Below are 104,874 nucleotides of genomic sequence, written 5' to 3' on the forward strand. Positions count from 1 at the left end.
ACAGAAGTGAGATTATGAACGATTCCTTTTGAATTCGTCAAGCAGTCAGAGAAATTATTTTCATCGTCGACTGCGAGAATCTCGCCGCCAAATAAATATTCAGTCAAACCGCATATTTACTCGACTTCCTCGGCATATCCTCCGAGGCCGCTGTTCAAAACGTTTATCTTGAGCAGCGAAGGAGCGAGATTATGAACGATTTCTTTCGAAGTCGTCAAGCAGTCGGAGAAATTATTTTCATCACTGACTGCGAGAATCTCGCCGCCAAATGAAAACCGGGCAAAGCCCGGTTAATCACCTGACACCCCGGCATATCCTCCGAGGCCGCCGCTCAAAACGTTGTCGTGAGCAGCGAAGACATAGAGTCTAGCACGGCTTTTTCAGCTCGCGCAACTCCTTCGTCATGCACGCGTCATCGTTCGAGTGCGAGCACCGTGCGCGACTCAGTGCAGCCGCGACGGGGTCGCGAACGCCTCGCCCGCCGTGCGGGCCGGATCGTCGCTCTCCAGGATGCGGGGCAGGCCCGCCGCCAGACGCTGCGCGTCGGCGCGCAGGATCCGTTGCTTCACGGACGGGATCTGCGAGGGGTGCATCGAGAAGCAGGTCAGCCCCATGCCCAGCAGCAGATCCGTGAAGGCGGCGTCACCGGCCATCTCTCCGCAGACGCTCACTTCCTTGCCTGCGGCTCGTGCCTGCGCGATCGAGTTCGCCAGCAGCTGCAGCACCGCCGGATGCCAGGGGTCATAGAGATGGGCGACCGCCTCGTCAGCGCGGTCGATGGCCAGCGTGTATTGAATGAGGTCGTTCGTGCCGATCGAGACGAAGTCCACATGCTTGAGCAGCTGCGGGAGCATGATGGCTGCGGCCGGGACCTCGACCATCACGCCCAGATCCACCCGTCCATACATCTGGCCGGCCTCGTCGAGCTGGGTCTTCACCCGCTTGATGGTTTCCTGCACCTGACGGATCTCTCCCAGGTGCGCCACCATGGGGACCAGCAGCTTCACGCGCCCGAAAGCGCTCGCTCTATATATAGCGCGCAGCTGCTGGCGGAACATGCTGGGCTCGGCCAGGCTCCAGCGGATGGCGCGCAGGCCCATGGCGGGGTTGAGCACATGCTCATGGCGGAGCTCATTGACCGACATCCGGTCGAGCGGCTTGTCCGCGCCGATGTCCACGGTGCGGATCGTCACCGGGAGACCGGCCATGGCCTCGACGGCCGCCTTGTAGGCGGCGAACTGCTCGTCCTCGCTCGGCAGGTCGCCGTCACGGTTCATGAACAGGAACTCGCTGCGGAACAGGCCGACGCCCGTGGCGCCCGAGGCCAGCGCGGACACGGTGTCGCCCGGCCCTTCGATGTTGGCGTGCAGTTCGATGCGTTGACCGTCCAGCGTGATGGCGGGCGTGTGCCGCAGCCGGGCCAGGCGCGCGTTCTCGAGTTCCGCCTGCCGCTGCCGGAACCGGTACTCCTCGAGGATGATCGGCGAAGGGTTCACGATCACCGTGCCGGCATCGCCGTCGATGATCACCCAATCGTCCTGGCGGATCAGCCGCGAGGCCTCGCGCGTGCCGACCACGGCCGGGATGGCCATGCTGCGCGCGACGATGGCCGTGTGCGAGGTCTTCCCGCCGATGTCGGTGATGAAGCCCTGGAAGACGCTGCGCTTGAACTGGATCATGTCGGCCGGCGCGATGTCGGCGGCCACCAGCAGCAGGGGGTCCTCTCCCGCGAAGTCCCGCGCCACCACCGAGGCCGGCCCCGCGCCCGCGGAGGCGTCCTGCTCCATCGCCAGCGCGGACAAGACGCGCTCGACCACCTGTTCCAGGTCGGCCTTGCGCTCGCGCAGGTAGTCGTCCTCCATCTCGTCGAACTGGCGGGCCAGCACCTCGAGCTGCGCCGACAGCGCCCACTCGGCGTTGTAGTGCCGGTCCACGATCCAGTCGCGGGCCGCGTCGACCAGCGCCTCGTCGTTCAACAGCAGCAGGTGGACGTCCAGCAGCGCGTCGAGCTCATGCGGCGCGTCCTCGGGGAGGTCGGCCTTCAGGTCCTGGAGCTCCCGCGTCACGGCGTCGCGGCCGCGCACGAGCCGGGCGAACTCCTGCTCGGCATCGGCCGACGCGATGAAGTAATGGGCGACGTCGACGCGGCTGGACGCGACCAGCACCGCACGGCCGATCGCCACGCCACGAGACACAGGAATACCGAAGACCTGGAAGCTCATGCGCCGACTTTAGCAGCGGGTCCCGCCCCCTCGCCGACAGGGAGGACAAGGCGAGGAAAACGCACGTCAACGCCACGTGACGGCGGCGCGACTGTCACGGTTCATTCACCCCGAAGTCACCGACGCGTCACCCCGTCCGCTCAGCATCACGGCCATCACATCCGCGAGGCTAAGCCATGAGGGATCTGCCGCTGCCCACCCTGCCCTTCTCCGATCTGCGCTCCGCCGAAGCGCCTCGGAGGTCGCTTCCAGCAGGCTCGTCCGCCGAGGCTGTCGAGACTGCGCGCACTCGCTTCCATGTGGGTTGGGCGCGCACCGAAGAAGAAGTCCGCCAGGCCCAGCGTCTGAGGTACGAAATCTTCGTCGGCGAGATGGGCGCGCGGCTGAGCCCGCCCGCCAATGCGCCGGCCGGTCATGACGTCGACGTCTTCGACCCCTTCTGCGAGCACCTGCTGGTGCGCAAGCTCGACGCGCTGGGCCAGCCGGCCGAGGTGATCGGCACCTACCGCGTGCTGACCCCGGAGGCGGCGGGCCGCGCCGGCGGCCTGTACAGCGAGACCGAGTTCGATCTGACCCGGCTGCGCTCGCTGCGTCCGCGCATGGTCGAGCTGGGCCGCTCCTGCGTGCACCCGGATCACCGCAGCGGCGGCGCCATCATGGCGCTGTGGGGCGCGTTGACCGAGTTCATGGTCCGCAACGATCTGGAGATCATGATCGGCTGCGCCAGCATCAGCATGCGCGACGGCGGCCACTACGCAGCCAGCCTGTGGAAGCAACTCGAGGCCAGCCACATGGCCGACATCCAGTGGCAGGTGCGCCCGCGTCTGCCGCTGCCGGTCGACGAGCTTCGCCAGGATCTGGTCGTCGAGCCGCCGCCGCTGATCAAGGGCTACCTGCGCGTGGGCGCCCGCATCCTGGGTCGTCCGGCCTGGGATCCGGACTTCAACACCGCCGACCTGCCGATGATGATGCGCATCTCGGACATGCCGGCCCGCTATCGCAAGCACTTCCTGGGCGCGTGAGCGCCCGCCGGGACGCCGCGGCCTCCTCGTGAACCCTGGCGGTCCTTCGCTCTTTGGTTGATTTGGTTTTTTCTTGGTAGACGACAGACTCGGGGCCGCGATGCGGCCCCTTTTTTTCGCCCCTTCGCCACGTGCCGGTTCCGGGCGAATCGATCCCGATCCGCCCACGACGCGATCGCGCTGTAACAGCCTGGTTCCGATCGCCGTAATCCGGTAACCCGCTCGAAACGCCGACGCGCGCCGATCTGTTCAAATCGTGCGCTTCCGGCGCGAGCGGCCTGCCCCAAGGCGGGGCTCCACGCACCGGACCGAACACCTCCGCGGCACGCCGGCCTCCGAAGGGCGCCGGCGGGTCCATGACGTCATCGATTCATTTCACTCGCAGGAGACTTTCCTCATGACCATCAAGATCGGTATCAACGGCTTCGGTCGCATCGGCCGCATGGTGTTCCGCGCCGCCGTGGCGAACTTCAAGGACATCCAGATCGTCGGCATCAACGACCTGCTGGAGCCGGACTACCTGGCCTACATGCTGAAGTACGACAGCGTGCATGGCCGCTTCGACGGCGAGGTCGCGGTCGACGGCAACACCCTGATCGTCAACGGCCAGCGCATCCGCCTGACCCAGGTCAAGGACCCCGCCGAGCTGAAGTGGAACGAGGTCGGCGCCGACATCGTCGTCGAAGCCACCGGTCTGTTCCTGACCAAGGAAACCGGCGAGAAGCATCTGGCCGCGGGCGCCAAGAAGGTCATCATGTCCGCCCCGTCCAAGGACGACACCCCGATGTTCGTCTACGGCGTGAACCACAAGACCTACGCCGGCCAGGCCATCATCTCCAACGCCAGCTGCACGACCAACTGCCTGGCCCCGCTGGCCAAGGTGCTGAACGACAAGTGGGGCATCAAGCGCGGCCTGATGACCACCGTGCACGCCACCACCGCCACGCAGAAGACCGTCGACGGCCCGTCCAACAAGGACTGGCGCGGCGGCCGCGGCATCCTCGAGAACATCATCCCGTCCTCCACCGGCGCCGCCAAGGCCGTGGGCGTGGTGATCCCCGAGCTGAACAAGAAGCTGACCGGCATGTCCTTCCGCGTGCCGACCTCCGACGTCTCGGTCGTCGACCTGACCGTCGAGCTGAACAACGAGGCCTCCTACAAGGAGATCTGCGCGGAGATGAAGGCCCAGAGCGAAGGCGCCCTGAAGGGCGTGCTGGGCTACACCGAGGACAAGGTCGTCGCCACCGACTTCCGCGGCGATCCGCGCACCTCGATCTTCGACGCCGAAGCCGGCATCGCCCTGGACGGCACCTTCGTCAAGCTGGTCTCCTGGTACGACAACGAGTGGGGCTACTCGAACAAGGTGCTGGAGATGGTCAAGGTCGTCGCCCAGTAAGCGGCCCTTCCGCGGCCTCGAAGCCCCGCCTCGGCGGGGCTTTTTCATGTCCGGTCGACAGCCGTCGAGGCGCCGCCGCGCGACGGCGGACGATGCGCGCCGACCCGCCTCGGACATGGTGACCGGCGCCGACGAAAACACCTCGTTTCAAGTCAACGCCAGAGAGCGTGACGAATGCGCCAGAGACCCACTCTTTCTGGTGAGGCCCCCACGCAAATGTGTCAGGGGATTAGCAATCTTTTAGCAGGCTCCCACCTAAACTCGTTGGACGTGTTCCCTCGGAGCTGTTGATGCCTGCTCAATTTCTGTCGCTGCGTCTGCGGCATCTGGCGATTGCCACCGGCCTGGTCGCCGGTGCGGCGACTGCCCTGACCTCTCCCGCGATGGCGGCCGGCCCTTCGGCCACGAGCGCCGTCGCGCAGAGTCCCGATCAGCAATCGAACTTCGCGCGGGTCATCGTGCGCTTCAAGGAGCAGGCGGCCACCGTCAAGGCTCGGCCCCTGGCCGCGCGCGCGACCGCGCTCGAGGCCGCCGACGTCGCGCAGGTGCGCGCCACCACGCTGGGCCTGCGCCACAGCGCCGCGCTGCACGCACGCCGCAGCCTGGACAGCCGCACCCACGTCTTCACCGCCACCGGCATGAGCTCCGCCGAACTGGCCAAGCGCCTGGCCGCCGACAGCGAGGTCGAGACCGTCGAGGTCGACCACTGGTGGCGTCACACCTCGGTGCCCAACGACCCGCTCTACGCGACGGCCGCGGCGGGCGGCGTGACCGCCGGCCAGTGGTACCTGAAGACGCCGGACACGACCGTCGTGTCCGCCATCAACATGCCGGCCGCCTGGGACCTGTCGACCGGCAAGGACTCTTCCGGCAACAGCGTCGTGGTGGCCGTGCTCGACACCGGCGTGCGCCTGGACCATCCGGACCTCGCCGGCCAGTTCAAGCCGGGCTACGACGTGATCGGCTACGGTACCGCGGGCACGAGTTCCGCCGCGGAAGGCATCGCCGCGGCCAATGACGGCGACGGCCCCGACGCGGATCCCAGCGACCCGGGTGACTGGGTCAGCCAGGCCGACGTCGACAGCGGCAAGCTCGGCACCAGCTGCACCAAGGACGACATCGCCAACAGCTCGTGGCACGGCACGCGGGTCTCGGGCCTGATCGCCGCGCTGACCAACAACGGCCTGGGCATGGCCGGAGTCGCCTACAACGCCAAGATCCTGCCGGTGCGGGTGCTGGGCAAGTGCGGTGGCTGGCAGTCCGACATCGACGCCGGCATGCGCTGGGCCGCCGGTCTCTCGGTGCCCGGCCTGCCCGCCAACCCGAACCCCGCCAAGGTGATCAACATGAGCCTGGGCAGCGACGGGGCCTGCTCGATGACCTATCAGAACGCCGTCACCGCCGTGGTCAACGCCGGCGTGACCGTGGTCGCGGCCGCCGGCAACGGCATCGAGAGCACCGACCCGACCAAGGGCGGCGGCATCGCGGTGGGCACGCCGGCCAACTGCACGGGCGTGATCGGCGTGGCGGGTCTGCGTCACGTCGGCTCCAAGGTCGGCTTCTCCAACCTGGGTCCGGAAATCACGATCGCGGCGCCGGGCGGCAACTGCGTCAACACCACGGGCGCCTGCCTGTACCCCATCCTGTCGACCAGCAACTCCGGCACCACCACGCCGGTCGCGGCCGACAACGCCTACAACTACACCGGCGTCGGCACCAGCTTCTCGACCCCGCTGGTCTCCGGCACGGTGGCGCTGATGCTGGCGGTCAACTCGTCGCTGACGCCCGCGGACATCAAGAGCAAGTTGATGTCGTCCGCGCGGACCTTCCCGACGGTGAGCGGCGTGGCGCAATGCGTCGCCGGCAACAGCACGACGCCGCAACTGGAGTGCAACTGCACGACCGCCACCTGCGGGGCCGGCATGCTGGACGCCGCCGCGGCGGTGAGCGCCGCCACGCCGGTGGCACCGGCCCCGACCACGCCGACGACGCCCACGACCCCGACCACCCCCACGACCACCTCAAGCTCGGGCGGCGGCGGTGGCGCGATGAGCGGCCTCTGGCTGGCCGCGCTGGCGCTGGCCGTGATCGCGCTGCGCTGGCCCGCGCGCCGCGCCCGCTGAGCGACCGTCTCGATATCGCCACCGCGCCCTCGACCGAGGGCGCGAGGCGCCAAGCACAAGGCCCCGTCGAACGGGGCCTTGTCGTTTCGGCATCAGGCGCGGGACGAGGATCGGGACCGGCCAGGTCCCTCGGTTCAGCGGCTGGCGGCGGATCCGGTGGGGGCCGGTGCCGGAGGGGTCGCGTCGGCCTCGCAGCTCTTGCGGGCCGAACCCCAGGGCGGCGACGCGATCGCGTCGAGCTTGCCCACCTGCAGGCCGTCCAGACGCGCCAGGCGCAGCGTGGTGCTCGCCTGCGGCGCCTGCAGTCGCAGCACGCGCAGGCCCTTGTAGTTGCGCCGGGTCATCGCGTCGAGCGCGGCCTGCGCGGCGGCCTCGCTGTCGTGCTTGCTCAGCACCAGCGTCGGCTGCTCGTCGGGGAAGCCCTGCAGCGGCTCGAAGGCGATGCGGGCACTGCGGTAGGTGTCTTCCTTGCGCTCGCGGAAGTCCTTGCTGGGCATCTTGATCGTGGCCAGGGCCCACACGCCGGCGCCGTCGGCCGTGTGCATCTGCCAGGCCGAGGACGGGATGCCCGCCGTGGTCAGCGCGGCCGCGGCACGGCGCACCGGTTCCTCGCCGGTCAGCGGACCCAGCTCGACGCAGGACAGCGTCGCCAGCTGCGTCACCGCCTTCTGGTTGAGCAGGGAGAGCCGGTCCGGGTTCAGCTGCTGCTCGAGCCGCGGCGCGGGTTGCGCCGCGCCGGCGATCCAGCCGCGTTGCCAGGCCAGCACCAGCACGTTGGCGACGAACAGCAGGATGACCGCGGCGCGCAGCATCGGTCCCTTACCTGCCGGTCGAGCCGGCCGAAGTGCCCGGCACCGCCAGACGCACGCTGACTTCCCCGCCGCTGACGGTCTGGCGACCCGCGGGGGTGTCGATCTGCAGCTCGCCGCGCTCGTTCACGCCGGCGGCCACGCCTTCCAGCGGACCGGCCGTGACCGGCTGGCCGGCCAGCAGGTCGCGGGCCGAGAAGCGCTCGCGCCAGGCGCCGAAGCCCTCGCGCGGGAAGTCCGCCAGCGCCCGGATCAGCGCCGGCGCCAGACGTGCCAGCGCCTGCGGCGGCGTCACTTCGGGGAGCAGTTCCTGCAGGCAGGCGAAACCGGTGTTCAGCTGCGAGTCCGCGACCTTGGCGCGGTCCGACACGTTCACGCCCACGCCGACCACGGCCATGCGGGAGGCGCCAGCCGGCACGGTCTCGATCAGGATGCCGCCGAGCTTGCGCTCGTCCAGCCACAGGTCGTTGGGCCACTTGAGCTTGAGCCGCTTGCCCTCGGGGTCGAGCGCCTCGGCGATCGCCGCGCCGACGACCAGCGACAGGCCGGACCAGTCGGGGACGTTCATCGGCAGCGACAGCGAGAAGGTCAGCGACGCACCGGCCGTGCTGTGCCAGCTGCGCCCCTGGCGGCCGCGGCCGTGGGTCTGGTGCTCGGCGATGAGCAGGCAGGGATGCAGGTCATGCTGGCGACGGCCGTAAGGGCGCTGGCCGTCACGGGGCTCGCGGCCCGCGGGCGCGCCGCTGGCGCCGGCCGCCGCCGCGCCGTCACGGCGCACGCGCTCGACCAGCGTCGCGTTGGTGGACTCCACGCGCGCCAGCACCTCGATGCTGAGGCCCGGCAGCAGCGGTTCCAGGTCTTGCCACAGGGCTTCGGCGCCCCAGTTCTGATGTTCTTGCATCGCCGCGAAGTTGTGGATCTCGCGATCCGTCCTGATCGTCCCGGGCGGTCGCGCCCGGTGCTGAGAATCCCCGGAGTCTAGAGGGAGATCTCAGCGCTTGGGTGCGAGCATCGTTCCGCGGCAACCCGGATGGCCGCAGCGGCATTCGAAACGCTTCTTCAGCTTGGCCGTGTAGCGCTCGTCGATCACCAAACCATAGTCGTAGAACAGCTCCTCGCCAGGCGAGATGTCCGTCAACGCATGGATGAACACGCGGCCGCCGGTCTCGCGCGCCTCGCAGTTGGGCGCGCACGCGTGGTTGATCCAGCGCGCGTGGTTGCCGCCCACCGCCGCGTCGATCACGCCGTCACCCTCCTCCAGGTGGAAGAAGAAGGTGTGGTCGGGCTGGCTGGGATCGTGGGGGTGCCGCTCGATGGCCTCGTCCCAGGAGATGCGCTCGCCCTTGTACTCGATGATCTTGTCGCCCGCCGGGATGGACGCCACCGCGTAGACACCGCGGCCGTGCACGCCGGAGGCGCGGACCTGGATGCGCGTCGCTTTCCCCTTGGGGGACTTGGGGGCACTCGAAGCAGGGCTGTCTTGCGGCATGGAGCGAGTCCGGTACATTGAATTCATGGGTGCGCGCGCGCGTATACGTGTACGTAGCGTGGGCGCGCGCGAGGCCGCATTGTAGGCAGGCGCCCGGGAGGTTTCGGGTGACTGGACGATGAAGAAAGAAGCAATCGCATGAGCAAGGCATTGGTGATCGCGGAGAAGCCGTCGGTGGCGCAGGACATCGTCAAGGCACTGACTCCGCTGTCAGGCAAGTTCGACAAGCACGACGAGTATTTCGAGAACGACGCCTACGTCGTGAGCTCGGCCGTCGGCCATCTGGTGGAGATCAAGGCGCCGGAGGAATTCGACGTCAAGCGCGGCAAGTGGAGCTTCGCCCACCTGCCGGTGATCCCCCCGCATTTCGATCTCAATCCGATCGACAAGAGCAAGGGCCGGCTGAACGCGCTGGTCAAGCTGATCAAGCGCAAGGACGTCACGTCCCTGATCAACGCCTGCGACGCGGGCCGCGAGGGTGAACTGATCTTCCGCCTGATCGTCCAGTACGCCGCCGGCGCCAAGGCCCCGATCGCCAAGCCGGTAAGCCGGCTGTGGCTGCAGTCGATGACGCCGCAGGCGATCCGCGATGGCTTCGAGGGCCTGCGCACCGACGCCCAGATGCTGCCGCTGGCCGACGCCGCGCGCTGCCGCTCCGAGGCCGACTGGCTGGTGGGCATCAACGGCACGCGGGCGATGACCGCGTTCAACTCGCGCGACGGCGGTTTCTTCCTGACCACCGTGGGCCGGGTGCAGACGCCCACGCTGTCCATCGTCGTGGAGCGCGAGGAGAAGATCCGCAAGCACGTCTACCGCGATTACTGGGAGATCCGCGGCACCTTCGACGCCGAGGCCGGCCAGTACGAGGGCAAGTGGTTCGACCCCGCGTTCAAGAAGAACGCCGAGGACCCCGAGCAGCGCGCCGACCGCGTCTGGTCGCTGGCCGAGGCCGAGGCCGTCGCGGCCGCCGCCAAGGGCCAGCCCGCCACGGTGACCGAGGAGTCCAAGCCCAGCACCACCTCCAGCCCCGGCCTGTACGACCTGACCACGCTGCAGCGCGAGGCCAACTCGCGCTTCGGCTTCTCGGCCAAGACCACGCTGGGCCTGGCGCAGGCGCTGTACGAGAAGCACAAGGTCCTGACCTACCCCCGGACCGACTCGCGCTACCTGCCCGAGGACTACCTCAACGTCGCCAAGGAAACGGCGCGGATGATCGCCAACGAGGACCTGCCCGGTCCCCTGCAGGCGCTGGCCCCGCATGCCCGCACCGCGCTGGACAACGGCTACATCAAGCCGACCAAGAAGGTCTTCGACAACGCCAAGGTGTCGGATCACTTCGCGATCATCCCGACGCTGCAGGCCCCACGCAGCCTGACCGAGGCCGAGGCCAAGCTCTACGACATGGTCGTCAAGCGCTTCCTGGCGGTGTTCTTCCCGCCCGCGGAATTCCAGGTCACGACCCGCATCTCGACCGTCAAGACGGCGGCCAGGTCCTATGCGTTCCAGACCAACGGCAAGGTGCTGGTCAAGCCGGGCTGGCAGGCGGTCTACGGCAAGGAAGCCGCCGACGAGAACACCGAGCCCGGCACCAGCGGCGCGATGCTGGTCCCGGTCAAGGCCGGCGAACTGGTCCGCACCGAGGACACCGAGGTCAAGGCCCTGGTGACCAAGCCGCCCGCGCGCTACACGGAAGCGACGCTGCTGTCGGCGATGGAAGGCGCGGGCAAGCTGGTCGACGACGACGAGCTGCGCGAGGCCATGGGCGAGAAGGGCCTGGGCACCCCGGCCACGCGCGCGGCCATCATCGAAGGCCTGCTGGCCGAGAAGTACATGCTGCGCGAGGGTCGCGAGATGATCCCGACCGCCAAGGCCTTCCAGCTGATGACGCTGCTGCGCGGCCTGGGCGTGGAGGAGCTGACCAAGCCCGAGCTGACCGGCAACTGGGAATTCCAGCTGTCCGAGATGGAGAAGGGGCGCCTGAAGCGCGAGGCCTTCATGGCCGAGATCGCCGCGATGACCGAGAAGGTCGTGCGCAAGGCCAAGGAGTACGACCGCGACACCATCCCCGGCGACTACGCGACGCTCAAGACCCCGTGCCCGAAGTGCGGCGGCGTGGTCAAGGAGAACTACCGCCGCTTCACCTGCACCGGCAAGACCGGCCACGGCGACGAGTGCGGCTTCTCCATCCCCAAGATCCCGGGCGGCCGCAGTTTCGAGCTGCACGAGGTCGAGGCCTTCCTGCGCGACAAGAAGGTCGGCCCGCTGGAGGGCTTCCGCTCCAAGGCCGGCTGGCCCTTCACGGCCGAGCTGGCGCTGGTCTTCGACGCCGAGATCGACAACTGGAAGCTGGAGTTCGACTTCGGCGAGGACGCGAAGAAGGCCGAGGAGAACGGCGAGCCGGTGGACTTCAGCGGCCAGACCTCGCTGGGTCATTGCCCCAAGTGCGGCGGCAAGGTGTACGACTTCGGCAGCAACTACGTGTGCGAGCACGCGGTGGGCGACAAGGTCAGCTGCGACTTCAAGAGCGGCAAGATCATCCTGCAGCAGCCGGTCGAGCCGGAGCAGGTGAGCAAGCTGCTGGAGACCGGCAAGACGGACCTGCTGGAGAACTTCGTCTCCAACAAGACGCGCCGCAAGTTCAAGGCCTTCCTGGCCTACGACAAGAAGGAAGGCAAGGTCGTCTTCGAGTTCGAGCCGCGCGCCGCCAAGCCGGGCGCCAAGCCGCCCGCGAAGGCCGCGGCCAAGGAGGCGCCCGCCAAGGCACCGGCCAAGGCGCCGGCCAAGAAGGTCGCGGCGAAGAAGGCCCCCGCGAAGAAGGCCGCCGCCAAGTCATGACCTGACCCCGGGAGGATCCCGGAACCGCATGGACCGATCCGGACTTCGTGTCCGCCTCCGCGCCCCGCTGCCGATCTCGGCACGGGGCGCGTGTCATTGGGAGACCGGTGGACGCGGCAGCCGCAGCGGCCGCCCGGCGTGACCGGGGCGGGAGGCGCGCGGCGCGTCAGCGCATGAACGCGTCGCCGCCGAGCACCGGCTGCGCGCGCAGGCGCTCGGTCAGGAAGTCCAGCAGCAGCCGCAGCGTCGGCGGCACGCGTCGACCGGCGGCGTGCACGAGGTGCACGGGCGCGGCGGGGATCTCGTCGTCGGCGAGCACGATGCGCAGCTCGCCGCGCTGCAAGGCCTCCACCGCCTGGTAGAGCTGGCAGCGCACCAGCCCCACGCCCGCCACGGCCGCGGCGATCGCGGACGCGTTGTCGTTGACCATCAGCGTCGGTGTCAGCGCCTGGGAACCCTCGCGGAAGCGCCACGGGGTCATGCCTTGCCCGTCGAAGTAGCCCGCCACGATGCGGTGGCCGACCAGGTCGGCCGGCACCTTCGGCTCGCCGGCGCGGGTCAGGTAATCGGGCGAGGCCACGATCACCCGCCGCATCGCGCCCACCGGGATGGCCGTGAGTCCCGAGTCCGGCAGATGGGCGATGCGCACGGCCAGGTCCAGCGCCTCGTCGAGCAGGGGCACGACGCGGTCGACCAGCAGCAGCTTCATGCGAACGCGCGGATGACGCTGCATGAACTCCGACACCGGAGGCGCGACGAACAGCCGTCCGAAGGTCGTCGGCGCGGTCAGCGCCAGCAGGCCGGCGGGCTCGGCCTGGGCGCTGGTGAGCGCCATCTCCGATTCGTCCAGGTCGGCCAGGATGCGCCGGCAGTCGAGCTGGAACCGCTCGCCCTCGGCCGTCATGCGGACCGAGCGGGTGCTGCGCTGGAACAGCTGCACGCCCAGGCGCTGCTCCAGCGTGGCGATGGCGCGGGTCGCGGCCGGCGCCGAGCAGCCGATGCGGCGCGCGGCGGCAGCGAAGCTCTGCGTGTCGGCGACGGCGACGAAGCAGCGCAGACGGTCGAGGTGGTCCATCGTGGGCAAGCCGAAGCGCGGTGGCTCCGGCCCAATTATTTCGACAACTGCAATTCTGAATGATCACTCGAACAGATTCTCATCGGTGGATGCAACAGATACGGTACGGGCTCTGACCACGCCGCCTCCCGCGGCCTCCGCGACACCCCGGGTCCCCCTCGGATCCGGGGCCCCCTCTCCCCGACTTCGGAAGGAAGCCCGCCATGCCCCGTCCCGCCGTCCCGCTCAAGCTGCATCGCCTGGCCCTGTCCGGCCATTGCCATCGCGTCGAGCTGCTGCTCTCCCTGCTCGACCTGCCGCACGAGTTCGTCGACGTCGACCTGCCCGGCGGCGAGCACCGCCAGCCCGCCTTCCTCGCGCTGAACCCGCTCGGCCAGGTGCCCGTGCTGCAGGACGGCGAGCACGTACTGCCCGAGAGCAACGCGATCCTCGTGTACCTCGCCTCGCGCTACGCGCCGTCCTCGGACTGGCTGCCGCGCGATCCGGTCGAGGCCGCCGAGCAGCAGCGCTGGTTCGCGTTGTCCGTCGGGATGCTCGCGCCCGGGCCGGCCTCGGCGCGCTTCCAGGGGATCATGGGCCGACCGGTGCCCCCGGCGATAGTGGAGACCTCGCATCGCCTGTTCGCGCTGATCGAGGCGCACCTGGCCCAGCGCCCCTTCCTCGTGGCCGACCGCCCCACCCTGGCCGACCTCAGCTTCTACGGCTACACCGCGCAGGCGCCGATCGGCGGCGTGTCGCTGGCCGACTACCCGCGCCTGCGCGCCTGGCTGGCGCGCATCGAGGCCCTGCCCGGCTTCGTGCCCCTGCCCGACAAGCTCTGAGGCCCGCCATGGACACGCCCTCCTTCCCCGACCGGATCGACACGCCCGACACGACCTGGCACCCCGGCGAGCAGACCCTGCATCAGCGCCTGGGGTTGCGCGACCGGATGGCGGAGATCGGCGCCCAGGTCGTCCGCGACCACATGCCCGACCAGCATCGCGAGCTCTTCGGCAAGCTGCCGACGATGCTGCTGGGCGCGCTCGACGCCGGCGGCCAGCCCTGGGCCACGATGCTGGCCGGCCGGGCCGGCTTCGTGGACACCCCCGACGCGCGGACGATGACCATCGCCGCCGCCTTCGACGGGCAAGACCCGGCCCTCGCGGCGCTGCGGGCCCGGGGACCGGGCGCGCCGGTCGGCCTGCTCGGACTGGAACCCCACACCCGGCGACGCAACCGCATGAACGGCCGGCTGCTGGCGCTGACGGACGAAGCGCTGGCTGTGGGCGTGGTGCAGAGCTTCGGCAACTGCCCGAAGTACATCCAGGCCCGCGATCCGATGGCCTGGGACGACACGCCGCCCGCCATCGCGCAGCCGCTCGGCGCGGAGCTGGACGCGCGGGCGATCGCGCTGCTGAGCGCCGCGGACACCGTGTTCATCGCGAGCGCCTCGGCGCCGGTGCCGGGGGACGGGCGCTCGGAGGGCGTGGACGTGTCGCATCGCGGCGGCCCCCCAGGCTTCGTGCGGGTCCAGGCCCGGCTCGACGGCGGCATCGAGCTGCGCATCGAGGACTTCCCCGGCAACCGCTTCTTCATGACCTTGGGCAATCTGCTGCGGCATCCCCGCGCCGGCCTGCTGGTGCCTGACTACGCGAGCGGCGAGCTGCTGCACCTGGCCGCCCAGGCCGATGTCCATTGGGCGGGCGACACGCGTGAGCTGCGTCTGCGTGTCACCGCCGCGCTGCGGCGTCCTGGCGCGCTGCCGTGGCGCTGGAGCGAGGCGCGGCTGGCGCCGCAGTTCACGGCGTAGGAGACCGCCGCATCGCCACGGCTCGGAGGCGCCTCGCTCCCCCTCTCCCATCGGAGAGCGTGTGGTGGGCGTGTCCCCGGTTCGCGCCGTCCAGGCCGCACTTGTCTGGCGCGTGCATGGCGCCCTCGCCCGCCGACGGGAGCGGACGGGGAGCGACGGGGGCCCGCCCGCGGCGTGCCGGCTCCGGGAAGTCCCGGGGAAATCCGAGGAACTCCGCACATCGCCGAGGGCGAGAAGCCGCTCCGTTTGCGCGACACTCGACCGCAAACATCAGGAGAGGGCATGCGTTCATGGGCCGTTCGACGCTGAGCATCCAGACGCGGCTGGTGGCCGCGCTGAGTCTCAGCGCGACGCTGCTGGTCGGCCTGATCGGCCTGTACTGGGTCGACCGCCACGAGCACGAACTCAACGAGGCGCTCAACGAGCGCCAGCAGCGCATGGCGCAGCTGGTGGCGCGGGGCTTCGCCGAGCCGGTCTGGAACCTGGACAGCGCCGCCCTGTCGGAACTGCTGGACGCCGTGATGGCGGATCCGGAGGTCCACTCGATCACGCTGGCGGCGCCCGGCCTGGACACGCTGCGCCGCGCGCGCGCCGAGGCCGCCGTCCGGCCGCTGACGCTGGAGTTCGAGCTGAGCCACCGCGCCGGCGCGCAGGGTCCGGCGGGTGCGCTGGGTCGCGCGACGCTGGTCTACACACGGGCCTACATCGACCAGACCCTGGGCGAGACCCGGCGCCTGGTGGCCAGCCTGCTGGCGACGGTGCTGCTGGCCATCGGCCTGACGAGCTACTTCCTGGTGCGCCGCCTGGTGGAGCGTCCCGTGTCGCGCCTGCGCGGCCTGGCGCAGCGCGTGGCGGCCGGCGAGCTCGGCGCCCACATCGAACCCGAGCACGCCGACGAGATCGGCGACCTGACCGACCAGCTCAACGCGATGAGCGCGCGGCTGCGCGACTTCGCCGAGGGCCTGCGCAGCAGCGAGCAGCGCTATCGCAGCCTGTTCGAGAACGCCGCCGAGGGCATCTTCCAGGCCGACGGCCACGGCCGCCTGCTGCGCGTGAACAAGGCGCTGGCGCAGATGCTGGGCCTGGCGCGGCCCGAGGACGCGCAGGGCATCCGCCTGAGCCGCATGGTGCGCGTGGAGCGCGACGAGTACCGCCGCCTGGCCCGCGCGCTCGAGCGCCATCGCCTGCTGCAGCAGGTGCCGCTGCTGGTGACCACGCGCGACGGCCGCGAGCTGTGGGTGGAGCTCAGCCTGCATCTGGTGATGGACGGCGCGCCCCGCATCGAGGGCCTGGTCAGCGACATCACGCTGCGCCGGCTCGCGGAGCAGGAGCTGACCCAGCATCGCGACCACCTCGAGGACCTGGTCACCGAACGCACCGTGGAACTGTCGCAGGCCAAGCAGCGCGCCGAGGCCGCCAACCAGGCCAAGAGCCGTTTCCTGGCGACCATGAGCCACGAGTTCCGCACGCCGCTGAACGCGATCCTGGGCTTCGCGCAGCTGCTGCAGATGGACGCCTCGCTGACCGAGGCGCAGCAGACCCGCATTCGGCTGATGCGCGAGTCGGGCGAGCACCTGCTGGTACTGATCACCGACCTGCTGGACGTCGCCAGCATCGAGGCGGGCAAGCTCACGCTGCAGCTCAGCCCGCTGGACCTGCGCGCGCTGCTGGAGATCTGCAGCGAGTCCATGCGGCCGCGCGCGGCCGAGAAGGGCCTGGGCTTCGAGGTCCGGCTCGATCCGCAGCTGCCGACACGGGTGCGGGCCGACGGCCAGCGCCTGCGCCAGGTCCTGCTGAACCTGCTGTCCAACGCGGTGAAGTTCACCGACCACGGCCGGGTCGGCCTGGTGGTGGACGTGGTCGCGCAGGGGCCCAGCAGCCTGATGCTGCGCTTCACCGTCTCGGACACCGGCATCGGCATGGCGCCCGAGCAGGTCGAGCGACTGTTCCAGCCCTTCGAGCAGGTCGCGGACCTGTCGCGCCGGGTCGGCGGTACCGGCCTGGGGCTGGCGATCAGCCAGCAGCTGGTGCGGCTGATGGGCGGCGAGATCAGCGTCGACACGTCGCCCGAGGCCGGCAGCCGCTTCGCCTTCGCGCTGGAACTGCCGCTCGCCTCCTGAATCCACCACCACGGGCCTGCCTGTCGACGACATCGACCACGCCGGATCGCGACGTGCGCGTCCAGGCGTCGCGCGCGCGCATCGCCGCGGGCCGGGCGACCCGATGCCGTGCGCCCGCCGCGCGGCGCGCGGCGGCGGCGTCCGGGCCCGCGGGCATACTGCCCCGCTTATGACAGCCGTCCTGTTCTACAAGCTGCTGGCGATCTTCATCGCCGCCGCGATGGGCTGGTTCGTCGGGCACATGCGCTGGCTTGGCAAGGCCGGCGGAGAGAACGACCCGGCGCGCGTGCTCTCCAACCTGGCCTTCTATCTCTTCGTCCCGGCGCTGATGTTCCGCACCACGGCGCGGGTGGAGTTCTCCACCCTGCCCTGGCTGACGGTCGCCGCCTTCTTCGTGCCGGTGGTCATGATGCTGGTCGGCGTCTACCTGTGGGAACGCCGCCGCCATCCCGACAACCCCGCCGCGCCCGCGGTGCGCAGCATCACGGCCAGCTTCGGCAACACGCTGCAGGTGGGTGTGCCGCTGGTGGCCGGCGTGTTCGGCGAAAGCGGCCTGGCGGTCCACATCACCGTGCTCAGCCTGCATGCGCTGACGCTGCTCAGCGTGGCCACGGTGCTGGTCGAGATGGACCTGGCGCGCCACACCCACCACGGCGCCAGCCTGGGCCGCACGGTGCTCACCACCATGCGCAACACCATCATCCATCCGGTCGTGCTGCCGGTGCTGTGCGGCTTCGCCTGGCACCTGACCGGCATCGAACTGCCGGCCGTGCTGGACGAGGTGCTGCAGATGCTGGGCAGCGCCGTGGTGCCGCTGTGCCTGGTGCTGATCGGGATGTCGCTGTCCTACTACGGCCTGCCTTCGGGCGCGTGGCGGGCGCTGGCGGGCCTGATCGCGCTCAAGCTGCTGGTGCTGCCGGCGCTGGTGTTGGTGGTGGCCCACTGGGGCTTCGGCCTGTCGGGCATGCCGCTGGCCGTGATCGTGATGATGGCGTCGCTGCCGCCGGGGTCCAACGCGATGATGTTCGCGCAGCGCTATCGCACGCTGGAGTCCGAGGCCTCCGGCGCCATCGTGCTGGCCACGATGCTGTTCGCCTTCACCGCGCCGCTGTGGCTGGCGGTGCCCGCCTGGCTCGCCCCGACGCATTGAGGAGACCCCATGTCCCAGACGCACGCCCCCGCTCCGACTGCCCTGGTCCGCGGCGACGAGGTCGCCCCCGAGACCCTGCACGCGGCCTTCATCCGCGCCTTTTCGGACTACCTGATCGGCCCCTTCCAGGTGCCGATCGCGCAGTGGCCGATCTTCCTCGCGCGCCAGGGCGTGGACCTGCCGCTGTCGCGCGTGGCGCTGGACGCCGCGGGCGCGCCGCTGGCCTTCGCCTTCGTGGCGCCGAGGCCGCTATCGGGGCGCTGGCGCCTCGCGACCATGGGCGCGACGCCCGCCGCGCGGGGCTCCGGCGCGGCGCCGGCGCTGCTCGACGATGTCGTCGCCCGCGCCGCCGCATCGGGACTGCGCGCGGTGGAGCTGGAGGTCTTCGCCCAGAACGACCGCGCCCGCCGGCTCTACGAGGGCCGCGGCTTCACGCGGATCCACGACCTGTTCGGTTATCTCGCCGAGCCGGGTGCGCTGGACCGGGGCGCCGGCACGGACGTGCCGGAGGCGACCGAGGCGCCGACGGCCGTGACACTGTCGCAGGCGCTGGCCTGGCTGGATGCCGTCGAACGCCGCCTCCCCGACCTGCCGCTGCAGGTCACCGCGGCCACGCTGCGGCATGGCCAGGACTACCTCGCGTGGCAACTCGGCCAGGGCGGCCTGAGCGGCCGGGACGGCGAGATCGGTGGAGACGGTGACGGCGAGGCCCGCGCTCAGGTGGTGTTCAGCCTCCCCGACGAGACCGTGCTGGTGCACAGCCTGATCGCGCCGCGCGACGCGGACGCCCGCGCGCTGCTGCGCGCGCTGGCCACGGCGTATCCCGACCGCCGCGTGCGCGTGCCCCAGCTGCAGCGCGAGGACCTGGGCGGCGCCGCGCTGCGGGCGCTGGGTGCCGCGCCGCAGCCGCTGCACCAGCAGCTGATGGTCCGCGCGCTCTGAGATCCTCGGTTTCCCTCTGATCTTCAGCACTTGTGGGGCGCTCGCCGATTGGGTAGCGTGCCCCGCACCAACATTCCAGGGAAGCATCCCACCATGCGATTCACGCCCGCGGCCCCGGCCGCCATCACCCTCGCCGTCCTGACCGCCCTGGGCGGCCTGAGCGCCTCGCCCGCCGCCCTCGCCGCGCCGACCGCGGCCGGCGCCAGCGCGGTGACCGCCTCCGGCGGCACGCTCAGCGTCAAGCTGGAGAAGGTGAAGCTGGCCAACGGCTTCGAGCTGATCCTGGTCGAGGACCATCGCCTGCCGCTGATCGCCTTCAACATGTGGGTGCACGCCGGCCCCCGCAACGAGGCCAAGGGCCAGACCGGCTTCGCCCACCTGTTCGAGCATCTGATGTTCGCCGGCACCCGCCACATCCCGCGCGGCCAGGCCGACAAGATCATCGACGCGGCGGGCGGCACCGACTCCAACGGCTCCACCGACTTCGACCGCACGAACTACTTCTTCACCCTGCCCTCGAATCAGCTCGAGCTGGGCCTGTGGCTGAAGTCGGACATGCTGGGCTACATGATCGACGAGGTCGATTCCGTGTCCCTGGCCAACCAGCAGGACGTGGTGCGCAACGAGCGCCGCCAGTCCGTGGAGAACCGCCCCTACGGTCTGACCGAGGAGGCGATGTTCCAGGCGCTGTACCCGGAGGGCCACCCCTACCGGGCCTCGGTGATCGGCTCGCACGAGGACATCCAGTCCATCAAGCTGGCCGACGTGAAGGCCTTCGCCCGCAGCTACTACCGGCCCAACAACGCGACCCTCGTGCTGGCCGGCGACTTCGATCCCGCGCAGGCCAGGAAGCTGGTCGAGAAGTACTTCGGCGCGCTCAAGGCCGGCGACGCCGTGCCCCCGGTCAACGTCGCGCAGCCCAAGCTCACGGAAGAGAAGCGCGTCGCGGTGACGGACCGCATCGAGCTGCCGCGCCTGGACATCGCCTGGCACACCCCGGCGGTCTTCCAGCCCGGCGACGCGGAGCTGGACATCGCTTCCCACGTGCTGGGCGGCGGCAAGTCCAGCCGCCTCTACAAGACGCTGGTCTACGACAAGCAGCTGGCGCAGTCGGTGCAGGTGCAGCAGTACTCGCTGTCGCTGGGCTCGGTGTTCAGCATCGAGGTCACCGCGCGTCCCGGCAAGTCCATGGAGGAGATCGAGAAGCTGGTCGACGACGCCGTGGCCGAGCTCTCGCAGAATCCGCCCACCCCGGAGGAGCTGGCCCGCGCCCGCGCCTCGATCGAGACCGCCACGCTGTCGCACCTGGAGAAGGTGCAGGGGCTGGCCGACCAGATCAACTACTACAACCAGCAGGCCGGCGATCCCAACTTTATCGGCAAGGACCTGGCCCGCTACCAGGCCGTCACCGCCGCGGGCATCCGCGACGCGGTCGCCGCGCAGCTGAAGAAGAACGCGCGCGTGGTCGTGCTGACCACGCCGGGCGAGAAGGTGCTGGCGCCCGAGGTCGCGACGCCGCCGATCCCCGCCAAGGCCGCGAAGAACGAGCGTGAATCGCTGAACGCCGACGTCGCCTGGCGCAAGACGCAGCCCAAGGCGGGCAAGGCCAAGCCGCTGTCGCTGCCCGACGGCAAGCGCCTGACGCTGGCCAATGGCCTGACGGTGATCCACGTGGCCAACCCGGGCCTGCCGCTCGTCAGCGCCAGCCTGGTGGTGCGCGCCGGCCAGACCGCCAATCCGGCCGACCGCCCGGGCCTGTCCAGCTTCGCCGCCGGCATGCTGCAGCAGGGCACGCAGACGCGCACCGCGCAGCAGATCGCGGACGAGGCCGCCGGCCTGGGCGCGGCCCTGACCAGCGGCGCCGCGCGCGACGAGGCCCGCATCGAGGTCAGCAGCCTGAAGCGCAACTTCGGACAGTCGCTGGCCTTGCTGGCCGACGTGGCCCTGCATCCGGCCTTCTCCGAGGGCGAGATCGCGCGTCAGCAGAACCAGCGCCTGGCGGCGCTGGCGCAGCAGCGCGACCAGGCGCCGGCGGTGGCCTCGGTCGTCGCCAACCGCGTGATCTATGGCGAGGGGCATCCGCTGGCGCAGGCCGGCCTGGGCGACGAGACCTCGATCAAGGCCACCGACGCGGCCGCGCTGCGCCAGTTCTGGTCGACCTACTACCGGCCCGACCAGGCCGCGCTGGTGGTCGCGGGCGACATCTCCGAGGCCGAGGTCAAGGCGCTGGCCGAGCAGCTCTTCGGCGGCTGGCAGCGTCCGGGCACGGCCGCTCCCGCGCTGAACACCGCCGCGCCGTCGCCGGCCGCCGCGCGCGTCGTGCTGGTCGACAAGCCGGGCGCGCCGCAGACCGCGCTGGCGGTGGTCTCCACCGGTCCGAAGTCCGGCACGCCGGACGCCTCCGACCTCAAGGTGCAGAACGCCGCGCTGGGCGGCCTGTTCACGTCGCGCATCAACACGCAGCTGCGCGAGGTCAAGGGCTACACCTACGGCATCTACTCGGTCTACACGATGAACCGCGACAGCGGCATGTTCGGCATCCGCGGCAGCGTGCGCACCGACGTGACCGGCGCGGCGATGGTCGACCTGTTCAAGGAAGTGGACGGCATGCGCGCCAAGCCCATGGGCGCGGCCGAGCTGAACCGCGTGCGCAACGCGCAGCTGCTGGCGCTGCCGGGGCTGTTCGACACCAACCGCGTGGTCGCCTCGACCTACGCCAGCGAGTGGGCGCTGGGCCAGCCGGCCGACAGCATCACCTCGCTGCCGCGCAAGTACGGCGCGGTGACGGCCGCGAGCGCCTACAAGGCCACGCGCACCTACGTCGACCCGGCCGCGCTGATCGTGGTGGCCGTGGGTGACAAGGCCAAGGTGCTGCCGCAGCTCGAGGCCCTGGGCCGCAAGCCGCTGGAGATCCGCGACGCGCAGGGCGCGCCGGTGGGCGCCACCGCGCCGTCGCAGCCGACGACCTCGGGCGCGAAGCCGTAAGCGGCACTCCCCCGGCGGCTCCGCGCGCGGAGCCGCCCATGCAGACGGGCGCCCTGAGGCGCCCGTCGTTCATTCCGGCCTCGGGGGCCGGCGCGTGGGAGTTCGCTCGCGCCGGTAGCGCGAGCGGCGAGGCGCTTACTGGCCTTCGCCGAACTTGTCGTTGACCAGCGCGGTGATCGCGTCGTGGGCGGTCTGCTCGTCCTCGCCGGCGACTTCCAGCTCGACCTCCGAGCCCAGACCCGCGGCCAGCATCATGACGCCCATGATGCTCTTGGCGTTCACGCGGCGGCCGTTGCGGCTCATGAAGACCTCCGACTTGTAGCTCCCCGCCAGTTTGGTCAGCTTGGCCGATGCACGGGCATGCAGGCCCAGCTTGTTGCTGATGGTGAGCGTCGTCTTGATCATGAGGGCGTGGTCAGGGCGTGGGGGGATGGGTCAGGGGTGTCGATGCCGCGGCGGCCGGGGCCACCGCCTTCACCGAGGCGGAACAGGACGCGGGCGGCGGCGCGCAGGCGGGCTGGTCGCAGAGGATGCCCTGGGCGCCGCCTTGCGTGGCGCGCTGGACCAGCGCGTCCAGGCTCTCGCCCGCGTAGCAGAGCGAGCGCCACAGCATGGGCACGTTGACGCCGGTCACCACCCGCACCTGCTCGCCCTGCAGGCGCAGCGCGGCATTGGTCGGGGTGGCGCCGTAGACATCGGTCAGCACCAGGGTCTGCGCATGGGCCGAGGCGTCGATCAGCGCGCGGGCGGCGGACTCGACATCGTCGGCGTTCATGTCCGGCGTCACGTCCAGCACGCTCAGCTGCAGCGAGCAATGCGGGAAGGTGTGCTCGGCCACCTGCTTGAGCGCGGTGGCCAGCGGGGCGTGAGCAATCAACAGCAGGCCGGACATGGGGCGCATTATCGTGCGGCGCAGCAGAGCGGGGGCGGCGCTCGCACAAACCCGTGATCGCGGGGAGGGCAGCGGTCGCGCCCCGGGGGGACCGGCCGCCCCGCGTCGCCGGCGCGCCGGGCACCGGCCGGAGGCCCGAAGGAGGCGACGGCCTCAGGTCGGCGGCAACTGGACCGAGCCGACGAACACGTCCCAGGCCGCGGCATCCGCCCGCTCGCCCTGCAGGAGCAGCTGGTACAGCCGGCCGCCGCGGGAGAACACGGCCTGCCGGACCTGCTGGGCGGGCTGGCCGGGTCGATGCTCGAAGACCTGCTGGAAGGCCTCCGGGTCGCTGTCGATGCCGCGCACGCCCAGCGGCGCCGAGGCCCCCGGCGCCAGCCGGCGCGCCAGGCCCTCGTGCATGCGGCGCATCGCGGTGGAGGTCGCCCCCGTGTCGCCCAAGTCCGTCCAGGTGAGCGAGTACTGGCCTCCCTGCGCCTTGCAGCTCAGCGTGCGCAGCGTCACGGGCTGTCCGGCGGGGCCGGGCTGGGCGCGTTCCTCGCGCTCGGGCTTGCAGGGGAACATGAGTTCCAGCTGCGCGCCCTCGGGCTGCACCTTGCGCCAGTTCAGCGCGGGGCTGCAGGCCGTCAGCGCGATCGTGGCGGCCAGCGCGATCGTCGCGAGCGGGGGGATGACGGGGCGCGGGGTCGGGGCGGGCATCGGGCGATTATGGGCGGCGGCTCGCACAAGCCCGGGGCCATGCCGGAAGGGCTTGGCCCACAATGCCCCGATGAGCGAAGCGAACCCCTCCCGTCCCTCCGCCATGGCCCTGCAGGGCGTGCGCGTTCTGGATCTCTCCCGCGTGCTGGCCGGTCCCTGGTGCACGCAGACGCTGGCCGACCTGGGCGCCGACGTCGTCAAGGTCGAGCGGCCGCCCCAGGGCGGTCACCCCGGCGGGGACGACACCCGCGGCTGGGGCCCGCCCTATCTGAAGGACCGGGACGGCCAGGACACGGCCGAGGCGGCCTACTACCTGGGCGCCAACCGCAACAAGCGCTCCATCGCCATCGACATCGCCAGCCCGCGGGGTCAGGCCTTGATCCGTGAGCTGGCGCTGCGGGCCGACGTGGTGGTCGAGAACTACAAGGTCGGCGACCTGACGCGCTACGGGCTGGACGCGGCCGCGCTGCGGGCGGTGAATCCGCGGCTGATCTTCTGCTCGGTGACCGGCTTCGGGCAGACCGGGCCCTATCGCGACCGCGCGGGCTACGACTACGCGGTCCAGGGCCTGGGCGGCCTGATGAGCGTCACCGGCGAGCGCGACACCCTGCCCGGCGGCGGTCCGCAGAAGGTGGGCGTGGCGGTGGCCGACCTGTTCACCGGCATGTACGCGACGGTCGCGATCCTGGCCGCGCTGCGCCACCGTGACGCGACCGGCGAGGGCCAGGTCGTGGACATGGCGCTGCTGGACACGCAGGTGGCGATGCTGGCCAACCTGGGCGCCAACTACCTGACGACCGGCGTGGCGCCGCGCCGGATGGGCAACGCGCATCAGAACATCGTCCCCTACCAGGTCTTCCAGGCCAGCGACGGCCATCTGATCGTGGCGGTCGGCAACGACGGCCAGTTCATCAAGTTCTGCGAGATCCTCGGCCTGCCCGAGCTGCCGAAGGACCCGCGCTACGCGACCAACGCCCAGCGGGTGCGGCATCGCGAGGCACTGGTCCCGCTGCTGGCCGAGCGCGTCGCCGCGCAGCCGCGCAACCATTGGCTCGAGGCCATGGAGGCGGCCAAGGTGCCGGGCGGCGCCATCAACGATCTGAGCGAGGTGTTCGAGGATCCTCAGGTGCGGCACCGCGGCATGGTGGTCCCCATGGATCACCCGCTCAGCGACGGGCTGCGCGTGGTGGCCAGCCCGATCAAGCTGTCGGGCACGCCGGTGGCCTACCGATTGCCCCCGCCGATGCTGGGACAGCACACCGACGAGGTGCTGGGCGAGCTGGGCCACGGTCCCGACGCGATCGCCGCCTGGCGCAAGGAAGGGGTCATCGCATGAGCACCGATCAGGACGAAGGACGCGCCGGCCCCTCGGCCGGGAATGGCGGCACCGCCATCGTGCTGGTGCACGGCGCCTGGCTGGGCGCCTGGGCGTGGAAGCGCGTGCTGGCGCCGCTGCGGGCGGCGGGACATCGCGTCTTCCCGGTCACGCTGAGCGGCGTCGGGGAGCGCGCGCATCAGCCGCAGGACGGCATCCGGCTGCAGACCCACATCGACGACGTGAAGGCGGTCATCGAATGCGAGGAGCTGACCGAGGTGCTGCTGGTCGGCCACAGCTACAGCGGCATGGTGATCACCGGGGTGGCGGATCAGATGCCGGAACGGATCGCAAGGCTGGTCTATCTGGACGCGGTGGTGCCGGAGCCGGGCGAGTCCTGGTCCAGCCGCCATACCCCGGAGACGCAGGCGCAGCGCCGCGCGCTGATCGCGGAGTTCGGGCACCTGCCGGTCACGGAGCCGCATGGCATGGGACTCAAGCCGGCGGATTTCGACTGGATGATGCGCTGCCAGCGGCCGCAACCGGGCGGGGTGTATGACAGCCCGCTGAGCTTCGACAAGGCCGCATGGCTGGCGCGCCCGAGGACCTTCATCGATTGCAACCGTCCGGCCCTGCTCACCATCGCCGCGGCGCGCGAGCGGGCGCGCGCGCAGCCGGGATGGGAGCTGTTCGAGATCCCGACAGGGCATCAGGTGATGGTCTCGGCGCCGGAGGCGCTCACCGAGCGGCTGCTCATGCTGGCCGACCGGCAGCGCGCGGGCGGCTGAGCCCGAAGACCCTCACCCCAGCCCTCTCCCGCAAGCGGGCGAGGGAGTCGGGAGGCGCGCTGCCTTCCCATGAGCGGGACCGGCTCTCACTCTGCGTCCCCACTTGCGCCGTATCTCCCTCTTGCGCCGCTTCTCCCTCTTGCGCCGCTTCTCCCACTTGCGCCGCATCTCCCTCTTGCGCCGCTTCTCCCTCTTGCGCCGCTTCTCCCTCTTGCGCCGCTTCTCCCTCTTGCGCCGCTTCTCCCACTTGCGCCGCCTCTCCCTCTTGCTCCCTCTCCCGCAGGGCGGGAGAGGGCTGGGGTGAGGGTGGGAGGGTGGAGCCACTCGGTCCCCCACGGCGCCTGACGGCAGGCGGGCGATTTGCCCCGCCCCGGCATGCCCTCGCCACCACCGTCCGGAATTCGCCCCGACCCATCCCCCAACCGTGAGCCATTTCACGGCATTCAGGCAGGTGGGGCCGCGCCCCCGACTCACGGGATGGCCGGGGTTGTTACAGCTTGGAACCATGGCGCTCCCAGGCCCCGGCAATCCGCCGAGGGCCTACAAAAACGACGAGAGAGCATGTCCACCCCGCCTTCCCAGTCGGCCGCCGCCCTGGCCGCCAACGACATGGCGCAGCGCCCCAGCGATTCGCAATGGGGCGACATCGTCCAGCAACTCGGCGCCGAGATCGCCGGGCCGCTGAGCGCTGCGCTGGAGCGGGTGAACCAGCTCATGAGCACCGGCCAGATCGACCGCCAAGGGCTGCGCTCCCTGCGCGACGCCGTCGCCCAGGCCCGCGAGGCCGGCATGGTCAGCCAGCAGCTCTCGCGCCTGGCCTCCGGCCGCCTGCGCCTGTCCCGAGAGCGCGTGCACCTGACGCAGGTGCTGCGCGGCGTCCTGACCCAGCGCAGCCGCGAGACCCAGGCCCGGGGCATCCAGATCCGCCAGCTGCTGCAGCCGATCGAGATCATGACCGACGCCTCGCTGCTGTTCTCGCTGCTGAACGCGGTGATGGACTGGGCACTGGCCAACACGCATTCCTCGCTGGAGATGCGGCTGGACCTGACCCCGTGGCCGGCCAAGGCGCGCCTGATGTGCCGCTTCGCGCATCGCTCGCTGGACCTGGGCACCGCCCCCGCCTCCGCGATCGCCGAGGCGCCCGAGGCGCTGAACTCGCTGACCTGGCGCCTGATCGAGCAGACCGCCCTGACCATGGGCGTGCTGCCACTGCGCGAGGACGAGGCCGGCATCACCATGCTGACCCTGGAGTTCGCCAACACCGTCGGCGACGAACCGGGCCTGCAGGCCGCCCCTCAACCGCAACCGCGCCCGGATCGGCCCGAGCTCGAGGACCCGCAGCCCTCGCACAGCTCCAAGCCACTGGCGGGCTGCCATCTGCTGATCGTGTCCCCGCGCCGCGAGATCCGTCAGGAGATCCAGGGCGCCGTGCGCCACATGGGCCTGATCATCGACGCCGTGGCCTCCATGGACGAAGCCCTGCAGTTCTGCGAGGAGGGCCTGCCGCATGGCATCGCCTTCGAGCAGTCGCTGCGCGACGCCTCGTTCGAGCGCCTGCACGCCGACATCACCGCCGAGGTGCCCAACTTCAGCTTCATCGAGGTCCGCGACGGGGAGCAGCAGACCCAGCTCTCCACCGCCACCCCGGACCGCATGGCGCGCATCTCGCGCCAGAACCTGCCCGACGCCCTGCCCTCGGTGCTGCTGTTCGAGCTGTCCAAGGCGCTCTGAGCGGCCGCCGGCCGGCCCGGGAGTCCCCGGGATCGATCGGGCTGGGCCCTGGGAATCCCGTCGAGCGACGCTCGCCCGACCGGCGCGTCGGCCTTGATCCCGGCCCTGGCGGGGCTTTTGGCCGGGGACTACACTCCGGCGCCATGAAGCTGCCTCGCTGGTCCGGACTCCTCCTGCTGGTCGCCGCCATCGGTGCGGGCGCCGGTCTCGCCTACGAAGGGCTCAAGCCCGAGGCCGCCCCGAGCATCGACTACGTGCTGCTCGACGGCACGCACAAGAGTTCGACCCAGGCCTGGACCGGCAAGGTGATGCTGGTCAACTTCTGGGCGACCTCCTGCACCACCTGCGTCAAGGAGATGCCCAACGTCATCTCCACGTACAACAAGTACAAGGACAAGGGCTTCGACACGCTGGCCATCGCGATGAGCTACGACCCGCCCGCGTACGTCGCCAACTACGCCGAGACCCGCGCCCTCCCCTTCGGTGTCGCCATGGACAGCACCGGCGAGATGGCCAAGCGCTTCGGCAAGGTCCAGCTGACCCCGACGACCTTCCTGATCAACAAGCGCGGCGAGATCGTCAAGCGCTTCGTCGGCGAGCCCGACTTCGCCGCGCTGCACGGCACGATCGAGAAGCTGCTCGCGGAGAGCTGACTTCCGGCACCCAGCCGATTCCACCCCTCGCACGATGCCGCTCACGAGCGGCATTTTTCATGGTCGCCCGTCGCGATTCCGCGGGTTACTCCCCCCGCTTTGCGATTCTTTTCGCCGCCGACACCACCCTGCTGTCGCCGGATACTACGGTGTCGACATGCCCAGCCGACCGCGCGCCCTGACGGTGACGCGGCGAGCCGGTGGCCCGTCTGCCGAGCAGTACCACGCAGTCCTCGATCTCCGCACTCGCGAGCGCATCGCCCGGCCTTCCGGCGGCGACGCCTTCGCGGCGTCCGACCCGGCCCTTCACCGGGGCCTCATCGCCAGTCCGAATGAACACGAACAAGATCCTGCCCCGTCCGCCGGTGTCCGGCGCCGCTGCCGCGTCCAGCATGTCCACCGAAGCGCGCTCGCGCCGACAGGCACGCTCGAATCGACAGCACGGTCGCGCGACGCCCTGGATCCTGGCGATCGTCGTGCTGGCCGCGGCGGCCGGCGGCTGGTGGTGGTTCAAGGGACGCGCCGATGCCGGCGCCGCGGGCGGCCCCGCGCGCGCGGCCAGCGGCGCCGGTGGACAAGCCGGTCCCGGCGGCGCAGGCGGCCGCGGCCCCGGCGGCGGACGCTTCGCGGCCAATCGCGTGCAGCCGGTCTCGGTGCTGCCGGCGCGGCTGCAGGACATCCGCCACACGGCCTCGGCCATCGGCACGATCACCGCCTCCAACACCGCCGTCGTGCGCGCGCAGGTCAGCGGCGTGCTGCAGCAGATCCACTTCACCGAAGGCCAGCAGGTCAAGGCCGGCCAGACGCTGGCCCAGATCGACCCGCGCGCCTTCCTGGCCACGCTGGGGCAGGCCGAGGGCCAGCTCGCCCGCGACAAGGCCACGCTGGACAACGCCCGCATCGACCTGGCCCGCTACAAGGACCTGCTCGCCAAGGACGCGATCGCGCGCCAGCAGGTCGACACGCAGCAGGCCACGGTCCATCAGCTCGAGGGCACGGTCAAGGCCGACCAGGCCACCGTCGACAGCGCCCGTCTGCAGGTGACCTACACCAAGGTGCTGGCGCCCATCAGCGGCCGCGTCGGCCTGAAGCAGGCGGACATCGGCAACGTGGTCCAGACCGGCGACACCAACGGCATCGTCAGCATCACGCAGACCCGCCCGATCGCGCTGACCTTCGCCGTCCCGTCGGCGCTGCTGCCGCAGATCACGGAAGGCCTCAAGGGCTCGACCGCGATGGTCGTCGAGGCCTGGAGCCGCGACGGCAAGACCCGCCTGGCCACCGGCAAGCTGGCCACCGCCGACAACGCCATCGACCTGGCGACCGACACCATCAAGCTCAAGGCGCTGTTCCCCAACCAGGACGACGCGCTCTATCCCAACCAATCGGTCAGCGTGAAGCTGCAGCTCACCACCGAGCAGAACCGCCTGGCCGTGCCGGCCGCGGCGGTGCTGCGCGGCTCGCAGGGCTTCTACGTCTACGTCGTGAATCCGGACAACAGCGTGAACACGCGTGTCGTGCAGACCGGCGCGGTCGATGGCGACTGGATGGCCGTCGACGGCAAGATCGAGCCGGGCGAACGCGTCGTCATCGACGGCGTCGACCGTCTGCGCGAAGGCGCCAAGGTCGAGGTCATCGCCAACGATCCCAAGCAGCGCGCCGGCGCCAACGCGGCGCCGCGTCGCGGTCGCGGCGCGAGCGCGCCCGGCGGCGGCGCCAGCGGTGCCTGGGGCGCGGGCCGCGCCGCCTCGGGCGCTTCGTCCCCGGGCGGCCAGGGCCGCGGCGGGAAGACCGGCGACTCCGGCAATCCGGGCGACGCCGCCGAGCGCGCGCCGACCGCGGCCGCGCGCAACGACGCGCTGCAATCGGGCGGCGAGCGTCCGGCCTGGCTGGACCGTCTGCCGCCGGACGTGCAGGAGAAGGTCATGAAGATGAGCCCGGCCGAGCGCGAGGCCTGGATCGCCGAACGCCGCGCCGAGCGCGCCAAGCGCCAGGCCTCGGGCGGCAACTGATCGTCGAGCGGGTCCACGTCCATGAATCCCTCACGTCCCTTCATCGAGCGGCCGGTCGCGACCTCGCTGCTGATGCTGGCCATCCTGCTGGCCGGCCTGCTCGCTTACCGGCTGCTGCCGCTGTCGGCGCTGCCCGAGGTCGACTACCCGACCATCCAGGTGACCACGCTGTATCCGGGCGCGAGCCCCGATGTCATCTCCACCACCGTCACCGCGCCGCTGGAGCGCCAGTTCGGCCAGATGCCGGGCCTGGGCCAGATGACCTCGTCGAGCTCCGGCGGGGCCTCGGTGATCACGCTGCGCTTCTCGCTGGGCCTGTCGCTGGACGTGGCCGAACAGGAAGTCCAGGCGGCCATCAACGCCGGCAGCAACCTGCTGCCCAGCGACCTGCCCATGCCACCGGTCTACAGCAAGGTCAACCCGGCCGACGCGCCGGTGCTGACCATCGCGGTGACCTCGCCCTCGCTGCCGGTGATCAAGGTCCATGACCTGGTCGAGAACCGCCTCGCGCCCAAGCTGTCGCAGGTGGACGGGGTCGGTCTGGTCAGCATCGCCGGGGGCCGCAGGCCCGCCGTGCGCATCCAGGCGAATCCGCGCGCGCTCGCCGCGCTGGGCCTGTCGCTGGACGACGTGCGCAGCGCCATCGCGGCGGCCAACGTGAATCAGGCCAAGGGCAGCTTCGACGGCTCGCAGCGCGCGTCCACCATCGACGCCAACGACCAGTTGCGCTCCGCCGCCGAGTACCAGAACCTGATCATTGCCTGGAAGAACGGCAACCCGCTGCGGCTGAGCGACGTCGCCGAGATCGTCGACGACGCCGAGAACCTGCGGCTCGCGGCCTGGGCCGACACCACGCCCGGCGTGATCCTGAACGTGCAGCGCCAGCCCGGCGCCAACGTGATCCAGACGGTCGACCGCGTGAAGGCGCTGCTGCCCAAGCTGCAAGGGACGCTGCCGGCCTCGGTCGACGTGCAGGTCCTGGCCGATCGCACCACCACCATCCGCGCCTCGGTCGACGACACCGAGATCGAGCTGCTGCTGGCCATCGTGCTGGTGGTCGCGGTGATCTTCCTGTTCCTGCGCTCGGGCAGCGCCACGCTGATTCCCAGCGTCGCGGTGCCGCTGTCGCTGGTGGGCACCTTCGGCGTGATGTACCTGGCCGGGTTCTCGATCAACAACCTGACGCTGATGGCGCTGACCATCTCGACCGGCTTCGTCGTCGACGACGCGATCGTGATGATCGAGAACATCGCCCGCTACGTCGAGGAAGGCGACTCGCCGATGGAGGCCGCCTTCAAGGGCTCCAAGCAGATCGGCTTCACCATCATCTCGCTGACGGTCTCGCTGATCGCGGTGCTGATCCCGCTGCTGTTCATGGGCGACGTGGTGGGCCGGCTCTTCCATGAATTCGCGATCACGCTGGCGGTGTCCATCCTGATCTCGGCCTTCGTCTCGCTGACGCTGACGCCGATGATGAGCGCCCGCCTGCTCAAGCCCGAGACCGAGCAGAAGCACTCGCGGCTCGGCAGCTGGTTCGGCGACAAGTTCGAGGCCATGATCCAGGCCTACGGCCGCGGCCTCGATTGGGTGCTGGACCGCCCGGTGCTGACGCTGCTGGGCTTCGCCGCGACGCTGGCGCTGACGGCGCTGCTCTACGTGATCGTGCCCAAGGGCTTCTTCCCGGTGCAGGACACGGGCTTGCTGCAGGTCATCACCGAGGCCACGCAGAGCACCTCCTTCGACGCCATGAGCGAGCGCCAGCAGAAGCTGGCCGCGGTCTTCCTCGAAGACCCGGACGTGGACCACATCGCGTCCTTCATCGGCGTGGACGGGGCGAACGCCTCGCTCAACACCGGGCGCATGCAGATCACGCTCAAGCCCTTCGCGCAGCGGCACGCGTCGGCGACCGAGATCATCGCGCGCCTGAACGAGGCCAACCGCAAGGTCGCCGGCATCACCGCCTACATGCAGCCGGTGCAGGACCTGACCATCGAGGACCGCGTCTCCAAGACGCAGTACCAGTTCCTGCTGAGCTCGCCCGATTCCGGCGACCTGCAGAAGGCCAACGACGCGCTGCTGGAGCGGCTCAAGCAGCTGCCGCAGCTGGCCGACGTCGCCAGCGATCTGCAGAACCAGGGCCTGCAGGCCTGGGTGCAGATCGACCGCGAGGCGGCCGGCCGTCTGGGCGTGACCGTCGCGGCCATCGACACCGCGCTGTACAACGCCTTCGGCCAGCGCCTGATCTCGACCATCTACACCCAGTCCAGCCAGTACCGCGTGGTGCTGGAGGCGGCGCCCGAATTCCGCAACGGGCCGCGCGCGCTGGACGGCCTGTACGTGCCCGGCAGCACGGCGACGACCAACGCCGCCGGCAACACGGTGAACACGACGGTGCAGGTGCCGCTGAGCTCGGTCGCGCGCATCGTCGAGCGCCCGACCGCGCTGGCGATCAACCACGTGGCGCAGTTCCCCGCCGCGACCATCTCCTTCAACCTGCCGCCCGGCGTGGCGCTGGGCGACGCGGTCAAGGCGATCAAGACGGAGCAGGCCAATCTCGATCTGCCCATCAGCGTCGAGACCAGCTTCCAGGGCGCGGCGGAGGCCTTCAGCAACTCGCTGTCGAGCACGCTCTTCCTGATCCTGGCGGCGGTGGTCACGATGTACATCGTGCTGGGCGTGCTCTACGAGAGCTACATCCATCCGGTGACCATCCTGTCCACGCTGCCCTCGGCGGGCGTGGGCGCGCTGCTGGCGCTGCTGCTGGGCGGGCTGGACCTGGGGATCATCGCGATCATCGGCATCGTGCTGCTGATCGGCATCGTCAAGAAGAACGCGATCATGATGATCGACTTCGCGCTTGAGGCCGAACGCGAGCAGGGCCTGGAGCCCCGCGCCGCGATCCACCAGGCCTCGCTGCTGCGCTTCCGCCCCATCCTGATGACGACCATGGCCGCGCTGCTGGGCGCCCTGCCGCTGATGCTGGGCACCGGCGTCGGCCATGAGCTGCGCCATCCGCTGGGCGTGACCATGGTCGGCGGCCTGATCGTGAGCCAGCTGCTGACGCTGTTCACCACGCCGGTGATCTACCTGGGCTTCGCGCGCCTGTCGCTGCGCTGGAAGGCGCATCGCGCGCGCAAGCAGACCGAGCGCGACGCGCACGAACACCGCGGCCCCGATGCGCCGCAGGTCGCCGATCCGTCGGGCGCCGCGCCCGGGGAGTCGTCATGAACATTTCGGCGCCGTTCATCGCCAGACCCGTGGCGACGACGCTGATCACGATCGGCGTCGCCCTGGCCGGCTTGCTGGGCTATCACTTCCTGCCGATCGCGCCGCTGCCGCAGGTGGACTTCCCGACCATCTCGGTGTCCGCCTCGCTGCCGGGCGCGAGCCCCGACACCATGGCCGCGACCGTGGCCACGCCGCTGGAGCGCGCGCTGGGCAGCATCGCCGGCGTGACCGAGATCACCTCGCGCTCCTCGCTGGGCTCGAGCAACGTGACGCTGCAGTTCGACCTGAGCCGCGACATCGACGGCGCGGCACGCGACGTGCAGGCGGCGATCAACGCCGCGCGCACGCTGCTGCCCTCCGGCCTGCCCAGCAATCCGACCTACCGCAAGGTCAACCCGTCCGACGCGCCGATCATGATCCTGGCGCTGACCTCGCAGACGCTGACGCGCGGCCAGATGTACGACACCGCGTCGACGGTGCTGGCGCAGCGCCTGGCGCAGGTCAGCGGCGTGGGTCAGGTCAACGTCGGCGGCGGCGCGCTGCCGGCGGTGCGGGTGGAGCTCAATCCGGACAAGCTGGCGGCCAACGGCATCTCGCTGGACCAGGTCCGGCAGGCCATCACCAACACCAATGCGAATCGGCCCAAGGGCTCGGTCGAGGCCTCCGGCCGCTACTGGCAGATCGGCGCCAACGACCAGGCCCGCACCGCGGCCGAGTACGCGCCGGTGGTGCTGTCCTATCGCGACGGCGCGGCGCTGCGGCTGCGCGACGTGGCCGATGTCGTGGACTCGGTGCAGGACGTGCGCAACTACGGCGCGTCCAACGGCCAGCCGGCGATCCTGCTGTTCATCCAGAAGGAGCCCGGCGCCAACATCATCGAGACGGTGGCCCGCGTGCGCGAGCTGCTGCCGCGTCTGCAGGCCTCGATTCCCCCGGCCATCGAGCTCAAGGTCATCAGTGACCGCACGCCCACGATCCGCGCCTCGCTCGACGAGGTGCAGCGCGCGATGGCGATCGCGGTGGGACTGGTGATCCTGGTCGTGCTGCTGTTCCTGCGCAGCTGGCGCGCGACGCTGCTGCCGGCGGTGGCGGTGCCGGTGTCGCTGGCCGGCACCTTCGGCGTGATGTACCTGTGCGGCTACAGCCTGGACAACCTGTCGGCCATGGCGCTGACGGTGGCCACCGGTTTCGTCGTCGACGACGCGATCGTGGTGCTGGAGAACATCACCCGCTACATCGAGCAAGGCCTCAAGCCGGTCGAGGCCGCGCTGCGCGGCGCGCGCGAGATCGGCTTCACGGTGATCTCGATCAGCCTGTCGCTGATCGCCGTCTTTATCCCCATCCTGCTGATGGGCGGCGTCGTGGGCCGCCTGTTCCGCGAGTTCGCGGTCGTGCTGTCCTCCGCCATCCTGGTGTCGATGATCGTGTCGCTGACGACGACGCCGATGATGGCCTCGCGCGTGCTCAAGGCGCGCAAGGAACCGGAGCCCGGCGCGACCCGCCGCAAGGGCTGGTTCGCGCGAGCGGCCGGTCGCTTCAATCGCGGGCTGGCGCGCGGCTATCGGCGCTCGCTGATGTGGACGCTGCGGCATCAGCCGGTGGCGCTGCTGTCGCTGGTGGCGGTGATCGCGCTGAACGTGCATCTGTACGGGATCATTCCCAAGACCTTCTTCCCGCAGCAGGACACCGGCGTGCTGATCGGCGGCGTGCAGGCGGACCAGGGCAGCTCCTTCGAGATGATGCGCAAGCGGGTCGACCGCTTCATGGAGATCATCCTGTCGGATCCGGCGGTGGAGAACGTCAACGGCAACACCGGCGGCGGCCAGCGCAACGGCGCCAACTTCTACATCACGCTCAAGCCGCTGAAGGAGCGCAAGGTCTCGGCGGACCAGGTGGTGGCGCGGCTGCGGGACAAGATGTCGCACGAGCCCGGCGCGAATCTGTTCATGGTGCCGGTGCAGGACATCCGCATCGGCGGGCGGCAGGCCAACGCGCAGTACCAGTACACGCTGCAGGCCGACGACCTCAACGTGCTGCGCGAATGGGAGCCGCGCGTGCGCAACGCCTTCTCCAACCTGAACGAGCTGACCGACGTCAACACGGACCAGCAGGACAAGGGCGTGCAGACCTCGCTGGTGATCGACCGCGAGGCCGCGGCGCGGCTGGGCGTGACGGTGAGCACCATCGACACGACGCTGAACAACGCCTTCGGTCAGCGCCAGGTCGGCGTGATCTACAACCCGCTGAACCAGTACCGCGTGGTGATGGAGCTGGCCTCGCCCTATCTGCAGGGACCGGAGACGCTGCGCAAGCTCTACGTGCTGAGCAGCTCGGGCGCGCAGGTGCCGCTGTCGGCCTTCAGCCGCTTCGAGACGACCAACACGCCGCTGTCGGTCAATCACCAGAGCGGCACGCCGGCCTCGACCATCAGCTTCAACCTGCCCGAGGGCGTGTCGCTGTCGCAGGCCACGGACGCGATCAACAACGCGATGGCGGAGCTGGGCGTGCCGGTGTCGATGCGCGGGACCTTCTCGGGCACGGCCAACGCGTTCCAGGACTCGCTGAAGTCGCAGCCGATGCTGATCCTGGCGGCGATCGTGGCGATCTACCTGGTGCTGGGCATGCTCTACGAGAGCCTGGTCCATCCGGTGACCATCCTGTCCACGCTGCCCTCGGCGGGCGTGGGGGCGCTGCTGGCGCTGATGATGTTCAACACGGAGTTCTCGATCATCGCGTTGATCGGCGTGATCCTGCTGATCGGCATCGTGAAGAAGAACGCGATCATGATGATCGACTTCGCCATCGCCCGACAGCGCACCACGGCGCACCTGACGGCGGGCGCGGCGATCTTCCGCGCGGCCAAGCTGCGACTGCGGCCCATCCTGATGACGACCTTCGCGGCCATCTTCGGCGCGGTGCCGCTGGCCATCGGCAGCGGCGACGGCGCGGAGCTGCGCCAGCCGCTGGGCATCGCCATCGTGGGCGGGCTGATCCTGAGCCAGCTGCTCACGCTGTACACGACGCCGGTGGTCTTCGTGATGATGGAGCGGCTGCGCCAGCGCGTGATGCGCCGCCGCGCGGCCAGGAAGGCCCGCCGGGCCGACCGCGCCGCGACCCCGATGAATCCCGAGCCGCCCGCGGCTCCGACCCTGCAAGGCTGAAACATGCCGACCTCGATGCATTCGATGACCTCGACCCCCTCCCGCCGCTCGTCCCTCGCGGTGCGCGATGACCGCGACGGACGCGACCTGCCCGTGCCGCGCGACGCCGCGCCGCTTAGCCGCCTCGGACCGCGGCCCGGCCCTGTCACCCGCGTCGCCGCCGCGGCGCTGCTGATCGCGCTGATGAGCGGCTGCGCGGTGACGCGCGTCGACCCGCCGGCCCCGGTGGCCGCGCCGGCGCAGTTCAAGGAGGACGGACTCTGGAAGAAGGCGCAGCCCGGCACGGCCGAGGTCGTGCCCGAGCAGTGGTGGACGCTGTTCGACGATCCGGTGCTGAACGATCTCCAGCACAAGCTGGTGATCGGCAACGAGAACCTGAAGGCGGCCGTCGCGCAGGTGGCCGGCGCGCGCGCCGCGCTGGAGGCCAGCCGCTCGGCGCTGTTCCCGACGCTGTCGGCCGGACTCTCCGGCTCGCGCAGTGCGAGCCCGGACGGCAACGTCACCAACGGCGCCATCAATCGCGGACCGACCAACAGCGTGCAGGCCTCGTTGAACGCCAGCTGGGAAGCGGACCTGTGGGGCAAGCTGCGACTGGCCAGCGAGGGCGCGACCAGCACGCTGCAGGCGACCGCCGACGATCTGGCCGCCGCGCGGCTGAGCGCGCAGGCGACGCTGGCGCAGAGCTATTTCTCGCTGCGCACGGCCGAGGCGCAGGAGGCGCTCTACGAGCGCAGCGTGAAGTCCTATGAGCGCTTCCTCGACATGACGCAGGCGCGCTATCAGAGCGGCGTCGCCGCGCGCAGCGACGTGCTGCAGGCGCAGACGCAGCTGCGCACGGCCCAGGCGCAGCTGCTGGAGACGCGCACCACGCGCGGCCAGCTGGAGCACGCAATCGCGGTGCTGCTGGGATTGCCGCCGTCGGCGCTGGAGGTGTCCAGGAGCGCGACGCTGCCCAGGCCGCCGGAGGTGCCGACGCTGCTGCCCTCGCAGTTGCTGGAGCGCCGGCCCGACATCGCGGCCGCGCAGCGCCGCGTGGCGACGGCCTATTCGCAGATCGGCGTGGCGGACGCGGCCTACTTCCCGTCGCTGACGCTGTCGGCGAGCGGCGGCTATCGCAACAGCTCGCTGTCGAATCTGCTCACGGCGCCGAATCTGTTCTGGTCGCTGGGCCCGTCGCTGGCGCAAGCCATCTTCGATGGCGGCCAACGCAAGCTCGCGAGCGCGCAGGCGCGCACCAGCGCGGAGGTCGCGACCTCGACCTATCGCCAGACCGTGCTGACCGCGCTGCAGGAGGTCGAGGACAACCTCATCCTGGCCGACCACCTGCGCGAGGAAGCCAAGCTGCAGCAAGAGGCGGTCGAGTCGGCGCAACGCAACCTCGAGCTGGTCACCGACCAGTACCGCGCGGGCACCGTGTCCTTCCTCGAGGTCACCACCGCGCAGAACAGCGCGTTCACCGCGGAAGCCTCGCTGCTGTCGGTCCGCAACCGCCAACTGGCCGCGATCAACCTGCTGCTGAAGAACATCGCGGGACGGTGGTCGGCGGCTTGAGCCCGCCTTGATCCACTCGTCGGACAGGCGCTCAGGCCGTGGTCGTCCGTCGACGAGCAGCGATCGCGGCGCCTAGGGCCATCAGGGACAGAGCCAGAGTGAACGGCTCGGGGACGGTGAGCGCTTCGTTGTAGCTCAAGTTGTCGATGGCGAAATGGCGCCCCGATCCGTCCGTGTAGCCCGGATGAACGCCGGCATCGGCGATCGACTCGAAACGGATCTTGTCGACGCCGACCCAATCCAACAGGTAGTAATTCGAAGCCGTCGCGGACGGCATCAGTTGGGTCGAGTACAGCACCTGTCCCTGGTACGAACCGATGATCGAGACGACCAGACCGTCCATCCAGGCCGCAGTCATGTAGAAACCGTTCAACGTGAACGCCAACGGTGAGAGGATCTGTGCCGTCGCTCCACTGCGGTTGTAGGCGACCACATGCCCGCTCACCTGCCCGGCCCAATAGCCGGAGGGGATTCCCGTCGCGTTGGCCGCGCCGAAGTTGTTCCAGATCAGCCCCTGATAGTCGTCGGGCAAAGGCTCCCCGAAAATGCCGGGGTTTTGATCGTCGAAAGTGACGACCACCGCGTTCGCATGGCTTGCCGCAATCGCCAACACCAATGCGCCCAAAAAGGCGCAAACCTTCCTACGCATGGTCTTCTCCCTGTGATTACCTTGACAGCGAGCGCCGATGCTAGCGACGCGGTCAAACTCCGCATCTCCCTAGGCTGAAGCGCGCCCCCGCGTCACGATTGCTAGTGACTGCCAGGGAGCGCGATGGGGCGGTCGTTCGAACGCCTGAGCCGGCTCGCACAAATGCAAACGGCCGCGTGAGCGGCCGTTCTCTTCATTGCGCGCAGCGCCTGTCAGGCGGCCGAAGCCTTCTCCGCTTCCGCCTTCTCCAACGCGGCGTGGGCCTGCTGGTCGGCGTGGTAGCTGGAGCGCACCATCGCGCCGACGGCGGCGTGGGTGAAGCCCATCTTGTAGGCCTCTTCCTCAAACATCTTGAAGGTGTCCGGGTGCACGTAGCGGCGCACCGGCAGGTGGTGGCCCGACGGCGCCAGGTACTGGCCGATCGTCAGCATGTCGATGTTGTGCTCGCGCATGTCGCGCATGACCTGGAGGATCTCCTCGTCGGTCTCGCCCAGGCCGACCATGATGCCGCTCTTGGTCGGGACGCCCGGAACCGCTTCCTTGAAGCGCTTGAGCAGGTTCAGGCTGAACTGGTAGTCCGAGCCCGGACGCGCTTCCTTGTACAGGCGCGGCGCGGTCTCGAGGTTGTGGTTCATCACGTCGGGGGGAGCGGCCTTCAGGATGTCCAGCGCGCGGTCCATGCGGCCGCGGAAGTCGGGCACCAGCACCTCGATCTGCGTCAGCGGGCTCAGCTCGCGCACCTTGCGGATGCACTCGGCGAAGTGGCCGGCGCCGCCGTCGCGCAGATCGTCGCGGTCCACGCTGGTGATCACGACGTAGTTCAGCTTCAGCGCCGCGATGGTCTTGGCCAGATTCAGCGGCTCGTCCACGTCCAGCGGATCCGGCCGGCCGTGGCCGACGTCGCAGAACGGGCAGCGGCGGGTGCACTTGTCACCCATGATCATGAAGGTGGCCGTGCCCTTGCCGAAGCACTCGCCGATGTTGGGGCAGGAGGCTTCCTCGCAGACCGTGTGCAGCTTGTGCTCGCGCAGGATCTGCTTGATCTCGTAGAAGCGCGTGCTGGGGGAGCCCGCCTTCACGCGGATCCAGTCGGGCTTCTTCAGCTGCTCGGCGGGCACGATCTTGATCGGGATCCGCGCCGTCTTGGCCTGGGCCTTCTGCTTGGCGGTCGCGTCGTAGTCGGACGCGCTCTTGGCTTCGTGGGTGACGTTTTCGGTTGCCATCAGGCGTTCTCTCGGTTGCCGTGGTCGGGCCTCAGGGTTCCAGCTGCGCGGCGAGCCGTTCAGCGAACCGCTGGGCCACCGTGGCCCAGTCCGTGAAAACCCCGAGTGTACCGAGGTCCACCGTTTGGAGCCCTGCGTAGCCGCACGGATTGATGCCCAGGTAGGGCTTCAGGTCCATCGCGACATTCAGCGCCACGCCGTGGTACGTGCAGTGCCGGCTGATCTTGATCCCGAGCGCCGCGACCTTGCCCAGCCCCCGGAACGGGTCCGCCGGATCGGCCGGCCCGGTCAGGGCGGCATGCGCCCCCGGATCGTCCACCCGCACGTAGATGCCGGGCGCGCCGGCCACCCGGTGACCGGTCACGCCGAAACCCTCCAGCGTCTGGATGACGGCGGTTTCGAGGCGGAAGACGTATTCTTTGACGAAGATGCCGAGGCGTTTGAGGTCGATCAGCGGATAGGCGACCACCTGGCCCGGCCCGTGATAGGTGACCTGGCCGCCGCGGTTGGTCTGGACGACCGGGATGCCCTGGGCATCGAGCACGTGATCGGCCTGCCCCGCCAGCCCCTGCGTGTAGACGGGGTCGAACTCGCAGAGCCAGAGTTCATCGGGGGTGTCGGGGCCGCGGGCGTCGGTGAAGGCGCGCATCGCCTCCAGCGTGGCCGCGTAGTCGACGCGGCCCAGGGTCTTGATCAGCATCCCGGCATGCTAGCCGCGATGGGCCTAGCATCGCCCGCATCCGGACATTCAGGAGTGCGCCATGTCGCGCCGCATCCCCGCCTTCACCCCATCGGTGCTCGCCCTCGGACTTGGCCTCGGACTGGCGCTCGCGGGGCTCGGCTCAGCGTTCGGGGCGACCGCCGTCCATGCGGCGACGGCGACCATGACGGCGACGACAAACGCGACGGCGGTCCCGTCGTCGAAGGCCGCCGCCTCGGCACCCGCCACGGGCCTCACACTGGAACAGGCGCTCGACACCTACGAGCGCGGCGACCTGCTGCGGGCGGAGCGTCAGTTCCGGACGCTCTCCCAGCGCGGCTTGCCACTCGGCGACTACAACCTGGCCATGATGCATCTGCGCGGCGAGGTGTCCCGGCCCGATCTCAAGCTGGCCCGGGAGCTGCTGGTGCGCGCCGCGGGACGCGGCCTGGTGCGCGCGGAGTTGGCGCTGGGCTCGTATCACGAGCAGGGCGAGGACGGAAAGCCCGATCTGGTCCAGGCCCAGTCCTGGTATCTGAAGGCCGCCGAGCACGGCAGCGTCGATGCGCAGGTCGCCGTGGCGACCGCGTTCTATCTGGGTCGAGGGGCGGAAAAGGATCCGACGCAGGCCGCGACCTGGTACCGCGAGGCGGCCAAGGGCGGCGATGTCGGCGCGCAATACCTGATCGCGTCGATGTACGAGACGGGCTTGGGCGTGGACCGGGACCTGCGCCTAGCGCGCTACTGGTACGACATCGCCGCGCGCAACGGGGACGAGGCGGCGCCCTACAAGCTCAAGGCCGTCGACGACGCGATCGCCGCCGCGGCCGGCGCGGTGTGAGCCTCGCTCAGAGGACCACCTTCACCATCGGGTGGGTCGTGAGCGTGCGGTACAGCTCGTCGAGCTGCTCGCGGCTGGTCGCCGTGACCGTGATGGTCACGCCCAGGTAGTTGCCGCCCTTGCTCGGGCGCTGCTCGACGGTCCCGGCATCGAAGGCCGGATCGAACTGTCGCGCGACGCTGACGATGGCCTCGACGAAGCCCTCGACATGCGCCCCCATCACCTTGATGGGGAACTGCGAGGGGTACTCGATGAGCGACTGCTCGGGCGGGATCGGCGCGTTGGTGTAGTGGGTCATGATGGGAAATTCAAATAGGGGCGATCAGCGGCCTTGCAAGAGCTTGGCCCGCTGGTAGGCCTCGTAGAGCTTCGAATAGACGGGCCCGGGCTTGCCGCGCAGCGCGCCATGACCGACGGGCTCGTGGTCCAGCCGCGTCACCGCCGCGATCTCCTTGCTGGCCGAGGTCAGCAGGATCTCGTCGGCCGTGGTCAGCTCGGTCTCGGCGATGGGGCGCAGGTTGCAGGCGATGCCCAGCTCCTCGCAGAACTCGCGCAGCAGGCCCACGCGCACGCCCTCGAGCAGCAGCTCCCCCGGAGGGGGCGTCAGCAGCGCGCCGTCGCGCACCACCCACACATTGCTCGCCGAGCCCTCGGTCAGGAAGCCGTCGCGGATCAGCAGCGTCTCGTCCGCGCCCTGGTCCGCCGACATCTGCCGCGCCAGCACATTGCCCAGCAGCGAGGTGCTCTTGATGTCGCCCCGCTGCCAGCGGAAGTCGCGCGCGGTCACGCAGGCCAGGCCCTGATGTCGCTTCTCCGCGCTGATCGCCACCAGCGGCTGCGTGTAGGCGAGCACCGTGGGCTCGATGTCCCTGGGCATCGCGTGATCGCGGGGGGCGACGCCGCGCGTGACCTGCAGGTAGATGGTCTGGTCCTCGACCTCCGGCAGGTGCGCCACCAGGCTGTGGAACAGGTCCAGCCAGGCCTCGCGCTCGTAGGGGTCCTCGATGCGCAGCGACCTCAGGCTGTGGCTCAGGCGGTCCAGGTGGGCCTCGACGCGGAACAGCCGTCGGCCGTAGACCGGGATGGCCTCGTACACGCCGTCGCCGAAGAGGAAGCCGCGGTCCATCACCGGCACCTTGGCATCGCCGAGGCGGCCGAGGTGGCCGTTCAGGTAGCAGGGCAGATCGGTCCAGGGCATCGTCATCGCGGGCTCCCGTGGCGTCATGGAAAGAATCGTCGCGACCCGGCCATCGACTGTACGCCGCTGGCCCGGCCCGCCAACCCCGGCAAGCGAGGGGCCTTGGCCGGCGCAAAACAAAGCCGGCCCCGAAGGGCCGGCGCGGACATCGAGCGATCGCTCGATCAAGCCGTCAAGCGATCGCTCCTGGAAGCGACCTCATCGCAGGCTCACTTGATCCACAGACGGATCGCGTCCCAGGCGCGGCCGAAGATGCCGGCCAGCGGGACTTCCTGCAGCACCACCAGCGGCACCTCGGCCACGGGCGCGCCCGAGGCCGTGGTCACCTTCAGCGTGCCCACGCGCTGGTTCAGCGCCAGCGGAGCGACCAGCGGATCGGTGCGCTGGATGTCGGTCTTGAGCTTGCCGCCCTCGCCGCGCGGCACGGCCACGAACACGGCGTCGGCCGCGCCCAGCTTGGCCTCGGGGCTCGCGCCCTTCCACACCTTGACGGTCGTGATGGGCTGGTTCTTCTCGAACAGGCGCACCGCATCAAAGGCGGCGTAGCCCCAGTTCAGCAGCTTCTGGCTCTCGGTCGCGCGGGCTTCCTTGGAGGCCGTGCCCATCACCACGCTCAGCAGACGGCGCTTGCCGTTGGGCACCTCGCGCTGCGCGCTCACCGCCAGGCAGTAGCCCGCGGCATCGGTGTAGCCGGTCTTGCCGCCGTCCACCGACGGGTCGCGGCCCAGCAGCATGTTGCGGTTGAACTGGCGGATCTTGTTGAAGGTGTACTCGCGCTTGGAGTAGTACTCGGCGTAGTACTGCGGATGGTCCTGGATCACGTGGGCGAAGACCACGGCGATGTCGCGCGCCGAGGTCTTGTGACCCGGAGCGGTGATGCCGGTGACGTTGGTGAACGAGGTGTTCTTCAGGCCCCAGGCCTGCGCCTGCTTGTTCATCATGGAGACGAACTGCTCGACGGTACCGCCGACGGCCTCGGCCAGCGCGACGGAGGCGTCGTTGCCCGACTGGATGATCATGCCGCGGATCAGCTCGTCGACCTTGGGCGTCATCGTGGTGTCGATGAACATCAGCGACGGATCGCCCTTGCGCTCGTCCCAGGCGCGCTTGGACACGGTCACCGTCTGGTCCAGCGTCAGGCGCTTGGCCTTGATCGCGTCGAACACGATGTAGGCCGTCATCAGCTTGGTCAGCGAGGCCGGATCCTGCGGGACGTCGGCGTCGCGCTCGGCCAGGGTCTGGTGCGTGGTCAGGTCCAGCAGGACGTAGTTGCGGGCCGCGATCTCGGGCGGCGTCAGCGCCTGCGCCGAGGCGCCGTTCATCAGGAAGCCGGACAGACCCACGCCGAGGGCCAGGGAAGCAAGGAATCGTTTCATTCGGAGGAAGTCCTCAGATGCGCGCGACGCCGGCGGGATGCCAGCTGCGCAACACCAGGTTCTTGAGCAGCGGCAACTGCCCATGGAAGAAATGCCCGACACCGGGCACCACGATGACCGGCAGCGCCTGCGGGCGCGCCCAGTCCAGCACCGCCTGCAGCGGCACCACATCGTCCTGTTCGCCGTGGATCACGACGGTATCGGCGGGCACGGTGGCCACGCCGAAGCGGCTCGCGGCCGGGCCCACCAGCAGCAGGCGCTCAGCCGGCTGCGCCAGCTGGAGCGCCGCCTGCGACGCGACGAAGCCGCCGAAGGAGAAGCCCGCCAACGCCAGCGGCTGCGCCGGATCGCGGAACTCGGCGATCACGGCCGAGGCGTCGTCGACCTCGCCGCGGCCCTCGTCCCAGCCGCCCTCCGACTGGCCGATGCCGCGGAAGTTGAAGCGCACCGCGCGGTAGCCCAGATGGACGAAGGCGCGCGCGATGGTCTGCACCACCTTGTTGTCCATCGTGCCGCCCTGCGTGGGATTGGGGTGGCAGATCACCACCACGCCGCGCAGCGGGCCGGCGTCGACCGCGGGCTCGTCGACGGCGCATTCGATCGCGCCGGCCGGACCGGCGATCAGCCGGCGCTGGGTCTGTGCATTCATGACGCGCCCTTCCTCAGCGACCGATCGAGTCGTCCAGCACCAGGCGCTCGACGACCTGGCCGTTCTTCAGATGGCTCTCGACGATCTCGTCGATGTCGGCCTTGTCCACGAAGGAGTACCAGACCGCCTCGGGATACACGACCGCGACCGGGCCCCCGGCGCAACGGTCCAGGCAGCCCGCCTTGTTGACCCGCACGCCGCCCTTGCCGGCGAGCTTCTCGGCCTTGACGCGCTGCTTGCAGTGGTCGAAGGCCTCCTGCGCACCGTGCTGGGCGCAGGCGTTCTCGTTCTCGCGCTGGTTCAGGCAGAAGAAGATGTGGCGTTGGTAGTAGCTGGGGGAGCTCATCGGGCGATTGTAGTTTCAGGGTTTCCACCAAGCGCCGGATCGTGCGCTTCTTCACGATCGACGGGCGAAGGCGAAGCCGCAGCTTGAGGCGGCGATGACGTCGGCGTCGCGGGCGGGGAGGTCGGTGGGGACGTCGGCGGCGTCGGTGGGGGATCGCTCTGCGTCACGCCGTAGAGCAGCCAGGCCAGCGCGGCGAAGGGCCACACCCAGCCCACCCACTGCGCCAGCCCGTACATGTTGACGAAGCGCCCCTGCTCCCAGAACTGCAGGCTCTCGGTGAGGTAGGGATCCGAGGGCGCCTCGGCCACCAGGGCGATCAGCGCGGTCAGCACGACTAAGCCCCAGGCGGCGCTCGCGCGGCGTGACATCAGGGCGGCCAGCAACGCCAGCACCCCGCCGATGGCCAGGCCCGGCGTGGTCGTCGGCGTCAGCCAGGCCCAGGCGTGATCGGGGCCGAAGTTCAGCAGCGTGGACCAGGCCGTCGACAGGATGCCCAGCAGCAAGGCGCCCAGCACCAGCAGGATCCGGCGACGCCCGGGTCGCGCGACCGACAGCGCCAGCAGGCAGGGCGCCAGCAGGCCCATCGCGATGGCGATGGCCTCGAGGCCGGGCGGCAGGGGGAGGTCGTCGGGCAGGTCGCGGGGGACCAGTTCCCACGGGGTGTCAGCGAGCAGCAGCTCGGCCCATTCGCGCAGCCGCGGGAAGAGCTGCCCCAGTCCCAGCGGCAGCGGCGCCGGATAGAGCAGCCCGATCGGCCACAGCGCCAGCAAGGCCAGCGCGCCCGCGCTGTGCGGCACGAACCAGCGCTCGCGCCAGCCATCCCAGCGCTCCAGGCCGCCGAAGCGGTACAGCGCCCAGCCGCACAGCGCGCCGGCCCAGGCCCCGCCGCTGTTGAGCAGGAAGTCCGCCAGCGAAGGCACGCGGCCGGGCAGGAAGTACTGCAGCGTCTCCATCGAGAACGACAGCAGCGGCAGCCCGACCACCGCCAGCACCAGCGCGCGCCAGAGCCCGCCGCCGCTGCGGATCACCGCCGCGAAGCACAGCAGCCCCAGCGGCCAGTAGCCGACGACGTTGATCCAGATGTCGAACTTGCCCCAGTAGCGCGGCCAGGGCAGGCCGACCACGCCGGGCCAGGGCAGGCTCGGAGGGAGCCGCCAGGGCCAGAAGGGGTAGAGGCTGGCGTAGACGACCAGCACGGCGTAGCACAAGGCCAGCCAGGTGGCGGAGCTGCGCCGGCTCATCGTGTCGTCAGATCGGCTTGACGACCACCAGGATCACGATGGCCGCGAACAGCAGCACCGAGACCTCGTTGAACACGCGGTACCACTTGTGGCTGCGGCGATTGGCCATGAGCTCGAAGCGGCGCAGCATCGCGCGGCACATGTGGTGGTAGCCGATCACCAGCACCACCAGGGCCAGCTTGGCATGCATCCAGCCGTTGCCCGGGCCGCGGCCGATGCCGTAGTACAGCCACAGCGTCAGCCCGAAGAGCAGCGCCAGCACCATGAGCATCGAGCTGAAGCGGTAGAGCTTCAGGCCCATGAGCAAGAGGCGCTCGCGCTCGGCGTGGCTGTCCTGCGGGACCATCGCCAGATTGACGAAGATGCGGGGAAGGTAGAAGAGGCCGGCGAACCACGCGGCGACGAAGATGATGTGTAGCGCTTTGATCCAGAGCATCGCGGCATTATGGACGGCGCGAAAAAAAACCCCGGCTTCACAGCCGGGGTTGGAAAGCCTTATCGCTGTCATCACGTTAAGGCTCCTGCTCAGGGAGGAAAAGCAGGGAATGACAACCGAGCGGCTATCATTCAGGAGCGACTTTAACAGATCTGCCGAATTTCGGAATCTACGTCCTTCCACGTAGCGCCCCCCCATCCCGGTGGTATTTCTCGAAACCCATGCAACTGCCTGCCCCCCATCCCCTGAGCCGTCCGCGCCGTCTGCGCCGTGACGCCTTCACCCGCGCGCTGGTCCGCGAACACCGCCTCCACGCCAACGACCTCATCTACCCCGTCTTCGTCCACGAGGGCGAGAACCGCGTCGAACCGATCGCCTCCATGCCCGGCGTCTCGCGCCTGAGCCTGGACAAGCTGATCCCGGTGGCCGAGGAATGCGTCGAGCTGGGCATCCCGGTGCTGGCGCTGTTCCCGGCGATCGACCCGGCGCTGAAGACGCCCGACGGCATCGAGGCGACGAACCCCGACGGCCTGATCCCGCGCGTGGTGCGCGCGCTCAAGGAGCGCGTCCCCGGCCTGGGCGTGCTGACCGACGTCGCGCTGGACCCGTACACCAGCCACGGCCAGGACGGGGTGCTCGACGAGCAGGGCTACATCCTGAACGACCGTACCGTCGAGCTGCTCAAGGCGCAGGCGCTGGTCCAGGCCCAGGCGGGCGTGGACATCGTCGCCCCCAGCGACATGATGGACGGCCGCATCGGCGCGATCCGCGAGGCGCTCGAGGCCGACAGCCACATCCACACGCGGATCATGGCGTACAGCGCCAAGTACGCCAGCGCCTTCTACGGCCCGTTCCGCGACGCCGTGGGCTCGCGCACGAATCTGGGCAAGGCCGACAAGAAGACCTACCAGATGGACCCGGGCAACACCGACGAGGCCCTGCGCGAGGTCGGCCTGGACCTGGCCGAGGGCGCCGACATGGTGATGGTCAAGCCCGGCATGCCTTACCTGGACATCGTGCGCCGCGTGAAGGACGAGTTCCGCGTCCCCACCTTCGCCTACCAGGTCAGCGGCGAGTACGCCATGATCAAGGCCGCCGCCGCCAACGGCTGGCTGGACCACGACGCGGTGATGATGGAAGCGCTGCTCGCGTTCAAGCGCGCCGGCGCCGACGGCATCCTGACCTACTTCGCGATGGACGCCGCCCGCCTGATCAAGGCCGGCGCCTGACCGGGGCGCTCGCCCCGCGGCACGCCCCCTGCCCTTCCGGACGCATGCGCATCTTCCATCTCGGCGACAGCCTCTACGAAGAACTCGCGACCCTGCCCGAGGCGCTCCCCGCCGAGGGCTTCCTCTGGATCGGCCTGCCGCGGCGGGAATTCGAGCTGCAGCTCGCGACTTTGCAGCAGCGGCTGCAGCGCTGGACCGGCGCGCAGCTGCTGGACCTGCATGTGTCCGACCTGATGAACCAGCAGCTGCCCTCGCACTTCGACTACACCAGCTGGTATGACCTCATGGTCTTCCGCCGGCTGGCGACGATGGCCGGCAGTCAGCACACCATGGCCGACGAGGAGCCCCACCGCCCCGCCGCGGTCGAGGAGGCCCTCAAGTCCATCGACACCAGCCCGGTCGGCTTCGCCGTCTTCGACCGCGTGCTGATCACGGTGCATCCCGGCGAATGCGCGCTGCGCGACTACTTCGCCAGCAAGCTGGGCGCGCAGCAGGAGGGCCGCGATCTGCGCGGCTCCACGCGGCTGCCCACCAGTCCGGCGGAGCTGATGCTGCGGATGGTCAACCACATGGTGGACAGCTACCTGGACCTGCGGCGCCTGCTGACGCGTCAGCTGACCGCGCTGCAGAACCTGCTGCTGGATCGGCGCGGGCATTTCCGCGACTGGACGGTGGTGCTGCTGGCGCGGGACACGCTCTCGCGCCTGGAGGACCTCTGCGAGGACCAGCGCAGCGCGGTACAGGAATGGATCGACGCGCTGGGCGAATGGCCGGTCGGCGACGCCCATGCGGAGCGCGAGCGCGAGCTCTTGCGGGTCCGCTCTCGGGACGTGCTCGAGCACGTGGAGCGGGTGCTGTCGCATGTGCGGCGGCTGGAGACCTCGGCGGAGACCTCGGTGCAGATGCACTTCTCGCTGACGGGCGAGCGCACCAACAACATCATGCGGACGCTGACGGTGCTGACCGCCATCTTCCTGCCGTTGAACCTGATCACCGGCATCTTCGGCATGAACTTCGACACCCTGCCGCTGATCCACCGGGCCACCGGTTTCTGGATCGCCGCGGGCCTGATGCTGGTGCTGGCGATCGCGCTGGGCGCCTTCTTCTGGCGCAAGCGCTACCTCGGCACGCAGCAATGAAAAAGCGCGCCGAGCGGCGCGCTTGACCGTCCGGGCCCGATCGCCGTCAGCGCTTCCTGGCCGAGGCCTTCTTGGCGACGGATTTCTTGGCGACAGGCGTGGCCTTCGCCTTCGCCTTTGTCGTTGCCTTCGCATACGGATCGGCGAAGCCCAGTTCGAGCATGATCTCGGTCTCGCGCGCCTCCATGAACTCGGCCTCGTCGTCTTCCTCGTGGTCGTAGCCCTGCGCGTGCAAGGTGCCGTGGACCAGCATGTGCGCGTAATGCGCGGCCAGGTCCAGGCCCATCTCCTTGGCTTCGCGCTCGACGACCTCGGCACAGATCACCAGATCCGCGGCGACCACCGGCTCATGCGCATAGTCGAAGGTCAGCACGTTGGTCGCGTAGTCCTTGGCGCGGTACTCGTTGTTGAGCGACCGCCCCTCCTCCGCGTCGACGATGCGCACGGTCATCTCGCCGGGCAGCTCCAGCGCGGCGCGCATCCAGCGGATGACCTTGTGACGCGGGAGCTCCGCCTTGTGGCGAGGATCCGCGAATTGCAGCGAGAGGCTCAGTTCGGGACGGCTCATCGTGCGGCTCCCTTCCGGGTGGCGGGCTTGCGCGCCGCGGGCTTGGCGACGGCCTTCGCCGCCGCCTTCTTCGCGGGCACCTTCTTGGCGGTCGGCGCTTTCGCGATCGGCTTCTTCGCCGTCGCGGGCTTCGTGGCCACCGGCTTCGGGCTCGGCTTGGCGACGGTCTTCGATGCCGTCTTCTTCACGACAGCCCCTTTCACGGCGGGCTTCTTCGCCGCGGGCTTCGCGACAGCTCTTGCGATCGGCGCCGCCGGGGCGATCGGCCGTTCGTCGAAACGCAGGGCCTGCTCGCGCAGCACCAGCGCGCGCAGCCGGCGCTCCTCGCGCTCCTCGGAGAAGCGGGCCTCGCGTTCCTGCTGCTCGCGGGCCTCCTCCTCGGCCTGCGCTTCCGCGCGGGTCTCGTAGGCCTGGACGATGCGCGCCACCAGCGGATGCCGCACCACGTCCGCACGCGTGAAGCGCGTGATCGCGATGCCATCGACGCCGTCCAGCACCTGCTCCGCATCGACCAGTCCGCTGGCCATGCCGCGCGGCAGGTCGATCTGGCTGGTGTCGCCGGTCACCACGCACTTGCTGCCGAAGCCGATGCGGGTGAGGAACATCTTCATCTGCTCGGGCGTCGTGTTCTGCGCCTCGTCCAGGATGACGAAGGCGTGATTCAGCGTCCGGCCGCGCATGAAGGCCAGCGGCGCGATCTCCAGCTGGCCCTTCTCGAAGGCCTTGGTCACGCGGTCGAAGCCGAGCAGGTCGTAGAGCGCGTCGTACAGCGGGCGCAGATAGGGGTCGACCTTCTGCGTCAGGTCGCCGGGCAGGAAGCCCAGGCGCTCGCCGGCCTCCACGGCCGGACGCGTCAGGATGATGCGCTGCACCGACGAGCGCTCCAGCGCATCCACCGCGCAGGCCACCGCCAGGAAGGTCTTGCCCGTACCGGCCGGCCCGATGCCGAAGCTGATGTCGTGCGACAGGATGCGGCGCAGGTACTCGTGCTGGTTGGGCGTGCGGCCGGCCAGGTCGGCGCGGCGCGTGCGCAGCACGACGTGGCCCTCGGCGTCGACATCACCCGGCGCGCCGCCGGCGCGCATCGGCGCGGCCACGTCGTTGGCCGCCTCGACGATGGCCAGCCGCAGGCTCTCGCCCGGGATGGCGCGATCGGCGCGCGCGTACATCGCCTCCAGCAGGACCAGCGTCCGCTGGGCCGCGGCGCGCTCGCCCTCGATGTTGAAGTGCTCGGCGCGATGGGTGATGCGCACCGACAGGGCCGCCTCGATCTGGCGGAGATGCTCGTCCAACGGGCCGCACAGATGGGACAGGCGGCGGTTGTCGGCGGGGGTGAAAGCGTGGCGCAGGTTCAAGGCGGCACGGGCTCCGTATTCAGGGGGGTTGAGGGCGGTATTGTCGCGCGCGGACGCGCCGCGCGCTGGTCGTCACTGCACAATCGCCCCCCATGCAGCGGACCACAGAACAACAAGGGACTCCAGGGATGGACCCGCGGGAGGCGGGCCCGACCAGCACGATCGACGGATCGGTGCTCGCGCCCCGCGCGGCGCGCGGCGGCAGCAACGCCGTCGCGCTGGCCTGCGGCATCGCCGCGACGCTCGCGCTGATCGCGCCGACCTGCCTGGCGCAGGCGGCCGCCGACGCTCCCCCCGGCTCGCCGAACCGCTGGGCCCTGGTCGCCTCGCAACTGGGCTACGGCCTGCAATCGGCGCTGGTGCTGATGGCATTCGTGCTGGGTCTGCTGATCTGGCAACGCCGCGCGCAACGGCACATCGCCTGGTTGCTGGCACTGATGCCGGGCTGGGTGCTCATGGTCGGCCTGGCCCGGCTGACCCCCTGGCCGGCGGCCATCGCCGTCGTGCTCGCGCCCTGGCTGCTGTGGTGCGGCGTCCATTACCTGATGCGACGGCTGCGCCGGCGCGACCGCCGCCTGCACCGCGCGCTGCTGGCGCAGGCGGTGCTCTTCCCGATCGCGCTGCTGCTGCCCGTCCCGAGCGCGCAGATCGCCGCCTTCGCCCTGTGGTGGCTGGGTGCGCAACTGCTGATCGCGATGGCCTGGCATGTCTGGCATCTCTGGCAGGACATGTTCCTGCCCACGCTCGAGGAGCGCTATCCGCGCGCCGACTTCGCCCTGAGCTGCGGCCTGATCGGCCTGGGCGCGCTGGCCGTGCTGGCGGCCTGGCTGCTGCCGGGCAGCGGATTGGCGAGCGTCCTGGGCCCGCTGGCGCTGATCGGGATGGGGCTGCACCGCGTGCGCGACTTCGCCCGGGCGCTGACGCAATCCGAGCTGGCCGTGCTGCAAGGCGAGCTCCGCCTGCAGGAGCGCATCGCCGAGCTGGAGCGCCACTTCGACCAGGTCGCCGAGGCCAAGCTCGAGCAGGTCACCGAGCGCGAGCGCAAGCGCATCGCCGCCGACCTGCACGACGACCTGGGCGCCAAGCTGCTCACCATCGTCCACACCAGCGAATCGGACCGCATCTCCACCCTGGCCCGCGAGGCGCTGGAGGAGATGCGCCTGTCCGTGCGCGGGCTGACCGGCAAGCCGGTGGTGCTGCTGGACGCGCTGGGCGACTGGCGCGCCGAGGTGGTGTCGCGGCTGGCCCAGGCCAACATCCTGGCCGAATGGAAGTCCCCGGCCGAGGACATCGAGCACACCTTCCCCGCCCGCGCCTACGTCCAGACCACCCGCATCCTGCGGGAGTCGGTCAGCAACATCATCAAGCACTCGGGCGCGACGCACTGCGTGATCAGCTGCTCGGCGCAGGACGGCTACTTCTCGGTGGTGATCCAGGACAACGGCCAGGGCATCCCGCTGGAGCTCGAGGGTCGCCTGGACAAGGGACATGGCATGGCCAGCATGAAGGCGCGCGCCAAGCAGATGCACGGCCAGTGCCTGGTCGAGTCCGGCCCCGGCTGGGGCACGGTGATCCGCCTGACCATCCCGCTCTGATCCGCGACCACCGGCGCGGCAAGCCCGCGCCCATCGCCGATCGCGGCGGCCGGGCGCCGCCCGCGCCGGCGGGAAATGGCCCGGGGCGTGATCCATTGCCGGGCGCGCCACACTCGGGCGTTGATCGGGATGGTCAGCCCGCCCGGAAAGCCGTACCGTTGCAAACACCCGCCAGCTTTCCTGTGGCTGTCGCTTTCCTGAGCAAGAATCCCGCGCCATGAACCACATCCTGCTGCTCGAAGACATTCCCGAAATCCGCGCCTGGCTCAAGGTCCTGGTGAAACAGGTCTTCGCCAACGCGGTCGTCACCGAGTGCTCGCGCGTGCAGGACGCGCTGCAGCAGGTCAACTCGCAGCGCTTCACGCTGGCGCTGCTGGACCTGGGTCTGCCCGACGGCTCCGGCGTGGACGTGATCTCAGCGCTGCGCGAGAAGCAACCCGAAGTCCAATCCGTCATCGTCACCATCCACGACGACGACGAGCACCTCTTCCCCGCGCTGCAGGCCGGCGCCTTCGGCTACCTGCTCAAGGAACAGTCGCGCGAACTGCTCGTCGAGCAGCTTCAGCGCATCAGCCAGGGCGAGCCGCCGCTGTCTCCGTCGATCGCCCGCAAGGTCATCGCCTACTTCACCTCGCAGCGTCGCCCGCAGGCGGCGCAGGTGCTGCACGAGGTCTCGCTGACCGACCGCGAGACCGAGGTCCTGCTGCGCGTGGCCAAGGGCTTCACGCTGCCGGAGATTGGCGTGCAGCTGGGCCTGTCGCGCCACACCATCGCCGACTACGTCAAGCAGATCTACCGCAAGCTCAACGTGAGCTCGCGCGCCGAGGCCGCGCTCGAAGCGCAACGCCTGGGCCTGTTCGGCCGGAACTGAGGCAGCCCGGTCCGCCCGCGCGCGGACCCGGGAAAATACTGGACAAACATCCAGCAAAATCCGCTCGACGCCTCGCCGAACGCGGATAATCCGCGCCCATGATCGGCAAGCTCAGCGGCGTCATCGCGGAAAAATCGCCCCCGCAGGTCCTCATCGACGTGCAAGGCGTCGGCTACGAAGTCGACGTCCCCATGAGCACCTTCTTCAACCTGCCGGGCCTCGGTGAGAAGACCTCGCTGCTGACCCACCTGAGCATCCGCGAGGACGCCCACGTCCTCTTCGGCTTCCTCACCGCCGAGGAACGCAACACCTTCCGCCTGCTGATCAAGATCAGCGGCGTCGGCCCGAAGATGGCGCTGTCCCTGCTGTCGGGCATGTCGGTGGGCGACCTGGCACAGACCGTCGCGAAGCAGGAAGCCGGCCGCCTGGTGAAGGTGCCCGGCATCGGCAAGAAGACCGCGGAGCGTCTGCTGCTGGAGCTCAAGGGCAAGCTCAGCCCGGATCTGGCGCTGCCGGTCTCGGTGGCCAACGACGCGCAGGCCGACATCCTGCAGGCGCTGGTCGCCCTGGGCTACAGCGAGAAGGAAGCGGGCACCGCGCTCAAGTCCCTGCCGCCGGATGTCGGTGTCAGCGAGGGCATCAAGCTCGCGATGAAGCACCTGTCGTGACCCGCCGCGCGCCGCCGCACAATCCCTCGCCATGAGCATCCAGACCGACGACTTCACCCCGCGCCCGCAGCAGGCACGGCTGATCAGCGCGCAGCCGGCCTCGCCCAACGAGGACGCGATCGAACGCGCGTTGCGGCCCAAGCTGCTCGACGAGTACGTCGGCCAGGCGAAGGCGCGCGAGCAGCTGGAGATCTTCATCGGTGCCGCGAAGAAGCGCGGCGAGGCGCTCGATCACGTGCTGCTCTTCGGCCCGCCCGGCCTGGGCAAGACCACGCTGAGCCACATCGTCGCCGCCGAACTGGGCGTCAATCTGCGCCAGACCAGCGGACCGGTACTGGAGAAGCCCAAGGACCTGGCCGCCATCCTCACCAACCTCGAGCGCAACGACGTGCTCTTCATCGACGAGATCCACCGGCTCTCGCCCGTCGTCGAGGAAATCCTGTATCCGGCGCTCGAGGACTACCAGATCGACATCATGATCGGCGAGGGCCCGGCGGCGCGCTCGATCAAGCTGGACCTGCAGCCTTTCACCCTGGTCGGCGCGACCACGCGGGCCGGCATGCTGACCAACCCGCTGCGCGATCGCTTCGGCATCGTGGCGCGGCTGGAGTTCTACACCTCGGAGGAGCTGCAGCGCATCGTGACGCGCTCGGCCCAGCTGCTGGGCGCGGCCATCGAGCCGGCCGGCGCGCTGGAAGTGGCGCGGCGCTCGCGCGGCACGCCGCGGATCGCCAACCGGCTGCTGCGCCGGGTGCGCGACTACGCCGAGGTGAAGGCCGACGGCACCATCACCCGCACGATCGCGGAGAAGGCCCTGGCCATGCTGGACGTCGATCCGCTGGGCTTCGACCTGATGGACCGCAAGCTGCTGGAGGCGGTGGTGCACCGCTTCGACGGCGGCCCGGTCGGGCTGGACAACGTGGCGGCCGCCATCGGCGAGGAGCCCGGCACCATCGAGGACGTGATCGAGCCCTACCTGATCCAGCAAGGCTTCCTGCAGCGCACGCCGCGGGGACGCATCGCGACGCTGGCCGCGTACCGGCACCTGGGCGTCGCCCCGCCCAAGCAGGCGGGGCAGTTGTTCGACGAATAGGCTGGGGTCTCAGCGAGCGGGCCATGCGGGCCCGCCCATCGATGCCTTCACCGTCGGCCGCGGTGGCGCCGCCCATGAACGCGACAGGCCAAAGAAAAAGGCGCTCCGAAGAGCGCCTTTGTCGTTCCTGATCCGGAGGATCAGAAGTTGTGGCGAACGCCCAGAGCGAAGGAGTTCAGGTCGTCGCGCTTGTTGGCCGTGGTCGCATCGACCGCCGTGTAGAAGGCGTAGACCTTGGTGCGCTTGCTCAGGTTGTAGTTGTAGGCCAGCGTGTACTGCTTGCCGCCGTTGCGACCACCGTTGAACGAGTAGGCGCCGGCCTTGGTGCCGCCGACGTTCAGGTGGAATTCCGACTGGCCCAGCGTGTACATCACGGCGGCACGGCCGATCCAGCGCGCGTCCTTCACGCCTGCGGGCGCGTTGCCCGCTTCTTCGCGCTGCGCGTAGCCGCCGAAGGTGAAGGCGCCCAGTTCGTACAGGCCGCGGATCGCGTACTGCTTGGCCGGGCCTTGCTTGCTGTAGCCGGCGCCCAGGTGCATCGGGCCCTGGTCGTAGTTCAGCGCGACGTCGTAGCCACGGGGATCCACGCCCTCGCCGGCGTGCACGGTGAACTCACCGTTGAAGCCGTTGATGTTGGGGGTGAAGTAGCCGACCTTGTTGGTCTGCGTGAAGCCGGCGCCGGAGTACAGCTTGTCTTCCGAGGTGCCGGTGTCGTGGTTGTGCATCGACACGTAGTCGGCGGTGGCGTAGTACGAGCCCGGGGTCCAGCGGCCCAGACGGATCGCGCCGAAGTCGTTGCTGCCGATCTGCACGCTGGCTTCACGGTTCCAGAACGCGGGGTTGGTCTGCTTGCCGTCGTCGGAGTTCAGGCCGTGTTCCAGCGCGAAGCTGGCCTTCAGACCGCCGCCCAGGTCTTCGGTGCCCTTGAAGCCCAGACGCGAGTTGTTGTTGATCACGGAGGCGACGCGGTCGCCGTTGCCGGTCTTGATGCTCTCGACCGAGGTGTTCAGTCGGCCCCACAGCGTGACCGAGCTCTGGGCGAAAACGGGAGCGGAGAGCGCCGCGATGGCAGCTGCAATGGCAATCTTTTTCATGTCCACCTTCGTGTGTTGGAGGTTTCGGCCAGGTAAATCTGGCGCTTCGGGCGTTGGGTGTACTGCAGGGTGTGCGGAGTATAGAAGTGCGATGCACGCCCCCATGACGCCCGACGCGAAATCGCAACAGTTCCCCGTTAGGGGTGTCCCCGGGTGGACGACGAGGGACTTGGAGTGAGCAGGCGCGCGGTCAGCGCCTGGCCGGCGAGCAGCCCGGCGAGCACGCCCAGCTGGGCCATGGGCCCGAGCCGGTGCGCGTTCCAGAGGAACAGCGCGACCCCGCCCAGCAGCGCCACGAAGAGCGCCGCCGCGGCGATCCGGTGCGAGGACGGGACCGGCGGGTCGAATAGCGGCCGGGCCCGCGGGTCGTAGCCGGGCGCTATGCGGGCGCCGACGCCGGGCTCCCAGTGGGCCGGCTCCCACCACAACCGCAGCTTGTCGCGCCAGCGCGGCGTCCGGCGGGCCTTGCGCAGCAGCTTGGCATAGACCTGCACGTTGGCGGTCCACGGATCCCAGCTGGCGAGCGCGTCACGCGTGCCGTAGACGCAGGGCTCGCGCTCGAGCTCCTCCTGGAACGAACCGAACATCCGGTCCCAGATCACGAGGATCCCGCCGTAGTTGCGGTCGAGATAGGGGTCGTTGACGGCGTGATGCACGCGGTGGTTGGACGGCGAGCAGAACCAGCGGTCGAACCAGCCCAGCCGCCCGACCTGCTGGGTGTGGACCCAGAACTGGTAGAGCAGGTCGACCAGCGCCACCACCGCGAAGACCAACGGCGGGAAGCCGAGGATGGCCATCGGGAGGTAGAAGATCCACCCGACCAGCCAGCCGCTGCCGGTCTGGCGCAGCGCGGTGGACAGGTTGTAGTCCTCGCTCTGATGGTGCACCGCGTGCGCCGCCCACAGCAGCGCGGTCGTGTGGCCGAGGCGGTGATGCCAGTAGTAGAGGAAGTCGTAGAGCAGCAGCCCGGTCAGCCAGACCCACCAGGCGCCGGCGTCCAGCCGCATCAGCGCGGCCCGCTCGAAGACCCAGGTGTAGATGCCCAGCGTGAACAGCTTGGTCAGCACGCCCACCACCTGACTGAGCATGCCCAGGGCGATGCTGCTGACCGCGTCGTTGAGTCGATAGGTGTCGCGGCCTCGGCGCACGCCGATCCAGTACTCCAGCCCGATCAGGGCGAAGAACACCGGCGTCGCCAGCACGATGATCTGTGCGTCGGTCATGGGTCTCCTCCAGGGGCGCTCGATGCGGCGCCTCCATTCAGCTCGTCGGTCGTCCGCGCCACGCGCCTCGCCCGCCCCTCCTCGGGGAACGGGAGCGGGCTCGCGCCCTTGTCGGTCCCGCTGGAGGCGGGTGGACGTCAGGGCGTCGCGGCCCTCAGGCCTTCGCGGTCTGCGACGCGGAAGGCATGAAGCCCGGCACGCCCGGATCGTCCAGCGTCAGGCCGTGCAGATGCTGGTCGTCGTTCCAGCCCACCAGCGTGAAGCCCTGCGGCGAATACAGCAGGCGGTTGACGCTCGCATTGCCCAGCACCCAGCTGCGCGGCGCCTGCAGGTCGATGCGGGTCGCGGCGCGATAGAGCGCATCCAGCACGCCGCCATGCGCCACGACCGCGATCGTCTGGCCCGCGTGGGCGGCGGCCAGCTCCGACACCACGGCGACGACGCGCGCGGACAGCTGATCCAGGCTCTCGCCGCCGGGCGGCCCGAAGCTCGGATCGCGACGGCGCCAGCGCAGCGCGTCCTCGGGAGATTCGGCCTCGATCTCGGTCCAGAGCTTGCCCTCATGGATGCCGAAGGCGCGTTCGCGCAGCCGCTGATCGAGCCGCACCTCGAGGCCGTGCGGCGCCGCCAGATGGCGCGCGGTGACCGCGGCGCGATCCAGGTCGCTCGAGTAGATCGCGTCGATGGGCTGGTCGGCGAGCGCGGCGCCGAGGCGCTCGGCCTGGCGCTCGCCCAAGGCGTTCAACGGCAGATTCAGGTGGCCTTGAAGCCGGCCCTCGCGATTCCAGGCGGTCTCGCCATGGCGGATCGCCAGGATCAGCGTGGGGTCGGTGGCGGCGCCGATCGCGGCGCGCCCGGCGTCATCCGCGGGCGCGAGGCTGGCAGGGCTGGCGGACATCGGGGTCGTCGGGCTGGCCGTCATTCAGACGCCCCAGGCCACGTCGGTGCCGGCGGCCTGGGCGGCGCGCATCAACTCCAGCAGCGGCCACAGGCGCTGGCGCAGCATCACCTCGGGTTGCGGCGGCGGCTTGCGGCCTTCGGCCTCGGCGTCCTTGACGGCGCGCTCGTGGGCCGACTGCTCGTCAGCGATCGCGGCGTCGCCGCGCGCGATCAGCGCCGGCAGGTCGCCGGCCTGGAAGATGCCCTGGGCGGACGGACTGCGGCCCAGCGCTTGGAGCGCCTGGTCGCCGTGGGCGGCCAACATGATCACATCGGCGCCGGCCTTCGACTTGAACTTGTACAGCACGCGGGTCTCCCGGCCGTCGACTGCGGCCAAGCGCGCATTGTGCCGCCGGCTCGCGCGATGCAGTGGAGAGGACTCCCGAGGGGCGAGAGTCGACGGCGAGGGCCGACGACTCGGCCGCATCGGCGGCGGCGCGCCCGTTCACGCCGGGCCACGACCGATCGGCGCTCAGCCGTTGGTGCCGCCGCGCAGCAGGTGCACCGACGCGCGCGCGCCGCGCGGCGACTGCGCGGCCTGGGCGGCACGCGCGGCCTTGCCGGCCTCGGCCTGCGCGGCGATCTGGGTGGCGCGCTCCTCGAAGGCGCGCGTCTCCAGCGCCGGCGCGCAGAGGAAGCCCTGGAACTCGTGGCAGCCGCAGCGCTCGAGGAACTCGCGCTGGGCCTCGGTCTCGACCCCCTCGGCGATGACCTTCAGATTGAGCGCGCGGCCCATCTGGATGATCGCGTTGACGATGCCGGCGTCGCTGGCGTCGCCGGGCAGCCCCTTCACGAAACTGCGGTCGATCTTGAGTCGCTGGATCGGGAAGCGCTTCAGGTAGCCGAGGCTGGAATAGCCGGTGCCGAAGTCATCGATCGCCATCAGCACCCCCAACTCCGACAGCGCTTCCATGCGATGGAGCGCCTCCTCGGCGTCGCGCAGCAGCACGGACTCGGTCAGCTCCAGCTCCAGCAGCGAGGGCGGCAGGTCGTAGGCGCGCAGCGCCTGCGCGACCTGCTCGACGAACTTCGTCTGCTGGAACTGCAGCGCGGAGACGTTCACTGCCACCGGCACCCGCAGGCCCTGCTGGAGCCAGGCGGCGGCCTGCGCCACCGACTGCTGCAGCACCCATTGGCCGATGGCGACGATGAAGCCGCTCTCCTCCGCCACGGGGATGAATTCCGACGGCGGCACGTCGCCGCGCAGCGGGTCGCGCCAGCGGATCAGCGCCTCGGCGCCGACCAGCTCGCCGGTCTCGACCGACAGCTGCGGCTGGAAGTGCAGGCGGAACTCGTGTTCCTGCAGCGCCTGACGCATCGCGTGGTCCAGCCGCATGCGCGACAGCAGGTCCACGTCCTTGCGCGGCTGGTGGAAACGGAAGGCGCTGCGGCCGCTTTCCTTGACCCAGTGCATCGCGCGCTCGGCGCTGGCCAGCAGCTCCTCGGCGCTGGCGCCGTCGCCGGGGAACAGCGCGATGCCGATGCTGCAGGTGACGGTGAAGCTCAGCGTGTCGAAGCAGAAGGGACGCGACATCGCCTCCTGCACGCGCCGCGCCGCATGCTCGGCGCCGCGGGCGTCGGCCTGATGGATGAGCAGCGCGAACTCGTCGCCGTCCAGGCGGGCGACGGTGTCGACCTCGCGCAGCGATTCCTTCAGGCGCAGCGCGACTTCCTTGAGCACGCGGTCGCCGTAGGAATGGCCCAGCGTGTCGTTGATCTGCTTGAAGCGGTCCAGGTCGACGTTGAGCAGCGCGAAGGGCGTGGTCTCGCGGCGCGCCATGGCCTGCGCGTAGTCGACGCGCTCCATCAGCGCGCGCCGGTTGGGCAGCCCCGTGAGCATGTCGTTGTGGGACAGCTCCTCGATGCGCTGATGCGCGGCGAGCTTCTCGCTCAGGTCGCGGAACGAATAGACCCGGCCGATCGGACGGCCACGGCTCCACTGCGGCAGCGACACGCGCTCCAGCACGCGGCCGTCGATCAGCTTGAGGTTGTCGCTGGTGTGCAGCAGGGGCGATTCCTGGATCGCGCCCAGGCGCATCGCGTAAGCGGCGCCGTCGACGACGCTGCGCCGCATCCAGGCCTGCACGGCCTCGTCGTTGCGATCGTTGAGCAGATCCTCGGGGATGCCCCACATCGACGCGAGTCGCTGGTTGAAGCTGCGGATGCGGCCGGCCAGGTCGGTGACCAGGATGCCGTCGGCGGTCGATTCCAGCGTGGCGCGCAGTTCGGCGAGCAGCGTCTCGCGCTCCTCGTCGTGATGGCGCTGCTGGGTCTGGTCGCGCATGGCGATCAGCCACAGACCGTCGCCCTGGGCCTGCGCCACATGGCTGATGCGGCGCGACACCCACAGCATGCGGCCGTCGGCGTGACGCATCATCGTGTCGGTGTGCAGGCTCTCGCGACGTCCGATGGCGGCGTCCATCCAGAACAGCGCGTCCTCCGGCGTGGAGGCCAGCGACTCGACGCTGGCGCCGACCAGGTCGCGCGAGGGCAGGCCCAGCAGCTGCTGCGAGGCGGTGTTCACCGCGACCACGCAATGCGTGCGCGCGTCCACCAGCCACACGGCCTCCTGCAGGCCGTCGATCAGCGGCAGGATGGCGGTGTTGAGCGCCGCGACGGGCGCGGCGGGCTGGCGGGTCGGCGCGTTCACGCGGCCATCTCCCCGGGCGGACTCGGCGGTGTCGGGCCGGCGGATTCGAAGAAGTAGGCGATGCGGCTGCGCGGGCTCAGGTAGTCCAGCGACGCGCGCGGCAGCTGCTGCGGCTTGACGCTGCGGCGGATGCCCAGGTCGGGCAGCTCTTCCAAGTTGAGCACCAGCGCCTCGTCGCGCGGCACCTTCGGGTCATGGACCATCACCTTGGGCTTGAGCGGCCGCGAGGAGTTGACCGCCACGACCAGCGCATAGCGGTCGTCGGTCAGCTGCACGGCGGAGCCGGGGGGATACACGCCCATCATCCGGATGAAGGCGTTGAGCATGGTCGCGTCGAAGCGGCTGCGACCTTGCGCGAACATCAGCGACAGCGCCTCGTGGGGCGTCATCGCCTTGGAGCTGAGCAGCGGATTGCACAGCCCGTCGAAGCGGTTCACCAGGGCCACGATGCGCGAGCCGATGCTCATGCGGTCCGCGTTCAGGCGCTGCGGGAACCCGCTGCCGTCGGCGTGCTCGTGGTGCTGCGCGATGATCAGCAGCGGCCCGGCGCCCACCCCCATCTTCTGGCCCAGCACCACCCCCTTGGCGACGTGCTGCTGATAGGCGGCGACCTCGGCGGCGGTGAAACCGTCGTCGCGATGTCGGAAGCGGGGCGTCAGCTCCATCTTGCCGATGTCGTGCAGCAGGGCGCCCTGGCCCAGGTCCAGCATCTCGTCGCGGCCCAGGCCGAAGGCCCGGCCCAGCAGCATCGCGACCACGGCCACGTTCAGCGCGTGGGCGGTGGCGCGCTCGCCGGCGCCCTCGTTGAGCAGGCGGATGTTGATGTCGCCGTCGACCAGCATCTTGTCCAGCAGCGCGCGGGACAGCGCGGCCGAGCGGTCACGGGCGTCGGTGGGCTCGCGCGGCACCAGGTCCATGACCTCGCGCAGCGCAGTGGCGGCTTCGGCGTACTGGCGCTCGCACAGCAGCAGCGCCTCGCGCTGCTCGGCCAGCAGACGGCGGTGGCGCTCCCGGGCCTCGTCCTCGGCCTGCGGCTCGGCCGTGGTGGCCGCGGGCGCCGTGGCGGGCGGGGGCATGGGGGTGGCGTCCAGCGGCAGATCGCTCTTGCCCGGACTCCAGCGCACCTGTTTCAGGCCCAGCCGGCGCAGGATCAGCAGCTGTTCCTCCGAGCTCAGCTTGAAGCTGCTCAAAGGAAACGGATGTGACATCCAGCCCAGGTCGAGATGAATGAACATCCCAACTTTGAGCTGGCTCACATCAATTAGCGGATCGGCCGATCTGTCCTTCATTCTTGTAGTTCCGCGCCTTGGGTTGAGGCGTCCTCGTCAGCACCATCGGCTGGCGAGGGGCGCAACTTAAGCGAAAACCGAGTCACCTGGACGGCAGGCTGCATGTTCGCGAAGCAAGCGTGCAACTTGTCACAGGTTTTTCCAGGGGACCTCTATGATCCCTCGAACCCCGCATTCTCATAAAGATTCTGGAGACATTGAATGCATGCCTTTATTTGCGACGCCCAGCGCACGCCTTTCGGTCGTTACGGCGGTGCCCTGTCGTCGGTGCGCGCGGACGATCTGGGCGCGATCCCCATCCAGGCCCTGATGGCCCGCAATCCGTCGGTCGACTGGGCCGCGCTGGAGGACGTCTTCTACGGCTGCGCCAACCAGGCGGGCGAGGACAACCGCAACGTCGCGCGCATGTCGGCCCTGTTGGCCGGCCTGCCCCTGGACGTGCCGGGCGTGACGCTGAACCGCCTGTGCGGCTCCGGCATGGACGCCGTGGGCACGGCGGCCCGGGCGATCCGCGCGGGCGAGGCCCAGCTGCTGATCGCCGGCGGCGTCGAGAGCATGAGCCGCGCGCCCTTCGTCATGCCCAAGGCGGAGAGCGCCTTCTCCCGCAGCAACGCGATCTACGACACCACCATCGGCTGGCGTTTCATCAACCCGAAGATGAAGGCGCAGTACGGCGTGGACGCGATGCCGGAGACGGCCGAGAACGTCGCCGTCGACTTCGGCATCGAGCGCGAGGCCCAGGACCGCATGGCCCTGGCCAGCCAGGTGAAGGCCCTGGCGGCCCAGCGCAGCGGCTTCTTCGACGCCGAGATCTGCCCTGTCACCATTCCCCAGAAGAAGGGCGATCCCGTCGTCGTGCGCCAGGACGAGCATCCGCGCGAGACCTCCATCGAGGCGCTGGCCAAGCTCAAGGGCGTGGTCCGTCCGGACGGCAGCGTGACCGCGGGCAACGCCTCGGGCGTGAACGACGGCAGCTGCGCCCTGCTGATGGCCGGCGAGGCCGCCCTGTCCCGGCACGGCCTGACCCCGCGCGCCCGCGTGCTGGGCATGGCCACCGCCGGCGTGGCCCCGCGCATCATGGGCATCGGCCCGGCCCCGGCCGCGCGCAAGGTGCTGGCCCAGGTCGGCCTGACGCTGGACCAGATGGACGTGATCGAGCTGAACGAAGCCTTCGCCGCGCAAGGCCTGGCCGTGCTGCGCGACCTGGGGCTGCGCGACGACGATCCGCGCGTCAACCCGAACGGTGGCGCGATCGCGCTGGGTCACCCGCTCGGCGCCAGCGGCGCCCGGCTGGTCACCACCGCGATCAACCAGCTGCATCGCAGCGGCGGCCGCTACGCGCTGTGCACCATGTGCATCGGCGTGGGCCAAGGCATCGCGGTGGTCGTCGAGCGCGTCTGACGCGACGCCCTCCCCGCTCCTCGCCCCAGGCGCCGGCGCCGCGATCCGCGGCCCGGCGCCTTTGTCCTTGGTCGGGCGACCGGCTGCGTCGGGCCGCGTGTCGCGGCCAGCCCCTGTTCCGCCGTCGATCCGGCGCTAGCAATTCGGTGTCAGACGATCTCGCTAGAGCTGCCAGATTCGCTAAAAACGCCAACTATTCCCGCGTTTCACCAATAGTCAGACTTTTCAACGCTTGCCAGCCCTGGCGACATCCAGGCTGGGCGGATTTCCGCACAGCACTCGCACCATTCAGGTGCAAAAAAGCGGCAATCGACCCATATCCAAAAGTTGGGGGCGATTGAAAAATAGTCATGGGCGGACGTAGGACCACGTAGGCGCCAATCGCACAGCCCCTGGCATACTGGCCGCGTTTGATGGCGCATACCGCTCATTTATGTCGGTGGATGCGCTGACAAGCATGATGTCTGACTATTGACGCCCTGCCTTAGCGAAGAGCCGATTGCGGTTTCACGCACTTTTTTCCCGCCGAACGCACGATCACACCGCCTGACACCGGGCCGTGGGGCGTTCTGCGCGCAACGTTCACCATCTTGGTGCATCGTGGTGCGAATTGCAGCCAAAACGATTGCCTTGGCAAAGATTCTTCACCGGGTTGTCCCTATAGTTCTGGACATCACCTGCTTACGCCCAGCAGATTTGGGCGTCAAACGCACGTTTTGTCTGCCATGTCCGCTGCTCGAGCCCACGATGACGAATTGACCGCGATGACGGTCGCCTCCTCCCCCGCCACCTCCGAAGCCGAAGTTCGCACCGGTCCGCTGAAGCGCGATCTGGTCGCCGGTCTGGAAAAGGGCCTGGCCGTGATCGAAGCCTTCGATCAAGAGCGCCCCCGCCTGACCATCAGCGAAGTCGCCGGCCGCACGGGTCTGACCCGCGCCGCCGCGCGCCGCTACCTGCTGACGCTGACCCACCTGGGCTTCGTCTCGCAGGACCGCAAGATGTTTGCCCTGACCCCCAAGGTGCTGCGCCTGGGTCAGAGCTACATGCACTCCGCCCGTCTGCCCCGCATCATCGAACCCGAGCTGCACAAGCTGGCGTACGCGATGAAGGAAGCCTCGTCGGCCGGCGTGCTGGACGGGAACGACGTGATCTGCATCTCCGCGACCAGCGCGGGCCGCGTGGTCTCCCCGACCCTGCAACCGGGCACCCGCGTTCCCGCGTACTGCACCGGCAACGGCCGCGTGCTGCTGGCCGCGCAACCGCAAGCCGAGGTGGACGCCTTCATCGCCCGCCAGGAGCTGACCGCCCTGACCCCGCACACGATCACGCATCCCGAGCGCCTGCGCATCGAGATCGCCCGTGCCCGCGCCCAGGGTTACGCCCTGATCGACCAGGAGCTGGAGCAAGGCCTGCGCACCGTCGCCGTCCCGCTGAAGAACTACAAGGGTGACACCGTCGCCGCGATGGCCATCAGCGTGCACGCCACCCGCATGAGCATCGAGCAGATGGTCGAGCACTGCCTGCCCCCGCTGCTGCAGGCGCAAGCCCACCTGCGCATGCTGCTCTGAGGCCCGCCGAGCCCCAGAAGAAAAGCGACCCGCGGGTCGCTTTTTTCATGCGCCGGACTCAGGCCCAGACGCGCTGGAGGAGCAAGGGGCTGATGCGATAGCGCTCGCTGCGATAGGCGGCGAAGAGGCCGTCCAGCGCGTCGACCACGACCGGCGCGCCGAGCAGCGCAAGCCATTCGAAGGGACCGGCCGGGTAGTTGACGCCCAGCTTCATGGCCGTGTCAGCGCCGGCCTCATCGCAGACGCCTTGCCAGACCGCGTCGGCGCCTTCGTTGACGAGCATCGCCACGGTGCGGGCGACGGCAAGACCTGGCACATCGCGCAGGACCAGCGGCTCCCATCCCAGGCGGAGGAGCAGGCGCTCGGCGTGGGCTCGCTGCTCCGGCTCGACACGCGGTCCGAAGGCGACGGCCAGCCCATCGAGGCGGTCGGGCGCGATCGGCCAGTCGATCACCGCGAGTCCTGGCTGACCGCGCTCATGCGCGAGCTGCGCCGCGCAGCGGCCGCGCGTGAAATGCAGTTCCACGCCCTCGATCGCGACGCCGTTCCAATCCGTCGCCTCGTCGCGCGTGAACGCGACACCGCGCGTCGCCATCCAGCCGCCGAGCCGATCGACCAGCGCGCCACGGCCGGCCAGCGTCACCGCGCCGACCTCGCCATCGACCGCCGCCACGGCCTGCGCCGCCGCGGGCGTGCCTTCATAGAAGCCCTTGCCGACCTTGCGGCCGAAGCGCCCGCCATCGACCAGCGCCTTCTGCACCAGCGAGGGCTGATAGCGCTTGTCCCCGTAGTTGGCCTCGAAGACCGACTGCGTGACCAGGTAGTTGGTGTCGTGGCCGATGAGGTCCATCAGCTCGCAGGGCCCCATGCGGAAGCCCGCGCCGCGCAGCGCGCGGTCCAGCAGCGCCGGGCTGCCGGCCTGTTCCTGCAGCAGCTGCAGCGTCTCCGCGTAGTACGGGCGCGCGATCCGATTCACGATGAAGCCCGGCGTGGACTTCGCGTGCACCGGCGCCTTGCCCCAGCGGCGTGAGATCTGCTCGATCGCCTGGGCGGCGGAGGCGTCGGTCTCCGCGCCCCAGACGACCTCGACCAGCTTCATCAGCGGCACCGGATTGAAGAAGTGCATGCCGACCAGGCGACGCGGTGTGGTCATCCCGTTGGCCAGCGCGGTGATGCTGATCGACGAGGTGTTGGAGGCGATCAGCGCATCGGCCGGCAGCAGCGCGTCGAGCTCCCGCAGCAAGGCCTGCTTGGGCTCGAGCTTCTCGACGATCACCTCGATCACCAACGCCGCGTCCCGGAGATCCGCCACCGCGCCGGCGGGCGAGAGCCGACCCATGACGGCCTCGCGCTCGGCCGCCTCCAGGCGGCCCTTGGTCACCAGGCCGTCGAGGGCCTTGCCGATCTGCGCGATGGCCGCCGCGGCGGCGCCCTCGCGCAGGTCCATCAGCTGCACCGGATGGCCGGCCTGCGCCGCCACCTGCGCGATGCCCGCGCCCATCACGCCCGCGCCGATCACGGCCACCGGCGCTTGCGCGGCCGGGGCGCTCGCGACACGCCAGGATCCCGTCGTTTCCGTCATTGCTGTCTCCGAGTCGTCGTTCTGAATTGCTGTCGTGCCCCTGAGGGGCCGCGTGTCCGTCGCCTTCCTTCCGGACCTCCGGTCCTGCCCGGTCTGCCCGGGCAGGGCGCGCTCAGTCCGCGCCGCCGTCCTGGCCTGGCACCCAGGCCGCGGGCCGCTTGCCGAGGAAGGCCGCGAAGCCCTCCCTGGCCTCGGCGCCCATGCGCACGCGGGCGATGGTCTGGGCGGTGAGCTCGCGGACCTCGCCCGTGATCGGTCCGACCTCGAGCTGCGCCATCAGCGCCTTGATCTCCGCCTGCGCGTTGGGGCCGTTCATCAGCAGCTCGGCGATCCAGCGCTCGACGGCCCCCTCGATGCCGCCCGCGTCGTCGCTCTGGACGATCTCATGGATCATGCCGATGCGCAGCGCCTCGGCGGCCGGGATGCGGCTGGCGGTGAGCGCGAGCCGGCGCGCCTCGCGCGGGCCGACGGCGTTCACGACATAGGGGCCGATCACCGAGGGCAGGATGCCGAAGCGCGCCTCGCTGACGGCGAACTGCGCGCCAGCCGCGGCGACGGCGATGTCGCAGGCCAGGGTCAGGCCGACCCCGCCGCCCAGCGCCACGCCGTGCACCTGGGCGATCGTCGGCTTGGGGCACCGCGCGATGCGATCCAGCATGCCGGCGAAGCGGCGCGCGTCCGCGACGTTCCAGTCCTGCGTCGCCTCGGAGGCGCGCTTCATCCACTGGAGGTCGGCGCCGGCGCTGAAGGCCTTGCCCGCCCCGTCCAGCACGATGACGCGCACCGCGTCGTCCCGGCCCAGGCGCTCGAAGGCGGCATCCAGGTCCGCGATCATGGCTTCATCGAAGGCATTGAACACGGCGGGCCGGTTCATCGTCACGCGCGCCACGCCGCGCGCATCGGTCGCAATCTGCAGGGTCTCCACGTTGCCACTCTCCGTAGTGATCGGCGGAGTATCGCAGCCCGACCGGTCGGTCGAAGAATGGGCTTACGCCGCGCCGGGCGGAGGCCGCCACCGCGATCCGGATGGCGCGGGGGGCGGCGTCCCGTCCCGGGGCAGCGGCGGGGCAGGCGGGATCGAGGCCCTCCCGGCCTAGTCCTGCCAGGCCTCCATGACCAGCTCGCGCAGCGCGGTCAGCGCGGGATCCTCCGGGCCCTCCTTCTGGAGCCAGCACAGCCAGGTCTCGTCCTGCCAGTGCGGCCAGATGCGCAACTCGCCGGCCTTGGCGGCATCCTCGGCCTGGTCGATGCGCAGCACCGCGGCGCCCAGGCCGCTGGCGACCATGCCGCGCACGGCGGCCTCGGTCTCGGCCATCAGGCTGTGCGCGGGCTCGCGGCCGGCGCTCTGGAACAGCCGCTCCGCCGCGGGGCGCAGGCCGCAATCCGGCGGCACGCCGATCCAGGGGAGCGACAGCAGCGCATCGCGCGACACCGGCCACTCCCGGTCCGCGAAGCGCCTGGGCACGGCCACCGCCAGCGCCATGCGACGCAGGCGCTGCACGACCAGGCCATCGGCGGACTCGCCGTCATAGAGCACGTAGGCGCAATCGACCTCGCCGCGGCGCAAGGCCTGCACGCTGTGCAGCGACAGCCGCTGCATCAACTGCAGGCCGATGCCGGGATGGCGCTCGGCCAGCTTGACCAGCACTTCCCCCAGGCGCAGCGACAGCGGGTCCGTCACGGTGCCCATGCGCAGCACGCCCTGCACCTCGCCGCGGATCTGCGCGGCGGCCTGACGCAGGCGCTGGGCCGCGTCCAGCGTGCGGCGCGCCTCGTCGACGAGGCGCTCGCCCGCGGGGGTGAGGCTCATGCCGCGCGAGCTGCGCTCGAACAGCTGCACGCCCAGTTCCTCCTCCAGCGCCTTGATCTGGGCGCTGACGGCGGGCACGCTGGTGAAGACCTTCTCCGCGGCGCGGGTCAGGTTCCGTTCGGCCACGACGGCCAGAAAACTCTTCAGCTGGTAAAGCTCCATGGGTCGTGATTGTGGCGAGCCCGTGTGGCCGCATCGTTCGGTTTCTCCAAACGCCCGTTCCAAACTTGCACATGGACCCCGCGCGGGGCGCCGCCCAGACTTCGCTCCATCGAAGTCCCGAAGCGAGTGCCCTCATGAAATCCGCCAGCCCGGCCGCCTCCGGCCTCACCGCCAGTCCCCTCGCCGCCACCGTCGCGATGCTCTTCGCGGCGATCTCGTGGGGCAGCCTCTTCCTCGTGGGCAAGCCCGTGCTGAGCCGGCTCGATCCCATCTGGTTCACCGCGCTGCGCTACCTGCTCGCGGGCATCGGCATGACGCTGCTGGTCATCCTCTTCGGTGAGAAGCCCTGGACCAAGCTGCGCGCGCACTGGGGAACGCTGACGGGTTACGGCGTGCTCGGCTACGGCTTCTTCGGCGTGCTGGTGCTGGAGGGTCTCAAGCTGTCGCTGCCCTCGCACGGCGCGGTGCTGATGGCCACGCTGCCGCTGACCACGATCCTCCTGCGCTGGCTGCTCGACGGTCATCGCCCCGGCCTGGGCGTGCTCGGCGCCGCGGTGCTCGCGATGGCCGGCGTGGTGCTGGTGTCGGGCGTGCTGGGCCATGGCGACGGCCCGCCGCACCTGCTGCTGGGCGATGCGTTGACGCTGGTCGGCACGCTCGGCTGGGCGCTCTACACGCGCGGCGCGGCCAAGGTCCCCACGCTCAGCCCGCTCGAGTACACCGGCCTGACCGCGATCTCCGCGCTGCCGTGGCAATTGCTGTTCGCCGTCGTCGTCACGGCGGCCGGCTGGATCGACGCGCCCCGTTGGCAAGACCTGCCCCCGATCGCGCCGCATCTGATCTACATCGCGGCCGTGCCCACGGTCGCCGCGGTGATCGCCTTCAACTTCGGCGTGCGCCGCCTGGGGGCCTCGCACGGCACGCTGTTCCTCAACGGGGTGCCGGTGTCGGCCCTGCTGATGAGCGTCGCGCTGGGTCAGCATCCGGCGATGCAGGAGTGGATCGGCGCCGCCCTGGTCATCGCGGCGCTGACGCTGAGCACCCGCTCCCCGGGCAAGGCGCCGGCCGCGTCGGCCTCGAGCGCGCCTTCGGCCGCCGCCAGGAGCGCCACGCCTCACGACACCGTGAAGCCGAGGGCGCCCCTCGTCGTCGGCGGGCGTTGCCCGGCCGCCTGATCGCGGCGCCGATCCGGCCGCTCCCCTGGAACCCCGCGGCATCGTGGAATGCCCGGGGTTCATGGCTTTTGGCACGCCATGTCTTTTGACATAGCCTGTCGGGTCCGTCGGGCCGCGGCCCACGCCAGTCACAAGCTTGCAATGAAGAACGTTTTCCGTCTGACCACCCTGGCCCTGCTGATGACCCTCGGCGGTGGCGCCGCGATGGCCGCGCCGCCCGCGTCCGGCCTCACGCTGAAGGATTTCGACAAGAGCGTGCGCCCGCAGGACGATCTGTTCCAGGCCGCCAACGGGCACTGGCTCAAGACGACCGAGATCCCCGCCGACAAGTCCTCCTTCGGCGCCTTCCACGAGCTGGCCGACCTGTCCGACAAGCGCGTGCGCGCCATCATCGACGCGCTGGCCAAGAAGAAGGCCAAGGCCGGCTCGGTGGACCAGAAGGTCGGCGACTACTACGCCGCCTACATGAACACCGCGGCCATCGACAAGGCCGGCCTGACGCCGGTCAAGCCGCTGCTGGACAGCATCGCCGCGATCCAGACCCGCGCACAGCTGGCCACCTGGCTGGGCGCGCAGACCGGCGTGGTCGACAGCCCGTTCCCGTTGGCCATCGAGGCCGACTACCAGGACCCGACCATCAACCGCCTGCAGACCTGGCAGGGCGGCCTGGGTCTGCCGGACCGCGACTACTACCTCAAGAAGGACGACGAGCGCCTGTCCAAGGCCCGCTCGGCCTACGCGACCTATCTGCAGGCCCTGGCCCGCGCCGCCGGCATCGCCGATCCCGAGGGCAGCGCCCAGCGCGTGATCGCCTTCGAGGAGAAGCTGGCCGAGGTGCAATGGGACAAGGTCTCCAACCGCGACCCGCAGAAGACCTACAACCCGATGACGCCGGCCGAGCTGGCGCAGAAGGCGCCGGGCTTCGACTGGACGGCCTTCCTCACCGCGGCCTCGCTGCCGGGTCTGGACAAGCTGTCGGCCTCGCAGCCCAGCTACCTGACCGGCGCGGCCAAGCTGCTGGGCGAGGCCTCGCTGGACGACATCAAGCTGTACCTGAGTTTCCGCGCGCTGGACGCCAACGCGACCGTGCTGCCCAAGGCCTATCGTGACGCGCACTTCCAGTTCCACGGCGCGGCGCTGACCGGCGCCAAGGCGCCGCTGCCGCGTTGGCAGCAGGCGGTGGGCAACGTCAACGGCGCGCTGGGCGAGGCCGTGGGCGAGGTCTATGTGCAGCGCTACTTCCCGGCGGCCGACAAGGCCCGCATGCTGGAGCTGGTGCACAACCTGCTGGCCTCGTACAAGGAGTCCATCGACAAGCTGAGCTGGATGACGCCCGCGACCAAGGCGCAGGCGCAGGACAAGCTGTCCAAGTACATGATCAAGATCGGCTACCCCGACGTCTGGCGCGACTATGGCGCGCTCGACGTGCGCGCGGGTGACGCCGTCGGCAACGGCCTGCGCGCCGCGGCCTTCGAGTGGAAGCGCCAGGCCGCGAAGGCCAGCAAGCCGGTCGATCGCCGCGAGTGGCTGATGACGCCGCAGACCGTCAACGCGTACTACAACCCGACGATGAACGAGATCGTCTTCCCGGCGGCGATCCTGCAGCCGCCGTTCTACAACACGAAGGCGGACGACGCGGCGAACTACGGCGCGATCGGCGCCGTGATCGGTCACGAGATCAGCCACGGCTTCGACGACCAGGGCAGCCAGTTCGACGGCGACGGCAAGCTGCGCAACTGGTGGACGGACGACGACCGCAAGGCCTTCGACGCCATCGGCGCCAAGCTGGTCGCGCAGTACGAGGGCTACGAGCCGATCGCGGGCAAGCACCTGAACGGGAAGCTGACGCTGGGCGAGAACATCGCCGACCTGTCGGGCCTGCAGATCGCCTACAAGGCCTATCTGCGCTCGCTGGGCGGCAAGCCCGCGCCGGTGATCGACGGCTTCACGGGCGAGCAGCGCTTCTTCATGGGCTGGTCGCAGGCCTGGCGCGAGAAGGCGCGTGACGAGCGCAAGCTGCAGCTGCTGACCATCGACCCGCACTCGCCGCCGGAGTTCCGCGCCAATGGCGCCGCCATCAACCATGACGGCTTCCACGACGCGTTCAAGACCAAGCAGGGCGACAAGATGTACAAGGCGCCGGAGGATCGGATCCGCATCTGGTGAGAGCCCGAAGACCCTCACCCCTGCCCTCTCCCGCAAGCGGGAGAGGGGGTAGGCGCGAAAGAGGGCGACCAACGACGGCCGGGGATTCCCGGCCGTTTTTTTATCAATGCGTGGGCGTGTCTCGATCCAGGGCCCGCCCCGCGCCGAGCAGCGCGGCCTGCTCCGTCTCGTGCACGACGAAGGTCGGGATGGCTCGCAGGTAGGCAGTCAATCGCCCGGCCGACTCGAAGCGCGCCCGGAACGGGCTGCGGTCGAACCACTCCCCCAGCCGCGGCACGATGCCGCCGCCGATGTAGAGCCCGCCACGCGCGCCCAGCGTCAGCGCGACGTTGCCGGCGACATCCCCCAGCAGCGCGCAGAACATCGTCACCACCTCGCTGCTGAAGGGCTCACCGGCCAACGCCGCCGCGGTGATCGCCGGCGCGGCGCGGCCCTCGCCGGGCGCGAGCTTCAGCCCGCGCAACTCGGCCAGCGCCGTGTAGAGGTTCTCCAGCCCCGGTCCCGAGACCGCGCGCTCCGCCGACACGTGGCCGAAGCGCCGATGCAGCAGATCCAGCACCGCGCGCTCCTCCGGGTCGTAGGAAGCGAGCGTCATGTGCCCACCCTCGCCCGCGACGGCGACCGGCGTGCCGCCGTCCTCCGACGGCAGCAGACCCGACACGCCCAGGCCGGTGCCCGGTCCCACCAGCCCCATCGGACCGCCGACGACCGCCTCGCCGCCGCCGATGCGGCGCGTGGACCGCGGCCCCATCGCCGGCAGCACCGGCAGCGCCAGCGCGAGCGCCGCGAAGTCGTTGATCACCAGCAGCCGCTCCGCCCCGAGCGCCGATTGCAGCGCGCGCGTCGAGAAGCTCCAGTGGTGATTGGTCATCCGCACGTGATCGCCGGTGACCGCCGTCGCGATGCCGATCGCGCAGCGCTTCGGCTTGGGCAGGCCCTCGCGATGCAGGTGATAGAAGATCGCGTCGGCCAGCGAGTCGAACTCCCGGCAGACATAGCGGGCCACGTGCGACAGCGGCGAGGTCGCCGTCTCCTGGCTGGCGAAGCGCACCTGCGTGCCGCCGACGTCCACCAGCAGCCGCGACGGCGCGTCGCCGCGCGCCGGCATGTCCTGGTCATGCCCCGCGCCGTGATCCACGCCCTGCCCCATGCCGTCCACTCCTTGTCGCTCGTGCCGCGCCGGCGGGCGTTGCTGCCCGCCCTGCGCGAAAGCCCAGGATGTTGCCACGGTCCGGTGCTCGCGCCAGGAAGTACCGGGAGGGGTCGGAAGGGGCGGTGATCCGCGCGGGCCGGCGATCAGGGGCGCGCGGCCTTGAACGCGCCGATCATGTCGCGGTACCAGTGCGCGCTGTCCTTGGCCAGCCGCTGCTGCGTCGCGTAGTCGACGTGGAACAGACCGAAGCGCTTCTCGTAGCCCGAGTTCCACTCGAAGTTGTCCAGCAGGCTCCAGTAGAAGTAGCCCCGCACGTCCGCGCCCAGCGCCACCGCCTGCGCCAGCGCCTCCAGATGGCCGCGCAGATAGGCGATGCGCTGCGCGTCCGGCACGCGGCCGTCGACGACGCTGTCGGCGTTGGCCATGCCGTTCTCGGTGATGTAGATGGGCGGCGGCGTGTACTCGCGGCTGATGCGCAGCAGATGCTGGGTCAGCGCCTGCGGGTAGATCTCCCAGCCCATGTCGGTGAAGCCCAGCTCCCCGGGCGGGGTCACGAACTGCTGGCGGCCGTTGAGCACGCTGCGGGTGTAGAAGTTGACGCCCAGGAAGTCCAGCGGCTGCTGGATCAGCGCCAGGTCGCCAGCCTCGATGACCGGCGCGTCGGCGCCCAGGTGCTCGACGATGTCGGCCGGGTACTGGCCACGGAACACCGGGTCCATGTACCAGCGCACATTGGTGCCGTCGTCGATGCGCGCGGCGCGGCGATCCTCCTCGTTGAGCGGATCGGCGGGGAACGAGGGCGTGTGGTTCAGCACGATGCCCAGTTGGGCCTTGGGCCCCACCGCGCGCATCGCCTGGATCGCCGCGCCATGCATCATCAACAGGTGATGCGAGACCTGGTAGGCCTCCGCGCGGTTCGTGTGCCCCGGCGCGAACTGCGCGGTCTCGTAGCCCAGCGTGGCCGAGCACCAGGGCTCGTTCAGCGTGGCGATGGTGGACAGCCGATCGCCGAAGCGGCGGGCGATCTCGGCGGCGTACTCGGCGAACAGCGCCACCACCTCGCGCGACAGCAGCCCGCCGATCGATTCATCGAGCGCCTGCGGCAGGTCCCAGTGATAGAGCGTCGCGTTGGGCCGGATGCCGGCCTCGAGCAGCGTGTCGATGAGCCGGTCGTAGAACGCGAAGCCGGCTTCATTCCACGCGCCACGACCCTGCGGCCGCACCCGCGGCCAGGAGAAGGAGAAGCGGTAGGCCTCCAGGCCCAGCCACTGCATCAGCTTCACGTCCTCGGGATAGCGGCGGTAGTGGTCGCAGGCCACGTCGATGTTGGACGCGTCCTTGATGCGGCCCGGCTGGGCGCAGAAGCGGTCCCAGATGGACTCGCCCTTGCCGTCCTCGCGGGCGGCGCCCTCGATCTGCGCGGCGCTGGTCGCGGAGCCCCATTCGAAGCCCGCGGGCAGCGACTGGATCAGGGTCTGGAAGGTGGCGGTGTCGGCGGCGGGGTGGGCGTCGTTCGCGTGCATGGTGGCGGAGGTCGTCGAAGGAGTCGAGGAAGGTGTCGGAATGATCGATCGGGTCGGGTCCTGCGCGGCTGTCGACGCGACCGGATCGGGTTGGTGCGGGGAGGTCATGGCGGCTCCGGCGTGAGGGTCCGCGCGGTTCAGCCGCGCACGGCTCCCGAGGTGAGCCCGGCGACGAGCCGCCGGGCGCTGAAGAAGTAGGCGACGAGCAGCGGCAGCATCGCGATGGCGCTGCCCATCATGAGCGCGCCCCACTCGGTGTTGTTGGGCGCCTGCATCGACCGCAGGGCCAGCGGCAACGTGTAGTTCTCCGCCGAGCGCATCACCACCAGCGGCGCGACGAAGTTGTTCCAGCTGGCGATGAAGGTGATCAGGCCCAGCGTGCCCAGCGCGGGCCGCAGCAGCGGCAGCACGATGCTCCAGAAGATGCGCAGTTCCCCGCAGCCATCGATGCGCGCGGCGTCGAGCAGGTCATGCGGGATCGCGGAGCCGATGTACTGGCGCATCAGGAAGATGCCCAGCGCGCTGGCCGCCGCCGGCACGTAGAGCGCGCGCGGCGTGTCGATCCAGCCCAGCGCGTCCATCACCATGAAGCTCGGGATCATGTGCAGGAAGCCGGGCAGCATCATCGACCCCAGCACCACCGCGAAGAGCGCCCGCTGGAAGCGGAAGCGGTAGATCGCGAAGGCATAGCCCGCGAGCGAGCACAGCAGCAGGTTGAGCGCGGTCGTCATCGTGGCGACGTACAGGCTCATGCCCAGGTTGCGCCAGAAGGGCAAGCGCTCCTCCAGCAACCGGAGGTTGGACGCGGCCGCGTCGCCGAACCACAGCGGCGGTGGCGTGTTGAAGATCTCGGTACGGCCATGCGTCGCGAAGACGAAGGTGAAGTACAGCGGCGCCACCAGCACGATCGCGCCGCCGATCACCAGCAGCCAGGCGAGCACCGTCGACGCCGGTACAGAACGGCGACGCCGCGGCGTCCAGAGGCGCGGCGCGGGCAACAAGTCAGCGCGCGACATCGGCGCCTCCCTGGCGGCCACGTCGGCCGGTTCCCGTGGCGCTGCCCTTACCGCTGCCGCCGCCGCTTCCTTTGCCGCTGCGAGGGGACGCCGTCTCGTGCCCGAAGAGCTTCGCGTTGACCCAGGTCAGCGCGGCGATCAGCACGAACATCAGCCACGACACCGCCGACGCGGTGCCGAAGTCGCCATCCGAGAACGCGGTCCGGTACATGAAGATCGCGCTGGTCATGACCGACGAGGCCACGCCCTTCTCGCCGTCCACGAGGATGAAGGGCTCCTCGAAGAGCTGCAGGTTGCCGATCAGCGTCAGCGTCACCGCGAAGAACATCATCGGCTTGAGCAGCGGCAGCGTGATGTGGCGGAACTGCTGCCACTCGCCGGCGCCGTCGATGGTGGCGGCCTCGTAGAGGTCCTTGTCGATGACCTGGAGCGCGGACAGGTAGAGCACCACGTTCCAGCCCAGGTAGCGCCAGAACACGACGAAGGCGACCGCGGGTCGCGTGTAGTCGGCATCGCCCAGCCAGTCGATGCCGCCATCCTTCATCGCCTGCAACGAGGCCAGCGGGCTGCCGAGGACGGGGATGCGTGTCAGCTCCGACAGCGCCGCGTTGATCAGGCCGTAGTCCTTGGAGTACAGGGTGCTGAAGATCAGCGCGATCGCCACGCTCGACGTGATGTAGGGGACGAAGTAGGCCCCGACCAGCAGATCGCGACCGCGCTTGACGCGTCGATGGATGAAGAAGGCCAGCGGCACCGCGACCAGATGCTGCGGCAGCCCCGAGACCAGCGCGAACCACGCGGTGTTGATCAGCGAATCGTGAAACCACGGATCGGTGAGCGCGTACCAGTAGTTCTCCAGCCCGACCCAGTGCATGGTGTGCAGACCCTCGGCCGGATTCCATTGCTGCAGCGAGAGGTAGATCGAGAACAGCAGCGGGAAGGCCGAGAAGACCAGGAAGAGCGCGAAGAACGGCGCGATGAAGAGATAGGGCGCGGCGCGGCGGGGCAGTCTCATGACGGGACTCCTCAGCGGCGGCGCGCGCGGCGCTCGATCAGCGCGCGGGCGTCCTGCAGGGCCGCGGCGATGTCCTTGCCGCGGGCGATGACGCGCTCGAACTCGTCGCGGATGATCTGCGTCGCGATCGCGTCGAAGCGGTTGACCGGGATGGCCGGAATGCGGCGCGCGGTGTCGCGCCACAGCCGCCGGGCGCGCTGGCCGCCGAGGAAGGCGATGGGCTCGTCCATCACCGCGTCGTCGTAGGTCGCGCGCATCGCGGGGAAGCTGTCCAGCACCTTCAACGACTGCAGCTGGACCTGCGCGTCCGCGCTCATCAGGCGGATGAAGTCCCAGGCGGCGGTCTTGTTGGCGGCCTTCTTGGGGATCGCGTAGAACGAGCCGCCGAACGCGGCCTGCACCCCGCCCGGCAGCGGCGCCGAGCGCCACAGACCCGCGGTCTCCGGCGCGACCCAGTTGCGCAGCTGGCCGACCAGCCAGGCGCCCATCATCTGCGTGGCGATGCGGCCCTGCTTGAAGCCGGCGGCCCAGTCGTTGGTCCAGGCGATGGCGCGCGCGTCGAGGCCGGCGCGTCGCGCGGCCCGGCCCAGCTCGAAGGCGCGGCGGAAGCGCTCGGAGTCCACCAGCACGCGCCCCTCGGCATCGAAGTACAGGCCCTCGCCGTCGCGCAGTCCCTGGCGCAGCGCGATGTCGCGCAGGTCGGCGGCGTCGGCCATCAGATAGGCGCCGGTGGCCTTGCGGATGCGCTGGCCGGCGGCGAGGTAGGCGTCCCAGTCGCGGGTGACCTCGGCTTCGCTCACGCCGGCCTTGTCCAGCAGGTCCTTGCGGTAGATCAGCGTGCCGGGGCCGATGTCGGCGGGGATCGCGACCTGCGTCCCGTTCGGGCCCGCGCCCTGCGCGAGCGCGAAGCGGACGTAGTCGTCCGCATGGGCGGCCGCGCGGTACGGCGGCGGATTGAGGTCGACGAAGCCGCCCGAACCGGCGAACTTGCCGATGTAGCGCAGGTCGATGGCCATCACGTCGGGCAGACCCGAGCCGGTCGCCAGCGCCGTCGTCATCGACAGGTGGTGGTCCGCGTACTGCATCGACAGGATCTTGAGCTCAACCTCCGGATGCAGCGCGCGCCAGCGCGGCGCGGCCGCGATGGCGGCGCGGTCGAGATCGGGGAAGGTGGCGACGCGCAGCACCGATCGCGCCGGGGGCGACGGCGTGGCGTCGGTGGGCGCGGCCTGGGCCTGCCCGGTGGTCGCGCCGCCCGCCGCGATCGCTGCGAGCAGGGCACGGACCGCGCCGCGTCGATTCACGCCGCCGCCTGCGGCCGGGTCACGTCGATCGAAGGACGGCATCGGACGTGACCGGGGCGAGGCGGGACGGATCGACAAGCGGCGCCCGGCGTCAGAAGTTGTAGCCGGCGTTCAGGCCGAAGGTGCGCGGCGGCGCGTACTGGGCCGTCCAGATCGCGTTCGGATAAGTCCCGGCGCTGCCTGCGCTGGTCTTGATCTTCTCGTCCGAGACGTTCCGCACGAAGGCATCCACGTACCAGTTCTTCTTCGACGAGTAGCGCACGCTGATGTCGGCCGGGGAGTAGGCCTTCTGACGGTCACCGTCGCCGAAGTTGAAGACCGACAGCCAGTTGGCCGTCTGGTAGTGGAAGCTGATGCGCGGCGCGACCTGGTCGCCGTTGGGCAGCGCGAAGGTGTGCTCGTACATCAGCTGGAGCGCGAACTTGGGCGCGTGCGGCAGCGTGTTGCCGCTGACGTTCAGGCAGTTGCCGCCCAGCGTCGCGTCGAAGCACGGCGGCAGCGCGTAGTCGTTGGACGCCGCCACCAGCGCCCCCAGCTTGGTCTTGGTGTACGAGGCCGACACCGACAGCTTGTCGTCGTTGGTGATGAGCACGGAACTCTCGAGCTCCACGCCCGAGACCTTCGCGCCCTCGGCGTTGGAGTACGCGAACTCGCGATTGCCGTTGACCATCACCGGCGCGCTGAACTGGAAGTCCTTGAACTTCATGTGATACGCGCTGGCATTGAAGGTCATGCGGCCGTCCAGCAACGAGGTCTTGTAGCCGACCTCATAGTTGGTCAACGACTCCGGCCCGTAGGGACGGCCGTTGTCGCCCGTGCCGCCGGACTTGTAGCCGGTGGACACGCTGGCGTAGGCCATCGCGTTCTTGCTGATGTCGTAGGTCGCGCGCGCCAGCCAGGTGGTCTTGCTCCCCTTGTAGTGCGCGTCGTTGATGTTGCCGGCCTGATAGCCGTTCGCGGGATCGCTCGGGTCGATGGTCGGGTTCAGCGGGATCTGCGGCGCCGCGGGATTGCCGGCCCAGGTCCAGCCGCGACCGCCGATGTTCTTGCGATCGTCATTCGTGTAGCGCAGGCCGCCGGTCAGATGCAGGGCCTCGGTGGCATTCCACGTCGCCTGGCCGAACACGGCCTTGGAATCGACGGTCTCCTTGGGCTGGATGAACGAGCCTTGCCAACTCACGGTGCCCTGCTGGGTGCCGTTCATGATGGGGATGTCGAAGCGGATGCCGTTGTCCTCGGCCGCGTAGTACAGGCCCAGCACCCAGTCGACGGCCTGCTTCTGCGTGCTCTGCAGCGTGACTTCGTGGCTCTGGCTGCGGTAGCTGGTCCACACCGTGTTGTTGGCCTGGTAGGGGCCGCCGGTGGTGAAGCTGGTCGGCGTGTTGACGCCAAAGTCCTGGTCGTAGGTGCCCGAACCCTTGAAGTGGGTGTAGCCCGCCACGTAGGCCAGCGCCATGCCGCTGAAGTCGTACTCCATGCGGCTGCGGATGGAGGTCGAGTCGCGCTTGAGCGAGGGGGCGGTGTCGATCAGCGCGGACCAGAACTTCTCGCCGGCGCGCGGCGTCTGCATCAGGCTCATCGACGGCGTGCCGCGGTCGGCGAACTGCTCCAGCGACAGGTCCCAGCGGAAGTCCTGGCTGGGCTTGAACAGGAAGCTCAGGCGCGCGGCGGTCTGGTCCTGCGCGTTGTACTTCTGCCCGCCCAGGACGAACTGGTTGTAGTTGATGGGCTGGAAGGGCGGCAGGTTGCCGGCGGTGTTGGCCGCGTTGTAGGCGGCCTGCTGCTGCGCGATCGTGTACTGGGTCGGCTTCTGGTAGCTGACGTAGCCGTCGTGCTGCTCGTGGATGAAGGCCACGCGCGCCGCGAGCGTGTCGCTCAGCGGGATGTTCAGCGCGCCTTTGACGCCCAGGCGGTTGTAGCTGCCCACGCCGCCCTCGACGTAGCCGGAGCTGTCCTTCAGCACCGGCTTGGCCGTCTTCATGTTGATGGTGCCGACGGTGGAATTGCGGCCCCAGAGCGTGCCCTGCGGGCCGCGCAGCACTTCGACGCCGTCCAGGTCGAACAGCATGGTCGCGGCGCCCTCGGGGCGCGGCGCGAAGACGCCGTCGACGAAGAGCGCGACCTCGGGGTCGGCGTACTCGGTCTTGGCGGAGTCGTTGCCGATGCCGCGCAGCGTGATGCTGACGATGCCGTGGTCGCCCTGCCCCGTGCCTTGCATCGAGGGGACGAGGTTGAAGACGTCCAGCAGGTTCTGCACGTGGGCGTCGTCCAGCGTGGACGAGCTGATCGCGGTCACCGCGATCGGGGTCTTCTGCAGCGAGGTGGCGCGCTTGGTCGCGGTCACGACGACCTGCGGCAGCGCCTTGGAGTCCTTGCCATCAGCCGCGGTGCTGGCGGCGGGCGGGGTGTCGGCCTGCGGCGCCGGGGCCTCGGCGCTCTGCGCATGGACGCTGCCGGCCACGAGGGCGAGCACCGCGAGCTGGACGGGAGTGGCCAGGCCAAGGCGCGGCCGGCGGGGCGAACGATCGGTCATGTTGTCTCCTAAGGGGCTTTTCGAATCAAAGCTCTGTACGGGGCGTCGATGGCTCAGGACTGTCCTCGACGCTTCTCGACTTCTTCTGGACGTTCGAGCCGGCGCGGTCAGGCCGCGCGGCGACGCCGTTCTTGTGATTTGAGCGGATGGTAGGCAAGGCATGACAACGTTGTCAACGGCTTGACTGACATCGTTGTCATTTTGCTCATCGAGATTTACCCGTAGTGCCGGGAAGCCCCATTGCGACGGAGGATTCGCGACGCGGGAGCGCGTGGCGACGGGGCGTCGCCGACGCAATCCGCGGCTCATCACATCGAGCCGGCGCCGCCTCGCGCGGCCGTCGGCCAGGACCAGGAGACCAGGTCATGACAGCAGTCCGGGACGTTCTCATCGTCGGCGGCGGCACCGCCGGCTGGCTCACCGCCGCCTTCCTCGCCAAGCAGCTCGGCACCGCGCACGGCGGTATCCGCGTCACGCTGGTCGAGTCCAGCGACATCGGCATCATCGGCGTCGGCGAGGGAACCTTCCCCTCGATACGCGGGACGCTGTCGGCCATCGGCATCAGTGAGGCACGCTTCTTGGAGGCCTGTTCCGCGACCTACAAGCAGGGCATCCGTTTCGAGCACTGGGTGCGCGAGCCTGGCGCCGTCGGCGCCGATCACTACTTCCATCCGTTCAGCCTGCCGAGTCAGCGCCCCGGCGCGCCGGAGCTGCTGCCCTACTGGCTGATGGGCGAGGCGGGACAGGGGCGCGCGTTCGCGGAGGCGGTGACGCTGCAGAAGGCGGTGGTCGATGCGCGTCATGGCCCCAAGCGCGCCAGCGATGGCGACTTCATGGGGCCGCTGAACTACGCCTATCACTTCGACGCCGGCCGCTTCGCGGCACTGCTCGCGGAGCAGGGCCAGGCGCTGGGCGTGAAGCGCGTGATCGCGACGGTGGATCGCGTGGACCTCGATGAACACGGGGCAATCGCGGCAGTGCACACACAGGAGGCCGGCGCGCTGCGGGCGGACCTCTACATCGATTGCAGCGGCTTCCGCGCGCGGCTGATCGGAGAGGCGTTGGGCTCGCCCTTCAAGTCGACGAAGGACGTGCTCTTCGTCGACCGCGCGCTGGCGATGCAGGTGCCCTATGAACGACCGGACGCGCCGATCGCCTCGGTCACGATCGCGAGCGCGCAGCGCGACGGTTGGATCTGGGACATCGGACTGCAGGAGCGGCGCGGCATCGGCCACGTCTACAGCAGCCGACACTGCGACGACGAGGACGCGGAGCGCGTGCTGCGCCGCTATGTCGGCCCGGCGGGCGACGCGCTGACGCCGCGCAAGCTGATGCTCAACATCGGCTATCGGGAGACGCAGTGGGTGCACAACTGCGTGGCGGTGGGGCTGTCGGGCGGCTTCCTGGAACCGCTGGAGTCCTCGGGGATCGGCCTCATCGAGACGGCGGCTTATCTCGTGGCGCAGCTCTTCCCCTTCGACGGCGAGATGGCGCCGGCCGCGCGCCACTTCAACGTCTTCATGCGCGAGCGCTATGCGCGGATCGTCGACTTCATCAAGCTGCATTACGCGCTGACGCAGCGGACCGACACGGCGTTCTGGCGGGACAACGCGGATCCGGCCAGCTTCACGGACACGCTGAAGGACAAGCTCGCGATGTGGCGCAGCAGGCCGCCGCAGCGGCTGGACTTCATCACCGACGTGGAGATGTATCTGCCGGCCAGCTGGCAATACGTGCTCTACGGGATGGAGTTCAAGACGGAGCTAGGCGCGGCGAGGGCGGCGCTGACGCGCGCGGAGGAGGCGCGCCGGGAGTTCCAGACCATCGCGCAGCTCGGCACGCATGCGATCCGGGATCTGCCGACGCATCGCGGGCTGATCGAGCAGATGCTCGGGCGCGGCGGGATGGCAAAGGCGGCCTAGCGCCGGGTCGAACCGCCGCGGACCGGGCCGGCGCGGCCTTGCGGCGTCGCGGCCGCCTCAGCCCTTCTTGGGCCGCGCGGTGGCCTTGGCGCCCAGCGCCGCGGTGGAGTCCCGTACCACCAGCTCGTGCGGGAGCACGCGGTGGCGGGACTTGGGCTCCTCCCCTTCCGCGGCTTCGGCATCGCGCGGCGAGCCGACGAGCAGCTCCACGGCGGCACGCGCCATGTCGTCCATGGGCTGGCGCACCGTGGTGAGCGGCGGCCACACGCGCGCGGCGGCGGGCGTGTCGTCGAAGCCGGCGATGGAGAGATCGCCCGGCACGGACAGACCCAGCCGCTGCGCCGCGGCCAGCACGCCCAGCGCCATCTCGTCGTTGCTGGCGAAGACGGCGGTCGGGCGCTGGCGGCGGCTCAGCAGCTGATAGGCGGCATCGACGCCGGTATCGAAGGTGAAGTCACCTTGGACGACGAGGTCCTTGTCCAAGGCGATCTTGTGAGCCTTCAGTGCCGCCGCGTAGCCCTGGTAGCGGCGCTTGGAAGCGACCTGGTCCTTCGCGCCCTTGATGATCGCGATGCGCGTGTGGCCCAGGCTGATCAGCAGGTTGGTGATCTCCTCGGCCGCATGCACATCGTCCATGCGGACGCTGGCGTGCTCGGGATCGTCGGCGGCGGGAGAGATCAGGACGCAAGGGGTCTGGCTCTCCTGCAGCGCGGCCAGGACCTGCGGGTTGTCGCAGAGCGGCGGGGTCAGGATCATCCCGTCGGGACGCAGCGCGGAGACCATGCGGTCGACCTGCATGGGGAGGTCGGGCGCGTCGTTGTGGAGCGACTCCACGACGAGGTGGTAGCCGGCTTCGCGACAACGCAGCGTCGCGCCTTGCTGGACGCCGCCGACGAAGGCCGCGGACGGGTCGTAGTACAGCAGGCCGATGAGGAAGGAGCGGCCGCCGGCCAGGCTGCGAGCGGATTGCTTGGGGCGGTACTTGAGATCGGCGACGACCTTCAGCACCGCTTCCCGCGTGTCGCTGTGGACGCCTGGCTCCTGATTCAGAACCCGGGAGACCGTCTTGATGGAAACGCCCGCTTCGCGCGCGACGTCAATGATGGTGGCGGGTTTCGGTGGTGGCATGGAACGGATCAAAAGCTCGTTCGACTTTGCCACAGCGTCGGCCAATCGGGAGAGGGAGAGCACGGAGCGCCGCGCCAATGAGAAAAGCCGGCGAGAAGCCGGCTTTTCGTATTTGGTGCCCAGGAGAGGACTCGAACCTCCACGGAGTTACCCGCTAGTACCTGAAACTAGTGCGTCTACCAATTCCGCCACCTGGGCTTTCAGGATTTATCTCCGTCGCAACTTGCGTTGCAGCGAAGAATTGGACTTTAGCACGGTTTTGGATCTTGGCAAGTACTTTCGCCTGCCCAAGACACTTTCCCCATACGAGCGTGCGCATCCCACAACTTCTGTACGCGGCCCGCCCAATCTAGGATTCCCGGCTCCACCCGCGCCCAATGCGCGCGATACGCCGCCTGCAGTTGAGGCCCGACCCCATGCTCCGCGCTGATGGAGCCGCCCAGCTCCGCGACCAGCGCGTAGAGCCCCTCGCGCAGGGTCAGTTCTTGCGCGGCCGTCAGCGGCCCGGCTTCCACCGGCCACACCATGTTGAAGTGCATGCCGCCGTCGCCCAGGTGGCCGAAGTCGGCCAGCCGCACTTGCGGGAAGTGCTCGGCCAGGAAGGCGGCCCCACGCTCCCGGAAGGCCATGAAGTGACGTCGAGGCAAGGAGAGATCGAGCCCGATCACCTTGCCCTGCACCCGCAGGCCCTCGCTGATGCGATGGCGCAAGCCCCAGATCGCCTCGTCGGCATCGAGGACGGCATCCCGCACCCGGCCCGATTCGAACTCCGCTTCCAGCCAGCCCTGCAGCAGGCCGTTCAGGTCGAGCTGATCCGCCGGCAGCTCGCTGCTGAGCTCGATGAGCATCGCGTAGTCCGGCAGTTGGCCGTCGAACCAGCGTGCCAGGTCTTGCCCATGCAGGCCGGCCTCCAGCGCCGCGCGGCTGATGCCCTCGAAGGCGGACACCAGCACGCCCCAGCGCTGCATCACCTCGGCGTAGAGCGGGAAGACCTCGCCCAACGCCGACGGCGCCACCAGGGCGACCGCGCGTTGACGCGGCAAGGGCGCAAGCTTGATTGTGACCTCGCTCACCAGCCCCAGGCTGCCCGAGGTCCCGATGAACAGTTGCCCCAGCGCCAGCGCCGAGTTGTCCTTCTGCAAGCCTTGCCCGAGACGCAAGACCTGACCCGCCGGCTCGGGCAGCACGACCTCCAGCGCCAGCGTGTTGGCCCGCACGTCGCCGTAGCGCAGCATGCGCGTGCCGCCGGTGTTGTGCGCGACCATGCCGCCGATCGAGGGATCGGCGCTCAGGTCCACCGGGAACCAGAGCCCGTGCGGCGCCAGGCGCTCATTGATTTCAGAGAGCTTGAAACCCGCCGACACGCGCAGCGTGCGGTCCAGCAGGTCCAGCTCGAAGACCTGGCGCAGGCGCTCGGTGCTGAGCAGCAGATCGCCGGCGGCGTCGTCGGGCGTGCCCGCGCGGACCAGACCGGTGTGCGCGCCTTGCAGCACGACGCGCAGCCCGTGCGCCGCCGCGAGGCGGATCACGCCGGCCGCTTCATCGCGCGATCCGGGCCGCGCCAGCGCGGCCGCCTGGCCCGCGGCATAGCGCGCGGGCTGCAGGTAGCGCGGCTCGATGGCCGCGCCGTCCTGCACGAAAGCGTCGCCGCACAGGGCGCGCGCCTCGGCCAGGAACTCGCTCAGCACGCGGCGGCCTCGGCGGTGCCCGCATCCTTCGCGGCGCCGGCCGTCATCTTGAAGATGCCGGTGGCGTTGCCCGCGTCGAAAGCCAGATCCAGCGCCCCCGACGCATCCAGCGGCGCGCGCTGGATGAATTCGTGGAAGCTGCCCGGCACCTCCAGCATCACGCGCTGGCCGCGGTCCTGGAACTCGCGCATCACGCGCGCGGCCTTGAACGCGGTCTGACGCACGCGGCCGGTGGCCGAGGTCTCGATCGCGTCCTTCACCGGACGCTCGAGCGCGCGCTGACGCGCGACCACCGTCTCGATGTCGGCGACGCGATCGGTCGCATGGTTGAACGCGTTGCCCTCGGTCGAGATCCAGGCCATCTCCGCCGACTCCCTCAGCAGCCGCTGATAGTCGTCCGCCTCGAAGAGCCCATGCTGACGCGCGAAGCAGCCGATCAGTTTGGGCAGCAGCGCGGCGGCGGCTTCGGTCGGCAGATCGCCGTCGCGGGCGAGGTGTTCCAGAGTCGCCAGATCCGCCGGGGACAGCGGATCGACCGAGCTCTCCAGCACCCGCGTGACCGCGTCCTGGAACTCGGCCGAGAAGCGCTCCGGATGCAGCTCGGAGACGAAGAACTGGGCGATGTCCTCGGGGAAGTCGGCGTGACGCCAGGCGCGGCCGGTCATCTTCAGACGCGGCAGCGGATAGACCGCGGCCATGCTGAAGCCCAGCGGACGCAGCACCCGCGTGATCGCGGCCTCGCCCGGCGGCAGCTGGCCCGAGGGCCAGGCCACCGTGCGCAGCGCGCCGTGGTCGAAGACCAGCTGCGCGCCGTCGCGCTGCAGATCGGCGACGTAGGCCGCCGCCATCGGCACGCGCTGCGTGACGTCCAGGAACAGCGCCATGTTCAGCGCCTGCGCCAGCTCGGCGCGCGTCACGCGCTCGCCCAGCGGGCGCAGCAGCGCCGGCACCACGTCCAGCCGCGCGAACGCGGCGCGGGCCGCGGCGTCGTCCAGCGCGCTGCTCAGCAGATGGAACAGGCCGGAGCCGGCCGCCGCGTCGACGCGGCGCTTCAGGTCGGACGCCGCCTCAGACATCGAACTTCACGCCCTGCGCCAGCGGCAGCTCGCGCGAGTAGTTGACCGTGTTGGTCGTGCGGCGCATGTAGGCTTTCCACGCGTCGGAGCCGGACTCGCGGCCGCCGCCGGTTTCCTTCTCGCCGCCGAAGGCGCCGCCGATCTCCGCGCCCGAGGTGCCGATGTTGACGTTGGCGATGCCGCAGTCGGAGCCGCTCGCGCTGACGAAGGTCTCGGCCTCGCGGATGTCGTTGGTGAAGATCGCCGAGGACAGGCCTTGCGGCACGTCGTTCTGCAGCGCGATGGCCTCGTCCAGGGTCTTGTACTTCAGCGTGTACAGGATGGGCGCGAAGGTCTCGTGCTTGACGATGTCCGTCTGGGCCGGCATGCGGGCCAGCGCGGGCGCGGCATAGAAGGCCTCCGGATACTGCTGCGCCAGGGCGCGCTCGCCGCCGGTGACCTCGCCGCCCTGCTCGCGCGCGGCGGCCAGCGCCGCTTGCATCGCGTCGAAGGCGGCCTTGTCGATCAGCGGGCCGATCAGGTTGCCGGGCTCGACCGGGCTGCCGATCTTGAGCTGCGCGCGGGCGCGCTCCAGGCGGGCGACCAGCTCGTCATGGATGGACTCGTGGGCGATGACGCGGCGCGTGGTCGTGCAGCGCTGGCCGGCCGTGCCGTAGGCGCCGAACAGGATGCCGCGCACGGCCAGGTCCAGGTCGGCGCTGGGGGTCACGATGATGGCGTTGTTGCCGCCCAGCTCCAGCAGGCAGCGGCCGAAGCGCGCGGCGACGCGCGGGCCGACCGCGCGGCCCATGCGGGTCGAGCCGGTGGCCGAGACCAGCGCCACGCGGGCGTCGTCCACCAGGGCCTCGCCGACGGCAGCGCCGCCGTTGAGCACTTGCGACAGATGCGCGGGCGCGCCGGCATAGCGGGTGACGGCCTTCTCGAACAGCGCCTGCGTGGCCAGGGCCGTCAGCGGGGTCTTCTCGCTGGGCTTCCAGATGCAGGTGTCGCCGCAGACCAGGGCCAGGGCGGAGTTCCAGGCCCAGACCGCGACCGGGAAGTTGAAGGCCGAGATGATGCCCACCACGCCCAGCGGCAGGTACTGTTCCATCATGCGGTGGCCGGGGCGCTCGCTGGCGATGGTCAGGCCGTGCAACTGGCGCGACAGGCCCACGGCGAAGTCGCAGATGTCGATCATCTCCTGCACCTCGCCCTCGCCCTCGCTGGTGACCTTGCCGGCCTCCAGCGACACGAGGCGGGCCAGCGCGGACTTGTTGGCGCGCAGCTCCTCGCCGAACAGGCGGACCAGCTCGCCGCGCTTGGGCGCGGGCACGGTGCGCCACTGCAGGAACGCGGCCTGCGCGCGCGCGATCGCGGCGGTCATGTCGGCGGCCTTGGCCTCATGGACCGCGCCGATCACGGCGCCGTCGATGGGGCTGCGGACGGTCATCGAGCCGCCGGTCACGGCGGCGGCCGGCACGCCCAGGGCGGCCAGCAATTCAGAAGTGGTGGAAGTCATCGAAGCATTCTCTCTCTGAGGCAAACCCTCTGTCGGCCGTAGCGAGCGGGGGCCAGGCTAGGCGGACGGAGCGCAGGGACCGGAACGTACTCCCTGTACGTGAGGATCCCGAGCACCGCCCAACGACGCCTGGCGCCCGCGCAGTAGGCCCGCTCCTTCAGCCGATGGATTCGACTTGGCGGGATTGTTGATACGCCTTGCCGAAGCGGTTGGCCAGGAAGTCCGGCAGCGCGACTTCTTCCTGACGGATGAAGCCCTTCTGCGGCAGCTTGCCTTCGCGGAACAGGTCGACCGCGGCGCAGATGCCGGCGGCGGTGGTGATCTGGATGGCCGACAGCGGTTGCTCGCCGTCGCGCTCGGCGAAGATCTTGCGGGCGAAGACTTCCTGCATCAGCACGCCCTTCTTCATGCCCGACACGGTCACGAAGACCAGCACCACGTCCTGCATGGTCGCGGGCATGCTCTTGCGCATGATGTCCTTGAGCTTCTCCTGATCGCTCTTGAGCGCCAGGTCGTCCAGCAGGAACTTCATCAGGTCGCGGTGACCCGGATAGCGGACCGTCTTGTAGTCCAGGTCGCGGACCTTGCCGTCCCAGGTCTCGCACAGCGTGCCCAGACCGCCGGAGGTGTTGAAGGCCTCGTACTCGACGCCGTCCAGCGAGAAGTGCTCCAGCCCTTCCAGCGGCAGCGCGGCGATGGACGCGCCGTCATGGATGGCTTCGCAGGGGTGGCAGTACTCGTTGATCAGGCCGTCGACCGACCAGGTCAGGTTGTACTTCAGCGCGTTGGTCGGGAAGGCCGGCAGCGCGCCCACGCGCATCTTCACGTCCTGCAGCGAGTCGAAGCTCTTGGCCAGGTGGTGGGCGACGATGCCGATGAAGCCTGGCGCCAGGCCGCATTGCGGCATGAAGGCGGTCTTGGCGCCTTCGGCGATGCGCTTGATCTCCTTGGTCGCGGCCACGTCCTCGGTCAGGTCGAAGTAGTGGCAACCCGCTTCCAGCGCCATGTGCGCGGCGGTGATGGCCAGGTGATACGGCAGCGCGTTGACGACCACGTCGTTGCCGCGCAGCGCGGCGGCCAGCTGGGTCTTGTCCTCGGTGTCGACGGTCCTGGTCGCCAGGCCGCGATCGGCCAGCAGCTTGAGCGCGCCGGCGTTCTTGTCCATCACGGTGACTTGGTAGTCGCCGCTGCCCTGCAGCAGGGAAGCGATGGTTTGGCCGATGTGTCCGGCGCCCAGCAGTGCCACTTTCATGTCGTACTCCTTGTTCCCGAGGGGATCGATGCGATGAGCCGCAGTCTCCCCATGGGCTCTGACGAAAGAAAGCGCGAGTCCGTCGAAAAAGACTGCTATGGTGACGATTCGTCAGCCGATTCATTCGATTCGGCGAAAACGAGGGTTTATCACTAGGTCATGAACGCCCGCAAAGTCCCCGCCGAGTCCAGTCCGCCCGAGACCGCGCCGGCCATGCTGCGCGACCGCGTCGACCGCGACCTGATCGCGCTGCTGCAGGCCAACGCGCGCGAGAGCACCGCGGATCTCGCACGCAAATTGGGCGTCGCCCGCACCACGGTGGTGGCCCGGCTGGCGCGGCTGGAAGCGGACGGGCTGATCGCCGGCTACACCGTGCGGCTGGGGGGCGAGGCGGTGGAACGTGGGGTGCAGGCATTCGTCGGCATCACGGTGCAGCCGCGCGCCGGACGCGAGGTGGTCAAGCGGATGTCGCGTCTGCCGGAGCTGCGTCAACTGGCCTCCGTCAGCGGCGAGTTCGACTACATGGCCACGCTCCGGGCCGACAGCACCGCAAGACTGGACGCGCTCCTCGACGAGATCGGCGAGATCGAGGGCGTCATCAAGACGCACACCTCGGTGCTGCTGGCGCTGCGGGTGGACCGCAGCGCCTGAGTCCGTCGGCGGCTAGGCGGCGCCCGTGCGCTCGCCGGCCCCGTGGCGAGAAGCCCGCGTGAGCATCCCGTGAAGGGGGTCATGCCAGCTTGGTGAACGTGCGTAACTCCCCGTGACCGGAGGCGGCGCGCGTCAACGCGCGCAGTTGGCACGCCGTTTGCACGGAGTCGTCGCCAGCTTCAGGAGCGCACCATGATCAAGCCGTCCATCCATGCCAAGCACGTCCCGCCCATGGCCGTCGGCCTGAAGGCCGTCGCCGTCGTGGCCGTCGCCTGGGGCGCCGTCTACCCGGCGCTGCTGTGGGGCCTGGGCGCCCTGCTGCCCTGAGCGGCCGACGACACCCCGTCGCCACCAAGGTCCGCCATGAAAGCCCCCGCCCGCCTCGGCGGCTCCACGCCGCTGCCCCGCCCGGACGACCGCTTGTCCGGTTCCTCCCCCGATGTCTCCGGCCATGCCTGGCGCCGCGCGCTCTTGCGCGCCGGCGGCGTGGTGCTGGCCGCCCTGCTCGTCTGGGCCGTGGTCACCCTGCTGGACCGCGCCGAGGGCGACCTGAGCCTGGTCGCCTCGCCCGCATTCGAGACCGCCGCGACAACGCTCTGTTGATTCGAACGGCACTGGTGAGGGCCTCCGTCGGCGGGCATAGTCCGCCCGGCAACGACGGAGCGACCTCATCATGTGGCCCTTGATCCTCGGATTGATCCTCTTCCTCGGACCGCACTCGGTGCGCGTCGTCGCGCCGGCCTGGCGCGAGGCCCGGCTCGCCGCCTGGGGTGAAGCGCGCTGGAAGATCACCTACAGCCTGCTCTCGGCGCTCGGGCTGGTGCTGATCGTCTGGGGCTACGGCCAGGCCCGGATGACGCCTCAGGTGCTGTGGGCGACGCCGCGCGGCCTGAGCCACCTGACCGCGCTGCTCATGCTGCCGGCGCTGATCCTGATCGCGTCGGCGCACGTGCCGCGCAACCACGTCAAGGCGGGTCTAGGGCACCCGATGGTGATCGGCGTGATGCTGTGGGCCACGGCCCATCTGCTGGCCAACAACACGGTCGCGGACCTGGTGCTCTTCGGCGCCTTCCTGGCCTGGGCGACGCTGGATTTCCTGTCGGCACGTCGCCGCGTGCTGCCCTCGCCGCCGCCCGGCACCGCACGGGGCACCGCGATCGCCGTCGTCGCAGGAACCGCGGTCTGGATCGCGCTGATCCTGGGGCTGCACCGGCTGATCATCGGCGTCCGCCCCTTCCCGGACCTGGGCGCCTGAAACGAGATCGGGAGCCGACAGGCGGCTCCCGATGCGGGGTGGGGGTGGTCGCTCGACCGGCGCTCAGAGGTTGCGGCGGCGCTGCAGCACCAGCAGCCAGAAGCACAGCCCCGCCACGGCCAGGCCGACGAAGAAGCGCGGTTGCATGGCCAGCTGGATCGCGCTGATCAGGTCCTCGCGGGCCCCGCCGGGGAAGCCGTAGAGCATCTCGTAGAAGCGGTCCAGGCTGAAATGGCTCTCGTCGTTGGTCTGGAAGACCAGGCTCTGACCCGCGAAGATGACCGAGCGTCCGACGCCGGCCATCTGGGCGCGCAGCGTCTCGGAGACGAAGACCGCCGCGGGCTCGCCCTTGTAGATCTTGAGGAAGGCCGACACGGCGATCACCAGCAGCGGCGCCCCCCAGCGCTTGACCCAGGCCGAGGCGGCCATCAGCGCCAGCGCGATCGGCGAGAACCACAGCACGGCCAGCGCCAGGCCGACGCCCAGGCGGATCACCAGCCAGATGGCGGCCTCGAACACCGCGGCCCACTGCATCTGCTGCAGCGAGGCGAAGCCGAGCTCCCGCACCGACATCGCGGCGCCGACCAGCAGGCCGCCGGCCACCGCCACCACGATCGCGACAATGGGCACGAGCAGTCCGTGGGCCAGCAGCGGCGCGGCGACGCTCGCGCCGTGACTGCCCGGCAGCGAGGCCCAGAACTCGATGGAGCGGTCCTGCGAATCGCGACGGGCCAGGCTCATGAGCATGTAGCCGCAGGTGGCCAGCACCAGCGCCAGGACCAGGCCCAGCGTCAGCGCCATGGACACCAGCGCCACCGGCTCGGGCGACAGCACGTTCAGGCCCTCGACCTGGCTGATGGGGACCAGCGCCAGCAGCACCAGCACCGGTCCCAGCGTCAGGCCGATCCAGGACCGCCGGTATTGCAGCCACTCGCGCAGCAGCAGCGTGTTGAAGAGCTTCATGGGGAATCCTTGTTCTCTCGCACTTGGGGCGTTGGGCGGGCGCGCCGGTCAGGCGCTGCGCGCCTCGTTCTCGGGCTTGCGGGTCAGCGCCATGAACAGGTCGACCAGGCTGGGACGCATGCGCTGGCCCAGGTGGGCGACGGCCTCCGGCGCGACGCCGTCGAACAGCGCGGCGGGCCGGCCCTGCAGGCGGTAACGCAGCAGCGGATGGACCGCGGCGATGGCCTCGGCGGCCTCCGCGTCGTGCGACAGCGCGACGAAGCGCGAGTCCATCTCCGCCAGCGGGATGTTGAGCACCAGTCGACCCTCGTCGAGCATCATCACGTCGGACAGCAGCGACTCGACTTCCTCGACCTGGTGGGTGGAGATGATCACGCTGCGCTCGCCGTCGCACCACTCGTCGATGAGCATCTCGTAGAAGCTCTTGCGGGACATGACGTCCAGACCCAGGGTCGGCTCGTCCAGGATCATCAGCTTGGCGTCGATGGCGGCGACCAGGGCCAGGTGCAGCTGGGTGACCATGCCCTTGGACAGGTGCTTGACGCGGTCGCGCTCGCCGACGGAGGTGCGCTTGAGCAGTTGCCGGGCACGGTCCGCGGAGAAGCGCGGCTGCAGGCCGCTCATCAGCGTGATCAGCTCCGACACCCGGGCCCAGCGCGGCAGCACGGCGACGTCGGGGATGTAGCAGAGCGAGGTGAGCAACTGGCTGCGGCTGGCGTGCGGCTCCAGCCCCAGCACCCGCAGCTCGCCCTGGGGGCGCTTCAGACCGACCAGGGTCTTCATCAAGGTGGTCTTGCCGGCGCCGTTGTGGCCCAGCAGGCCGACGACGCGTCCGGCGGGCACGGTGAAGGACAGGTCCTGCAGCGCGGGCTTGCGTCCGTAGTTGAGGCTGAGGTTCTTGGCCTCGATGAGCGTGTTCATGCGTCCTCCCAGGTCAGGTCCTTGGGGCCGAGGCCCAGGCGGCGGAGTTTCTCTCGAAGACGCGGCCATTCGTCCTCGAGGAACTGCTCCCGCTCGCTGCGCAGCAGTCGGATGCGGGCGCCGTCGCGGACGTACATGCCCAGGCCGCGGCGGCTCTCGAGCAGGCCGTCGTCGACGAGCGCCTGCAGGGCGCGGCTGACGGTCAGCGGGTTGATGAGATAGCGGCTCGCCAGCGTCCGCACCGAGGGGAGCGCCTCGCCTTCCGGCGGATCGCCGTCGAGCAGCTGCGCCGCCAGTCGATCGGCGAGCTGCTGATAGATCGGCGCTTGATCGTTCCAGCTGTGCATGTCGCGAGGCGCCGGAGCGCCGGTGTGTTGCTGATGTAGCACACCATATCAACCCCTCCCGGGGGCCCCAAGCCGGGGGCGACGGACTGCAGAAAAGGGGGGATGAAACGTCGACGGCCGGGGACCCCCCTCCTGGGAGCGCCCCGGCCGTCGGTCCGTCCGGTCGACACGGACGGGTCAGATCGCGCGGATCAGATCTTGTAGTCCAGCGTCACCGCGAAGGTGCGCGGCGCGCCGTAGGTCGCGCCATAGGCCAGGCCGCGGATGTACTTGCGGTCGAAGATGTTGTTGACGTTCAGGCGCACCGTCGCGTCCCGCGTCAGCTCGTACGAGGCGAAGGCGTTGGCGGTCATGAACGCGCCCTGATGGGTGCCGTTGGTCGCGTTGGTCTCGGACTGCCAGCGACCGCCCACGCCCAGGCGCAGGGCGGGCAGCACCGGCACGCGCGTGTCGACGCGGAAGTTCAGCGTGTCGCGCGGGATCCAGAGGTAGGTGTCCTTGCCGTCCGGGCCGGTCAGCATCAGGTGGGTGTAGCCCACCGTCGCCTTCGCGTCCGCGGTGATGCGGCCCGTGACCTCGACTTCCCAGCCCTTGGACTTGACGTCCTGGCCGACGTAGTAGTCCTGACCGTCGATCGCCGTGCCCGGCGCCGAGATCTTGCCCGCGTAGGTCGCCAGACCCTGCTGCTTCGCGCTGAAGACGGCGAAGGTGGTCAGCAGCGCCTTGTTCAGCCACTCGGCCTTCACGCCGACCTCGGTGTTCACCCCCTTCATCGGATCCAGGTAGGCGCCCTTGATGTCGGTCTGATCCTGGTTCTGGAAGATGTTGGAGTAGGACACGTAGCCCAGCACGTCCGGCGTGAAGTCATAGGTCAGGCCGACGTACGGGCTGGTCTCCTTCGTGTCCGGGTAGGTGGTGTTGGTCGCCGCGTTGCCGTAAATCGAGGCGCCGTCGCGCGCCAGCTTCACGGCATTCACGCCAACCACCGCGTGCAGCGCGTCCGTCAGCGTCAGGCGCGAGGCGGCGTACAGGCGCGTCAGCGTCTGGCTGCCCCGCGTGGAGGGCGAGCGCGGGCCCCAGGTGGGCTCTGTGTAGACGTTGCCGCCATACGGGAAGGCCGGCAGCGGATCCAGCATGTGGGTCGTCGCGGCGAAGGTATCGACCGCGGTCTTCTCGCGCGACTGGCTCAGGCCCACCAGCAGCGTGTGCTCGCGGCCGAAGGCCGAGAACTTGCCGTTGAGGTTGGCGTCCAGCACGTTGTTGTCGGTCGCGCCCAGGCTGCGGTAGGGCCAGCCGACCAGGCCGGTGTCGTCGTTGTTGAGCACGCCGGTCAGGGAGTACGCGTACAGCAGCTTGGTGGCTTCGTTGCTGTGGCGGTAGTTGTAGGTGACCTTGGCTTCCCAGTCCTTGGACAGGCGATGGGTGTACTCGGCGAAGGCGTTGTAGGACTTGGTGTTCCAGTAGGTCCAGTCCTGCGAGGTCGACGAGCCCACCGGGAAGTCGGCCTGCGTGCCGTTGGCGCGCAGCAGCGTCAGCGAGCCCCAGGTGGGCGAGTCCTGCTTGGAATCCACCGCCGTGATGCCCAGCGTCAGCACGCCGTTGTCGCCGATCTGGCCGTCCACGACGCCGTAGATCGAGGTGCGCTTGTCCTTGAGGCCGCGCAGGTAGGAGTCCTTGTCCTCGGTCACCGCCACGAAGCGGCCGGCCCAGGCGCCGTCCTGGGTCAGCACCTTGTTGTAGTCGATGGCCGCACGCTTGAGGCCGTAGGAGCCCAGGCTGAAGCTGACTTCGCCGCCGTCCTCGTTCTTGGGGCGCTTGCGGATGTAGTTGATGGTGCCGGAGGCGTTGCCCACGCCGGTCAACAGGCCGTTGGCGCCGCGGATCAGCTCGATGCGCTCGAACAGATAGGTGTCCTCGCGTCCGACCACCGTGCCCCAGGAGTTGGTCATCCCGAGGCCGTCGACCTGGGTCAGCTGGATGTCGAAACCGCGCGCGTTGAAGGTCGCGCGGTTGGTCTCGTACTGCTCGACGTTGATGCCGGTGGCCAGGCCCAGCGCCTCGTTGCTGCCGGTCAGGCCGAAGTTGGTCAGGTCTTCCCGGTCGATGGTGCTGATGGTCTGCGGCGTGTCCTTGATGTCCATCGCCAGGCCGGTCGCGCCCTTGGAGACGCGCTTGGCGCGCTTGCCGGCGACGACGATCTTCTCGAGCGTGCCGTCCGCGCCTGGAGCCGCGGTCTGGGTCTGCGATTGCGTCTGCGATTGGGCGAAGGCGGAATCGCCCAGCGCCAGGACCGCCGCCAGCGCGCAGGCGGTCATCAGGAATTGCTGCTTCATCGGGAGTGCAAGAGGAGTGGAACCTTGGCGTCGAGAACGCCACCGCCTCGCACTCTAATCGCAATGCGAGGAATTCGCATTTACAAACAGACAAAGTCGGCGTTGAACGTGGTAGCGATACCACGGGCGGCTCGCCAGCCGCCCGCCCTGATGACCGTGGGGATCACGCGACCCGGAACACCGACACCACCTGCGACAGCCGCTGCGCCTGCTCCTGCAGCGAGGTCGACGCGGCGCTCGATTCCTCGACCAGCGCGGCGTTCTGCTGCGTCATCTGATCCAGCTGCGCGACCGCCTGGTTGACCTGATGGATGCCGTCGCGCTGCTCGGTGGCGGCGGTGGCGATCTCGCCCATCAGATCGGTGACACGGCGCACGCCGGCCACGATCTCCTCCATGGTCCGGCCCGCCTGCGCCACGTCGGCGCCGCCGGCCTCCACGGTCTCCACCGAGTTGGCGATCAGCGTCTTGATCTCGCGCGCCGCTTCCGCGCTGCGCTGCGCCAGCGCCCGCACTTCCGAGGCCACGACCGCGAAGCCCTTGCCGTGCTCGCCCGCGCGTGCCGCCTCGACCGCCGCGTTCAGCGCCAGGATGTTGGTCTGGAAGGCGATGCCGTCGATGGCGCCGATGATGTCGGCGATCCGGCGCGAGGCCTCGCTGATGCTGGCCATGCGCTGCACGACCTGCGCCACCACCTCGCCGCCGCGGCCGGCCGCGTCCGCCGCATGCCGCGCCAGCTCGTTGGCCTGGCGCGCCGTGTCGGCCGACTGGGCGACCGTGCCGGTCAGCTGCTCCATGCTGGAGGCCGTCTCCTCCAGGTTGGAGGCGGTCTGCTCGGTCCGTGCCGACAGGTCCAGGTTGCCGGTCGAGATCTGCGCCGACGCCGTCGACACCGATTCCACGCCCTGCCGCACCTCGCCCACCACCTGCCGCAACTGGCCGACCATGCGCGCCAGCGCGGTCTGCAATTGGGCGACCTCGTCCTGCCCCTGCGCCTTCAAGGTGCCGCGCAGATCGCCGTCGGCGACCGACTCCGCCAGCGCCACCGACGCCGTCAGCCGGCCCACGATCGCACGCGTGATCAGCAGCGACAGCCAGGCGCCCAGCACGATCGCCGCCACGGTCAGCGCGCCGATGGTCCAGCGGCTGCGCTTGTAGATGTCGACCGCCGAGGCATTCGCCCCCGCGCCGCCGGCCACCTCCAGCTTCACCAGGTCCTCGATCGCGTTGATGACGACGTCGTAGCCGCCCTGCGCGTCCTTGAGCGCCTTCATCGCCGCGGCCGTGTCGTTGCCGCGGTTGACCTCCACGGCCTTGTCGCTCAGCCCGGTGTAGGCATTCCAGCCCTCGTGGATGCGCTTGACCAGCACGCGCTGCTCGGGCGTGACGGCAAGCTGCTCCTCGTCCACGATGCTCTTGAGCAGATCGGCGCGCACGTCGAGCAGGCTCTTCTCGTTGGCCGCGCGATCGGCGTCGGTGGCCAGCAGCAGGCGGTACTCCTTCATCCGATGCCGGATGAATTGATAGCGCACCACCTGCGCCCCCGAGAGCGACGGCATCCAGTGCTCGCCGATCTCGGTGGCGGACGCGCTCACGCGCGAGAGCTGATAGAGCCCCAGACCGCCGGTGACGGCGGTCAGCAGCAGCACGCTCACGAATGCGAGGCCCAGCTTGGCGCCCACGCTCAACTTGTCGATCCAGTTCATGCCGGATTCCTCCCTGATGGTGTTGGTTTCAGATTTCCTTGAGCAGCGTGTCGGCGATGCGCAGGCTCAGCGCGGCGCCGGTCAGCGTCGGGTTCATGCACGAGGCCGAGGGCATCACGCCGGTGCCGGCGATGAAGAAGTTCGGGTGGTCGTGCGTGCGGCAGTCGCGGTCGACCACCGAGTCCTTCGGGTCGTCGCCCATCAGCGTCGTGCCCATGATGTGCTGGCGGTCCTGATGCTTGGTGTCCATCTTGAGGATGTCCGCGTCCATCAGCTTGGCCATGCGCTCCAGGTCCTTGACGGCGAAGTCACGGCCGGCGTTCCAGTAGTCGTTGACGCTGTAATAGATCTCCGGCACCGGGATGCCGATGGCGTCCTTGTGCGTCTTGCTGGGCACGATGCGGTTCTGCGGCTGGGCCTCGGTCTCGAAGTCCACCGCCACGTTCAGCGAGCGCGCCGAGCGCTTGCGGATCTCCTCGTCCAGCTTGGAACCCATCACGCCCTTGGCCAGCAGCTCCGACGCGATCTGCTGCGTCGGCACCGTGTTGCGGAACTTGGTCTTGTAGCTGGGGATGTCCTTGCGGAAGGGACCGTCGCGGTAGTTCAGATAGACGAGCAGCTCGGTCGGGCCCTGACCCGGCCAGACGTCCTCGTTCATCATGATGTTCATGCTGATGCCGGTGTGGCCCATCAGGTTGCGGCCCACCTGGTCGGAGCTGTTGGCGATGCCGTTCGGGTACTTCTCCGAGGTCGACATCAGCAGCAGCTTGGGGCCCTCGATCGCGTAGGCGGCCAGCACGAAGTGGCGCGCGGTCAGCGCATGCGAGCTGCCGTCGGGCTTCTTGTAATGGACGCGCGTGATCTTGCCGTCGTCGCCGGCCTCGATGCGATAGGCCACCGCGTTGTCCAGCAGCTTGGCGCCGGCGCGCTCGGCCACGTCGATGTGCATGGAGCCGTCGTACTTCGCGCCGATCGGGCAGACCGGGTTGCAGTTGTTGTTGCCCGCGCAGACCGGCCGGTTGCCGTAGGGCCGCGAAGCGCGCCCGTGCGGCTCGATCACCGGGTGGTAGCCGCCCGGCTTGAGCATGTCCGTCACCCGCTTCATGAAGTAGGGCTCGGCCAGCGGCTTCATCGGGAAGGGCTTGGAACGCGGCGGGCTGGGCTCGGCGCCGTGGCCGCTCTCATCCTGACCGTCGACGCCGGAGACGCCCAGCTCTTCCTCGGCCTGGCAGTAATACGGTTCGAGCTCGTCATAGCCGATGGGCCAGTCGCGGCCGCGGCCGTAGAGCGACTTGAGCTTGAAGTCGTTGGGGATCATGCGCCACAGCGCGGAGCCGAAGTGCCAGGTCGTGCCCCCGACCACGCGCAGGTACTTGGTCGGGTAGGAGACCGGCCCGGTCTGGCGCAGGTAGTCGCCGTAGGTCGACGGGATGTGCGGCGGATTGGGGAACGGGGAGCCCGCGCCCTGCAGCTTCATGTTGGCCAGCGAGAGCTTGACCGGCGCATTGCGGAAGGTCTCGACGATGTCGGCGCGGCGCACGCGCGGACCGGCTTCGAGAATGATGACGGACTTGCCCGCCTTGGCGACGCGGCTGGCGATCAGCCCGCCCATCACCCCGGACCCGATGACGATCAGATCGGCGTCGTACTGTGTGCTCATGAGGATTTGCGTTCGTTGGAGGCGCTGATGGGCGCCGTGGCGGGCGCGCTCGTGGGCGCGGTCGCGGAGGAGGCCGGCTGCTCGCCCCAGGAGTCGGGGCCGGCGCCATAGGTCGGCACCACCAGGACGTCCTTGGTCGGCCGGTACATCAGGGCCTCTGCGTAGCTGATGAGCTCGGCGTCGGCGTCCTGGCCGACGATGCCCAAGTACCAGGCCGAGACGATGCGCGTGGTCAGCGCGCGCAGCGTGTCCTTGAGCTCGGGCGCCTCCAGCAACTGGTCGATGCTGGCGGCCTGGCTCGATGCGATCAGCGTGAGCAGCGCGCGGGCGCTGTCGCCGAACTGCGGATCGCGCTTGGCCAGCGCCGCCTGATAGCGGCCGGCGAGCGTCGCATCCAACGGCTGGCCGCCGGTCAGGAAGACCGACAGTCGCAGGAAATCCGCGGCGGGCAGCGCGGCGGCGTCACCGGCTGCCGACGCGGTCGCGGCGATGCCTTCGCGCGCGGCCAGCAGGCCGGCGCCGCCGAGCGCCAGCGCGGTGCCCGCCAGCGAGGCCATCTCCAGCAGGCTACGGCGCGAGAGCGAGCGGCTCAGCGCTTGCGAGGGGTCGTGTTCATGGGTCATGGGGGAACTCCGATCAGAGCGAGCGGCGCGCGCGCTTGGCGCGGCGGCTGCGCAGCACGAGGGCGATCAACGCCAGCAGCACCAGCACGGCGGCCGGCACCAGGAAGGGCTGCGCCTTGGCGAGCAGGGGCTTGGGGCCGCCGGCGCGGGCGACGCGCACGTCCTCCAGGCTGACCTTGACGGCGGCATTGCCGTAGCGGCTCAGCACGTAGTTGGAGAGGTCGGCGATCTCCTGATCGCTGAGGCGATCGGTGAAAGAGGCGTCGTCGCCGAAGGCCGGCATGAAATGCGGCTTCCCGGCGACCGTGCGGTCCACGCCGTGGAGGATGGTCGCGATCAGGTTGTCGGCGCGATCGCCTCCGGTGGCGGTGTTGTGGAACAGCGAGGGGTACTCGCCATTCCGGGTACCGGTACCATTCTCCTGATGACAATGGGCGCAACTGGCGCTGAACACCCGCCATCCGGGATCGACGTCGTTCAGGCCACGCAGCGCGACTTCATCGCGCGAGGCGTCGCCGAAGGCGTGACGCGGCCGGATGTCGGTCGACGTGCCGCCGCCCACCACCGCCGGGGTCTGCTTCAGGTAGGCCACGATGGCGCGCAGATCGGCTTCGGGCAGGTGCTGCAGGCTGTGCTCGATCGCCTCGGCCATCGGACCGGCCGCTTGCGCCTTGCCATGGACCTGACCGGTCTTGAGGTACTGCACCAGCTCGTCGTCGCTCCAGCCGCCGATGCCGTGGACCTTGTCCGAGGTGATGTTGGGCGCGAACCAGGGACCGACGTTGGCGCCGGACAGGAAGGGCTTGCCCAGGTCCTCGGCCATCAGCGTGTTGCGCGGCGTGTGGCAGGTGCTGCAGTGCGCCAGCGCGTTGGCCAGGTAGGCGCCGCGGTTGACCTGCTCGGTCTTGGCGGGATCGGGGGTGAAGCGCTGGTCCTTCAGGAACATCGCGTTCCAGGCGGCCATCGAGGCGCGCACGCTGAAGGGGAACGGCAGATGCGTCTCGGCGACCGGCGTGTCGACCGGCTTCACGTCGTGCATGAAGTAGGCGTAGAGGGCCTGGGTGTCGGCGTCGCTCAGCTGCGTGTAGGCGGTGTAGGGCATCGCCGGGTACAGGTGGGCGCCGTCGCGGCGCACGCCCTGGCGCAAGGCGCGCTGGAACTCGGCCAGCGTGTAGGCGCCGATGCCGTGCGTGGTCGAGGGCGTGATGTTGGTCGCCACGATGGCGCCCATCGGCGACTCGATCGCGTAACCGCCGGCGAAGGGCACGCCGCCCTTGGGCGCGGTGTGGCAGGCGGCGCAGTCGGCCGCGACGGCCAGTTGCCTGCCGCGCGCGATCAGCGCGGCGTCGGGCGCGGCGCTCTGTGCGGCGCCCGGCGCGGCATCCGGCCGGACGTCCTGCGCCCGGGCCAGGCCCGGGCAGGCGCACAAGGTCCACAACAGCAGCGACAGCGCCGTCGTGCCTCGTGACTTGAAGCTCATCGATCTCATGGTTTGGATTCCCCAGTCGTGGTTCGTGCGTGACCGTCGCCGCGCGGATGACGGCCGCACTGTGGTCGGCGCGCCAGAGCGGCGCGTCTCCCGTTCGGAGGAGTTTCCCCAGCCCGCGCTCGAATAAACCGAAACGCGGCGCCGGTCCTCGCACGGATGCCGGCGGATGGTCGACATCCCGCACACGGCCGGAGAAAAGATCGGAGATCGCCCGTTTGGGGTCAGGTCTTGCCTGGCGCGCACGGATATTGTTGCAACGCAACATCAGCCCAGCGTCAGGTCTTGCCTGGCGAGCCGCCGTCCGCGAGCAATCTCCGAGTCCAGTTGTCGGACAACTGCCGCATGGCGGAGCGAATGCCCCAAGGCGGGGCTTGCTGCCTGCGCTTGGAGGTTTGGGCTCGTTGCCGTTCGAAGACCCTCTCCCCCGCCCTCTCCCGCAAGCGGGCGAGGGAGTTGTCTGGGCGCTGCGCCGATCTGTGCGCCGATCTGTGCGCTGATCTGTGCGCTGATCTGTGGGCTGATCTGTGCGCCCATCTATGCGCCGCTCAGTCAGGCCCCCTCTCCCGCTTGCGGGAGAGGGCGGGGGAGAGGGTCTTAGATCAGGGTCCGGGGTGCACGCGGTTCGCGCCTTATCTGTTCACCATCACGATCCCCGCCGCCAGCCCCGCGAGCGCCAGCATCAGACGAGGCGTGATCGGTTCGGCGAGCAGCAGCGCGCCGGCGAGCAGCCCGAACAGCGGCGTGCTCAAGGTGAAGCTGGAGAGCTTGGTCGCCGGGTAATGGCGGATCAGCCAGAACCACAGCAGGTAGCTGACGAACGAGACGATCACCGCCTGGAACCCGAAAAGTCCCAGCAGGCGCCACGACCACGCGATCGGGAAGCCCTCCCCCGACACCGCGGCACCCGCCGCCAGCGCCACCGCGGAGATCGCCAGCTGGTACAGCAGCGTCTTCTCGGCGCTCGCCGACGACAGCTTCGTGCCACGGATCGCCAGCGTGGTCCCGCCCCACAGCAGCGCGGCCGCGACGCCCAGCGCGTCACCGATCCACTGCAGCGGCTTGCCACTCGACTGCAGGCCCTCGCCGAATGCGAAGGCCACCGCGCCGAAGGCGATCAGCAGGCCGAAGGCCTGGCGCGGGCGCAGCTTCTCCGACGGCGAGATCAGCGGCATGCCCAGCGCCACGACGAAAGGCGCGAGGTAGATGAACACGACCATGCGCGAGGCCGTCGTGTACTGCAGACCGAGGAAGATGCAGGCGAACTCCGCCGCGAAGAGCAGCCCCGCGAGCAGACCGCCCTTCAGGCTGCCATCACGGGTGAAGAGCGCGATGCCGCGCGCGGCCGCGAAGCCCCACACCAGCAGCCCCGCCACGCCCGAGCGCAGCGCCGCCTGCCACAAGGGGCCGATCTCCGTCAGCGCCGCCTTGGCGGCGACCTGGTTCAGGCCCCACAGCAGGCAGCATCCGAGCAGGATGAGCACCGCCGTTCCGTCGAGTTGCTGCTTGCGTTCCATGGCGCCAGATCATGCCCGGCACGATTCCCGCGATCGCCCGGCGCGCGCGAGCAGCGCACAGGCCAGCGCCACCGCCAGCGCGCAGACCACCCCGGACACCACGCCGGTCAGATGCGCCAGCGGCGCGATCGAGATGTTCCAGCCCTCCCATTGGCGCAGCGGCGGTCCGGCCAGAGGCCGCTCGGCCGCGACCTTGGCCAGCAGGCCGATCCCGATCATCAGACCGATCACCCGCTCCCGCCCATGCGACGCGCGCATCCGCAGCATCGCGATCACCGCGACCGCCACGCCCGCGTGCAGCACGCCGGACAGCCCGCCGAAGCGCTCGAGCCCCGGCTCGATCAGCAGGCCGAACTGCGTCAGCGGCCAGGCCATCAGCCAGGCCAGCGCCTCGCGCCAGGTCAGGCGCGCGGCCAGGCCCAGCAGGCCCACGACCGCGCAGCCCGCGAGGTTGGCGATCAGGTGTTGCGGGCTCCAGTGCAGCAGCGCGGCGGTGAAGGCCCGCCAGGGCTCCCGCCCGGCGAGTTCAGGCCGCCATTGCAGCGCCGCCTGCACCGCGGGCGGCTGCACCCAGACCAGCAGCGAGCCGGTGGCCAGCAGCAGCGCCAGCAGCATCCATGCGCGTCCCCGCATCCGACGCGCCCGCCCTCGTCAGCCGAAGACGGCGCGCCACAGCGCCAGCACCGCGTCGCGCTGCGGCGCCAGGGCCTCCGCGGCTTCGGCGTCCAGCGCGGTCGATTGCTCGTTCAGGCGCGCCCGGTGCTGGACCCGGCGCAGTTCGCGATACGCGTCGGCCGCCGCACGGCCCACGTCGGCCGGCAGCAGGCCCTGGGCCTCGGCGCGTTGCAGCAGCGCGATGTTGCCGGCGTTGGCCAGCAGGTCGGGATGCGCGCCGGCGTGCGCCAGGATCAGGTATTGCAGCGTGAACTCGGCATCCACCATGCCGCCCGGACTGTGCTTGACGTCGAAGAGTCCGGCCTTGACCGGCCGTGCCGCGCGCAGCTTCTCGCGCATGGCCACGACCTCCTCGCGCAGCGCCACAGGGTCGCGCGGCGCGGTCAGCACCGCGCGTCGCGTCGCTTCGAAGCGCTCGGCCAGCGACGTGTCGCCCGCGCAGAAGCGCGCCCGCGTGATGGCCTGGTGCTCCCAGGTCCATGCGGTGTTGCTGCCGCGGCCGCCCTGGTAGTTCTCGAAGGAACTCAGCGAGGTCACCAGCAACCCCGAGTTGCCGTTGGGCCGCAGCGCGGTATCGATGTCGAAGAGCTCGCCCGCCGCGGTGCGGATGGTCAGCCAGGTGATCAGCTTGCGGACGAAGGCGCCGTAGATCTCGGACGCGTTCTCGTCCTCGTCGTCGAACAGGAAGACCAGGTCCAGGTCGCTGCCGTAGCCCAGTTCCTTGCCGCCCAGCTTGCCGTAGGCGATCACCGCCAGTCGCGGGGCGTCCCGGTGCTTCTGCTTGAGGCGCGCCCAGGCCCAGTCGATCACGCATTGCAGCGTCGCGTCGGCCAGCAGCGAGAGCTCGTCGGCCACCTGCTCGACGCTGATCTGGCCCTCGACGTCGCGCACCAGCGTGCGGAAGACCTCGGCGTGATGCGCGCGGCGCACGCTGTCCAGCAGCGCGTCCTCGCTCGCCTCGCCGTGCTCGGCCCAGGCGTCGTGGCGCGCCTGCAGATCCTGGATGAACGCGGGACCGTCGAAGCGCTCGTGCAGCAGCCGCGCATCGGCCAGCTCGTCGATCACGCCCGGGTGCTGCATCAGATAGCGCATCGGCCAGCGCGCCAGCCCCAGCAGGCGCAGCAATCGCCCCTGGACCGCCGGCCGCTCGACGAGCAGCGCCAGGTAGCTCTCGCGCCGCAGCAGCGGCTCGATCCAGTCCACGAAGCGCTGCGCCGCTTCCAGCGTGCACTCGCCCTGGCGCACGGCCAGCGCCGCGCGGCCGACCAGCTTGGCCAGCCGCAGCCGCGATTCCTCGCGCAGGTTCTGCACGCGCGGCTGCTGCGCCCAGCGGCGCACGCTGGCGGCCAGTTCCGGCTGCAGCTTCTCGAGGAAGTCCTCGCTGTCGATCGGGAGCGGCGGCCCGCC

The 104,874-nt window shown here is 69.8% G+C and carries 84 protein-coding genes, 1 tRNA gene and 1 pseudogene; 34 read left to right on the top strand and 52 right to left on the bottom strand.

The window, feature by feature from the left end; genetic code table 11:
• Positions 1–443: 443 nt before the first annotated feature.
• Positions 444–2,222, bottom strand: a complete 1,779-nt coding sequence (gene ptsP / locus MCHT01_RS22605) for a phosphoenolpyruvate--protein phosphotransferase (RefSeq protein ID WP_067069139.1) — start codon at positions 2,220–2,222, stop codon at positions 444–446.
• Between the two features lie 176 nt (positions 2,223–2,398).
• Between ptsP and MCHT01_RS22610 the strand changes: the two genes are divergently transcribed.
• From MCHT01_RS22610 to MCHT01_RS22620, 3 genes are all read left to right on the top strand, one after another.
• Positions 2,399–3,244, top strand: coding sequence for a GNAT family N-acetyltransferase (locus tag MCHT01_RS22610; RefSeq protein WP_067069142.1), 846 nt, complete (start codon positions 2,399–2,401; stop codon positions 3,242–3,244).
• A 397-nt stretch (positions 3,245–3,641) separates the two neighbouring features.
• On the top strand, positions 3,642–4,640 hold the full coding sequence (gene gap, locus MCHT01_RS22615; RefSeq protein WP_067069145.1) for a type I glyceraldehyde-3-phosphate dehydrogenase: 999 nt from the start codon (positions 3,642–3,644) through the stop codon (positions 4,638–4,640).
• Between the two features lie 290 nt (positions 4,641–4,930).
• Entirely contained in the window at positions 4,931–6,763 is a 1,833-nt protein-coding gene (locus MCHT01_RS22620) for a S8 family peptidase (RefSeq protein ID WP_067069148.1), read from the top strand.
• Between the two features lie 134 nt (positions 6,764–6,897).
• Here MCHT01_RS22620 and MCHT01_RS22625 read toward each other — a convergent pair whose 3' ends face one another.
• The 3 genes from MCHT01_RS22625 to MCHT01_RS22635 form a co-directional block, all read right to left on the bottom strand.
• Positions 6,898–7,575 (bottom strand): hypothetical protein, encoded by a 678-nt coding sequence (locus tag MCHT01_RS22625; RefSeq protein ID WP_067069151.1) that lies wholly within the window; start codon positions 7,573–7,575, stop codon positions 6,898–6,900.
• Between the two features lie 7 nt (positions 7,576–7,582).
• Positions 7,583–8,473, bottom strand: coding sequence for a biotin--[acetyl-CoA-carboxylase] ligase (locus tag MCHT01_RS22630; protein ID WP_067069154.1), 891 nt, complete (start codon positions 8,471–8,473; stop codon positions 7,583–7,585).
• 90 nt (positions 8,474–8,563) lie between these two features.
• On the bottom strand, positions 8,564–9,061 hold the full coding sequence (locus tag MCHT01_RS22635; RefSeq protein WP_067069157.1) for an SET domain-containing protein: 498 nt from the start codon (positions 9,059–9,061) through the stop codon (positions 8,564–8,566).
• Between the two features lie 138 nt (positions 9,062–9,199).
• Between MCHT01_RS22635 and MCHT01_RS22640 the strand changes: the two genes are divergently transcribed.
• Complete coding sequence (locus tag MCHT01_RS22640; protein WP_084453245.1) at positions 9,200–11,896, top strand: DNA topoisomerase III; 2,697 nt, start codon at positions 9,200–9,202, stop codon at positions 11,894–11,896.
• A 166-nt stretch (positions 11,897–12,062) separates the two neighbouring features.
• Here the strand turns inward: MCHT01_RS22640 and MCHT01_RS22645 are convergent, their stop codons facing one another.
• Positions 12,063–12,971 carry a LysR substrate-binding domain-containing protein gene (locus tag MCHT01_RS22645; RefSeq protein ID WP_067069160.1) on the bottom strand — a complete coding sequence of 303 codons (909 nt, stop codon included), beginning with the start codon at positions 12,969–12,971 and terminating at the stop codon, positions 12,063–12,065.
• 203 nt (positions 12,972–13,174) lie between these two features.
• Here MCHT01_RS22645 and MCHT01_RS22650 point away from each other — a divergent pair, with 203 nt between their 5' ends.
• The 6 genes from MCHT01_RS22650 (at position 13,175) to MCHT01_RS22675 (ending at position 21,957) form a co-directional block, all read left to right on the top strand.
• Positions 13,175–13,792: a glutathione S-transferase family protein gene (locus MCHT01_RS22650; RefSeq protein WP_067069163.1), complete on the top strand. Its 618-nt coding sequence runs from the start codon at positions 13,175–13,177 to the stop codon at positions 13,790–13,792.
• A gap of 8 nt (positions 13,793–13,800) precedes the next feature.
• Complete coding sequence (locus tag MCHT01_RS22655; protein ID WP_067069166.1) at positions 13,801–14,760, top strand: pyridoxamine 5'-phosphate oxidase family protein; 960 nt, start codon at positions 13,801–13,803, stop codon at positions 14,758–14,760.
• 290 nt (positions 14,761–15,050) lie between these two features.
• Positions 15,051–16,880, top strand: a complete 1,830-nt coding sequence (locus MCHT01_RS22660; protein ID WP_067069169.1) for an ATP-binding protein — start codon at positions 15,051–15,053, stop codon at positions 16,878–16,880.
• Between the two features lie 169 nt (positions 16,881–17,049).
• On the top strand, positions 17,050–18,030 hold the full coding sequence (locus MCHT01_RS22665; RefSeq protein WP_067069172.1) for an AEC family transporter: 981 nt from the start codon (positions 17,050–17,052) through the stop codon (positions 18,028–18,030).
• Between the two features lie 9 nt (positions 18,031–18,039).
• Positions 18,040–18,972 carry a GNAT family N-acetyltransferase gene (locus MCHT01_RS22670; protein ID WP_067069174.1) on the top strand — a complete coding sequence of 311 codons (933 nt, stop codon included), beginning with the start codon at positions 18,040–18,042 and terminating at the stop codon, positions 18,970–18,972.
• A 93-nt stretch (positions 18,973–19,065) separates the two neighbouring features.
• Complete coding sequence (locus tag MCHT01_RS22675; RefSeq protein WP_067069176.1) at positions 19,066–21,957, top strand: M16 family metallopeptidase; 2,892 nt, start codon at positions 19,066–19,068, stop codon at positions 21,955–21,957.
• Between the two features lie 135 nt (positions 21,958–22,092).
• Here MCHT01_RS22675 and MCHT01_RS22680 read toward each other — a convergent pair whose 3' ends face one another.
• From MCHT01_RS22680 to MCHT01_RS22690, 3 genes are all read right to left on the bottom strand, one after another.
• Positions 22,093–22,362 (bottom strand): HPr family phosphocarrier protein, encoded by a 270-nt coding sequence (locus MCHT01_RS22680; protein ID WP_067069179.1) that lies wholly within the window; start codon positions 22,360–22,362, stop codon positions 22,093–22,095.
• Positions 22,363–22,372: 10 nt separating this feature from the next.
• A complete protein-coding gene (locus tag MCHT01_RS22685) occupies positions 22,373–22,849 on the bottom strand; it encodes a PTS sugar transporter subunit IIA (protein WP_084453247.1) in 477 nt (158 codons plus the stop codon).
• Between the two features lie 153 nt (positions 22,850–23,002).
• Complete coding sequence (locus MCHT01_RS22690) at positions 23,003–23,548, bottom strand: hypothetical protein (RefSeq protein ID WP_067069181.1); 546 nt, start codon at positions 23,546–23,548, stop codon at positions 23,003–23,005.
• A 70-nt stretch (positions 23,549–23,618) separates the two neighbouring features.
• On the opposite strand from MCHT01_RS22690, the gene MCHT01_RS22695 reads away from it, so the two are divergent.
• The 8 genes from MCHT01_RS22695 to MCHT01_RS22735 all read left to right on the top strand — a co-directional run bounded on the left by MCHT01_RS22695 (position 23,619) and on the right by MCHT01_RS22735 (position 37,987).
• Positions 23,619–24,884, top strand: a complete 1,266-nt coding sequence (locus MCHT01_RS22695; protein WP_084453248.1) for a CaiB/BaiF CoA transferase family protein — start codon at positions 23,619–23,621, stop codon at positions 24,882–24,884.
• Positions 24,881–25,651: an alpha/beta fold hydrolase gene (locus MCHT01_RS22700; RefSeq protein ID WP_067069184.1), complete on the top strand. Its 771-nt coding sequence runs from the start codon at positions 24,881–24,883 to the stop codon at positions 25,649–25,651. The genes MCHT01_RS22695 and MCHT01_RS22700 overlap by 4 nt, the downstream gene beginning before the upstream one ends.
• A 561-nt stretch (positions 25,652–26,212) precedes the next feature.
• Positions 26,213–27,382, top strand: a complete 1,170-nt coding sequence (locus MCHT01_RS22710; protein WP_067069189.1) for an ATP-binding protein — start codon at positions 26,213–26,215, stop codon at positions 27,380–27,382.
• Between the two features lie 143 nt (positions 27,383–27,525).
• Entirely contained in the window at positions 27,526–28,035 is a 510-nt protein-coding gene (locus tag MCHT01_RS22715; protein ID WP_067069192.1) for a TlpA disulfide reductase family protein, read from the top strand.
• A 332-nt stretch (positions 28,036–28,367) separates the two neighbouring features.
• Positions 28,368–30,047 (top strand): MdtA/MuxA family multidrug efflux RND transporter periplasmic adaptor subunit, encoded by a 1,680-nt coding sequence (locus tag MCHT01_RS22720; protein WP_148661680.1) that lies wholly within the window; start codon positions 28,368–28,370, stop codon positions 30,045–30,047.
• Positions 30,048–30,068: 21 nt separating this feature from the next.
• Entirely contained in the window at positions 30,069–33,275 is a 3,207-nt protein-coding gene (locus MCHT01_RS22725; protein ID WP_084453250.1) for an MdtB/MuxB family multidrug efflux RND transporter permease subunit, read from the top strand.
• Complete coding sequence (locus MCHT01_RS22730; RefSeq protein WP_067069194.1) at positions 33,272–36,436, top strand: multidrug efflux RND transporter permease subunit; 3,165 nt, start codon at positions 33,272–33,274, stop codon at positions 36,434–36,436. The genes MCHT01_RS22725 and MCHT01_RS22730 overlap by 4 nt, the downstream gene beginning before the upstream one ends.
• A gap of 24 nt (positions 36,437–36,460) precedes the next feature.
• Complete coding sequence (locus tag MCHT01_RS22735; protein WP_148661681.1) at positions 36,461–37,987, top strand: efflux transporter outer membrane subunit; 1,527 nt, start codon at positions 36,461–36,463, stop codon at positions 37,985–37,987.
• 31 nt (positions 37,988–38,018) lie between these two features.
• Here MCHT01_RS22735 and MCHT01_RS22740 read toward each other — a convergent pair whose 3' ends face one another.
• From MCHT01_RS22740 to lipB, 3 genes are all read right to left on the bottom strand, one after another.
• Positions 38,019–38,636, bottom strand: a complete 618-nt coding sequence (locus MCHT01_RS22740; protein WP_067069197.1) for a hypothetical protein — start codon at positions 38,634–38,636, stop codon at positions 38,019–38,021.
• A gap of 212 nt (positions 38,637–38,848) precedes the next feature.
• Entirely contained in the window at positions 38,849–39,859 is a 1,011-nt protein-coding gene (gene lipA / locus MCHT01_RS22745) for a lipoyl synthase (RefSeq protein WP_067069200.1), read from the bottom strand.
• Between the two features lie 31 nt (positions 39,860–39,890).
• Complete coding sequence (gene lipB / locus MCHT01_RS22750; protein ID WP_067069202.1) at positions 39,891–40,559, bottom strand: lipoyl(octanoyl) transferase LipB; 669 nt, start codon at positions 40,557–40,559, stop codon at positions 39,891–39,893.
• A gap of 61 nt (positions 40,560–40,620) precedes the next feature.
• On the opposite strand from lipB, the gene MCHT01_RS22755 reads away from it, so the two are divergent.
• A complete protein-coding gene (locus tag MCHT01_RS22755; protein WP_067069205.1) occupies positions 40,621–41,400 on the top strand; it encodes a tetratricopeptide repeat protein in 780 nt (259 codons plus the stop codon).
• Positions 41,401–41,407: 7 nt separating this feature from the next.
• Here MCHT01_RS22755 and MCHT01_RS22760 read toward each other — a convergent pair whose 3' ends face one another.
• The 7 genes from MCHT01_RS22760 to MCHT01_RS22790 form a co-directional block, all read right to left on the bottom strand.
• Positions 41,408–41,698 carry a DUF493 family protein gene (locus MCHT01_RS22760; protein ID WP_067069207.1) on the bottom strand — a complete coding sequence of 97 codons (291 nt, stop codon included), beginning with the start codon at positions 41,696–41,698 and terminating at the stop codon, positions 41,408–41,410.
• A 24-nt stretch (positions 41,699–41,722) separates the two neighbouring features.
• The gene (locus MCHT01_RS22765; RefSeq protein WP_067069210.1) at positions 41,723–42,604 is read right to left on the bottom strand and encodes a D-amino acid aminotransferase; all 882 of its coding nucleotides are present in this window, start codon (positions 42,602–42,604) and stop codon (positions 41,723–41,725) included.
• 203 nt (positions 42,605–42,807) lie between these two features.
• Positions 42,808–43,974: a D-alanyl-D-alanine carboxypeptidase family protein gene (locus tag MCHT01_RS22770; protein WP_067069213.1), complete on the bottom strand. Its 1,167-nt coding sequence runs from the start codon at positions 43,972–43,974 to the stop codon at positions 42,808–42,810.
• A gap of 13 nt (positions 43,975–43,987) precedes the next feature.
• Entirely contained in the window at positions 43,988–44,623 is a 636-nt protein-coding gene (locus MCHT01_RS22775) for an alpha/beta hydrolase (RefSeq protein ID WP_067069216.1), read from the bottom strand.
• Positions 44,624–44,636: 13 nt separating this feature from the next.
• Positions 44,637–44,969 (bottom strand): (2Fe-2S) ferredoxin domain-containing protein, encoded by a 333-nt coding sequence (locus MCHT01_RS22780; protein ID WP_067069218.1) that lies wholly within the window; start codon positions 44,967–44,969, stop codon positions 44,637–44,639.
• Entirely contained in the window at positions 44,966–46,210 is a 1,245-nt protein-coding gene (locus MCHT01_RS22785) for a VanZ family protein (protein WP_084453251.1), read from the bottom strand. The genes MCHT01_RS22780 and MCHT01_RS22785 overlap by 4 nt, the downstream gene beginning before the upstream one ends.
• Positions 46,211–46,217: 7 nt before the next feature.
• On the bottom strand, positions 46,218–46,646 hold the full coding sequence (locus MCHT01_RS22790) for a CopD family protein (protein ID WP_067069221.1): 429 nt from the start codon (positions 46,644–46,646) through the stop codon (positions 46,218–46,220).
• Between the two features lie 221 nt (positions 46,647–46,867).
• Between MCHT01_RS22790 and hemB the strand changes: the two genes are divergently transcribed.
• Together hemB and MCHT01_RS22800 are read left to right on the top strand one after the other, a co-directional pair.
• A complete protein-coding gene (gene hemB, locus MCHT01_RS22795; RefSeq protein WP_067069224.1) occupies positions 46,868–47,875 on the top strand; it encodes a porphobilinogen synthase in 1,008 nt (335 codons plus the stop codon).
• Positions 47,876–47,919: 44 nt separating this feature from the next.
• Positions 47,920–49,014: a magnesium transporter CorA family protein gene (locus MCHT01_RS22800; RefSeq protein WP_067069225.1), complete on the top strand. Its 1,095-nt coding sequence runs from the start codon at positions 47,920–47,922 to the stop codon at positions 49,012–49,014.
• A 46-nt stretch (positions 49,015–49,060) separates the two neighbouring features.
• On the opposite strand, the gene ybeY is transcribed toward MCHT01_RS22800, so the two are convergent.
• Positions 49,061–49,582 (bottom strand): rRNA maturation RNase YbeY, encoded by a 522-nt coding sequence (gene ybeY / locus MCHT01_RS22805; protein WP_084453252.1) that lies wholly within the window; start codon positions 49,580–49,582, stop codon positions 49,061–49,063.
• A 380-nt stretch (positions 49,583–49,962) separates the two neighbouring features.
• Positions 49,963–50,937, bottom strand: a pseudogene (locus MCHT01_RS22810) (PhoH family protein); the annotation flags it as partial.
• A gap of 128 nt (positions 50,938–51,065) precedes the next feature.
• Here MCHT01_RS22810 and MCHT01_RS22815 point away from each other — a divergent pair.
• The 4 genes from MCHT01_RS22815 (at position 51,066) to ruvB (ending at position 55,164) form a co-directional block, all read left to right on the top strand.
• Positions 51,066–52,532, top strand: coding sequence for an ATP-binding protein (locus MCHT01_RS22815; RefSeq protein ID WP_067069228.1), 1,467 nt, complete (start codon positions 51,066–51,068; stop codon positions 52,530–52,532).
• Between the two features lie 217 nt (positions 52,533–52,749).
• Positions 52,750–53,403: a response regulator gene (locus tag MCHT01_RS22820; protein WP_067069232.1), complete on the top strand. Its 654-nt coding sequence runs from the start codon at positions 52,750–52,752 to the stop codon at positions 53,401–53,403.
• A 98-nt stretch (positions 53,404–53,501) separates the two neighbouring features.
• A complete protein-coding gene (gene ruvA / locus MCHT01_RS22825) occupies positions 53,502–54,071 on the top strand; it encodes a Holliday junction branch migration protein RuvA (RefSeq protein WP_067069233.1) in 570 nt (189 codons plus the stop codon).
• A gap of 31 nt (positions 54,072–54,102) precedes the next feature.
• On the top strand, positions 54,103–55,164 hold the full coding sequence (ruvB, locus tag MCHT01_RS22830; RefSeq protein ID WP_067069236.1) for a Holliday junction branch migration DNA helicase RuvB: 1,062 nt from the start codon (positions 54,103–54,105) through the stop codon (positions 55,162–55,164).
• 140 nt (positions 55,165–55,304) lie between these two features.
• Here the strand turns inward: ruvB and MCHT01_RS22835 are convergent, their stop codons facing one another.
• From MCHT01_RS22835 to MCHT01_RS22860, 6 genes are all read right to left on the bottom strand, one after another.
• On the bottom strand, positions 55,305–56,258 hold the full coding sequence (locus MCHT01_RS22835; protein WP_067069238.1) for a porin: 954 nt from the start codon (positions 56,256–56,258) through the stop codon (positions 55,305–55,307).
• 137 nt (positions 56,259–56,395) lie between these two features.
• Positions 56,396–57,481, bottom strand: a complete 1,086-nt coding sequence (locus tag MCHT01_RS22840; protein ID WP_067069241.1) for a sterol desaturase family protein — start codon at positions 57,479–57,481, stop codon at positions 56,396–56,398.
• A gap of 154 nt (positions 57,482–57,635) precedes the next feature.
• Positions 57,636–58,379: a histidine phosphatase family protein gene (locus MCHT01_RS22845; RefSeq protein WP_084453254.1), complete on the bottom strand. Its 744-nt coding sequence runs from the start codon at positions 58,377–58,379 to the stop codon at positions 57,636–57,638.
• A 24-nt stretch (positions 58,380–58,403) separates the two neighbouring features.
• Positions 58,404–58,757, bottom strand: coding sequence for a DUF1840 domain-containing protein (locus MCHT01_RS22850; protein ID WP_245643567.1), 354 nt, complete (start codon positions 58,755–58,757; stop codon positions 58,404–58,406).
• 135 nt (positions 58,758–58,892) lie between these two features.
• Positions 58,893–61,070 (bottom strand): putative bifunctional diguanylate cyclase/phosphodiesterase, encoded by a 2,178-nt coding sequence (locus MCHT01_RS22855; protein ID WP_245643568.1) that lies wholly within the window; start codon positions 61,068–61,070, stop codon positions 58,893–58,895.
• Positions 61,067–62,359 (bottom strand): HD-GYP domain-containing protein, encoded by a 1,293-nt coding sequence (locus MCHT01_RS22860; protein ID WP_067069244.1) that lies wholly within the window; start codon positions 62,357–62,359, stop codon positions 61,067–61,069. The genes MCHT01_RS22855 and MCHT01_RS22860 overlap by 4 nt, the downstream gene beginning before the upstream one ends.
• A gap of 201 nt (positions 62,360–62,560) precedes the next feature.
• Between MCHT01_RS22860 and pcaF the strand changes: the two genes are divergently transcribed.
• Positions 62,561–63,760 (top strand): 3-oxoadipyl-CoA thiolase, encoded by a 1,200-nt coding sequence (gene pcaF / locus MCHT01_RS22865; RefSeq protein WP_067069246.1) that lies wholly within the window; start codon positions 62,561–62,563, stop codon positions 63,758–63,760.
• A 764-nt stretch (positions 63,761–64,524) separates the two neighbouring features.
• Positions 64,525–65,328, top strand: coding sequence for an IclR family transcriptional regulator domain-containing protein (locus tag MCHT01_RS22870; protein ID WP_067069323.1), 804 nt, complete (start codon positions 64,525–64,527; stop codon positions 65,326–65,328).
• A 58-nt stretch (positions 65,329–65,386) separates the two neighbouring features.
• Here the strand turns inward: MCHT01_RS22870 and MCHT01_RS22875 are convergent, their stop codons facing one another.
• The 3 genes from MCHT01_RS22875 to MCHT01_RS22885 form a co-directional block, all read right to left on the bottom strand.
• Positions 65,387–66,910 carry a 3-hydroxyacyl-CoA dehydrogenase gene (locus MCHT01_RS22875; RefSeq protein ID WP_067069248.1) on the bottom strand — a complete coding sequence of 508 codons (1,524 nt, stop codon included), beginning with the start codon at positions 66,908–66,910 and terminating at the stop codon, positions 65,387–65,389.
• Positions 66,911–67,022: 112 nt separating this feature from the next.
• The gene (locus MCHT01_RS22880; protein ID WP_067069251.1) at positions 67,023–67,835 is read right to left on the bottom strand and encodes an enoyl-CoA hydratase-related protein; all 813 of its coding nucleotides are present in this window, start codon (positions 67,833–67,835) and stop codon (positions 67,023–67,025) included.
• Positions 67,836–68,003: 168 nt separating this feature from the next.
• Entirely contained in the window at positions 68,004–68,882 is an 879-nt protein-coding gene (locus MCHT01_RS22885) for a LysR family transcriptional regulator (RefSeq protein ID WP_067069254.1), read from the bottom strand.
• Positions 68,883–69,016: 134 nt separating this feature from the next.
• Here MCHT01_RS22885 and MCHT01_RS22890 point away from each other — a divergent pair, with 134 nt between their 5' ends.
• A complete protein-coding gene (locus tag MCHT01_RS22890) occupies positions 69,017–70,057 on the top strand; it encodes a DMT family transporter (RefSeq protein WP_067069256.1) in 1,041 nt (346 codons plus the stop codon).
• Between the two features lie 141 nt (positions 70,058–70,198).
• Positions 70,199–72,223 carry a M13 family metallopeptidase gene (locus MCHT01_RS22895; RefSeq protein WP_067069260.1) on the top strand — a complete coding sequence of 675 codons (2,025 nt, stop codon included), beginning with the start codon at positions 70,199–70,201 and terminating at the stop codon, positions 72,221–72,223.
• 103 nt (positions 72,224–72,326) lie between these two features.
• On the opposite strand, the gene glk is transcribed toward MCHT01_RS22895, so the two are convergent.
• From glk to MCHT01_RS22925, 6 genes are all read right to left on the bottom strand, one after another.
• Positions 72,327–73,373 (bottom strand): glucokinase, encoded by a 1,047-nt coding sequence (gene glk, locus MCHT01_RS22900; RefSeq protein ID WP_245643572.1) that lies wholly within the window; start codon positions 73,371–73,373, stop codon positions 72,327–72,329.
• A gap of 146 nt (positions 73,374–73,519) precedes the next feature.
• Positions 73,520–75,007 carry a GH1 family beta-glucosidase gene (locus tag MCHT01_RS22905; RefSeq protein ID WP_245643582.1) on the bottom strand — a complete coding sequence of 496 codons (1,488 nt, stop codon included), beginning with the start codon at positions 75,005–75,007 and terminating at the stop codon, positions 73,520–73,522.
• Between the two features lie 29 nt (positions 75,008–75,036).
• The gene (locus MCHT01_RS22910) at positions 75,037–75,915 is read right to left on the bottom strand and encodes a carbohydrate ABC transporter permease (RefSeq protein ID WP_084453257.1); all 879 of its coding nucleotides are present in this window, start codon (positions 75,913–75,915) and stop codon (positions 75,037–75,039) included.
• Entirely contained in the window at positions 75,902–76,930 is a 1,029-nt protein-coding gene (locus MCHT01_RS22915) for a carbohydrate ABC transporter permease (RefSeq protein ID WP_084453258.1), read from the bottom strand. Before MCHT01_RS22915 ends, MCHT01_RS22910 begins: the two co-directional genes overlap by 14 nt.
• 11 nt (positions 76,931–76,941) lie before the next feature.
• Positions 76,942–78,234, bottom strand: coding sequence for an ABC transporter substrate-binding protein (locus tag MCHT01_RS22920; RefSeq protein WP_218017936.1), 1,293 nt, complete (start codon positions 78,232–78,234; stop codon positions 76,942–76,944).
• A gap of 91 nt (positions 78,235–78,325) precedes the next feature.
• Positions 78,326–80,767 (bottom strand): TonB-dependent receptor, encoded by a 2,442-nt coding sequence (locus MCHT01_RS22925; protein WP_067069263.1) that lies wholly within the window; start codon positions 80,765–80,767, stop codon positions 78,326–78,328.
• A gap of 365 nt (positions 80,768–81,132) precedes the next feature.
• On the opposite strand from MCHT01_RS22925, the gene MCHT01_RS22930 reads away from it, so the two are divergent.
• On the top strand, positions 81,133–82,689 hold the full coding sequence (locus MCHT01_RS22930) for a tryptophan halogenase family protein (protein ID WP_067069265.1): 1,557 nt from the start codon (positions 81,133–81,135) through the stop codon (positions 82,687–82,689).
• 57 nt (positions 82,690–82,746) lie between these two features.
• Here MCHT01_RS22930 and MCHT01_RS22935 read toward each other — a convergent pair whose 3' ends face one another.
• The 6 genes from MCHT01_RS22935 to MCHT01_RS22960 form a co-directional block, all read right to left on the bottom strand.
• Positions 82,747–83,817 carry a LacI family DNA-binding transcriptional regulator gene (locus tag MCHT01_RS22935; RefSeq protein WP_067069268.1) on the bottom strand — a complete coding sequence of 357 codons (1,071 nt, stop codon included), beginning with the start codon at positions 83,815–83,817 and terminating at the stop codon, positions 82,747–82,749.
• Positions 83,818–83,930: 113 nt separating this feature from the next.
• Positions 83,931–84,015: transfer RNA gene (locus tag MCHT01_RS22940), tRNA-Leu, on the bottom strand.
• A 50-nt stretch (positions 84,016–84,065) separates the two neighbouring features.
• Positions 84,066–85,505 (bottom strand): FAD-binding oxidoreductase, encoded by a 1,440-nt coding sequence (locus MCHT01_RS22945; RefSeq protein WP_067069271.1) that lies wholly within the window; start codon positions 85,503–85,505, stop codon positions 84,066–84,068.
• Positions 85,499–86,581, bottom strand: coding sequence for a 2-oxoadipate dioxygenase/decarboxylase family protein (locus MCHT01_RS22950; RefSeq protein WP_084453260.1), 1,083 nt, complete (start codon positions 86,579–86,581; stop codon positions 85,499–85,501). Before MCHT01_RS22950 ends, MCHT01_RS22945 begins: the two co-directional genes overlap by 7 nt.
• Positions 86,574–88,079, bottom strand: coding sequence for an L-piperidine-6-carboxylate dehydrogenase (gene amaB, locus MCHT01_RS22955; RefSeq protein WP_067069273.1), 1,506 nt, complete (start codon positions 88,077–88,079; stop codon positions 86,574–86,576). Before amaB ends, MCHT01_RS22950 begins: the two co-directional genes overlap by 8 nt.
• A 157-nt stretch (positions 88,080–88,236) precedes the next feature.
• Entirely contained in the window at positions 88,237–89,331 is a 1,095-nt protein-coding gene (locus MCHT01_RS22960) for a saccharopine dehydrogenase family protein (RefSeq protein ID WP_067069276.1), read from the bottom strand.
• Between the two features lie 213 nt (positions 89,332–89,544).
• Between MCHT01_RS22960 and MCHT01_RS22965 the strand changes: the two genes are divergently transcribed.
• From MCHT01_RS22965 to MCHT01_RS22975, 4 genes are all read left to right on the top strand, one after another.
• Entirely contained in the window at positions 89,545–89,982 is a 438-nt protein-coding gene (locus tag MCHT01_RS22965; protein ID WP_067069336.1) for an Lrp/AsnC family transcriptional regulator, read from the top strand.
• A gap of 192 nt (positions 89,983–90,174) precedes the next feature.
• Positions 90,175–90,309 (top strand): hypothetical protein, encoded by a 135-nt coding sequence (locus MCHT01_RS27770; RefSeq protein ID WP_259375184.1) that lies wholly within the window; start codon positions 90,175–90,177, stop codon positions 90,307–90,309.
• A gap of 36 nt (positions 90,310–90,345) precedes the next feature.
• Positions 90,346–90,585: a hypothetical protein gene (locus MCHT01_RS26480; protein WP_067069277.1), complete on the top strand. Its 240-nt coding sequence runs from the start codon at positions 90,346–90,348 to the stop codon at positions 90,583–90,585.
• A gap of 70 nt (positions 90,586–90,655) precedes the next feature.
• Complete coding sequence (locus MCHT01_RS22975; protein WP_067069280.1) at positions 90,656–91,237, top strand: NnrU family protein; 582 nt, start codon at positions 90,656–90,658, stop codon at positions 91,235–91,237.
• Between the two features lie 63 nt (positions 91,238–91,300).
• On the opposite strand, the gene MCHT01_RS22980 is transcribed toward MCHT01_RS22975, so the two are convergent.
• The 11 genes from MCHT01_RS22980 to MCHT01_RS23030 form a co-directional block, all read right to left on the bottom strand.
• The gene (locus tag MCHT01_RS22980) at positions 91,301–92,200 is read right to left on the bottom strand and encodes a hypothetical protein (RefSeq protein WP_067069282.1); all 900 of its coding nucleotides are present in this window, start codon (positions 92,198–92,200) and stop codon (positions 91,301–91,303) included.
• 48 nt (positions 92,201–92,248) lie between these two features.
• Positions 92,249–93,121: an ABC transporter ATP-binding protein gene (locus MCHT01_RS22985; protein WP_067069285.1), complete on the bottom strand. Its 873-nt coding sequence runs from the start codon at positions 93,119–93,121 to the stop codon at positions 92,249–92,251.
• Positions 93,118–93,468: a GntR family transcriptional regulator gene (locus MCHT01_RS22990; RefSeq protein ID WP_067069288.1), complete on the bottom strand. Its 351-nt coding sequence runs from the start codon at positions 93,466–93,468 to the stop codon at positions 93,118–93,120. Before MCHT01_RS22990 ends, MCHT01_RS22985 begins: the two co-directional genes overlap by 4 nt.
• 191 nt (positions 93,469–93,659) lie before the next feature.
• Complete coding sequence (locus MCHT01_RS22995) at positions 93,660–95,801, bottom strand: TonB-dependent siderophore receptor (RefSeq protein ID WP_067069290.1); 2,142 nt, start codon at positions 95,799–95,801, stop codon at positions 93,660–93,662.
• 163 nt (positions 95,802–95,964) lie between these two features.
• Complete coding sequence (locus tag MCHT01_RS27890; RefSeq protein WP_067069293.1) at positions 95,965–97,506, bottom strand: methyl-accepting chemotaxis protein; 1,542 nt, start codon at positions 97,504–97,506, stop codon at positions 95,965–95,967.
• Between the two features lie 28 nt (positions 97,507–97,534).
• On the bottom strand, positions 97,535–99,166 hold the full coding sequence (locus MCHT01_RS23005; protein ID WP_067069296.1) for a GMC family oxidoreductase: 1,632 nt from the start codon (positions 99,164–99,166) through the stop codon (positions 97,535–97,537).
• Positions 99,163–99,789, bottom strand: a complete 627-nt coding sequence (locus MCHT01_RS23010; protein WP_067069299.1) for a sugar dehydrogenase complex small subunit — start codon at positions 99,787–99,789, stop codon at positions 99,163–99,165. The genes MCHT01_RS23005 and MCHT01_RS23010 overlap by 4 nt, the downstream gene beginning before the upstream one ends.
• 13 nt (positions 99,790–99,802) lie before the next feature.
• Complete coding sequence (locus MCHT01_RS23015) at positions 99,803–101,278, bottom strand: cytochrome c (protein WP_245643584.1); 1,476 nt, start codon at positions 101,276–101,278, stop codon at positions 99,803–99,805.
• 629 nt (positions 101,279–101,907) lie between these two features.
• Positions 101,908–102,792 carry a DMT family transporter gene (locus MCHT01_RS23020; protein WP_067069303.1) on the bottom strand — a complete coding sequence of 295 codons (885 nt, stop codon included), beginning with the start codon at positions 102,790–102,792 and terminating at the stop codon, positions 101,908–101,910.
• A gap of 9 nt (positions 102,793–102,801) precedes the next feature.
• Complete coding sequence (gene rrtA / locus MCHT01_RS23025; RefSeq protein ID WP_084453264.1) at positions 102,802–103,425, bottom strand: rhombosortase; 624 nt, start codon at positions 103,423–103,425, stop codon at positions 102,802–102,804.
• A gap of 18 nt (positions 103,426–103,443) precedes the next feature.
• On the bottom strand, positions 103,444–104,874 hold a 1,431-nt coding region (locus MCHT01_RS23030; protein ID WP_501193229.1), incomplete at its 5' end, for a [protein-PII] uridylyltransferase family protein.

This window comes from Mitsuaria chitosanitabida ATCC BAA-476 = NBRC 102408 (assembly GCF_001598255.1).
GTDB lineage: Bacteria > Pseudomonadota > Gammaproteobacteria > Burkholderiales > Burkholderiaceae_C > Roseateles > Roseateles chitosanitabidus.

Bases quoted from the DNA above. Each gene is read 5' to 3' on its own strand.
- MCHT01_RS22740 (WP_067069197.1), bottom strand. From the start codon at position 38,636: ATGCGTAGGAAGGTTTGCGCCTTTTTGGGCGCATTGGTGTTGGCGATT.
- MCHT01_RS22770 (WP_067069213.1), bottom strand. From the start codon at position 43,974: ATGAAACGATTCCTTGCTTCCCTGGCCCTCGGCGTGGGTCTGTCCGGC.
- MCHT01_RS22620 (WP_067069148.1), top strand. From the start codon at position 4,931: ATGCCTGCTCAATTTCTGTCGCTGCGTCTGCGGCATCTGGCGATTGCC.
- MCHT01_RS22660 (WP_067069169.1), top strand. From the start codon at position 15,051: ATGGGCCGTTCGACGCTGAGCATCCAGACGCGGCTGGTGGCCGCGCTG.
- MCHT01_RS22820 (WP_067069232.1), top strand. From the start codon at position 52,750: ATGAACCACATCCTGCTGCTCGAAGACATTCCCGAAATCCGCGCCTGG.
- gap (WP_067069145.1), top strand. From the start codon at position 3,642: ATGACCATCAAGATCGGTATCAACGGCTTCGGTCGCATCGGCCGCATG.
- MCHT01_RS22695 (WP_084453248.1), top strand. From the start codon at position 23,619: ATGAGCGAAGCGAACCCCTCCCGTCCCTCCGCCATGGCCCTGCAGGGC.
- MCHT01_RS22670 (WP_067069174.1), top strand. From the start codon at position 18,040: ATGTCCCAGACGCACGCCCCCGCTCCGACTGCCCTGGTCCGCGGCGAC.
- ybeY (WP_084453252.1), bottom strand. From the start codon at position 49,582: ATGAGCCGTCCCGAACTGAGCCTCTCGCTGCAATTCGCGGATCCTCGC.
- MCHT01_RS22780 (WP_067069218.1), bottom strand. From the start codon at position 44,969: ATGAGCTCCCCCAGCTACTACCAACGCCACATCTTCTTCTGCCTGAAC.
- MCHT01_RS22875 (WP_067069248.1), bottom strand. From the start codon at position 66,910: ATGACGGAAACGACGGGATCCTGGCGTGTCGCGAGCGCCCCGGCCGCG.
- hemB (WP_067069224.1), top strand. From the start codon at position 46,868: ATGCAACTGCCTGCCCCCCATCCCCTGAGCCGTCCGCGCCGTCTGCGC.
- MCHT01_RS22935 (WP_067069268.1), bottom strand. From the start codon at position 83,817: ATGCCACCACCGAAACCCGCCACCATCATTGACGTCGCGCGCGAAGCG.
- MCHT01_RS22730 (WP_067069194.1), top strand. From the start codon at position 33,272: ATGAACATTTCGGCGCCGTTCATCGCCAGACCCGTGGCGACGACGCTG.
- ruvA (WP_067069233.1), top strand. From the start codon at position 53,502: ATGATCGGCAAGCTCAGCGGCGTCATCGCGGAAAAATCGCCCCCGCAG.
- MCHT01_RS22950 (WP_084453260.1), bottom strand. From the start codon at position 86,581: ATGTCTGAGGCGGCGTCCGACCTGAAGCGCCGCGTCGACGCGGCGGCC.
- MCHT01_RS22755 (WP_067069205.1), top strand. From the start codon at position 40,621: ATGTCGCGCCGCATCCCCGCCTTCACCCCATCGGTGCTCGCCCTCGGA.
- MCHT01_RS22990 (WP_067069288.1), bottom strand. From the start codon at position 93,468: ATGCACAGCTGGAACGATCAAGCGCCGATCTATCAGCAGCTCGCCGAT.
- MCHT01_RS22715 (WP_067069192.1), top strand. From the start codon at position 27,526: ATGAAGCTGCCTCGCTGGTCCGGACTCCTCCTGCTGGTCGCCGCCATC.
- MCHT01_RS27770 (WP_259375184.1), top strand. From the start codon at position 90,175: ATGATCAAGCCGTCCATCCATGCCAAGCACGTCCCGCCCATGGCCGTC.
- MCHT01_RS22710 (WP_067069189.1), top strand. From the start codon at position 26,213: ATGTCCACCCCGCCTTCCCAGTCGGCCGCCGCCCTGGCCGCCAACGAC.
- MCHT01_RS22680 (WP_067069179.1), bottom strand. From the start codon at position 22,362: ATGATCAAGACGACGCTCACCATCAGCAACAAGCTGGGCCTGCATGCC.
- MCHT01_RS22840 (WP_067069241.1), bottom strand. From the start codon at position 57,481: ATGACCGACGCACAGATCATCGTGCTGGCGACGCCGGTGTTCTTCGCC.
- MCHT01_RS22835 (WP_067069238.1), bottom strand. From the start codon at position 56,258: ATGAAAAAGATTGCCATTGCAGCTGCCATCGCGGCGCTCTCCGCTCCC.
- MCHT01_RS22800 (WP_067069225.1), top strand. From the start codon at position 47,920: ATGCGCATCTTCCATCTCGGCGACAGCCTCTACGAAGAACTCGCGACC.
- MCHT01_RS22915 (WP_084453258.1), bottom strand. From the start codon at position 76,930: ATGAGACTGCCCCGCCGCGCCGCGCCCTATCTCTTCATCGCGCCGTTC.
- MCHT01_RS22775 (WP_067069216.1), bottom strand. From the start codon at position 44,623: ATGAATGCACAGACCCAGCGCCGGCTGATCGCCGGTCCGGCCGGCGCG.
- MCHT01_RS22635 (WP_067069157.1), bottom strand. From the start codon at position 9,061: ATGCCGCAAGACAGCCCTGCTTCGAGTGCCCCCAAGTCCCCCAAGGGG.
- ruvB (WP_067069236.1), top strand. From the start codon at position 54,103: ATGAGCATCCAGACCGACGACTTCACCCCGCGCCCGCAGCAGGCACGG.
- MCHT01_RS22685 (WP_084453247.1), bottom strand. From the start codon at position 22,849: ATGTCCGGCCTGCTGTTGATTGCTCACGCCCCGCTGGCCACCGCGCTC.
- MCHT01_RS22760 (WP_067069207.1), bottom strand. From the start codon at position 41,698: ATGACCCACTACACCAACGCGCCGATCCCGCCCGAGCAGTCGCTCATC.
- MCHT01_RS22650 (WP_067069163.1), top strand. From the start codon at position 13,175: ATGCCCCGTCCCGCCGTCCCGCTCAAGCTGCATCGCCTGGCCCTGTCC.
- MCHT01_RS22985 (WP_067069285.1), bottom strand. From the start codon at position 93,121: ATGAACACGCTCATCGAGGCCAAGAACCTCAGCCTCAACTACGGACGC.
- glk (WP_245643572.1), bottom strand. From the start codon at position 73,373: ATGGGGCAGGGCGTGGATCACGGCGCGGGGCATGACCAGGACATGCCG.
- MCHT01_RS26480 (WP_067069277.1), top strand. From the start codon at position 90,346: ATGAAAGCCCCCGCCCGCCTCGGCGGCTCCACGCCGCTGCCCCGCCCG.
- rrtA (WP_084453264.1), bottom strand. From the start codon at position 103,425: ATGCGGGGACGCGCATGGATGCTGCTGGCGCTGCTGCTGGCCACCGGC.
- MCHT01_RS22890 (WP_067069256.1), top strand. From the start codon at position 69,017: ATGAAATCCGCCAGCCCGGCCGCCTCCGGCCTCACCGCCAGTCCCCTC.
- lipA (WP_067069200.1), bottom strand. From the start codon at position 39,859: ATGGCAACCGAAAACGTCACCCACGAAGCCAAGAGCGCGTCCGACTAC.
- MCHT01_RS22860 (WP_067069244.1), bottom strand. From the start codon at position 62,359: ATGAAGGACAGATCGGCCGATCCGCTAATTGATGTGAGCCAGCTCAAA.
- pcaF (WP_067069246.1), top strand. From the start codon at position 62,561: ATGCATGCCTTTATTTGCGACGCCCAGCGCACGCCTTTCGGTCGTTAC.
- MCHT01_RS22905 (WP_245643582.1), bottom strand. From the start codon at position 75,007: ATGACCTCCCCGCACCAACCCGATCCGGTCGCGTCGACAGCCGCGCAG.
- MCHT01_RS23010 (WP_067069299.1), bottom strand. From the start codon at position 99,789: ATGACCCATGAACACGACCCCTCGCAAGCGCTGAGCCGCTCGCTCTCG.
- MCHT01_RS22625 (WP_067069151.1), bottom strand. From the start codon at position 7,575: ATGCTGCGCGCCGCGGTCATCCTGCTGTTCGTCGCCAACGTGCTGGTG.
- MCHT01_RS22895 (WP_067069260.1), top strand. From the start codon at position 70,199: ATGAAGAACGTTTTCCGTCTGACCACCCTGGCCCTGCTGATGACCCTC.
- MCHT01_RS22870 (WP_067069323.1), top strand. From the start codon at position 64,525: ATGACGGTCGCCTCCTCCCCCGCCACCTCCGAAGCCGAAGTTCGCACC.
- MCHT01_RS22925 (WP_067069263.1), bottom strand. From the start codon at position 80,767: ATGACCGATCGTTCGCCCCGCCGGCCGCGCCTTGGCCTGGCCACTCCC.
- MCHT01_RS22645 (WP_067069160.1), bottom strand. From the start codon at position 12,971: ATGGACCACCTCGACCGTCTGCGCTGCTTCGTCGCCGTCGCCGACACG.
- MCHT01_RS22610 (WP_067069142.1), top strand. From the start codon at position 2,399: ATGAGGGATCTGCCGCTGCCCACCCTGCCCTTCTCCGATCTGCGCTCC.
- MCHT01_RS22785 (WP_084453251.1), bottom strand. From the start codon at position 46,210: ATGAGCCGGCGCAGCTCCGCCACCTGGCTGGCCTTGTGCTACGCCGTG.
- MCHT01_RS22815 (WP_067069228.1), top strand. From the start codon at position 51,066: ATGGACCCGCGGGAGGCGGGCCCGACCAGCACGATCGACGGATCGGTG.
- MCHT01_RS22735 (WP_148661681.1), top strand. From the start codon at position 36,461: ATGACCTCGACCCCCTCCCGCCGCTCGTCCCTCGCGGTGCGCGATGAC.
- MCHT01_RS22720 (WP_148661680.1), top strand. From the start codon at position 28,368: ATGAACACGAACAAGATCCTGCCCCGTCCGCCGGTGTCCGGCGCCGCT.
- MCHT01_RS22765 (WP_067069210.1), bottom strand. From the start codon at position 42,604: ATGACGATGCCCTGGACCGATCTGCCCTGCTACCTGAACGGCCACCTC.
- MCHT01_RS22960 (WP_067069276.1), bottom strand. From the start codon at position 89,331: ATGAAAGTGGCACTGCTGGGCGCCGGACACATCGGCCAAACCATCGCT.
- MCHT01_RS22675 (WP_067069176.1), top strand. From the start codon at position 19,066: ATGCGATTCACGCCCGCGGCCCCGGCCGCCATCACCCTCGCCGTCCTG.
- MCHT01_RS23015 (WP_245643584.1), bottom strand. From the start codon at position 101,278: ATGAGATCGATGAGCTTCAAGTCACGAGGCACGACGGCGCTGTCGCTG.
- MCHT01_RS22665 (WP_067069172.1), top strand. From the start codon at position 17,050: ATGACAGCCGTCCTGTTCTACAAGCTGCTGGCGATCTTCATCGCCGCC.
- MCHT01_RS22640 (WP_084453245.1), top strand. From the start codon at position 9,200: ATGAGCAAGGCATTGGTGATCGCGGAGAAGCCGTCGGTGGCGCAGGAC.
- MCHT01_RS22965 (WP_067069336.1), top strand. From the start codon at position 89,545: ATGCTGCGCGACCGCGTCGACCGCGACCTGATCGCGCTGCTGCAGGCC.
- amaB (WP_067069273.1), bottom strand. From the start codon at position 88,079: ATGACTTCCACCACTTCTGAATTGCTGGCCGCCCTGGGCGTGCCGGCC.
- ptsP (WP_067069139.1), bottom strand. From the start codon at position 2,222: ATGAGCTTCCAGGTCTTCGGTATTCCTGTGTCTCGTGGCGTGGCGATC.
- MCHT01_RS22725 (WP_084453250.1), top strand. From the start codon at position 30,069: ATGAATCCCTCACGTCCCTTCATCGAGCGGCCGGTCGCGACCTCGCTG.
- MCHT01_RS22630 (WP_067069154.1), bottom strand. From the start codon at position 8,473: ATGCAAGAACATCAGAACTGGGGCGCCGAAGCCCTGTGGCAAGACCTG.
- MCHT01_RS22975 (WP_067069280.1), top strand. From the start codon at position 90,656: ATGTGGCCCTTGATCCTCGGATTGATCCTCTTCCTCGGACCGCACTCG.
- MCHT01_RS22845 (WP_084453254.1), bottom strand. From the start codon at position 58,379: ATGTCCGCCAGCCCTGCCAGCCTCGCGCCCGCGGATGACGCCGGGCGC.
- lipB (WP_067069202.1), bottom strand. From the start codon at position 40,559: ATGCTGATCAAGACCCTGGGCCGCGTCGACTACGCGGCCACGCTGGAG.
- MCHT01_RS22655 (WP_067069166.1), top strand. From the start codon at position 13,801: ATGGACACGCCCTCCTTCCCCGACCGGATCGACACGCCCGACACGACC.
- MCHT01_RS22930 (WP_067069265.1), top strand. From the start codon at position 81,133: ATGACAGCAGTCCGGGACGTTCTCATCGTCGGCGGCGGCACCGCCGGC.
- MCHT01_RS22690 (WP_067069181.1), bottom strand. From the start codon at position 23,548: ATGCCCGCCCCGACCCCGCGCCCCGTCATCCCCCCGCTCGCGACGATC.
- MCHT01_RS22790 (WP_067069221.1), bottom strand. From the start codon at position 46,646: ATGCTCTGGATCAAAGCGCTACACATCATCTTCGTCGCCGCGTGGTTC.
- MCHT01_RS23005 (WP_067069296.1), bottom strand. From the start codon at position 99,166: ATGAGCACACAGTACGACGCCGATCTGATCGTCATCGGGTCCGGGGTG.
- MCHT01_RS23020 (WP_067069303.1), bottom strand. From the start codon at position 102,792: ATGGAACGCAAGCAGCAACTCGACGGAACGGCGGTGCTCATCCTGCTC.
- MCHT01_RS22910 (WP_084453257.1), bottom strand. From the start codon at position 75,915: ATGTCGCGCGCTGACTTGTTGCCCGCGCCGCGCCTCTGGACGCCGCGG.
- MCHT01_RS22885 (WP_067069254.1), bottom strand. From the start codon at position 68,882: ATGGAGCTTTACCAGCTGAAGAGTTTTCTGGCCGTCGTGGCCGAACGG.
- MCHT01_RS22700 (WP_067069184.1), top strand. From the start codon at position 24,881: ATGAGCACCGATCAGGACGAAGGACGCGCCGGCCCCTCGGCCGGGAAT.
- MCHT01_RS27890 (WP_067069293.1), bottom strand. From the start codon at position 97,506: ATGAACTGGATCGACAAGTTGAGCGTGGGCGCCAAGCTGGGCCTCGCA.
- MCHT01_RS22995 (WP_067069290.1), bottom strand. From the start codon at position 95,801: ATGAAGCAGCAATTCCTGATGACCGCCTGCGCGCTGGCGGCGGTCCTG.
- MCHT01_RS22980 (WP_067069282.1), bottom strand. From the start codon at position 92,200: ATGAAGCTCTTCAACACGCTGCTGCTGCGCGAGTGGCTGCAATACCGG.